Raw genomic sequence first — 87,419 nt, forward strand, 5'->3', positions numbered from 1 at the left:
CGCCGTCGAAGCGGCGACCCCCCCGCTGATCGACGCGGCAGTTCGTTTGCTGCGACTGCTCGATGCGCCGGACGACGTGCCCGCGCTCGCGCCGCTGATCGAGCGGGAAATCCTCTATCGTCTACTTCGCGGCCCGCATGCCGACATGCTGCGTCAGATCGCGTTTCACACGGGACGCATTTTTCGGATTCAGAAAGCGATCGCTTTCATCCGGCAGCACTATGCGGAAGCGTTCGCCATCGACGATCTCGCCTCGATCGCGGACATGAGCGTTTCAACTTTCCATGCGCAATTCAAGGCTGCGACTCACATGAGCCCTTTGCGCTTTCGTACGCAGATTCGCTTGCAGGAGGCGCGCCGTCTCATGCTGGTGGAAGGGCTGGGTGCGGCGGAAGCGGGCTTTCGCGTCGGCTACGAGAGCCCGTCGCAATTCAGCCGGGAGTACGGTCGGCTGTTCAATGCGCCGCCCAGACGCGACGCGGCAGAGCGAAAGGCCTCGGCGCTCGCCTGAGCGTGACGGCGGAATTGAATTTCGACGCAAATGGCGGTGCAAGCACAAACATAGACGTAGACGAGTGGCGCTTACACCGGATGGCGTCTGGACACACGCGAGACCAGCCGGCTCGGGCCGCCGTGCCTAAGCCGCCTTTTCCAAGAACCCTTGCAGCCGCTTCACCCCTTCATCGAGCCGCTGCACATCGCATGCGTAGCACCACCGCACGAACCCTTCGCCCTCGGGGCCGAACGCGCTGCCGGGCGCGAGCCCGAGCCGCGCTTCGCGCACGAGTCGCTTGCAAAACGCCAAGCTATCCTGCGCGCCGGCCAAGCGGAAGAAGACGTACATTGCACCTTCGGGCGAATGCACGTCGACGCCGGGCACCTTCGACAGCGCGCTCACGAGATGATCGCGCGCGGCCCTCAGGCGCACGTTCTCACCTTGGATAAACGGCGTTCCGTCGCGCACGGCCACGACGCCGGCTTCTTGCACGAACGACGGGGCGCACGACGTGTTGTATTCGATGAGTTTGCCCAGATCGTCGGTGAGGGCGCTGGGCAGCACCATCCAGCCGAGCCGCCAACCGGTCATCAGCCACGACTTGGAGAACGAGTTGACGCAGATGACGCGCTCGTCGCGCTCGGCGAGGTCCAAAAACGAAGGCGCCGCCGGTTGCGCACCGTAGTACAGACGTTCGTAGACTTCGTCGGCCAGAATCCAGATGCCGTGGCGGCGGCAATGGTCGAGCACCGCTTGCTGCGCCTCTCGCGGCATGACCCAGCCCGTAGGGTTGCTCGGCGAGTTGACGGTCAAAAGCTTCGTATCGGGCTTGAGCGCGGAAAGGAGCTTATCGACGTCGAGCGTCCAGCCTAGATCGCCGTAGTCGAGAGAGACGGTATCGACCTGTGCGCCGAGGATCTTCGGGATCTCGACCACGTTCGGCCACAAGGGTGTCACGGCGACGGTGCGATCGCCCGGCCCGACGACCAATTGCGCAGCCAACATCAGGGCATTGACGCCGGCGCTCGTCACGGCCACGTGGTCCATCGTCGTGCGGCCGTGCAACTCCGTCACGTAGCCGGCCAGTGCGTCGCGCAACGGGGCGATGCCGAGGTTGTGCGTGTAAAAAGTCGCCCCGCGCGACAGCGCTTGCGCGGCTGCGTCGCGGATGAAATCGGGCGTGACGCGGTCGGACTCGCCGAACCAGAACGGCAGGACATCGGGCAATCCGAACCCCGCGTTCGCCACTTCGCGGATGCGCGAGGCGCGCAAGGCACGAATCGAGTCGCGGGCAGCGACGGGAACGTCCGCCGTAGCGAGAGGGTTGGCGTTCATGGGGTGCGTTGTCCTTTTTTCGACGAACTAGGAGACTGGGGCAGTGAACTCGCTCGTGCGGCGTGTCACCGGTATGAAACCATACCAGAGGCATAAAGAACCGGCATGAAAGAGATCGCTTGCCCTCGGGTTCACGCTGTGGCGGCGTGATCTTGCGGCGAGCGGTACTCGGCCAGCAGTCGCTCCTTCTTCTTGGCCGCCGCCGCGATATTGCGCTCCTTGACGTGACCGAAACCGCGAATCTCGTCAGGCAAGTTCGCCAACTGCACCGCAACCGCCAGACGCCGGCTGTCGAGCGATGCGCAAAACTCATCGACGAGCGCGACGTAGTCGGCGATCAATTGCCGCTCGCCGCGCCGCTCGGCGGTTTTACCGAACACATCGAACGCCGTTCCTCGCAGCCCTTTCATTTTCGCCAAGACGCGAAACACCGGCAGCACCCAAGGGCCGAAGCGCGTCTTCTGCAGATGCCCATGTTCGTCACGCCTGGCCAGCAGCGGCGGGGCGAGATGGAAGCTCAGCTTATAGTCGCGGCCTGGCTCGCCCTCGAACTGCTGGCGCAGTTTGGTTAAATAGGCCGGATCCGCGTAAAGGCGGGCGACTTCGTATTCGTCCTTGTAAGCCATCAGCTTCGCGAGGTTTACCGCCACGGCCTTCGTGAGCGGCAGCTTCGTATCGCCCCCGAGTTGCGCTTCCTTTGCTCGAATGCGGTCGATCACGGTGCGATAGCTGCGCGCGTACGCTTCGTCCTGATAGGCCGTCAGCAACGCCTCGCGCTTCGAAACGACTTGATCGAGCGATTCCGGCATATGCACGACCACCGTCTGCTGCTCGGCGCTGGGCTTGAGCACAGCCGCGATGGCCGCATCCCCGTAATGCGCGAGGTGACGGCCCCAGTGGAAGGCTTGCTGATTCTTCTGCACCGCTACGCCGTTGAGCTCGATCGCGCGCAGCAGGCTCGCGAGTTCCAGCGGCAGCCAGCCCTTTTGCCAAGCGAAACCGAGCAGCAACGGGTTGCTGTAGATCGTATCGCCGAGCAGTTTCAGCGCAAGCGCGTTGGCGTCGATGAACGAACAGCCGTTGCCCAGGTTGTCGCGCAGCACGGCTTCGGTCTGCGTGCCGGGGAACCTCCATTTCGGGTTCTTGATGAAGTCCGCGGTGGGCGTCGCGCCGCTGTTGACGGCGGCGACGGTTACGCCATGCTGCGTGCGGGAGAGCACGTCGCTGGACGCGGATACGATTGCATCGCAGCCGATCACGAGCCGCGCCTCGCCGGTGGCGATGCGCGTGGCGTGCAGGGCGCTGGGCGCGGCGGCTATCTGCACATGGCTCAGCACCGCGCCGCCTTTCTGCGCGAGCCCGGCCATGTCGAGCACGGTCACCCCTTTGCGTTCGAGGTGGGCCGCCATGCCGATCAATCCGCCGATCGTGACCACGCCCGTGCCGCCGACGCCCGTGACGAGCACACCGTACGGCTTCGCGAGCGCGGGGAGCGACGGCAGCGGCAATGCATTGAAATCGGGCGTTGCCGTGCCGGCATCGCGCGTAGTGGCGGGCTTTCGAAGCTGCGCGCCCTCAGCGGTCACGAAGCTCGGGCAAAAGCCTTTCACGCAGGAAAAATCTTTGTTGCACGAAGACTGGTTGATCTTGCGCTTGGTGCCGAGCGGGGTGTCGAGCGGCTCGACGGACAGGCAATTCGATTGCACGGAGCAATCGCCGCAGCCTTCGCATACCGCGTCGTTGATGAACGCGCGGCGGGCAGGGTCCGGGTAAGTACCGCGCTTGCGGCGGCGGCGTTTTTCCGTGGCGCACGTTTGATCGTAGATCAGCACGGTGGTGCCCGCCGTATCGCGCAAGGTGCGCTGCACGGCGTCGAGGCGATCGCGGTGGTGCACGTCCACGCCTGCCGGTAGCGCAACGCCCGCGCCGTATTTCTCGGGTTCGTCGGTCACGATGACGATGCGCTTGGCGCCTTCCGCGTGCACCTGATGTGCGATCTGCGGCACCGTCAGCACGCCGTCGACGGGTTGTCCGCCCGTCATCGCCACGGCGTCGTTATAAAGAATCTTGTACGTCACGTTCGCGCTGGCCGCGATCGCCGCACGGATCGCGAGCAAGCCCGAATGGAAATAGGTGCCGTCGCCAAGATTGACGAACACGTGCTTGTCGCCGGAAAAATGCATCTGCCCGAGCCAAGCCACGCCTTCGCCGCCCATCTGGCTGAACGTCTCGGTCTTGCGGTCCATCCACATCGACATGTAGTGGCAGCCGATACCGGCCAGCGCGCGCGAGCCCTCGGGCACGTTCGTCGAAGTGTTGTGCGGGCAGCCCGAGCAAAACCACGGCTTGCGTTCGACGGCGACACGCGGCTTCGTCGCCTCGCGTTCTTTCGCCTCGATGAGCGCCACGCGCGCGAGCATGCGCGCACGCACGTCCTCGGGCAACTGCACGCGCGAAAGGCGCCGCGCGATGGCTTTCGCGATGAGCGCGGGCGACAGTTCATAGTGAGCGGGCAACAGCCAGTCGCCGCGCGGCACGGACCATTCGCCACCTTCGTTGTCTCGCTCGTCGAACTTGCCGTAGATCTTCGGGCGAACGTCTTCCCGCCAGTTGTACAGTTCTTCCTTCAGCGCGTATTCGAGTATTTGGCGCTTTTCCTCGACGACCAGAATTTCCTCGAGGCCAGTGGCGAAGGCTCGTGCGTCTTGCGCGTCGAGCGGCCATACGCACCCGACTTTCAAGAGGCGCAGGCCGATGCTCGCGCACGTCTCGTCGTCGAGGCCCAAATCGCTGAGCGCTTGACGCACGTCTAAATACGCCTTGCCCGCGGTGATGATGCCGAAACGCGGCTTGGCGGAATCGATGACGACGCGATTGAGCTTGTTGGCTCGAACATAGGCCAGCGCGGCATACCACTTCTCGTCGAGCAAGCGGGCCTCTTGCGCCAGCGGCGCGTCGGGCCATCGGATATTGAGTCCAGGCGGGGGAAGGGTGAAGTCGGTAGGCGTGACGATTTGGACGCGATCGGGATCGAGATCGATCGATGCGGTCGATTCGATCACATCCGTCACGCACTTCATCGCAACCCATAGGCCCGAATAGCGGCTCATCGCCCAGCCATGCAAGCCGTAGTCGAGGTATTCCTGCACGTTCGCGGGGTACAGCACCGGGATGCCTGCCGCGATGAGCGCATGCTCGGATTGATGCGCGACCGACGACGATTTGGCCGCATGGTCGTCGCCGGCCAGCACGAGCACGCCGCCGCGCGCATCGCTGCCCGCGGAATTGCCGTGTTTGAACACGTCGCCGGTGCGATCGACGCCGGGCCCCTTGCCGTACCACATGGCGAAGACACCGTCGCGCGTGGCGCCGGGCCATAAGTTGATCTGCTGCGTGCCCCACACGGCGGTGGCCGCCAAGTCCTCATTGACGCCGGGCTGAAAGACGATGTCGTTCGCCTTCAGGTGCGTCTTTGCCTTCCAGAGCGATTGGTCGAGCGCGCCGAGCGGGGAGCCGCGATAGCCGGAGATGAAGCCAGCGGTGTTCAGGCCGGCCTTGAGGTCTCGAGCCTTCTGCAGCATCGGCAGCCTGACGAGCGCTTGCGTCCCGCTGATGTATACGCGGCCTTTGTCGAGGGTGTATTTGTCGTCGAGCGACACGGCGTGCGCGGGGGAGGCGGACGATTCGCTCGCCGGCTCGCGGGCGACGGATTGGTCGGGCGCATTCATGAGGGGGACTGTCTCCGGAAAAGACCGAGGTGCTTTTTTCGCCGAGTATAGGAACCGCAACGGATATCGTAAAATCACAAATTGGCAATCCGGGTATTCGAAAAACAGATGGCATTCGATCTCACGCTGCGACAGCTGCGCTACTTCGTAGCGGCGGCGCAAACGGGCCAGTTTTCGATGGCGGCGGCGAACGAGCATGTCTCGCAGTCGGCGATTACGAACGCGGTTCTGGCGCTGGAAAGCGGACTCGCAACGCGCCTGTTCGAGCGGTTGCCGCACGGCGTGGCGCTGACAGCGGACGGTCAGGACTTTTACCAGCATGCGCGGCGCGTGCTGGACGCGGCGAGCGACGCTGTGCACAAGCCGCCGTTTCGTTCGCATGACATGCGCGGCGTCGTGCGGGTCGCCGCGTCATATACGGTGCTGGGCTACTTCTTGCCGGAATTGCTCGCACGCTTTCGCGCGACCTATCCGTTCATCGAGTTCGATCTTCGCGACATGGAGCGGGTGGAAATCGAACAGGCGGTGCTGGACGGCGAGACCGACATCGGCGTGGTGCTGCTTTCGAATGTCGAAAAGCCGAGCCGCTTCGGCCGGCAGGTGCTGATTCGGTCGCGCCGGCAGCTATGGGTGGCGCCGTCGCACCCGCTTGCGCAAGTGGAGGAACCTTCGCTGAAGGACATCGCCGCGCATCCGTACATCTTGATCACGGTCGACGAGGGCGAGCAATCGGCGCTGCGCTATTGGAAGAAGACGGGGCTCGAGCCGAATGTCGCGTTTCGCACGAGCTCGATGGAAGCGTTGCGCGGACTGGTGGCGCACGGCTTCGGCGTGACGGTCTTGTCGGACATGGTGTTCCGCCCATGGTCGCTGGAAGGCAAGCGTATCGAAGCGCGGCCGATTGTCGATGCCGTGCCTCAAATGGACGCGGGCATGATTTGGTTGAAAGGGGCGCCGCTTAGCGGGCCCGCCACCGCGCTACAGCAGTTTCTGATTCATGCGTGCAGCACGTGAGGCCTGCACGCGCGATAGAGCCTTCCCGCACGGCGGTGGCGTCGTCGGTCCAAGCATAGTAATGTGGCGGTCGCATGGAATTCGTTTCGCCGCTTGCTTCGTTCGAGCGAACCGTATGCCGCCCTGCGACGCGATATTCACCCCCTACCGACTGGAGGAAACGTGGTTCTCGAAATGGCTCATATCGACATACTCCCCGGCAAAAACGAGGAATTCGAAGCGCGCGTGAAAGAAGCGCTGCCGCTATTCGCCCGGGCGAAGGGGTGTGGAGGGGCCGAACTGCACCGCGTAATCGAGCATGATGCGCGATACGTGCTGATCGTGCGTTGGGAAACCGTGGAGAACCATATGGTCGACTTCCGGCAATCCGAAGATTTCCAAACTTGGCGAGGCTTGGTTGGCGCCTTTTTCGCCCAGCCTCCGGTCGTCGTGCACACCGAGGTGAAGGTGAAGTAATCGGGCTCGCCGAGCGACTCAGCGAACGCTCGGCGCCACGCCGGCGCCGGCGATCTTATGCCGCCGCAGCGCATCGGCGACGAAGCCCGATGTTTTCATTTCCTCGACGAACTCGGCTAGCGCGGCCGCGGCGGCGTGGCCGCGGCTCTTCGGCGTTCCCATCGCCTGCGCAATGACCATGAACCGCTCGCCGAGCAAGCGAAGCCCCGTTGTTTTGCCTGCATCCGCTTCGAGCTGTTGTTTGACGCCCGCGGCCACTTCCAGGTTTTGTTCCAAGAAAGTCTGCACGACGGCTTGCGAACTCGGCGCGCGGACGATGCTCGCGCGCTTCAGTTCGCGCGTGAGGAACAGGTCGTACGCGCTGCCTTTTCCGACAGCGACACGGTTTCCGGGCACATCGACCGCCTCGTTCGTTTTGATCGAGGAGTGTTCGCGCACGAGATAGAAGCCTTCGATCAACACGTACGGCGCGGTGAACGCGATTTTTTCCCCGCGCAACGGGTCGACCGCGAAAAAGCCGAAATCGGCGCGGTCCTCGCCCACCGCCTCGACCGATTTGCCGGCCGTGTCGAACACGATCAGTTCTAGCTCCACCCGCAGCTTCGAGGCGAACGCGCGAGCAAGGTCGATCGACACGCCGAAGGGCTCGCCCGATTCGGGATCCTTGTTGGCGAGAATCGGATTTCCCAAGTTGATCGACGCGCGAAGCTTGCCGGTAGGCGTGAAGGCGGCGACGACTGACGGATCGATTTGCATGGCGGCTTCCTTGTGACGATCGAGCGTGGGGCCCGCCAATCATACCGATGAAGACGCCGGCCGAAAATCGCGCCGCGCGATGACGGAAATCTGAGCGGCGGCTCGTCGGCGGGCTCGATCGGCCGTTCGGACGACTTCGACAGCGGCCGTCGGCGGCCGACAATGAAAGCCCATCCAACGTCGAAGGTTGTCGATGACACGTGAATCAGGAAAGAGCGTCGGCGCGCCCATGCGCACTCGGCTTTACGAGCGCCCCGAGCGCCGTGCGTCGCAGGCGCAGCCGCGGCGCGCCGTGCGGCACACCCGCCCCGAAACCACCTTGCACGCCCGTGGGTTGTGCGGAATGCAATCATTGATTAAAATGCAATCAATGATTAACGGAGGGCCCCCGCATGGCAAGCATGACGATTCGCAATATCGACGATCACCTCAAATCCCGCTTGCGCGTTCAGGCTGCGAAGCATGGCCGCTCGATGGAAGACGAAGCGCGGGACATCTTGCGTGCCGCGCTGTCGACGCAGGACGAGGGCAGCGGACAAAGTCTGATCGGCTCTATTCGCCGCCGAATCCTGCCGGTTGGCGGCATCGATCTGGACTTGCCGGCTCGCGAAGCGATTCGGAACCCGGCGGATTTCGGCGCATGATCGTTCTAGACACCAATGTTCTCTCGGAAACACTGAAGTCGGCGCCCGATCCCCGCGTGATCGGATGGTTCGAGGCTCAGCGGCGCGCCGCGCTTTTCACGACAACGATCACGCGCGCGGAGATTCTGTACGGGCTCGCGCTTTTGCCCGACGGTGCCCGGAAGCAGAGTTTGTCCGCGGCAATCGGCGCCATTTTCGAGGAAGACTTCGCCGGCAGGTTGCTTGGCTTCGACAGCGATGCCGCCGAGATCTATGCGCAGATCGCCGTGTCGCGCAAGTGCGCCGGGCGGCCGATCAGCCAGTTCGATGCGATGATCGCCGCCGTGGCCCGCTCCAGAGGGGCGACGCTCGCAACGCGTAACGTCAAGGACTTCGAAGAATGCGGCGTTACGCTGGTCGATCCATGGGCGCAGTGACTGGTCCGCGCCATGGCGGCGCCGGTGAAAACAACCGAGCGATCCAATCGATGAAAGCGCGCGTTTTCGAGGGCAGCAGCCGGTTGGACGGCACGACCGCGTAAATCGCCCCTTCGTCTTCCGGCAGCCATTCCTCGAGCACCGGCACGAGCGTCCCTGCCGCCAACTCCCGGCCGACGAGCCAGTCGGTGCTCAACATAATTCCCAAGCCGCGCACGGCGGCATGCACGAGCGCTTCGGCGTCGTCCGATACCATCGGGCCGTCCGCGCGGATCGTGACGCGCTCGCCGTTCGCATTGGCGAATGTCCAATGCGGATGCGAGGCCAAGCCCGCGAAGGCAAGGCACGCGAGCCGCTCGAGCGCCTCGGGCCGCGCAGGCGAGCCGTGGCGCTCGAGAAACGAAGGGGCGGCGCAGAGCAGCCGCCGGCGAGGCGCAATGCGCCGAGCGACCAATCGCGAATCGGCCAGTTCGCCCAGCCGCACGGCCAGGTCGTACCCTTGCGCCACCAGATCGACGAATCGATTCGAGTACGACGCGTCGATGCGTACCTGTGGGTGCGCCGCGATGAAATCGGGCAAATATGGCGCAATCCACATGCGTCCGAACGTGGCCGGCAGCGCCAATCGAAGCGTCCCGCGCGGCGCGCCGCTGCCATGGGCCGACGCTTCTTCTTCGGCATCGGCCAGCGCAGCGGCGATGGCTTGCGCCCGCGCAAGAAACCCAACGCCTGCTTCGGTCAGCGCCACATGACGCGTGGTGCGAGCGAAGAGGCGCACACCGAGCCGCCGCTCGAGCGACTGCACGCGTCGCGAAAGTACCGTGGCGTCGCGGCCAAGCACGGCCGCCGCCTTCGTAAACGACCTTTGTTCCGCCACAGCCGCGAACGCGGCGAGCTCGGCGACGTGATTTCCATCCGGCCATTGCTGCATGGTGTGCACGAGTATCGTGTAAATGGATCAGTTTATACCTTGTCGATGCATGAGTAATCTGTGGCTCATTCAACCCAAGGAGCTCAGTCATGCGTGCTATCGAACTATCCGCACCTTCCCTCGACGGCCTGCGCGCCGTGAACCTGCCGCAGCCCGAGCCGGGCCCTGGCGAAGTGCTTGTCCGGATGCGCGCGGCGAGCTTGAACTTCGTCGACCTCGCGGTCGCAACGGGGCGTTATCCGGTTCCGCGTTTTCCGTTGATCCCGGTGGCGGATGGGGCGGGCGAAGTGGCCGAGGTCGGCGCCGGGGTGACCGAGTTCGCCGTGGGGCAGCGCGTGATTCCGCATTCGAAGCCCCTTTGGGTCGGCGGCCCGGCGCGCCTCGAGACAAGCCGAGCTACGCGGGGCGTGGTATTGCCTGGATCCTTGGCGGAATACGTCGTCCTGCCCGCCAGCGCGCTGGTGCCGACGCCCGCGCATTTGAACGACGAAGCCGCCGCGACGCTGCCTATTGCCGCGACCACGGCCTGGCGCGGCTTGCGCGCCGCCAACGTGCGCCCTGGGTCCGTTGTCGCGCTGATAGGCACGGGCGGCGTCAGCGTGCTCGCATTGCAACTCGCGAAGGCAGCGGGGGCGACCGTCGTCATCACGTCTTCCTCCGATGAAAAGCTCGAGCGGGCGAGGGCGCTCGGCGCCGATTACACGATCAACTACCGCAGCACGCCGGCGTGGGACGAGGCGGTGCGCGAGATGACCGGAGGCAACGGGGCCGACCTGGTCATCGAAACCGGCGGTACGCAAACGTTCGGCCGATCGGTCAATGCCGCCGCGGCCGGCGGCACGGTCTTCGTCATCGGCTTCGTGACGGGGACGACGGCACAGGCCGATCTTTTCGCGATCATGACGAAGGAATTGAACGTTCAAGGCAATACGACCGGCTCCGTGGCTGATTTGCGAGATGTCGCGCGTGCCATCGCCGCCAGCAAGATCGCGCCGGTGGTCGACAAGACGTTCCCGATCGGCGAGACGCCGCAAGCCTATGCCTACCTCGCGCAAGGCGGGCAGCATTTCGGGAAGATCGCGATTGCGCACGAGGGGCGCTGAGGTCGACTCAGCTCAACTTGACTTAGCTCGAGCGCTGCGCACGGGGCGTTTGCGCGCCGCTCGACACTGCGCGACGATGACTTCTCGCAGCAAGTCGGCGAGCGCATGGGCGTCGTCGTCGGCACGGGCCGCGCGATGCAGCACCACATCCACGAAACCGAGCGGTGGCGCGCCCGTCATCATGCCGAGCCCGTCGGGGGGCGCGAGCGCAGTCCGCGCCGTGACGCCGAGGCCCGCGCGCATGCCGCACCATAGGCTGGCAAGGCTCGGCGTCGTCATGGCAATGCGCCATGCAACGCCGGCGCGCGAGAGGGAATCGATCGCCATATCGCGGAACAAGCAAGGGCCATCGAATACCGCCAGCGGTACCGTCGACTGTGCGTCGAGCCGGTGCAGCGCGGGCAGGCATGCGAGCCATACGGCCGGAATCGTCGCGATACGCTCGCCGCCGCCCGTGCCGGGCTTCGCGAACGCCACGGCGGCATCGAGCTTGCCGCTTGCGACGTCGGCCGCCAATTCGAAGTTTCGTCCCGCCTTCACTTCCACCTGGACTTGCGGCTTTACGTCGGCGTAGCGCGCGAGCAGATCCTGCAGGATCACATCGGCGAAATCCTGCGGGATGCCCACGCGCATCGCCGCTCGCGTGTTTACCGCGCCCAGCGCCGAGCCGAGCTCGTCGTTCAGCGCGAGCACGCGTCGGGCGTATTGCAGCAGGACATTGCCGGCTTCCGTCGGTACCAGGCCGCGGCCGTGGCGTTTGAAAAGGGGTTGTCCCGCTTGCGATTCGAGCTTGCGCAATTGCATGCTGACGGCGGACGGCGACCGATGAAGGCGTGCCGCCGCGTGCGAGAAACCGCCCAGTTCGACGCCGACGACCATCGTCCGCAGCGCGTCCATATCGAAATTAAGAGGATGGCTCATTTTCGATTTCCTGAAATGGCAATTCGAAACAATGCGATTTTCAGAACGATAGCAAATCCGTAGCATCGACTGGGAATGCTCGATGAGGTCGATCTCGTCCACGAGTTCGACCATCTCACCATCACTGAGAGGAAGATGCGATGACGCCGGCGCCGGTGGGGTTCATTGGTTTGGGAACGATGGGTGAGCCGATGGCGCTCAACCTGAGAAAAGCGGGCGTTCCGCTCATCGTCTGGAATCGTTCGGCGGATAAGCGGGCAGTATTGGCGCGCTCGGGCGCACAGGTCGCCGATAATGCGGCGCAGGTGTTCGAGCGGTGCGAGATCGTCCTCTTGATGCTAGTCAACGCCGAAGCGGTCGACCTTGTGCTTGCTCGTGGGGAGCCGGCCTTCAGAGCGCGCGTGGGAGGGCGCACGATCGTCCATATGGGAACGACGGCGCCTGGCTATTCGGCGGGCCTCGAGCAAGCCGTGCGTGCCGCGGGCGGGCGCTATGTGGAAGCGCCCGTATCGGGATCGCGCAAACCGGCCGAAGCGGCGCAACTCGTGGCGATGCTCGCAGGCGAGCGAGAGGCGGTCGACGCCGTCGCGCCGCTTGTCGCGGCCATGTGCAAGCAAACCGAGTACTGCGGCGACGTGCCCGGCGCGCTGACGATGAAACTCGCCGTCAACCTCTTCTTGATCACGATGGTCACGGGTCTCGCGGAGGCGGCGCACTTCGCGCGCAAGCAGGGCCTGGATCTCGCCCGGTTCGTCGCGATCGTGGATGCGGGGCCGATGGCGAGCGATGTCTCGCGCGTGAAAGCCGCGAAGCTGCTGCATCGGAACTTCGACGTGCAGGCGAGCATAGAAAACGTGCTGGACAACAACCGGCTGGTGGCCGAGGCGGCGCGCGCCGCAGGCATTGCTTCGCCGCTGCTCGACGTGTGCCACGCCTTGTATCGCGAAACGCGCGAGTTGGGATTCGGCGGCGCGGACATGGCCGCGGTGATCAAGGCGATCGAAGAAAGGACAGCAGGCGTTCCGAGAGGCGGCGGGTGCGACTAGCCAAACGCGCGATGGCGCCTTCGGCGCGCAGATCGTGGGATGGGCCGCGGTGCGATCGACAGTGGACGATTGCCGTCACCGGGTATATAAGAGACTGAAGAACCGGTCCCGCGGCGGCAGCCTGAGGGACCGACCCATACAAATCAAGTCGATAGGAATTGACCCATGACGCCCGATCCGAACCGGCCCGAGCAAGAATCCACGCCGCCCGAAATGGGCCACCTCAACGACGCGCTCAACCACGTCGATACGCTGCTGTCGTCCGGCAACATCGCCGTCAGCGCCGCCAAGGGCCTCCTTTATAGCCTAATCGAGACGCTGGGCGCCCTCGTCGGCGACCCCGATCTGCCCGAGCACAGCCGGGCAGGCTACGAGGGCCTGCTCGAAACAGCGCGAGAGCTGCGCGCGAAAATCGGGAAATAGCGCGGCAGAGCACGCCCGGACCGCCGCCCGGCCCCGCCCGGCGGGCCGGAGAGGGTCGCGCCCGTTTCCCGAGCGTTGGCTCCAGAAAACCGGACTCGACTCCCTGCTAAAATGCGCTCGCCGCAATGTAGTGGATCGCAGATGAAATTGCTTGATGCCTTGGTCGAACAGCGCATTGCCGCTGCCGCCGCACGTGGCGAGTTCGACGACTTGCCGGGTGCCGGGGCGCCGCAGGAACTCGACGACGACTTGCTCGTGCCCGAGGAAGTCCGTGTCGCCAATCGCATACTGAAGAATGCCGGTTTCGTGCCGCCCACGGTCGAGTTGTTGCGCTCGCTGCGCCACCTGGAAGAGGAGCTCAGCGTCACGGGCGACCGAGCCACGCGTTGCGGCTTGCAAGCCAAGCTGCTCGCGCTCGACATGGCGCTGGAGTCGTTGCGCGGCGCGCCCACGGCTGTGCCGCGCGAGTATTGCCGTCGCATCGCGGAACGGCTCTCCGAGCGAGCCTCGGGAGACGAAGGCGACAATGAATCCGAAGCCGCAACCGAATCCGAGACGGCAAATGCGGCGCACCGTCCGCAACAACGCGCGAGGCTCTCGTGACGACGCCGTTCGCACGGCCCGACGGGGACGGTCATCCGCGAGCCGATGGCTCCGACGATGGAGCCTCGGTGGGGGTGACGCCGGAAGCGTTAGCCGTGTCCGAGCGTGACCGTCGCTTTATGACGCTGGCGCTGGAGGCCGCGGAATCGGCGCGAGCGGCCGGGGAAGTGCCTGTCGGCGCGGTTCTCGTGCGCGGCGATGAAGTCGTTGCGACCGGCTTCAATCACCCGATCGGCGCCCACGACCCCTCCGCTCACGCCGAAATGGCCGCGTTGCGCGCCGGAGCTCGATCGCTGCAGAACTACCGGCTGCCAGGGTGCGAACTCTTCGTCACGCTCGAGCCGTGCCTGATGTGCGCGGGCGCCATCATGCATGCGCGCATCGCGCGCGTCGTCTTCGGCGCGCACGATCCGAAGACAGGGGCTTGCGGGAGCGTCGTCGACGCTTTTGCCAATACGCAACTCAATCACCACACCCAAGTGATGGGCGGTGTGCTCGGGACCGAGTGCGGCGATGCGCTCCGTTCGTTTTTTGCGCACCGGCGTCAAGCCATCCGCGCCGAGCGTGCCGCGGCCGCGGAGCGGGCGCGCTCGTGCGCGCCGGACCAGCCCGTTTGAGCGTCATACCCGTGCCCGTGCGCACTCATCGTTTCGTTCGCCGACCATGACCCGTCCCCGCACCATCGAAATCGTCGCTCCATCCGGATATCCGCCCGACGAGGCCGCGGCGAAGCGGGGCATCGATCTGCTGCGAAATCTGGGGCACAGGGTGCTCGGCGAGGAAGCAGCGCAGCGCCGCCATCTCCGATTCGGCGGCGCCGACGATGAGCGCGCCGCCGACTTGAACAGGCTGGCGGATCCGGCTCATGAGCTGCCGGATATCGTGCTCGCTTTACGCGGCGGCTATGGCGCCGTGCGTCTCTTGGGTCGTCTCGACTATGCCGGGCTCGAGCGGCGGCTGACCGGCGCGCCGGTCGCGCTGTGCGGGCACAGCGATTTCACGGCGATTCAACTCGCGTTGTTCGCGCGGGCGGGCCTCGTCACGTTCGGCGGCCCGATGCTGACGGCGAACTTCGGCGCGCAAACCCCCAGCGCTTTTACGCTCGAGCACTTTTGGCGCGCGCTCGAATCGCCCGAATTCACGGTACGCGAACCGGCTCGGCAGACGAGCGAGATCGATGTAGACGGTACGTTGTGGGGCGGCAACCTGGCGATGATCGCCTCGCTCGTCGGCACGCCTTACATGCCGAACATCGACGGCGGCATTCTATTCATCGAAGACGTGAACGAGCACCCGTACCGCGTCGAACGCATGCTTTATCAACTCCATTTGGCCGGCATCCTCTCGCGCCAGCAGGCGCTCGTGCTCGGCGATTTCACGGGCGGCAAACTCTCTCCCTACGACAACGGCTACGACTTGCCCGCGGCGCTCGCGCAAATTGCCGGCGTCGCCGGCGTCCCGATAGTGACTGGGCTGCGTTTCGGTCATGGCGCCGATCTCGTCACGCTTCCCTTTGGTGCACGCGCGCGGCTGAAGGCGGGGCACGACGGCTTTTCGCTGACCATCACCGGTCATCCCACCCTGCGCTAGCGGCGCAGCGGCCTTCGTCGGCCACGCATCGACAGATTGTTGACAATTTATCGATCGATTCGCCGCTTCACATCGGTGCGTCGGTCGGCCTAATGTGCACGCCGGTGGCGCATCGATGCACCAAGTAGCGGATTTGTCGATGGAATTCGACGCCAAGAAATTTTCGATGCCGCCCAATAAATTGTTGACAATCTTTATGTCGAATCTACTATACCCAACATGTCGCCGCCGAAATTGTCCGAGCCCGTTACGCCCGCCGCCCTTGCCGAACGCATTCGCGATGCGATTCTCGAGCACCGGCTGGACCCCGGAGCGAAGCTGACCGAGGCGCAGTTGTGCGAGGTGTTCGGCGTCAAGCGCGGCACGGTGCGCCAAGCGCTGTCGTTGCTCGCGACCGAACATCTCGTCGACTTGGAGCCGAATCGCGGCGCCTTCGTGGCCAGCCCATCGCTCCGAGAAGTGCATGAAGTGTTCGAGATGCGTCGCATCGTCGAGGGCGCGGTCATCGAGCGCGTGTGCCGCAATCAGGGCGGGCAGGGCGCGGCGCATTTGAAGGTGATCGGAAAGATGATCGAGCGCGAGCGCAAGGCGTTCGAGCAGCGCGACTTTCGTTCATGGATTCGCCTGTCAGGCGAATTCCATACCGAGCTTGCCGCATTGACTGGCAATCGGGTCCTGTGCGATTGCTTGGGCGGCTTGGTGGCGCGCTCTACGTTGATTTCGGCGCTCTATGAATCGCTCGGACGCAGTCCATGTTCATTCGACGAACATGCTCGAATCGTCGACGCGATCAAAGCGGGCGATGCGGTTCGCGCCTCGGAGCTGATGGTGCGGCATTTGGAAACGGTCGAACTGAAGATGCTCGATCGGCCCGCGCGCGGGGCGGCCGACTTGCGCGAAGTTTTCGGCGCCTAGGCGAGGCGAGCCGCCTGGCGTCGCGCGGCCCGTTCAATTCGATAACGACGCGTACGGACTGCGCTGCAGAGCTCTGACGAAGCCGATTGGCCTTTTGCTCGCTCGTTTAGGACAACTAAATAAGTAGTTGATCAAGATCAGCTCGCTTTTCTCTCGGGGCGATGGCCGCAGAACGCGCCGACTGCGACCGATTCGACGAGGCGCTTCGTCGTGCGCAGGCATGAACGGATGCCGCGCAGCAACGCTCTGACCTTTCACGGGAGATGCTCATGCCTGACTTGACCGTACCGACCGATGCCGGCGCCGTCGGCCCATCGCGCAGCCGCAATGGGGTCGATCTGCCCGCCGGCTACAGCGAACGACTATGCAATGCCGATCTCGCGCCGCTGCGCGATCAGCATTGGGGCGCTTACAACATCTTCGCGTTTTGGATGTCCGATGTGCACAGCGTGGGCGGCTACGTCTTCGCGGGCAGCTTGTTCGCGCTCGGTTTGACGAGTTGGCAAGTGCTGATTGCACTGCTCGTGGGCATCGGTATCGTGAATGTCTTTGCCAACTTGATCGCGAAATCGAGCCAGCGCAACGGCGTGCCTTACCCCGTCATCTGCCGCGCCACGTTCGGCGTGCTCGGCGCGAACATTCCGGCCGTGATCCGCGGCCTCATCGCCGTGGCGTGGTACGGGATCCAGACGTATCTCGCCTCGAGCGCATTCGTCATCGTCCTGCTCAAGTTCGCCCCGCAGCTCATGCCTTATGCCGACGTCCATCGCCACGGCTGGCTCGGCCTGTCCGCGCTCGGCTGGTCCGGCTTCATGCTGCTGTGGGTGCTGCAAGCGCTGGTCTTTTGGAATGGGATGGAGACGATCAAGAAGTTCATCGACTTCGCCGGGCCGGCGGTCTATGTCGTCATGTTCATCCTGGCCGGCTACATGGTGGCGCGAGCCGGGTTTTCGAACATCAGTCTCAACCTCGGGACGGTGAAGTATCACGGTTGGGAGGCGTTGCCGGTCACGATTACGGCCATCTCGCTCGTGGTGTCGTACTTCTCTGGACCGATGCTCAACTTCGGAGACTTCTCGCGCTATTGCAAGAGCTACGAGAGCGTGAAGCGCGGCAATTTTTGGGGGCTGCCGGTCAACTTTTTGGCGTTCTCGCTCGTCACGGTCGTCACGACCTCGGCCACGCTTCCCGTCTTCGGCGAATTGATCACCGACCCGGTCGCCACGGTCGGACGCATCGATCATCCGTTCGCCGTGGTGCTGGGTGCGCTCACGTTCATGATCGCCACCATCGGCATCAACATTGTCGCCAATTTCGTCTCGCCGGCGTTCGATTTCTCCAATGTGGCGCCTAAGCACATCAGCTGGCGCGCGGGCGGCATGGTCGCCGCCACGGCCTCGGTGTTCATCACGCCGTGGAATCTATTCAACAACCCGGCCGTCATCCACTACACGCTCGATGTGCTCGGTTCGTTCATCGGCCCGCTGTACGGCGTGCTGATCGTCGATTACTTCATCGTCAAGCGGCAACGCGTCGTGCAGGACGATCTGTATTCGATGTCGGAATCGGGAGAGTACTGGTACCGAGGCGGCGTGAATTGGCGCGCGGTCGCGGCCGTGCTGCCGGCGGCGGCCATTGCCGTCGCATGCGTCATGACGCCGGCGCTGGCGCCGCTCGCCAACTTCTCGTGGTTCATCGGCGTCGGGCTCGCCGCAGCGTTCTATTGGCTCGCGGCGCGCGCCTAAGGCGCAAGTTCGGCTTCGTGTCCGACTTCTCATGCATTGGAAGGAAAGGGCGTTGAAAATCAAGCTCATCAATCCCAACACGACCGCGCGCATGACCGACGCCATGGCGCGATGCGCACGCTGCATCGCCGCACCCACGACGGAGGTCGTGGCCGCCACGTCGATCATGGGCCCGCCGTCGATCGAAAGCTGGTACGACGAGTCGCTCGCGTTGCCCGGATTGCTTGCCCAAGTCGCCGCCGGCGAGGGGGAAGGCGTCGACGGCTATGTCATCGCCTGCTTCGGCGATCCGGGCCTGTTCGCCGCGCGCGAGTTGGCGCGCGGGCCGGTCATCGGCATCGCCGAGGCGGCGATGCATGCGGCAAGCATCGTCGCGCCGGGCTTTTCCGTCGTGACGACGCTCGCGCGCACGACGGGCATGGCATGGCATCTGGCCGAGCGTTACGGCATGAAGCGGTTCTGCCGCAACGTGCGCGCGATCGACGTGGCAGTGCTCGATCTGGACAAGCCCGGCGCCGCGGCCCGGCGTCTCATCGTCGACGAATGCCGCCGCGCGCTCGAGACCGACGGCGCCGATGCAATCGTACTGGGCTGCGCCGGCATGGCCGATCTCGCCCGTGAGATCGAGGACGCGATCGGCGCGCCCGTCGTCGAAGGCGTCACGGCGGCGCTCAAGTGGGTCGAGGCCCTCGTCGGCCTCGGGCTCAAGACGGCCAAGCGCGGGGAGTATGCCCGCCCGCTGCCCAAGCGCTACGACGGCCCACTGGCCGATTTCAGCCCGCGCGATGCCTGACGGGGCAGGGCCGGAGCGGCCCGAAGCGGGCCGGACATACGCGTGCGGTGACCCCGGTTATCGGCCTGCCCGTATGGGCGCGTATCGGCCTTTTCTATACACTGATTCGACCGATTTGAGCCTTGCTACGGGCAGAGCGTCCGCCGCAACGCCGCATCGTCGTCATCCAACGCCTTGCCACGAGTCTTTGCCATGACATTCGACGCTCGCTACCCGCGCGACCTGATCGGCTACGGCCGGCACCCGGTAGAGGCCAATTGGCCGGGGCGCGCACGTGTCGCCGTCCAGTTCGTTCTCAACTACGAGGAGGGCGGGGAGAATTGCGTCCTGCACGGCGATCCGGCCTCCGAGCAGTTTCTGTCCGAAATCGTAGGCGCCGCCGCCTATCCGGCGCGGCACATGAGCATGGAGTCGATCTACGAGTACGGCTCGCGCGCAGGCGTCTGGCGCATCTTGCGGGAATTCGAAAAGCGCAGCCTGCCGCTGACCGTTTTCGGCGTCGGCATGGCGATCGAACGCCATCCCGAGGTGGCGCGCGCCTTCGTCGAATTAGGGCACGAGATCGCTTGTCATGGTTGGCGGTGGATCCACTATCAAGACATGACGCCGGAGCGCGAGGCCGAGCATATGCGGCTCGGCATGGAGGCGATCGAGCGTGTCACGGGTGTGCGGCCGCTCGGCTGGTACACGGGCCGAGACAGCCCGAACACGCGACGGCTCGTGGCCGAATACGGCGGTTTTCTTTACGACTCGGACTACTACGGCGACGATCTGCCGTTTTGGACGGAAGTCGAAGTGACGAGCGGCGCAAAGCAGCCGCAACTGATCGTACCTTACACGCTCGACACGAACGACATGCGTTTCGCGACGCCGCAGGGCTTCAACACGGCCGATCATTTTTTCACGTACCTGCGCGACGCGTTCGACGTGCTTTACGAAGAGGGCGACGAAGCGCCGAAGATGCTCTCGATCGGCATGCACTGCCGGCTCTTGGGGCGGCCCGGACGTTTTCGCGCATTGCAGCGTTTTCTCGATCATATCGAACGGCACGAGCGCGTCTGGGTGGCGCGCCGCGTCGACATCGCGCGCCACTGGCGCGCGCATCATCCCTACCAGTCGAATACGGACAGCGCGCGCACATGAAGCCGATGCAATACACGTTGGAAGAACTGAACGCCATGCCGAAAGACGCCTTCCAGGCCGCGCTCTCGGGCATTTTCGAGCATTCGCCCTGGGTGGCGGAGCAGGCGGCGGACGCCCGGCCCTTTGCGAGCATCGACGCGCTTGACGCGGCGATGCGCGGCATCGTCGCCAATGCGGGCGATGCGCGCCAACTCGCCCTGATCAACGCCCACCCGGAACTCGCGGGCAAGGCGGCGGTGCGCGGCGAGCTGACGGCGGAATCGACGCGCGAGCAAAGCGGTGCGGGCCTTGCGCACTGCACGCAGGCGGAATTCGACAAGCTCCAACGACTGAACGCGGCGTATCGCGAGAAGTTCGGCTTTCCGTTCATTCTCGCCGTGCGTGGCTACGATCGCGCCGGCATCATCGCGAATTTCGAAGCGCGGGTGAACAATGGGCGTGACGAAGAATTGCGCACGAGCCTCGAGCAGATTTACCGCATCGCACGGTTTCGCATCGACGATCTGGTGACCGCGTAACGCGATGCGGCGATAGTACGTTTGATTGGCAGTACGAACGAATTGACAGAACAGACACGAAGGACGACAACGATGGCTCTCCCGATTCTCGACCCGAACGCTCCCGATTTCACCCGCCGCTACGTGAACCTGGCCGATCCGCGGCTCGGGGCGCAGGCGCTCGAGGCGAGCGACGAATTCTTCGCGCCGAAGGCGCGCATGCTGAACCCCGAGCCGGCCGTGTTCATTCCGGGCAAGTACGACGAGAACGGCAAGTGGATGGACGGATGGGAGACGCGCCGCAAGCGCACGACCGGCTACGACTGGTGCGTCGTCAAGCTCGCGCGTGCAGGCGTCGTGAAAGGGCTCGATATCGATACGAGCCATTTCACGGGCAATTTCCCGCCGGCCGCCTCCGTCGAGGCTGCTTTCGTGGCGGGCGGCGCGCAGCCCGACGGCGCCACCGAGTGGAGCGAAATCGTGCCGTCCACGACGCTGCAGGGCAACAGCCACCACTACCTCGAGGTGACCGATGGGCAGGCCTACACGCACATTCGGTTGAATTTGTACCCGGACGGCGGCGTGGCGCGTCTGCGCGTCTACGGGCAGCCGCAGGTCGATTGGGCCAACGCGAGCCGAGGCGAGCCTGTGGATTTGGCTGCGATGGAAAACGGCGCCTATATCGTCGCCGCGAACAATCAGCACTTCGGCGCCGCGTCGAATCTCTTGATGCCGGGGCGCGGGGTCAACATGGGCGACGGTTGGGAGACGCGCCGTCGGCGCGAGCCGGGCAACGATTGGACCATCATCGCATTGGCGCGGCCCGGCACGATCTCCAAGGTCGAAGTCGACACCGCCTTTTTTAAGGGCAACTACCCCGATCGCTGCTCGATCCAGGCAGCGTACGTCAAGGGCGGCACCGACAGCTCGCTCGTCACGCAGGCCATGTTCTGGCCGACGTTGCTTAGCGAGCAGAAGCTGCAGATGGACAAGCAGCATTACTTCGAAGCCGAACTGGCCGCGCTCGGCCCCGTCACGCACCTTCGCTTGAACATCATTCCGGATGGCGGCGTCTCGCGACTGCGCGCGTGGGGCATGGTGCAATGAACGGCGCGCGTATGAAGACGCTGCCGATCGAGCCGCTGACGCGCGCGGCGTTCGCGCCGTTCGGCGACGTCATCGAACTCGAAGGGGCGCGGCAGATTCCGATCAACCTCGGGACGACGACGCGCTATCACGATCTCGCGCGAGTCGACGTTGCCGACGAAGGCGGGCGTCCGCTCATCAACGTGTTCCGCGGTCAGCCGCGGGCGCTGCCTTTCGAAGTGACGATGCTCGAGCGTCACCCGCTTGGCTCGCAGGCATTCGTGCCGCTGACCGACAAGCCGTATATCGTCGTCGTGGCGTTGGCCGGTTCGCTCGCGCCCGAAGCGGTCCGTGCGTTCGTGACACGGGGGTGGCAGGGCGTCAATTACGCAAAAGGGGTCTGGCACCACCCCTTGATCGCACTGGACGCGGTCAGCGACTTCATCGTGGTGGACCGAGGGGGAGAGGGGCCGAATTGCGATGAGCAAACGCTGCCGGAATCGCTCTGGCTGACTGCGGAAGCCCTCGCTCGAGCGCAGCGCTAAGCCTTCAAACCTTTCAATCCTACGAACGCCCGCAGGCAGAGTGCGGGCGTTTTTACTTGTTTTGCCCCCCCGCGTAGCCCTGGCGCACTTTGGTCGTAGGAAAACGCTGACAAGCCTACCGCCAGGTATTACGTGAGGTTCAGCGGCGGCTGATTTGTTTATTCGAGGCGCTCGCCGATACTTTGGTCACAGGAAAACGTTTCGCGCAGCGCCTTAACGGCACGGACGTTTCAAACCTTGAGCTACGGAGAGATCGCCATGAGCCGCTTCGCCAAAGACCTCATCGAACTGCAACGCCTTTGCCTCGGTGGTTCCGGTGCGCTCACGCAACATCTGCTGCGCGAGATCGCCTGCAACCTGATCGCTGCCGGCGTGGCCGACGAGCGCGGCGGTTGCTGATTTCTTCGTCGTATGACGGCAAACGTTTGCCGCGCAACAACGATTTTCGAGTGACGTAAGCCGGCGCCGCACCGCTGACATTCCGGCTTTCACCGTCAAACCCTGAGTTCGAATCCCGACGCCCCTGGCGGAGATAGACATGAACGGTAACGAGACCCTCCAATCGATCCGCGAAATCAACTTGTCGTATCTCTCGCTGGCGCAGCGCCTGTTGCGGACGGATCGCGACGCCGGCAGGCAACGGCTCGGCTTATCGACGCAAGTGGCGGATATCATCGTCGACCTGTCGGGGCCGCAACTGATCAAACTGGCCGGCTGCGACCAGCTGGTCTGCTTCTTCCGCTTCAACGATCGCTCGATGTTCTCCGCGCTGTCCGTGCCCGCCGCGCGCGTGCCGCAACCGGTCGACCTCGTCCCGCAAGCCGCCTGACGCCTGCGCGCATCGAGCGCGTTGCCGGTGGAGCAGTTCGGAAGTGAAAAGCCCCTTCGGCATGACTGTGCCGAAGGGGCTTTGTTTCGTCCGTCGTTCGGCCCCGAAGCGGGGAATCGAACGATGAACGGCGCCAACTACTGCGTGCGCGTATTGAACCAGGCGGCGACTTTTTCCCGTTCCGCGCTGGTCATCTGCGTAACGTTGCCGAGCGGCATCGCTTTGAGCACGACGGCCTGTTGGTAGAGCCGCTGCGCGTTCGTCGAGATTTCCTCGGGTGTATCCAAGAGCACGCCGGCCGGGGCGCTGCCCATCAAAGTCGGGTGCGCCGAATGGCACGCGACGCAGCGCTGCTGCAGGATCGGTTGTATATCGGCGAGCTTGACGGCCGGCTCATTCGCCGCTTGCGGCTGCGGTGCGACAGGCTTGGGCAGCGTGACGGCCAGCGCGGCGGCGAGCAGCGCGATGCCGGCCGCGGGCAAGTACCAGAGGTGCTGGCCGCGGTGACGGATCACGAAGAACTGGCGGATCAGCGCGCCGGCCAACATGATGACGGCGAGCACGGCCCAGTTGTAGGGGTGCGTATACGTCATCGCGTAATGGTTCGACAGCATGGCGAACACGACGGGCAACGTGAAATACGTGTTGTGCACCGAACGCTGCTTGCCGCGTTTGCCGTAAATGGGGTTCGGCGCTTCGCCCTTGAGCATGGCGCTCACCATCTTGCGCTGCCCCGGGATGATGACGAAGAACACGTTGGCCGACATGATCGTCGCGATCATCGCGCCGACGATCAAATACGCTGCGCGGCCGGCGAAGATATGGCACGCGAGCCAGGCCGCCACGACCACATACACACCGACGATTACCCCCAGCAGCCGATCGTTGTGCCCGAGCAGGCGGCACAGCGAGTCGTACACGATCCAGCCCGCGGCCAGGAAGCCGAGCGCGGCCGCGACGGCTACGACGGGGCCCATATCGAGCACGTTCTTGTCGATGAGGTACGTTCCCGGCGAGAACAGATACAGCACGGTGAACAAGCTGAAGCCCGACAGCCAGGTCGAATACGACGGCCATTTCGACCAATGCAGGTCCTCCGGCATTTGCGCCGGCGCGACCATGTATTTCTGCATGTTGTAGAACCCGCCGCCGTGCACGTGCCACAGTTCGCCGAAGACGCCGCGCTCGACGAGCGATGCGTCCTTCGGTTTTTTCAAGCTGTTGTCGAGTGCGACGAAATAAAACGATTCGCCGATCCACGCGATGGCGGCGACGACGTGCAGCCACCGCAGCGCGAGGTTCAGCCAGTCGGTGATGAAACCTTCCATGAAACGCCTCCGAGCTCCTGATATCCGTTGGTCTGTGCGCTTAACTGCCGCGATAGGTGCTGTAAGCCCATGGCGAGACGAGCAGCGGTACGTGATAGTGGGCGTGCGCGTCGGCGATGCCGAAGCGCAATACGACGCGATCGACGAAGCGCGGCTCGGGCACGCGTACGCCGGCGGCGGCGAAGTAGTCGCCCGCATGAAACACGAGTTCGTATTCGCCGGCGCTCAAGGCGTCGCCTTCGAGCAGCGGCTTGTCGCAGCGGCCGTCGTCGTTGGTGACGACGCGCGCGAGCGGTGTCCGGGTATCGCCGTCGAGCCTGAACAGCTCGATCGCGATGCCGGCCCCGGGGCGCCCGTGCGCCGTGTCCAGAACGTGGGTAGTCAGCTTGCCCATTCGCAGTTTTCCTTGTGATGAACGCGAAACGTGTAAGGGCGGCTCGATCCGATACGCAAGCGGCGGATCGAGGCTCCACGTCGAGTGGCTACATACCCGTCGGCGAGTCGATACGAGCGCCGTGTCGCCATTCTAAGAAGTGGGCGGCCGCTCGTGAGCGCGCGATAGGAAAGATAAGGGCGGCCGCATGAGGCTGGGGCGTCGAAGCGCGCAATACCCGGGGCCGTCTGCCGAAATCGACGCAATATATCGAAACCGTGAAGGCGAGTATCGCGCAAACGTAGATTGCCAGGGCTATTTTGGCTCCCGATCGTTATGCCGTTGGCTTGCGTCGGCAGTCGAACGGCTTACTTCCATGCGGAAAACACATTAGATGACGAACGAAGCGCCCTTGCACGCACCCGGTGCACCACGCCCCAAGACGATGCTCGTCAAGCACGCCGACGTGCTGGTCACGATGGACGGCGCACGCCGTGAATTGCGCGACGCGGGGCTGTTCATCGAAGGCAACCGGATTGCGGCGGTCGGGCCGACGAGCGAATTGCCGAACACGGCCGACGAGGTGCTGGACCTGCGGGGGCACCTCGTCATGCCGGGGCTCGTCAATACGCATCACCACATGTATCAAAGCCTGACGCGCGCCGTGCCCGCCGCGCAGAACGCCGAACTCTTCGGCTGGCTCACGAACCTTTATCGCATCTGGGCGCATTTGACGCCCGAGATGATCGAGGTATCGACGCTCACCGCCATGTCCGAGCTCCTGCTCTCGGGCTGCACGACGTCGAGCGATCATCTTTACCTGTATCCGAACGGCAGCCGGCTAGACGACAGCATCGCCGCGGCCGCGCAGATCGGCATGCGTTTTCATGCAAGCCGCGGCAGCATGAGCGTGGGGCAAAAGGACGGCGGCTTGCCGCCCGATTCGCTCGTCGAGCGCGAGGCCGATATCCTCGAAGACACGCAGCGCCTGATCGAGACCTATCACGACGAAGGTCGCTACGCGATGCTGCGCGTCGTCGTCGCGCCGTGCTCGCCGTTTTCGGTCAGCCGCGATTTGATGCGCGAATCGGCGGCGCTTGCTCGGGGCTACGGCGTCTCGATGCATACGCATCTGGCCGAAAATGTGAACGACGTGGCCTACAGCCGCGAGCGTTTCGGCATGACGCCGGCCGAGTATGCCGAGGATCTCGGATGGGTGGGCGCCGACGTCTGGCATGCCCACTGCGTGCAACTCGACGCGGCCGGGATCGGCCTGTTCGCGCGGACGCGCACCGGTGTCGCGCATTGCCCGTGTTCGAACATGCGGCTCGCATCGGGGATCGCACCGATTCGCAACATGCGCGATGCCGGCGTGCCCGTCGGGCTCGGCGTGGACGGTTCGGCGTCGAACGACGGGGCGCATATGGTCGGCGAGGCTAGGCAGGCGATGCTGCTGCAGCGCGTCGGCTTCGGGCCCGATGCGATGAGTGCGCGCGAGGCGTTGGAGTTGGCGACGCTAGGCGGCGCGGCGGTCCTCGGGCGCGAGGACATCGGTGCGCTCGCGCCCGGCATGGCGGCCGATTTCGTGGCGTTCGACCTGCGTCAGCCGAGCTTCGCGGGCGCGCTGCACGATCCGGTGGCGGCACTCGTATTCTGCGCGCCTTCGCAGGTATCGCTGAGCGTGATCGACGGCAAGGTCGTCGTGCGCGATGGATGTTTGGCGACGCTCGAACTCGCGCCGCTCCTCGAGCGGCATAACGCGCTCGCGCGCTCGCTTGGGGAAGCCGCGCGCAGCGCTTAGGCGGCGCGGCGCGAGCGCGCTTTACGGGCGCTCGACGAGCGTGCGCGTGGCGTCGGCAATGAGGCTGCGCAGCCAGCGCACTTCGTCGGAGTAGTGACAGCGCTCGTGCCAGAGCTGGTAGTACTGCATCGGCGGGAAGTCGAGCGGGGCGGACAATACCGTCAACGGCAAGAACTTGGCGTAGTGGTCGGCGAATAGGCGTGTGGTCGTGAAGATGAGGTCCGACTTCACGAGCACATACGGCGCGAGATTGAAGTAGGGCAGCGTGACGACGACGTGGCGTTTGAGCCGCTCTCGCGCGAGATGCACATCGATCGCCCCGCGCTGACCGACCGAGTAGGGCGAGGGCGCGAGGTGCGGCGCGTTCAGGTACTGATCGAGCGTGAGCGTGCCGCGCTTGGCGAACGGGTGCGTGTTGCTCATGAGGCAGACGATCTCGTCGACGAACAGATTCGACAAATGCAGTTGCTCGGGCGGCTCGGGCCAGTTGCCGACGACGACGTCGAGCTTGCCGTCCTCGAGCGCGAGTTCGTAGTCGAATGAGGGGCCGAGCGAATGAAACTCGAGCTGCGCGTTGGGCGCCGCTTGCCGGAAGCGTTCGACCACGGTGGGCACGAACAGCACGTTGAGGTAGTCGGGGCAGCCGATGCGATAGCAGCGAATCGAGGTGGCCGGATCGAAGTTGTGCTGTTGGAAGCGGATGCGTTCGATCTCGCGCAGCGCGTTTTGGACCGGCTCGAGCAGGCGCAGGCCGTATTCGGTCGGCACCATGCCCGACTTGCCGCGCACGAGCAGCGGATCGCCGGTGATGTCGCGCAGGCGGCGCAGCGCGGCGCTGATGGCCGGCTGGGATTGGTTGAGCTTGACGGCCGCGCGGGTGACGCTGCGCTCCATCAAGAGGGTGTGCAAGACGCGCAAAAGATACGTGTCGATCGCCTCGCGCTGCTGACTCATGGTTGCTCCGATATATGGTTAGGCTGATCGGACGGGCGTGGGAACATCAGGTTTTTAATATGTACGTCGACGCGCGTCAAGGGCGCGGATACCCGTGTAGCGCAGCGGCCGAATGGAGCCTGGGCCCGATATTGTCGGCTCGACGCGTGCCTGCGATTTGGGTATCGTCGGGCCAGGCCGCGTGGCGGCGAAAGTTGAAAGCACCACCCGATGGCGCGCGGCGCATCGAGGTGAACGGGGAGCGCGGCGCGCCGTCGGTGCGTCGCGCATGGCATGACTAGGGTGGCAGGACAGTCGAACGACGGACTTCATGAACGATCAATCAACGCTCGGCGCACCGGTGGGCCAAAGCGATAGCGACGGCGGACGCGCGCCTCTCGTGCCGCGGCTCGCGCTAACGGGCATCAGCAAGCAATACCCGTCGGTGCGGGCCAACGACGACGTGCGCCTTACCGTTGCGCCCGGCGAGATTCACGCCGTGCTCGGCGAAAACGGCGCGGGCAAGAGCACGCTGATGAAGATCATCTACGGTTCGGTGCGCCCCGATGCGGGCGAGATCCGCTGGGAAGGCGATCTCGTCGAGATCGCGAGCCCGGCGCACGCGCGCAAGCTCGGCATTGGCATGGTCTTCCAGCACTTTTCGCTGTTCGAGACCTTGACCGTCGGCGAAAACATCGCGCTCGCGCTCGACGAGCCGTTCGATCTCGCCGCGCTCGGCAAACGCGTTCGCGAGGTGTCGGCCGAATACGGGCTCGACATCGATCCTCAGCGGCACGTGCATAGTCTGACGGTCGGCGAGCGCCAGCGCGTCGAGATCGTACGCTGCCTGCTGCAGCACCCGCGGCTCTTGATCATGGACGAGCCCACGTCGGTATTGACGCCGCAAGCCGTGCGCAAGCTGTTCGAAACGTTGAAACGATTGGCGGCGCAAGGCTGCAGCGTTCTCTACATCAGCCACAAACTCGACGAAATACAAGAGCTTTGCGATACGGCCACGGTCATGCGGGCAGGGCGCGTGACGGGGCATGTGCGGCCGCGCGAGGAAACGCATGCGTCGCTCGCGCAATTGATGGTCGGCCACGCGCTGCCCGATTACACACGGCGCGCACATGCGCCGGGCGAGGTGCGGCTCAGCGTCAAGGCGTTGTCGGCGTTGAGCGATGACCCGTTCGGAACATCGCTCGAAAACGTCACGTTCGACGTGCACGCGGGCGAGATATTCGGCATCGCGGGGGTCTCGGGCAATGGTCAGGCCGAGTTGCTTGCGGCTCTGTCGGGCGAGAAGCGCTGCACGGGCGAATCGGACGCCGTGACGATTTGCGGCAAGCCCGCGGCGCGGCTCTCGGCCGCCGCGCGTCGCCGGCTGGGTTTCGCGTTCGTCCCCGAAGAGCGGCTTGGCCGCGGCGCGGTGCCGGCCATGTCGCTGGCCGAGAATGCGCTCTTGACCGCGCATCGGCAGCCCGGCATGGTGCGGCACGGATGGATCGGCGCGCGTGCGATGCGCGCGTTCGCCTCGCGCTGCATCGAAGCGTTCGACGTGCGCTGCGGCGGGCCCGATGCGCTCGCGCAATCGCTGTCGGGCGGCAATCTGCAAAAGTTCATCGTCGGACGAGAGCTGCTGCAAGCGCCGAAAGTGCTGGTCGTCGCGCAACCCACTTGGGGCGTCGATGTCGGCGCCTCGGCTTTCATTCGCCAGCAGCTGCTCGACCTATCGGCGAGGGGCGTGGCCGTGCTCGTGATCTCCGAGGAGCTCGACGAACTGTTCGACATTTGCGATCGCATTGCCGTCCTTGCGCGCGGGCGCTTGTCGCCGGTGCGCAAAACGGACGAGACGAACGCCGAGGAAATCGGCCTGTGGATGGCCGGCCTCTTCGGCGATCGCGGCGCGGCGCCGCCCGAGCAGCAGGCGCTCCACGCTTGAGCGCGGATCGCTTGCTGCTCCCACGCTGATAAACGCACCTACGACGCCCGAGTTCACATGCACTTCCCCTACCGAATCGAAGCCCGCCCAACGCCTTCGCGCGCGATGCAGTTTGCCGTGCCGGCGATCGCGGCGCTTCTGACGCTGGCCATCGGCTTTCTCATCTTCAGCCTCGTCGGACGCGACCCCGGGCAGGCCATGCGCGCCTTCTTCATCGATCCGCTCGCCGACGCCAACGGCTGGTCCGAGCTACTGCTCAAAGCCTCGCCGCTGTGCCTGATCGGCCTCGGCCTTGCCATCGGCTATCGCGCCAACGTATGGAACATCGGCGCGGAGGGGCAGATGCTCGCGGGCGGTATCGCCGCGAGCGGCGTCGCGATTCACTTCGACCAAGCGAGCGGCGCGTGGATCTTGTTCCTCATGATGGGCGCGGGCATCGCGGGCGGCATGATCTGGGCCTCGATCCCTGCCTTCCTGAAAACGCGCTTCAATACGAACGAGATCTTGACGAGCCTCATGCTGACGTACGTGGCCACGCAGCTCTTGATCTACCTCGTCAGCGGTCCTTGGCGCGATCCGCAAGGGATGAACTTCCCCATTTCGGAAATGTTCTCGGGCGATGCGCTTTACCCGACGTTCGGTGGTGACTGGGGTTGGCATTGGCTGCGCGGAACGCGGCTGAACGCCTCGATCTTCGTGACGCTCGCGGCTATTCCAGCGGCGTGGCTCTTCATGCGCAAGAGCTTTGCCGGCTTTCGCATGAACGTGGGCGGACTCGCGCCGCTCGCGGCGCGCTATGCGGGCTTCTCCGATACACGCACGGTCTGGACGTCGCTGCTCGTCAGCGGCGCCCTCGCGGGCCTCGCGGGCATGGGCGAGATCGCCGGGCCGATCGGTCAGCTGCAGGCGACTTGGTCGCCGGGCTACGGCTTCACGGCGATCATCGTCGTGTTCGTCGGCCGCCTGCATCCGGTGGGCATCGTCCTCGCGAGTTTGCTGATGGCGCTGCTCTACCTCGGCGGCGAGGCGGTCCAAACCTCGATGCAGCTGCCTCAGGCGCTTTCGGGCGTGTTTCAAGGCCTGTTGCTGTTTTGCCTGCTCGGGGCGGACCTATTCGTCAACTACCGCGTGCGTCGGGTCGCGAGCGTCGTGCACGGGTGATCCCGCCATCGAATCATCAGCCAATCGAAATAGAACGAAACGACTCATGGATATTCAACAAGCCGGTACGCTCGCCTCGAGCGCCGTCGTCGCGGCGATTCCGCTGATGTTCGCGGGCGTGGGCGAACTCGTCACGGAAAAGTCGGGCGTTCTGAACCTCGGCGTCGAAGGCATGATGCTGATGGGCGCCGTCACGGGCTACGCGGTCACGGTCACGACAGGAAGCCCGTGGCTCGGCGTCGCGGCCTCGATCGGCGCCGGCGTCGCGATGGCGCTGCTCTTCGGATTTCTCACGTTGACGCTGCTCGCCAATCAGGTTGCCACGGGATTGTCGCTGACTATCTTCGGGATCGGCTTGTCGGCCTATGTCGGCAAACCTTACACCTCGGCGTCGGTCAGCGCGACGATCGCCGCGTGGCCGATTCCGGGCCTGGTGAAGATCCCGGTGCTCGGGCCGGCGCTGTTCGCGCTGACGCCGCTCGGCTATCTCGCCTTCGCCGCATTCGGCCTTGTTGCATGGTTTTTGTATCGGACGCGAGCGGGTCTCGTGTTGCGCTCGGTCGGCGAATCGCCCAGCGTGGCGCACTCGGTCGGCTTTCCCGTGATCGGCGTGCGCTACGGTGCGACGTTGTTCGGAGGCGGCATGGCCGGGCTCGCGGGCGGCTACTATTCGATCGTCTACCTGCACCTGTGGCAAGAGCAGCTCACGTCGGGGCGTGGCTGGATCGCGCTCGCGCTCGTGGTGTTCGGCACGTGGCGCCCGGGACGATTGCTCGTCGGCGCATTGCTGTTCGGCGCCGTCACGGGGCTGCAGTTCTACGCACAGGCCGTGGACGTGCCCGTGCCGACGCAGGTGCTCGCCATGCTGCCGTATCTGGCGACGATCGTCGTGCTGGCTGTCATTTCGCGCAATCCGAATACGATCAAGCTCAATGCGCCCGCGTCCCTCGGCAAGCCGTTTTTCGCAACGAGCTGAGCGCGCCGCGCCCGAATCGACCGTTTCACCCACACCACTGGAGAAGTTCGATGAGAAGAAAAACGTTGCCTCTGCTTGCCGCCGGCATGGCGCTCGCGCTGGGCGCCGCGCTGTCGCCGGCCGCGCAGGCGCTTGACGCGCCCGGTGTCGCTTTCGTCTACCTCGGCAATCCCGGCGACGCCGGCTGGACCTACGCGCACGATCAAGGATCGAAGGAAGCGGAGGCGAAGTTCGGCAACAAGATCAAGATCACGCGGGTGGAGAACGTGCCGGAATCGGCCGACTCCGAGCGCGTATTCCGCGATCTCGCGAGCAAGGGCAACAAGATCATCTTCGGATCGAGCTTCGGGTATCAGGATTTCGAGCTCAAGGTCGCCAAGGATTTCCCTGATACGGTCTTCCTGCATGCGACAGGCTACAAGAAAGCGAAGAATTTCGGCACGTACGACGTGCGCATGTACCAGGGCGCCTATCTCGCCGGTATCGTGGCCGGCCACGTGACGAAGACGAACACGCTCGGCTTCGTCGCATCGGTGCCGATCCCCGAAGTGGTGCGCAACATCAACGCATACACGCTCGGTGCACGTTCGGTGAACCCGAAGGTGCATACGAAGGTCATTTGGATCAACAGCTGGTTCGATCCGGGCAAGGAGAAGCAAGCCGCCGAGACGCTGATCGGCCAGGGCGCCGACGTGCTGCTGCAAAACACCGATTCGAGCGCGACGCTGGCCACGGCGGAAGAGAAAAAGGTTCACGCCTTCGGTTGGGATTCCGACATGAAGAAGTTCGGTCCCAATGCCCACCTGGGTTCCGTCGTCGCCCACTGGGGCGTCTACTACCAGGCTGCAATCCAGCAAGTACTCGACGGCAAGTGGAAGAACGATCCCGTGTGGTGGGGCCTGCCGCAGCGAGCGGTCGATCTCGAAGACTTGAACACGTCGGTGCCGGTTGACGCGCGTGCGGACGAGAAGAAGGCGCACGATGCGATCGCGAGCGGCAGCCGCGACGTCTTCACGGGCCCGATCAAGGATCAGACCGGTGCGGTGAAGGTGCCGGCGGGCAAGACGCTGGGGGATGCGGAACTGCAACGGCTGAACTGGTACGTCGAAGGCGTCGACGGTTCACTGCCGAAGTAAGCTTTCGGGCGGTGGGCGGCGCGTGTCGCCCACCGCCCGAGATCAATCTTCGAGGCGCATACCCACCTTCAGGGTGACTTGCCAATGCGCGACGGTGCCGTTTTCGATGTGCCCGCGCGTTTCGGTCACCTCGAACCAATTCAAGTTGCGCAGCGTCTTGGACGCGCGCTCGATCGCGCACCGAATAGCATCGTCGCACGACTTCGTCGACGAACCGGTCAGTTCGATGTACTTGTAGACATGTTCGGTCATGAGCTCTCTCCGTTTTTCCTCGACATCGTGCGGCCGCAAGCCGGCGCAACGCGCCGCCAGCCGTCGAAATAGACGAGGCGGTATGGCCGCCGCGTCGTCAGCGGAACGAACGAGGGGCGGCGTCGCCGGCGTTTTGCCTGCGGGCGCCGCGGGCCGCCGTGCTTGCGCCGAACTCGGGCAGAATCCTCGCGCGGGCTTGGCTGGCAAAGACCAGGAAGCCGAACCCGTTCGTCTCGTACCAGTAGCCGCCGTTCTCGAGCCCTTCTAGCGGCTGCTCGAGTGCATTGGCGATCGATTCGATGCAACGCCTGCGCAGTTCGTCCACGTCCGGATAGGGCGGCTGCGCACCGCGCACGGTGCAGAGCAGCACATCGAGCCCCGGCAGCACGTGCTCGTAGAGCACAGGCTCGTCCTGCGCGCGCGCACGGGCGATCTTGGTGTCGAGCTGGACGAAAAGTTTGAACTGGCGCAGCACAGCGAGAAACGACTCCTTGCTGTCCGCACTTGCGCGCCTGCGCTTTCTCGGGAAGGACATAAACATTCGCCTGAAAAAGAATTGCAAGAAACACAGCGTCCTCATGCGACCACTCCCGGCTCTCGCGCGCCGCACGTCCGATCTTTTATAGCATACGAAATCGGTGTCTTCACGACCGTGCAGCGTCGTTGCATGTCGACACCCGTATGCAGTCATGCCGGAGCGAGGCGTGTGTCGCGCCGCGCTCGACATCTATGGCAATAATAGGCCCGAGTTTCGCCCGCGTGCTGATCGATCTCATAAAAAAGCCGATTTTCTGTGCGCCCACGCGCCTCTATATCGTCCGTTGAAATATCTTGAAACTGAACGGATAATGATTCGGTTTCACTCTTGCACGTCGTGCGATGCAAGCGCCGTGCCGCCCGGAAGCCTTCGCGGTGCGGCGGCGCGCGACTCGTCGGATGCCGCCAAGGACGCATGAAACTATTCACGAAAGGGCTGCTGCTGATTGCCGTGCCGAGCTTGGCCGAGCTCGCGCTGGTCGGCATGCTGTCGAAAACGCAGGAACAGGCGTCCGAGGCGGGGCAGTGGGCCGCGCACAGCAAGCAAGTGCTCTATCAGGCGTCGGTCATCGTCGATCCGCTGCTGCGCGAGGCTTCGCGCGTACGCGCCGGCCTCATCGTCGGCGACCCATCGTTCATCGACCGGCACGTCGTGTGGGTCGACCTGGGCGATCGCCTGTCGCGGCTCGAAAAGCTCGTCGCCGACGATCCGCTCCAAGTGGAGCGCGTGCGGCGCATGCGCGAGGCCGTCAACGCCTACCGTACACAGACCGACCAGATCTACGCCGCGTTGCGCGACGGCCAGCGCCTGCAGCTCGCATCGTTCGACAGCGCACCGCTGCCCGCGCCGATTCAATCGTTTCGCGATGAGTTGAGCGCATTCGTCGCCGACGAATCGCGGCTGGACGCCGAGCGTAGCGCCGAGCTGGCGGCCACGCGGGGGCAGCAGCGCTACGCGCTCATCGCCGCGATCGTCGGCTCGATGCTGATCTGGGCGATCGCGGCGCTGGCCTTCGCCGGTAACATCGGGCGGCGCCTGCGCACGCTCACCGCCAATGCGCAGCGGCTCGGCCGTTCCCAGGCGCTCGGCGCGCCGCTCGCGGGCAACGACGAACTCGCGCAGCTCGATGCGGCCCTGCACCGCACGAGCGCACGGCTGACCGAGGCCGAGCACGATCAGGCCGCGCTCCAGGCGACGCTCGAGACGCGAGCGCAAGAATTGACGCAGGTGAACGACAATTTGCGGCAGCAGAAGCAAGACAACGATATGTTCATCTACAGCGTGTCGCACGATCTGCGCTCGCCGCTCGTGAATCTGCAGGGGTTTTCGCGTGAGCTGCAGGTATCGTGCGACGAACTGCGGACGATGCTGATCGATGCACAGCTGCCGGAAGCCGAGCGCGGGCGCATCACGCGCGTGCTCGACGGTAATTTGAGCGAAGCGTTGCACTATCTGCGCACAGCGGTCGCGCGCTCGGCCTCGATCATCGATGCGCTGCTGAGGATTTCCCGCGCGGGCCGGCTGGAGTACCAGTGGCAGCGCGTAAGCGTGGCGCGCGCCGTCGCGCGCGTCGTCGAATCGCTGCATCAAGCGATCGTCGAGCGCAATGTAACCGTTTCAGTCGGTGAGTTGCCGCCCGTCTGGGGCGATCCCACCGCGATCGAGCAGATTTTCGCCAATCTCATCGGCAACGCCGTCAATTATCTCGATACGTCGAGGGCCGGGCGCATCGAGATCGGCACGCTCGAGCAGCCGCCGCGCGAAAGCGGCGAACGAGCGCCTAGAATGCGGACTTACTTCGTACGCGACAACGGGCTGGGTATTCCGGATGCATGTATGCCCAAAATGTTCAGCGCGTTCCAGCGCCTGCATGGGGACCGTGCGAAGGGCGACGGCATCGGGCTCGCACTCGTGCGCCGCGTGACCGAGCGGCACGGCGGGCGCGCATGGGTGGAGTCGACGGAAGGCGTGGGTTCGACGTTTTACGTGACGCTGCCCGAGCAGCCGTTGCGAATGACTTGAAACGAGGCGACGGACAGAACGAGCAAGAGTCACAATACGAGCATGACAGAAGTATTCTCCCCGGAGCCAGCGCGCGTACTCATCGTCGACGACGACGAGGGTATTTTGCGGCTGGCGCGTAAGTCGCTCGAGCGTGCGGGCTGCCGCGTGTTTGCCTATCCTAGCGCGAGGGCCGCGCACGCGCGGCTCGCGCAAGACCTGCCCGATTTGATCGTGCTCGATTATCAGCTCGACAGCGCCGAGACGGGCCTCGATTTCTTCCGGCGCCTGCGCGGCGAAGGCGTCACGTTGCCGGCGATCCTCGTGACGGGATTCACCGACGAATCGCGCGTGATCGAGGCGTTGCGGGCCGGCGTCTCCGACGTCGTGCCGAAGTCGGGCGGGTATCTGGACTACCTGCCCGAGGCGGTCGAGAGGGTGCTGACGCAGGTCCGCCTGCAACGCGCATCGGCCGAGGCGCTGTTGCTGCGCGACCGCGAGGCGCATTACCGCAGCTTGTCGGAAGCCTTGCCGCACCTTGTCTTTACAAGCAACGCGCGAGGCGAGTGCGACTTCTTTTCGAAGCAGTGGTATGCCTATACGGGCCTGGGCGAATCAGCTTCGCGCGGACTAGGCTGGCTCGACGCGGTGCATCCCGACGATCGCGACGCGTTGCGGCAATCGTGGCTCGATTCCATGAGCGGCACGGCCGCGGCCGATTATCGGCACGAACTGCGCTTGCGCGCGGCCGACGGCACGTATCGCTGGTTCGACATGCGTATTGCCGCGGTGCGCGATGCCAGCGGCGGTGTGGGCAAGTGGTTCGGGAGTTGTACCGACATTCAATCGCAGCGCGAGACGATGGAAGAGCACGAGCGGCTGCTGGCGGCCGAGCAGTGCGCGCGTCAGACGGCCGAGGACGCGAACCGCGCGAAGGACCGATTCCTCGCGATGCTCTCGCACGAACTGCGTACGCCGCTTACGCCGGTGCTCGTCGGGACGCGCGTGCTGGAGACGATGCCCGAGCTGCCGGCGGCAGCGCAGTCGAGCGTCAAGATGATCCGGCGCAACATCGAGCTCGAGGCGCGGCTCATCGACGATCTGCTCGATCTGACGCGGGTGGCCAACGGCAAGCTGAGGCTCGCGCTCGAGACGGTCGACGTGCACGAAGTGATCGACAGCGTGCTCGAGCTCTTTCGCTCGGAAATCCAAGTCAAGGCGCTCGACGTTCACGTCGAGCGGCGCGCCGAGCATCATCACGTGCTCGCCGACCCGGCGCGGCTGCAGCAGATGCTCTGGAATCTCGTGCGCAACGCGGCGAAATTCACGCCCGACGGCGGGCATATCTACGTGCGCACGCGCGATGCGCGCATGCGCGTCGAAATCGAAATCGAGGATACGGGCATCGGCATCGCGCCCGAGCAGATCGGCAAGCTGTTCAATGCGTTCGAGCAGGGCAGCCAGCGCATGACGCAGCAATTCGGCGGGCTGGGGCTAGGGCTTGCGATCACGAAGGCGCTGACCGATGCGCATGGCGGAACGGTCAGCGCGCGCAGCCCTGGGCCGCACTGCGGGGCAACCTTCACGATCGCCTTGCCGACGGCGGCGGCGCCCGCCGAAGCGCCCGTGCCGGTTGCGTCGGCCCAAGCTCCAGCGGACGAACGCATCGCCATTCTGCTCGTCGAGGATCACATCGATACGGCCGATGTCATGGCGCACCTCATGCGCTCGCTCGGTCACGACGTATCGGTCGCCGGGACGGTGGCCGAAGCGCTGGCGGCCACGCGCGCGAAAACGTTCGACCTCATTGTCAGCGACGTGGGATTGCCCGACGGGACGGGCCTCGATTTCGTGAGTGCGGTGCGCCGGCATTCGCAAGTGCCGGCGATTGCCTTGACGGGCTACGGTTCGGACGACGACGTGCGGCGCTGCTTTGCGGCGGGCTTTACGGCGCATTTGACCAAGCCGATCAATTTCACTCAGCTCGAAGTACTGATTCAGCGCGCGGCCGAAACGAAGGCGCAGGGCGGGGCGTGAAGGCCCCGGGGCCGGAGCGGGCGCCCCAGGCGCCCTTGCGATTCAACGCTGTTTGAGCGCGTCGCGAATTTCCCGCAGCAGCACGATGTCTTCCGGCGGCGGGGGCGGCGCGGCCGGTGCTTCTTCTTTCGCCGGCTGGCGCAGCGAGTTCATGAACTTGACGAGCGCGAACACGATCATCGCGAGGATGAGGAAGTTGATCACCGCCGTGATGAACGAGCCGTAGCCGAACACCGCGACGCCGGCGGTCTGAAGATCCTTGTATGAATCGGGATTGCCCTTGAACGAGGGGGGAATGTCGCCCAGGCGAATGAACTTGTTCGCGAAGTCGAGGCCGCCTGTGGCGACGCCGACGATCGGCATGATGAGATCCTTCACCACCGAGTTGACGATCGTCGAGAAGGCGCCGCCGATGATCACGCCGACGGCGAGATCCATCACGTTGCCCTTGACTGAAAACTCCCTGAATTCCTTGACGATGCCCATATTGGTTTTTCCTCCTTGCTGGACGGGATTCATGCGGCCGCCTCGAGCGGCGCAAGGCGCATGCCATCGCGGCCATGATAGCGAACGGCCGATCGATAGGGGAGGATTTTTCGCGCCGGCTTGGTGTACCGGCGTACGTCGGGGGTTCAGGTCTTGTAGGCGAGCCTCAGTCCGCCCCAGTGGCGGCCGTTCACGAAGATCGGCGCCGAGGCGTCCTTCATCATCGCGAACGCGCCGCCTCCCATGTCGCGGCGGTACGTTTGCAGCAGGAACGGCTTCGTGTGGCTCGCGGCCGCCAAGCCGGTGCGGTCGTTGAAGATGCGCCGGTTGCGGCAATTGGCCGTATTCCATACGGCGTCGCCGGGGCGCTGCGGCTGCGAGAACTTGCGGTTGTGCGTGGGCAGGTACCCGCGCACGTCGACCGCCGCGCAAAACGCCACGCGCTCGTCGAGCGCGAGCAAGGGCTCTTGAATCTCGGGCAGCACGCGATCGGTGAAGGCCGTGAACTGCGTCATGAATTGCTGGGGGTCGCTGCCCGGAATCGGTGCGTGGTGCGCGTCGAACAGGGCCGCCTCGGTGATCTCCCCGCGGGCAAGCGCTTGTTCGAAGCGCTTGCCGATCAGCGCGGCGGTGCGTTGCGCGGCTTCGATGAAGCGGGTATCGGGCGTTTCCACGCCGGCCGCGGCCGTCAGCTCGATCAGCGTTTCCGATACCGACAGCAAGCTCGTGAGCCGATCCTTCGCTTGCAGGAAATTCTCGCTCGAATGTTCGACGCCGCTTGCCATGTCGCCCACTTGCTCTTCGAGGTGATGGCATTGCGCTTCGATGTCGTCGGTCAGCGTGGCGATTTGCTCGGCCTCTTCGTGGAGCTGGTTGATGGCCGTTCCCGTCGATTGCACGATGCCGCCGATCGTGGCCGAGCCTTCCTTCACGCGATGCGCGCGCGCCGTGTTCTCCGTGCCGTCGGAAATGAGCTGCTCGGTTTGCTGAGTCAGCCTCGCGAGCGTCGCTTCGATCTGGGCCGTCGCTTGCGCCGTTTTGCTCGATAGGTTTTTGACTTCCGCCGCCACGACGGCGAAGCTTTTGCCCGATTCGCCGGCCCGCGCGGCCTCGATTGCCGCGTTGATCGCAAGCAAGTGAGTCTGGCGCGCGATCAGCGAGATTTCCTCTGAGACCGTGCTCACGTGATCGAGCGCCTCGCGCAGCGCCTCGATTTGCGCGGCGATGCCAGTCACGCCCTCGACCAGACCGTGAATGTCGGCAAGCGACGCATCGAGCGTCTGACGCGACTGCTCCACCGCGCTCGACGCCTCGCGGCTGACGACGCGCACCTGACGCGCCGCTTCCGCGATACGGTGATTGCCTTGCATCGTGACCGCGGCCGAATCGCGCAGGGAACGGCACACATGGGCTTGTTGCTCGACGCGCTTCGCGACTTCCTCCACGTGACCCGATACGTCGCAAATTTCGATGCCGAGCTTGCCGGCGTGAGCGGCGATGTCCGCGACGAGCGAACGCGCGGCGCGAGGTCGGCGCAAGGTGAGGCGCATGGTCAGAGTCTCCTTGGCGCGAACGAGCGTGTCGTTGCGCATCGTTATCGGCTGCGGCCGCGAAGGCGGCGCTTGCGGCTCATATCTAGCTAAATTCGCTTACGTGGCGCTTACGCATGCTGCGATGCGTGGAGGCCGGATGCATGCGCGGGCGGGCTGTCCTTTGTGTTTACGGACGGTGTGGGGCCCGGCTTGAGTGGGGGATGACGATAGTATGACTAAAGTGCTTTTAGCCATTGCGCAATCGCCGCGAAACGCTTAGATTGCGCGAGAACCTTCGCACGCACGACGCGCCCGATCAGACCACCACTCGCAGCAGGCCGGGTCCATCCGACGCTCCGCAAGAGAGCCGCATGTGCGCGCTTTACCACCACCACGGAGGGGACCGTGCCACGCTTTGTCACGAGCGTGCGCACGTCGATGCCATGTTCAAACGCTTTACGATTCGCGGCGGGCTTACGCTCACGATCGCGGGCTATCCGCTCGCCCTGATGGCGGCCATGGCCGCCGGCATGCTGAGCCTGCAAAAAAGCAACGATGCGCTCAAGCAAATGTATGCGACCGATACGGCCGCGCTGACGCATTTGAAAACGAGCTCCGAACGCATGCTCCAAGTCCGGCTCGCGCTCGGCAGCTATGAGACCCTATTTTCGATGGGCAAGGCCGGCGACGATTTGCTGCCGAAGGCGCATGCCGTGCTGAAAGACAGCGATGCGCAATGGGCCGATTATCTGCAAAAGCCGCGCGACGAAAACGAATCGCACCTCGCGGACGCGGTCACGAGCGCGCGAACGGCGCTCGTCCAGCAGGCGATCACGCCCGAGTTTCAGGCCCTCGAGCAAAACGACTTCAACACGTTCCGCACGCTGCAGGGGCAGACGGCGAACGAACTCTATGCGCGTTACGAGAAAGCGATCAACGAGCTCGAGGCATTGCAGGTCTCGCACCAGGAAGCGCGCTACGCCCAGTCGCAGACGACGTTCCATGCGCTTGCGACAGGCGCCGCCGTCATTGCCGCGATCGCTTTCGTCGTGGGGCTGTTCGCGCGGGCGGCGCTGGTCTCGGCCGTCGTGCGGCCCATCGACGCCGTTATTCGCCACTGCGAGCGGATCGCATCGGGCGATCTGACGGGCTCGATCGTCGCGAACCAGAACAACGAAATGGGCCGATTGCTCGTCGGTTTGAAGGGCATGCAAGAGGCGCTCGTGGCGACGGTGTCGCGCGTGCGCATGGGATCGGAGGCGATCATGCACGGGGCGCGCGAGATCGCGACCGGCAACGCCGATCTGTCGCAGCGCACGGAGCAGCAGGCCGCGTCGCTGCAGGAAACCGCGTCGAGCATGGAGCAGCTGACGTCGACCGTGAAGCTCAACGCCGAACACGCCGTCGAGGCGAGCACGCTCGCGCATGATGCTTCTGAAACGGCGGCGCGCGGCGGCGAAGTGGTGGGCGACGTCGTGCGCACGATGGAGGACATCGCCTCGAGCTCGAATCAGATCGGCGACATCATCGGCGTGATCGAGGGCATCGCGTTCCAAACGAATATTCTTGCGTTGAACGCGGCTGTGGAAGCTGCGCGCGCCGGCGAGCAGGGCCGCGGGTTCGCGGTCGTGGCGGGCGAGGTGCGCAGCCTCGCGCAGCGCAGCGCGAGCGCGGCGAAGGAGATCAAGTCGCTGATCGCCGCGTCGGCCGACAAGGTGCAGGCCGGCAGCGCGCTCGTCGGGCGCGCCGGTCAAACGATGGATCAGGTCGTGAGCGCGGTGCATCGCGTGACGGACATCATCGGCAAGATCAGCGCCGCCTCGGGCGAGCAATCGACCGGCATCGAGCAGATCAATCTCGCCGTCGTGCAGATGGACTCGGTGACTCAGCAGAACGCGGCGCTCGTCGAGCAAGCCGCGGCGGCCGCGGCGTCGCTCGAGGAACAGGCGGCGCAGCTGGACTCGGCCGTCGCGGCCTTCCGCGTGGACGCGCATGCGGGCGAGCGCGGTTCGCGTGCCGCGGCGCCGCATGGCTCCCACATGCTGCGTGGCGTCGAGCCGGCAATGGCGAGCTAGCATCGTCGCCGCCGGTAAGCTTGCGGGGGCAGGCCCGAACGGGTCTGCCAACCGCCTCGCCGTCGTTGGCCCAGGTGTGTTCTTGCCGGCGCGCTCGACGCGACCGCGCGCTCATTCGTCGAACCGGTAGTCGCTCGTGCGCACGCGCCGCGTCAATCGTCTAAAAGCGAACGTGAAGCCCGGCCAGAGCGCGGTGTTCTTGCCGCTCTTCGAGAGATACCAGCTTCGGCAGCCGCTCATCCACACCGATCCGCGGAACGCATCCTGCAACTTGTCGTTGAAGGCACGCTGCACATCGGCGCGCACGTCCATCGTACGCGCGCCGCGTTTGCGAAGGGCGCGCAGACAATCGGCGATGTAGGCGATGTGCGACTCGATCATGTACACCATCGAGTTGTGGCCGAGCCCCGTGTTCGGGCCGACCATCATGAAGAAGTTCGGAAAACCCGCGATGCTCGCGCCAAGATACGCCTGCGGCCCTTCCGCGCGCCAGCGCTCGTCGAGGTCGGCGCCGTGCGCGCCGATGACCGAAAACGGCGCGCCTGCATCGGCGACGTCGAAACCCGTCCCGCAGATGATCGCGTCGACGCGATAGTGGCGGCCGTCGTCGGCGACGATCCCATCCTCGACGATTTCGCGGATAGGCGTCGTCACGATTTCGACGTTCGGTTGCGTGATCGCCGGGTAATAGTCGCTCGAAAGCAGTACGCGCTTGCAGCCGAGCACGTAGTCGGGCGTGAGCTTGGCGCGTAGCGCCGGATCTTTCACGCGTCGGGCGAGATAGCTCGAGGCGAATCGCATCGGGGCGCGCATCCATTTCGGATTGACGATGAAGGCGAGGGCGCGGGCTTCATGCTGCCAATAGACGCCCCAGCGCACCAGCCTTTGCGCGAACGGCAGCCAGCGAAAGAGGCGTTGCGCCCCGGCGCCGATGGCGCGATCGGGCCGCGGCATGACCCACGGCGGCGTGCGCTGAAATACCAGCAAGCGCGCCACGCGGGGTTGAATGCGCGGAATGAACTGCACGGCGCTCGCGCCGGTGCCGATGACCGCGACAGTCTTGCCTTCGAGCGGATACCCGTGATTCCAGCGCGCCGAATGAAACAACGCGCCGCCGAAGCGTTCGATGCCGGCGATTTTCGGCAACGCGGGGCGCGAAAGCGGCCCGTTCGCGGCGATCACGACGTCGACTTCGACGGTTTCGCGAACCTCGTCAATGCCGCCGTTCGGGTTGGCGCCGCTCCGTTGCGCGCAAGCATGCTTGGACACGATATCGAGCTGCCAGACGCGCGCTGCGTCGTCAAAGCGTGCCCTCTCGACGCGGGCGTTGCATCGAATCAGCGGATCGATGCCGTGATCGCGCGCGCAGCGCTTCAAATAGCCGAGGATTTCTTCCTGCGTGCCGAACGTGCGCGACCAAGAGGGGTTCGGCGCGAACGAGAACGAGTACAGATGGGAGGGAATGTCGCAGGCGGCGCCCGGATAGGCGTTGTCGCGCCAAGTGCCGCCGATGTCTGCCGCCGCTTCGTAAAGGGTCAACGAAGCGACGCCCATGCGCTTGAGGCGAATCGCCATGCCGATGCCGGCGAACCCGCTGCCGATGATCGCGATGCGCGGCGCGACCGTGAACGAACGCGTCACGCTCAGGTATCGCTCCAACCGCCCGAATCGTCGCTGCCGAAATCGACGCCGCCGTCCGAGCTGCCGCCGCTGTCGTCGTTCCAGTCGTTCGAGCCTTGGCCGAAATCGACGCCGCCGCCGTCACCGCGCTCGGCGGCGCGCCGACGCGATTCGTCATCGATGATGACGTCGCGTTCGACGACACGATCGCGGCCGTGCGAAAGCGCTTCGCCGAGCAGGACGCCCGTCAGCAAACCGCCCATGCCGCCCATTCCTCCGCCTTGCTGGACGACGACGGTCGGCTGCTGCTGCGGCGGATACGGCTGCTGGGCGCCGTAAGGCGCTTGTTGCTGCTGCAGGCGCTCGGCTTCCTGCGCGTAGACCGAGGGGCCCGCGCCCGGAGCCGGCGCGTTGGCGTTCGGATCCGGCCGCCCTTCGGTACGTGCGCGCAAGCTATCGAGCTGTCGCGACAAGTCCTCGAGTTGATAGGCGGGGACAGGGTTGCCGTTGTTCGAAAGCGATTCGACGAGCGTGCGCAATTGGTTCTCGACACCTTCGACTTCGCTGGCCAACGTTTCGTGTCCGGGGGCCGTCGACAAACGCGCATCGAGCTTCAACGAGCGTGCCGCGTTGAGCAGCTCCGTCGCGCGCTTGAGTTGCGCGCGGCGCTCCTCATCCGCGCGCGAGTCGCCGCTCGAGCGCGCGCGGCGCAGCGTCCAGCGCAAGATCAGGGCGATCGCCGCGATCAAGACCGCCAAGCCGATCCATGCGGCGATCGAAGGACCGTGGTGCTTGGGAGCAAGCGGCGCCGCCTGCGCGAACGGGTTCGCGGTGCTTTGCGTTTGCGCGGAAGGCGCCGGGGCGGGCGCGGGCGTGCCGGCGCGATTAGCCGCTGCGCGCACGCGCGCTTCGACTTGCGCGAAGCGCGACGCACTCGTGAAGCGGATTTGCGGGTCGAGCGTCTTCGCCTGTTCGATCTGCGCGAGCGCGTCGGCGTAGCGACCTTCGTTCGCCAGCACTTGCCCATACAAATAGTGGGCATGCGCGTTGTTCGGATGCGCGGCGAGCACCTGCGAGAGTTCGGCGTCGGCTTGTTGCCAATTGCCTTGCGCCATCGCGCGCTCCACTTGCTGGGCGCTCGGTACGGCGAAGGCCGAGCCCGAGGCGAAGAGCAGGGCGGCGAGCGCGGCTGCGAGGAATGTCTTCATTGAGCGACCCGGGCGCACGCGCCCGTCTCCATAACCATCGACCTGTTCAGACGGCGCTCACCCGAGGGCGCCTGGCGGCGGCGCCCCCGTGCGGCGCGTCGCACGACGTCATTGCGCCGGCGTGTTCGCGTTCATTTGCTTTTTCAGCGCTTCGAGACGATCCTCGACCGACGGGCCGTGGTCGAGCGCGGCGAGCTTGTCCTCGAGCGCCTTGCCCGACGACGTATCGGCCGAATTCAGTCGAGCGTCGGAGCGTGCATTCGATAGTGCGACCTTGTCTTCGAGCTTGCGGAAATCCTCGGACAAGTTCTTTCCGCCGATGCCGCCGAGCGCGGTGGCCGCGACGTCCTTCGCCTGCGCGATCTCTTGCTTGGCCTGCAGAATGTTCGAGCGGGCGTTCAAGTCGTTGCGGCGTTGGCGCATATCGGCGATCTGGCTCTTGAGCTGATCGACGGACGGCTCGAGCGTGGCCAGTTCCTTGGCCAGGGCGTCGCGCTCCGCTTCCGCATTCGACTGCGCGGCCAGCGCTTCGCGCGCAAGCCCTTCGTCGCCCGATTGCAGCGCGCGCTTCGCGCCGTCTTCGTACTTCTTCGCCTTTTCGGCGGCGGCGTCGCGCTTGCTTTGCTGCGTGGCAACCTGCGCCTCGATCTCGATCAGCGCGTTCTCGGCCTTGCCGATGCTGTCGTCCAGCTCGCGCACGATTTGGCGCGCGTCGCGCGACGGGTCCTGCACGGACTCGGCCGCATCGTTGAGCAAGCCTTTGACGGTGCGCGAAATTGAGTCGAATAGCGACATGAAATCCTCCGTGAATTGAAATCGGCGCCGAATGCGGGCTACGGCGGTTCGATGATACCGATGACTACATGCTACGCCGCGTTGCGGCCGCCGGCGCGATGCGCCTTCGGCGACGTGGCGCGCCAGCTCAATGTCGGGACGGGCCGCGCGATTGCAAGAGCGCCGCCCGGTCATCGCGTCCCGTTTTCGACGCCCGCGGATAGTACAACAACGTATCGTTAAAACCCGCTTAAATCTCGCGATTCGTTGGCGATGACACGGGCGACGAGCGCCTCGTCGTCCGGATCGGGGCTATCGTCGGAGCGCTCTTGGGCTTGCGCCTGGGAGGCGAGTGCGCGCGCGACGGCGGCCGCGACGGGCAGTGCGGCGCTGTGGCCGTCGCCCTCCGGGATCTGGCGCTCCATGGTCGAGGAAGATGGGGCGTTCGCCTCCCCGCCGGCGCGGACCGGGGCTGGGCCGCGGTCGGACCCAGGCGCCGACGTGAATCGGCCGTCCGGATCCGTTTCTCCTGCCCGCCCCACCTGGCCCGCCGCCAGCCGCCGCAGCACGTCGCTGTCGCTCGTTCGGCTTTGGGCGCCCAGCCGGTCGACGAGGCCCGCCGCGCGCACCTCCTCGCCTGTTTCGTCGAAGGCGAGCACCGCGCGCCGAACGAGCTCGCTCAGGCTGATGCCCATGCGGGCGGCGCGGGCTGCGAGCACGCGTTTCTGAGCGGGTGTCACGAAGACGACAACACGTTCGGAGCTAGGATTCATGGTCGGCTCGCTGTCGTTGGACCGCCGTGCGAATGGGCGCGGCGAGTCAGGGAAAACGGGCGGAGCAATGGCGTTCTTCATCATAGAGCCGCCCGTCGTGCCTTCAAACGCGGTTTGGCGCGATTTTCGTGCGCTGTCAAGCACTTACGCAGGTTTTCTGCAGCTTCTCCACAGGTCTTTCAACATTTTCTGTTGATAACCTGCGCCTATCGGGCGAATGTGCCGTCTTGCATCACTTCTTAACAAAAAAATTCCGGTGCGGCCGCGGCGATGCCATTAAAATGCGCTGTTGCCCCGCGCTCGGCGGTTCGCTGCCGAACGAGGCCGACCACACGATTACATATCAGCCACGCAGCGGGTTCGCGTGGCGACAAGGCGCTGAGAGCCGCGCCATTCATGCCGTCATGCCTATTATCAAACGACCGCCTTCCGCTGGCCGCCCGGCCGACGATCGAAATCCTTCCCGCCCCAATTCCGATGGTCCTCGCAGCGCAACTCGCTCGCTCGGTACCCGGATCGCGCTGACGTTCGCAGGCCTCGTGGCCACGGCGGCCGTCGTCGGCGCGCTGATCGTCGGCTACGCGCTGATCGTCATGGCGCCGCAACTGCCTTCGCTCGATGCGTTGACCGATTATCGGCCCAAGGTGCCGCTGCGTGTCTACACGGCCGATCACGTGCTGATCGGCGAGTTCGGCGAGGAACGGCGCAGCCTGGTGCGTTTCGCCGATATTCCCGACGTCATGAAAAAGGCGGTGCTCGCGATCGAGGATTACCGCTTCTACGAGCACGGCGGCGTCGATTTCATCGGCATCTTCCGTGCCGGCACGGCCGACTTGCTGCACGGCGGCGCCTCGCAGGGGGCGAGCACGATCACGATGCAGGTCGCGCGCAACTTCTTCCTTTCAAGCGAGAAGACCTACACGCGCAAGATCTACGAAATGATGCTCGCCTACAAGATCGAGCGCGCGCTGACGAAAGATCAGATTCTCGAGCTGTACATGAATCAGATTTATCTGGGCGAGCGCGCCTACGGCTTCGCCGCGGCCGCCAGGGTGTATTTCGGCAAGGATCTGAAGAACATCACGATAGCCGAGGCCGCGATGCTCGCCGGCCTGCCCAAGGCGCCGTCGGCTTACAACCCGGTCGTCAACCCCAAGCGCGCGAAGATTCGCCAGGAGTACATCCTGAAGCGCATGTTCGAGCTCGGCTATATCACGCAGCCGCAGTACGACGAGGCCATCAAGGAGCCGATCCGCACGAAGGTGGCGGGCAACGAATACAGTGTGCATGCCGAGTATGTCGCCGAAATGGTGCGGCAGATGATGTACGCGCAGTACAAGGATGAGACCTACACGCGCGGCCTGTCCGTCACGACGACGATCGATTCGGCGGACCAGGACGCCGCGTATCGCGCCGTGCGTAAGGGCGTGATGGATTACGAGCGCCGGCACGGCTATCGCGGGCCCGAAGGGTTCGTCGAGCTGCCGGCCGCCGGCGACGACCGCGACGAGGCCATCGACGATGCGCTCGCCGATCACCCCGACGACGGCGAGATCGTCGCCGGTGTCGTGACGGCGGCCAGCCCGAAGGAAGTGACCGTGCAATTCGTCGACGGCGGCACGGCGAAGGTCAGCGGCGAGGGCTTGCGCTTCACCGCGTACGCGCTCGGCCCGAAAGCCTCGCAGGCGCAACGCATCCGCCCCGGCTCGATCGTGCGCCTGATGCCCGATGCGAAGGGCAATTGGCAGATCACGCAGCTTCCGCAAGTCGAGGGGGCGCTCGTTTCGCTCGCCCCGCAAGACGGCGCGGTGAGGGCGCTCGTCGGCGGCTTCGACTTCAACAAAAACAAGTTCAACCACGTCACCCAGGCGTGGCGCCAGCCCGGTTCGAGCTTCAAGCCGTTCATCTACTCGGCCTCGCTCGAAAAGGGTCTTGCGCCGGCCACGATGATCAACGACGCACCCCTGTACTTCCCGCCCAGCACGCCGGGCGGCGACCCGTGGGAGCCGAAGGACGACGATCACCCCGAAGGGCCGATGTCGATGCGCGTCGCGCTCGAGAAATCGAAGAACCTCGTCTCGATCCGGATCCTGTCGTACATCGGCACGAAGTACGCACAGGACTTCGTGACGCAGAATTTCGGCTTCGACGCCGACAAGACGCCGCCGTACCTGCCGATGGCGCTCGGCGCGGGCCTCGTCACGCCGTTGCAATCGGCCGCGGCCTATTCGGTGTTCGCCAACGGCGGCTATCGCGTCAATCCGTATTTGATCGCCGAAGTGGACGATGCGCGCGGGCAGCCGATTTCCAGGGCCCAGCCGATCGTCGCGGGTCAGAACGCCCCGCGCACGATCAGCGCGGCCAATGCTTTCATCATGAACAGCCTGCTGCATTCGGTCGCCACGGCCGGGACCGGCGCGGGCACGAACGCGCTGCATCGCTCCGACCTTGCCGGCAAGACCGGGACGACGAACGACGCCAAGGACGGCTGGTTCGCGGGCTATCAGCCGACGCTCGTCGCCGTGGCCTGGATGGGCTACGATCAGCCGAAGAGCCTCGGCAGCCGTGAATTCGGCGCGCAGCTCGCGCTGCCGATCTGGGTCGACTACATGGGCCGTGCGCTGCGCGGCGTGCCGGATCAGCCGATGCCGATGCCCGAGGGCGTCGCCACGCTCGACGGCGAGATCTACCTGGCCGACAAGGTGCCCGGCAACGGCTTCATCGCCAGTATCGGGATGGACTCCGGCACGGCGCTGGCGGGCGGCGCAAGCGATGCCGTCGGCTCGATCGGGCCCGCGGGCCTCGCGACGCCGGCGCCGACGCCCGACGTGTCGAAGCAAGAGCAAAAGCAGATCCTCGATCTCTTCGACCACCACTAGGGTCACACGCATCCGGGCGCCGCTCGCCTGCGTATATCGAACAGCGTGCTTCGCGTGAAAGAACGGAGAAGCGGATGGACGAGAACGTGGCAGGCGGCGCTCACGAGCAGCCGCGGGGCGAAAACGCACGCGAGCGCGCCGGCATCCCCGGACAAGTCGTGCTCGTGCTGCAAGGCGGCGGCGCGCTGGGCGCCTATCAGGCAGGCGTGTATCAGGCGCTGCACGACGCGGGCATCGAGCCCGAGTGGGTGATCGGTACGTCGATCGGCGCCATCAACGGCGCGATTCTCGCCGGCAATCCGCCCGAGACGCGGCTTGCGCGGCTCGATGCGTTCTGGTCGCGCGTGGCGGCCACAGGCGGCGCGACCGGGGGCTGGCTACCCGCGTTGGACGATTGGTGGCGTCGCGCTTCGATCTTCATGCAGGGCATCCCCGCGTTTTTCACGCCGTCGCCGCTCGCGTGGCTCGGGTTGCACGCGCCCCTCGGGCGCGAGCACGCGGCGTTCTATAGCACGCAACCGTTGCGTGAAACGCTGCATTCGCTCGTCGATTTCGACTACCTCAATACCTGCGCCATGCGGCTGACGGTTGGCGCCGTGCACGTCGCCCAGGCCCGCATGCGGTACTTCACGAACCGAGATGCGCCGCTGGCCGTCGAGCATGTGCTGGCCTCGGCCGCGTTTCCGCCGGGCTTTCCGTCCGTTCAGCTCGAGGGCGAGTCGTACTGGGACGGCGGCATCTACTCCAATACGCCGCTCGAAGCAGTGCTCGACGATCGGCCGCGCCGCAGTTCCGTGATCTTCGCCGTGCAACTGTGGCCCGCGAGTGGGCGCGAGCCCGAGTCGATTCTGGAAACGCTGGTGCGTCAGCGCGACATTCAGTATTCGAGTCGCGCCCGCAGTCATCTCGAGCGGCAGCGGCAGATTCATCGTTTGCGCCACGTGATCCGCGAGCTCGAGCAATACATCCCCGACGACGTGCGCGAGTCCGGCGCCGTCAAGGATCTGCTCGCCTGGGGGTGCGGCACGACGATGCAGGTCATCGAACTCGATGCGCCCAGCTTCGGCGACGACGATCTGCATAAGGACATCGACTTTTCCCCGTCCGGCATCGAGCGTCGCCGCGCGGCCGGCTACGACGATACGCGGCGCATGCTGGCGCGCGCGCCGTGGCGGGAGGCGACGGACCCCATGGAGGGCATCGCCGTGTATCGCGAAGAGCAAGGCGAGCAATCGCGTGAGTGAACGCTTGGCAGCGCGGCGCGGGCGATCTGCCTCGAACTAGGCGCAGGAAGAAATTCGTTGTGCGTACAACCGCTTAGCGCAATCGCCCAGAGCTTATCAACAGGTCTGTCAACACAATCTGGGGATAACTCGGCGCTAGTGCGTTGAAGCGTTTAGGCGTGCACGCCCGCGATCAGCGAAGCGAACGTAGCCGGATCGGTGTTCGAGCCGCTAAGCAGGACGCCGACGCGTTTGCCTTGAAGGGTTTCGCGCAGCGGCCCCAGCAAGGCCGCGAACGGCGCGGCGCACGCGGGCTCGACCGCGATCTTCAACCGCGTGAAGAGCTTGAGCATGGCGGCGCGCAGCGCATCGTCGGACACCGTGACGAGGCGATCGATATGGCGGCGGCACAGCTCATAGCTGTACTGTTCCGTGTGAGGCGCCATCAGCGAATCGGCGATGGTGTGCATCGCCCCCATCTTGATCGTGTGATTCGCCGCGAAACTCTTGCTCATGACGTCGGCGCCCTCGGGTTCGACGCCGTAGACATGCACGCGCGGGTTCGCGAGGCGAAGCGCCGTGGATACGCCGGCCGCGAGCCCGCCGCCGCCGATGGGCACGATGACCGCATCGAGATCGGGCGTTTGCGTCGCCCACTCGTAGCCGAGCGTGGCCGTGCCGAGCACCGTGCGATAACCGTTGAACGGATGCACGAAAAAGCGGCCTTCCTCGGCCTCGATGCGGCGCACGAGTTCGAAAGCCTCGGCCGGCGTGTCGGCCTCTACCACTTCCGCCCGGTAGTGCTTGCACAGTTCGAGCCGTGCCGGGCTCGTCGTGCGAAACAGCACCACCTTCGCGCTCATTCCGAGCCGCAGCGCCGCGTACGCCACCGCCGCCGCGTGATTTCCGCCGGACACGCACGTGACGCCCACGCTGCGCTGCGCGGCATCGAGCGCGAGCAGGTTCGTGAAGGCGCCGCGCGCTTTGAACGTCCCAGCCGCCTGCAGCAGCTCGAACTTGAAGTTGAGCGCCGTGCCTTCGAGCGAAGGAAAATCGTGCCGCTCGAACACGGGCGTGCGCAGCACCCAAGGCGTCAGCGCGAAATGCTGCGTGGCGATCGCATCCAGCGTGGGGATCGGCTCCGCGTCGATCGTGCGGTCGGTCGGTTGCGGCGTGGCGGTGGACATGGCTCGGAGCGTATCGTGAATGAGCGGTCGCGGCGCTTAGGCGTGCGCGTCGACCGACATGCTTCGAATGAACTTGCCGAGGAAGTCCTCGCAAGCCGCCAGTTGCGCAAGCTCGACATATTCGTTCGGCTTGTGCGCCTGCTCGATGTCTCCGGGGCCGCAAACGATGCTCGGCACACCTGCGCGCGCGAAAAGGCCGGCTTCGGTGCCGTAGGCGACCTTGCGCGTTTCGCGGTTGGCCGTCAGCGCGCGCACGAGCGCCGTGATGGCGGCTTGCTCCGAGGCGTCGAGCCCCGGCGCCGCGGCGATCTTCGTGAATTCGATGGCGGCGTTGGGGTGCTCGCGGCGCATTTGCGGCAGCAGCGTGTCGTGCGCATAACGTTCTATGCGCGCGAAGATCGCCTCGGGGTCGAGCGTGGGCAAATTGCGAAATTCGAAGCCGAAGCGGCACTCGGCAGGCACGGTATTGATGGCGTTGCCGCCTTCGATGGTGCTCGTTTGCGCCGTGGTGAACGGCACGTCGTAGAACTCGTCGAACGGGCCGTCGCGGCGCATTTCATCGGCCAAGTCGCGGATGTGGCAGATCAGGCGCGCCGCGTATTCGATCGCGTTCAGGCCCTTGGGCGTCAGCGACGAATGGGCCGCGTGGCCGCGTACGCAGCATCGATAGGCGTTGATCCCCTTATGCGCCACGATGGGACGCATGCTCGTCGGCTCGCCGACGATGCACCCTTCGGGCTTCACGCCGCGTTGCTGCAGGTCCGCAATCATGTAAGGCGCGCCGTTGCAGCCGATTTCCTCGTCGAACGACAGCGCGAGGTGAATCGGCTTGGCGAGCCGGGCGGCTTGCATGTCCGGCACGAGTGCCAGGGCGGCGCCGATGAAGCCCTTCATGTCGCACGTGCCGCGGCCGTATAGCCGGCCCTCGCGCACCTCGGGCTTGAACGGATCGCTATCCCACGCTTGGCCGTCCACCGGCACGACGTCCGTGTGTCCGGACAGCACGACGCCGCCGTTCGTCTCCCCGTCGTACGCCGGGATCGTCGCAAACAAATTGGCCCATTGGCCCCGGTTGTCGTGCGTGAGCGTCGAGCGGATGCCCTGGGCGGCAAGCGCGTCGCGCACCATCTCGATGAGACCGAGGTTCGGGACGCGGCTCGTCGTATCGATGGACACGAGGCGCTCGACCCATGACAGGCTGAGAGGCGATGCGTTATGCGACATGGAAGAAGCCGAAGACGGCGAGGAAAGGGGCGAGGAAGGGGAGGACGGCGCCGTTTCGACATCCTGCGACATGGCGAAGCTCCATCTTTAGAGTGGCTCCGATCATACCGAAAAACCGCGGACGTACCCAAGCGATCGCGCTGTCCGTCGTTTGTGCAGTGCGCCATGAGCGGGGCGCCTTATGCGCTCGCCCCTCTCGTTCGACGGCATGTCCGCTGCAATCAACGCGCGGCCGAGGGCGCAGCCTGCCGCGACGGTGCGCCCAGAGCACGCAGCGATTCCTTCACCGTCGCCAGGCGCACCGACAAGTCCGGGCTGCGCGTTTCGATACGCAGCTTGTCTTGCCCCGCGAGCTTGATGTGTTTGTGCTTCTGCACCATCTCGATGATCCGCATCGCGTCGATCGGCGGATTCGGGACGAACTGCAGGCTGATCGCGGCCTCCCCCGCATCGATCTTGGAGATCCCGAGCGGTTTTGCCGCGAGCCGCAGCCGATGCGTTTCGACGAGCGCATGCGCTTGCGGCGGCAGCTTGCCGAAGCGATCGATGAGTTCTTCCTGAATGTCGTCGATCGAATCGCTCGATTCGCAGCTGGCTAGGCGCTTGTAGATCGACAGGCGCTCCTGCACGTCGCCGCAGTAGTCGGCGGGAAGGATCGCCGGTGCATGCAGATTGATTTCGGTCGTTGCCGCGAGCGGCGCCGTGAGGTCGGGCTCTTGCCCGTTCTTGAGCGCTTTTACGGCGTCGGCCAGCATATCCGAGTAGAGCTGGAAGCCGATCTCGTGGATCTCGCCCGATTGTTTGTCGCCCAGTACCTCGCCGGTGCCGCGAATCTCGAGGTCGTGCATGGCGAGGTAAAAGCCGGAGCCGAGCTCTTCCATTTGCTGGATCGCCTCGAGCCGTCTCTGGGCCTGCTTCGTGAGCCCTTGCGGGTCGTGCACGAGCAGGTAGGCATAGGCTTGGTGATGCGAGCGCCCGACGCGGCCGCGCAGCTGATGCAGCTGCGCGAGACCGAACTTGTCGGCACGGTGAATGATGATCGTGTTGGAACTCGGCACGTCGATGCCGGTTTCGATGATCGTCGTGCACAGCAGCACGTTCGCGCGCTGAGCCACGAAATCGCGCATGACGCGTTCGAGTTCGCGTTCGTGCATCTGGCCGTGCGCCACGGCGATGCGGGCCTCGGGTACGAGCGCTTCGAGCATCGCTCGGCGATTCTCGATCGTTTCGACCTCATTGTGCAAAAAGTACACTTGGCCGCCGCGCTTGAGCTCGCGCAGCATCGCCTCGCGAATGACGCCGTCCTCTTCGCGCCGCACGAACGTCTTGATGGCGAGCCGCTTTTGCGGCGCCGTCGCGATGACGGAAAAGTCGCGCAGCCCCTCGAGCGCCATGCCTAGCGTGCGCGGAATCGGCGTCGCCGTCAGCGTGAGCACGTCCACCTCGGCGCGCAAGGCCTTGAGCGCCTCTTTCTGCCGCACGCCGAAGCGGTGTTCTTCGTCGATGATGACGAGGCCGAGGCGCTTGAAGCGCACATCGGACGACAGCAGTTTGTGCGTGCCGATGACGATGTCGACCGAGCCGTCGTTGATCTGCCCGATGGCCGCGTTGACTTCCTTCGTCGATTTGAAGCGCGAGAGTTCGGCAATGCGCACGGGCCAGTCGGCGAAGCGGTCGGTGAACGTTTGCGTGTGCTGCTCGGCGAGCAGCGTCGTCGGTGCGAGCAGCGCCACTTGCTTGCCCGCCATCACGGCGATGAAGGCGGCGCGCAGGGCGACCTCGGTCTTGCCGAAGCCGACGTCGCCGCAGACCAGACGATCCATCGGCCGGCCCGCCGTCATGTCGCCGATGACCGAGGCGATGGCCGCCGCTTGGTCGGGCGTCTCCTCGAAGCCGAAGCTTTCGGCGAACTTCGCGTAGTCGCGCGGCTCCAGCTTGAACGCATGGCCTTCGCGCGCGGCGCGCCGTGCGTACAGATTCAAGAGCTCGGCGGCGGTGTCGCGAATCTGCTGGGCCGCCTTGCGCCGCGCTTTTTCCCATTGCCCGGAGCCGAGCGCGTGCAGCGGCGCGCTTTCAGGGTCGGCGCCGCTGTAGCGCGAAATGACGTGCAACTGGGAGACCGGCACGTACAGCTTGCTCTCGCCCGCGTACTCGAGGTGCAGAAACTCGGTTTCGCCTTCGCCGAGGTCCATCGACACGAGCCCCATGTAGCGGCCGATGCCGTGTTGCGCATGCACGACCGGCTCGCCCACCTTCAGCTCCGACAGGTCGCGCACCATCGAATCGACGCTGCTCGCCTGTTCTTGGCGGCGCCGGCCGGCTCGGCGCGCGAGCGTGCCGTAGAGCTCGGTCTCGGTGACGATCGCGATGCCCTCGGCGGGCAGCGAAAAGCCGCTCGTCAGCGGGGCGACGCCGAGCGTGAAGCGCTCGTCGCTCGTCAGCCAATCGGCGAAGCTGTCGACCGAAGCAGGACGCAAGCCATGCTCGGCGAACAACTGCGCGATCGTCTCGCGCCGGCCCGCCGATTCGGCGGCGACGAGCACGCGCCGTCCGGCGCCCTCGACGTAGCCGCGCAGCGCCAGGACGGGATCGTCCGCATGGCGATCGATGGCGAGCGAGGGCAGGGCCGTGGACCAGGCGCCGCCGCCGCTCGACGGCAGCACGAGGCGCGCGAAGGGCTTGGCGAGCGTATAGAAATCGTCGTCGGACAGGAACAGGCGCTGCGGTTCGAGGATCGGCCGCTCGCGGTCATGCGAGAGAAAGCCGTAGCGCTGCTTCGTATCGGTCGTAAAGCGCCGGATCGCGCCGTCGAGATCGCCGACGAATGCGAGATGCGCATCCTCGGGCAGGTAGTGGAACAGCGTGGCCGTTTCCTCGAAGAACAGCGGCAGGTAGTACTCGATGCCGGCCGAAGGCACGCCGTTGCCGATGTCCTTATAGACGGAGGACCGGCTCGGGTCGCCCTCGAACACCTCGCGCCAGCGACTGCGAAACGCCGTGCGGGCGGCTTCGTCGAACGGAAATTCCCGTCCGGGCAGCAGTCGCACGTCGCGCACGGGATACAAGCTGCGTTGCGTGTCCGGGTCGAACGCGCGGATCGAATCGACTTGATCGTCGAACAAGTCGATCCGGTAGGGCAGGGGCGAGCCCATCGGAAACAGATCGATCAGCGAACCGCGTACGCAGTACTCGCCGGGCCGCACGACCTGGCTCACGTGCTCGTAGCCGGCCAGCGTCAACTGGGCCTTGAGCTTGGCCTCGTCGAGCCGCTCCCCTTGCGCGAACGAGAAGGTGTAGGCGGCCAGGAACGCGGCGGGCGGCATGCGATAGAGCGCGGTCGTGGCGGGCACGAGCAGAATGTCGCAGCGGCCCTCGCCGAGATCGTGCAGCGTCGCCAGCCGTTCGGACACCAGATCCTGGTGCGGGGAGAACGTGTCGTACGGCAGCGTTTCCCAGTCGGGCAGCAAGCGCACGCGGGCGTTCGGCGCAAACCACGGAATCTCTTGGGCCAGCCGCTGAGCATCGACGGCGCTGGCGCACACGACGGCGGTCAGCGGCGGCTTTCCGCTCGGCGCCTGCGCACGGGCCGCCTCGCTGTAGCGCGCGATCAAAAGGGCGTCGGACGAGCCGTGGGTGCCGTCGAACGCGAAGCGTTGACCGGCCTTGACGAGCGCGAGGGGCAGTAGGGGCGGAGCGGAGGTGCTGTCGGTTTGCGGCATGACGAAAGAGCGTGCGGCCTTGCATGAGGGCGTAACGAAAGCCTTGCGGCAAGCGGGCCTACACCGCTCGGAGGCGGGCGTGGGCCGGGCTTTCGCGCCCCGGGCGCGGCGTCGCGAAGCGGCGCGATGCCCGGAGCAAAGCGCCTATTATAAAATCCGTCGTCTATTTTTGATCGGCAACCTCGTTTCGTGACCTCTCGCTTCTTCGCCTTGATCCCTTGCGCCGGTACCGGCAGCCGCTCCGGCGCCCCCATGCCGAAGCAATATCGCACCGTCGCCGGACGGGAACTGCTGCACTTCGCGCTGGCCGCCTTCGACGCCTGCGACGAACTCGCGCAAGCGCTCGTCGTCATTTCCCCCGACGACGCGCATTTCGACGAACAGCGGTTCGCGCCGCTTCGTTTCGCCGTGCGCCGCTGCGGCGGCGCCTCGCGGCAGGCCTCGGTCCGCAACGGCCTCGATGCGCTGGCCGAACTCGGCGCGGCCGACGACGATTGGGTGCTCGTGCACGACGCGGCGCGGCCCGGCATCACGCCGGCGCTGATCCGTTCGCTGATCGCGGCGCTCGCCGACGACGACGTGGGCGGCATCATGGCGCTGCCCGTCGCGGACACGCTCAAGCGCGTGGATATCGATCAGGGCGACCGTATCGCCCGCACGGAGTCGCGCAACGGCCTTTGGCAAGCCCAAACGCCGCAAATGTTTCGCATCGGCATGCTGCGCGAGGCGATCGCGCGGGCCGAGCGGGACGGTCACGACCTGACCGACGAAGCGAGCGCCATCGAATGGCTCGGCCATGCCCCGCGGCTCGTGCAAGGCAGCTTGCGCAACTTCAAGGTCACGTACCCCGAAGATTTCGCACTGGCCGAAGCGATTCTGACGCACGGCTCGAATCCCTAGAGCGACGGGCGCGGCAGAGCAATCAACACACATCGAACGAACCGCGACCGTGGTCGCGACTGCAATGGAATGGACTCTCGAATGAATTTTAGAATCGGACAAGGCTACGATGTTCACGCGCTCGTGCCGGGGCGCCCGCTCATCATTGGCGGGGTAACGGTGCCGTACGAGCGCGGGTTGCTCGGCCACTCGGATGCCGACGTCTTACTGCATGCCGTGACCGATGCGCTGTTCGGCGCGGCGGCGCTGGGCGACATCGGCCGGCACTTTCCCGATACCGATACGCGCTTCGCAGGCGCCGACAGCCGGGTTTTGCTGCGCGAATGCGCGGCACGCGTGAGGCAAGCGGGCTTTGCAATCGTGAACGTCGACAGTACCGTGATCGCCCAGGCGCCGAAACTCGCGCCGCACATCGAGGCGATGCGCGTCAATATCGCCGAGGATCTCGCGCTGCCGCTCGCATGCGTCAACGTCAAAGCGAAGACGAACGAGAAGCTCGGCTATTTGGGACGTGGGGAAGGCATCGAGGCGCAGGCCGCCGTACTGCTTAGCGGCCCGAGCGCCGCGGGCGCCTGAACGACGAAAGACGCGGCGGTTCCGCGCCAACGCGCCGCGTGGCGTGCTAAGTACGCCTGCAATTGATTCATGTTTTTAATTGGCTTTAGCTATCGCGGCGACCGTCAGCCCGCTGCGCTTTTCGGGCATGGCGGGCATCGAAGGCGTGCGACGGCTACAAGGTGCCGCCGCCGACCGCGCGGTTGCATGCGCAGAGCTCGTTGGTCTGCAAGCCGTCGAGGATACGCAGGATTTCCTGCGTGTTGCGGCCCACGTTCAGGTTGTTCACCGAGACGTGTTGGATCGTGTTGTCCGGGTCGACGATGAAGGTTGCACGCAGGGCCACGCCGGCTTCCTTGTCGCGCACGCCGAGCTGATCGATCAGTTCGCCCTTGACGTCGCCGAACGCGTAATGGTTCAGCTTGTCGAGGTCCTTGTGCTCGCGGCGCCAGGCCAGCTTGACGAACTCGTTGTCGACGCTGCCGCCGAGCAATACGGCCTCGCGCTCTTCGAAATCCTTTTGTAGCTTCGCAAATTCGACGATTTCAGTCGGGCATACGAACGTGAAATCTTTCGGGTAGAAATAAATGATCTTCCACTTGCCGGGGAACGATTGTTCGGTAATCTCTTCGAATGCCGACTCGCCGTTTTCTTCATGGTGATTGAAACCCGGCTTCGCGGCGGACACGGTGAACGCTTCGAGCTTATCGCCGACGGTTTTCATGGGACGACTCCTGTGTCTGGTGTGTCGAGTCAAGAAAAGGACGCACTGATCAAAAGTACCGGCTCGGTGTAACGACTGCGGACCCGCACGCGTGCGCATGCCCATTGAGTTCAGGGAGCCATCGGCCCCGGCTAGCGATCGACGGCCGAGCGGCCTCGACCTTACGCGCTCTTGGCGAGGGGAAACTCGATTGTGACCTCGAGGCCCGGCCCGGGCGTGCGGTTGCGCAACTTGAGCGTGCCGCGATGGCGGCTCACGAGGCGCTGCACGATGGCCATGCCGAGACCGGTGCCGTTCGCCTGACTGCGCGCCGAATCGACGCGATAGAACGGACGGGTGACGAGCCCGATCTGGTCCTCGGGGATTCCTGGGCCCTCGTCTAGCACCGACAGCTCCACCCGCGAGTGCGACACGCGCGTCTCGAGCATAATGTGCGGCACGCCGTCGGATTCGCTCAAGCCGTACTTCTTCGCGTTCTCCAGCAAATTGCCGACCACCCGCCGCACGTCGGTTTCATCGGCTTCGATGACGGCCGAATCGGCCAGGCGGGCGATGAGCCGCACGCCGTCCTCGCTGGCCATGCGAGCCGCCATTTCTCCGGCGACGAGCGAAAGGTCGACAGGGCTCGAGAAGTGCTGCGCCGGGCGCGCATAGTCGAGGAAACGCCCGATGATGGAGTCCATTTGCTCGATATCGTCGATCATGGCGTCTTTCGTGGCCTGGTCGGACGGGCTCATTTCCGTTTCGAGGCGCAGGCGCGCGAGCGGGGTGCGCAAGTCGTGCGAGATCCCCGCCAGCATCAGCGCGCGATCGGCCTCGAGCTGCTCGAGGTCGCGCACCATCTGGTTGAAGCTGCGGTTGGTTTCCGCCGCAACGCCAAGCCCTTGTTCGGGCAGCGCCTCGGGCGCTTGACCCAGCCCCACCTTGCGCGCGGCCGCGGCCAAGCGCGCGAACGGACGGTTCACGAGGCTCGTGATGAACGCGGCGCCGAACAGCGACAGCGCCAGCGCGAAGATGCCCCAGCCTGCCCACTGCAAGCCCGTCACACTGTCGAGCTGATCGCGGTCGAGCGCTACCCAATAGTCGTCGTCGTCGATCTTGAAGCTGATCCAGACGCCGGGGATGTCGTTGACCGACTGCGCGATGACAGTATCGTCGCCGAGCCGCCCGCGAATGTCATGCTCGATGAGCCGATTGAGCGATTCGTCGGGCTGCAGCTTGAACTTGTCGGTGGCCTCGCGCGGGTAGACGCGCACGCCCTCGTTGCTCTCGAGATCTTGCAGCAGCGCGCGGCGTAGGTCCGGATCGGAATAGAGCAGGGCCGTGCGCGTGAGCTTGACGATGGCCACGAGCTGGAGCGCGACGCGCTGCGCCCGTGGCTCGCGCTCGATCACGCGGAAGCTTTGAAACCATGCGGTAAGGCTGACCGCGATCAACAGCGCGATCAGCAAGAAGGTGCGCCAAAACAGGCCCCCGAACGCGTGGGCGAGAAACCGCCGGTTGATGCGCATGGGGGCTAGCGGGGCGCGCGTGAGGGCCGAGCGTAGGTCACGCCGCGCCGTCGGGGATGAAGACGTAGCCGAGGCCCCAAACGGTTTGAATGAAGCGGGGACTGCTTGGATCGACTTCGATCAGCTTGCGCAGACGCGAGATCTGCACGTCCAGGCTGCGATCGAACACTTCGTACTCTCTGCCTCGGGCGAGCTCCATCAGCTTTTCGCGCGACAGCGGCTGCCGCGGATGGCGCGCGAACACCTTGAGCACCGAGAATTCGCCCGTCGTGAGGGGAATCTCCTGGCCGGACTTCGTGAGCGTGCGCGTGGCTAGATTGAGCGCGAAGTCGCCGAATTCGAACACCTCGGCTGTTTCGGACGGCGCGCCGGGCAGTTCGGACGGCGATTGACGCCGCAAGACGGCGTGAATGCGCGCGACGAGTTCGCGAGGATTGAACGGCTTGGGCAGGTAGTCGTCGGCGCCCATTTCGAGGCCCACGATACGGTCGACGTCCTCGCCCTTGGCCGTCAGCATGATGATCGGCGTGCGGTCGTTGCTGCCGCGCAGACGGCGGCAGATCGACAGCCCGTCTTCGCCGGGCAGCATCAGGTCCAGCACGAGCAGATCGAACCGCTCACGCACCCAGAGCTTGTTCATCGCGGGCGCATTCTCCGCGACGTAGACGTTGAAGCCTTGCTCGCCGAGGTAGCGGCGCAGCAGATCACGCAAGCGAGGGTCGTCGTCGACGACGAGAATCTTCGAGGGGTTTTTAGTTTCCATGGGCGGCATCTTAGCGCGATTGGAAAGGTGGACGCGAAACGGTGAATTATTGGGTTACAGACAGTTACAAAATTTACCCGTGTTGATGCGTCGCGTAAACGGCCTCCCCTTAAACTTCTTCACGAATAGCGGCTGTTCGGTGGATACTTCATCCCATAACACCATTCTCTCGCGCTTGGCCTGGGCCGAGCGTCTGCATACGTAATTCGAGGTAGCCGGTTGCCGCATGACGAAGGGAACAAGATGACGGTGGGACGCGCGTTGCCGCGCATGCGAGCGCGGATCGCCGCGGTCGCCATCGCCGGCGCGCTCGCCAGTCTGACCGTTGCCGCCGACGCGCAAGCGCAGGCGCCGGCGCGCGAGCGCCGGGTCGAGCAGCATCATCCGTGGCATCGCCGCTATCTGCCGCCGCGGCGCGAGCCGCTTGCGCATCCCGCCTCCGCGGCAAGCGCACCCAATGTCCAGGGCGTGCCGATCATGAGGACGGCCTCGTCGCCGGCCGAGTTCGGCGATCACCAGCGTGACGGCCATATGACGGTCGATGAGCGGCGTTTGCTTCGCCAGCACATCGAGGACGCCGTGCGCGAACTCTACAGGCGTTGATCGAGCCGCAGGCCGGCTTCGTCGAGCATCGATCGGCGTGGTTCAGCGCGTCAATGCCGGCGCGCCGCGCGCCACGCGATCCAAAGCTTGCGGATCGGCGTCAACGCGATGCGTTGATGCAGCACTTGGAATTCATCGCGTTCGATTTCGTCGAGCAACGAGAGCGACAGCGCGGCTTGCGCCCGCAACGTGCGTTGCGTTGCCCGCTCCGCGGCAGGGATGCCGGCAAGCGCGGTGCGCAGCGACTCGCGCGCTCGATTCGTCTGGAACCGCATGAGTTCGGTGAACGACGGGCCGTATTTGCGGTTGATGAGGTCGGACGCCGTCACGCCGAAACGCTGCAGCTCGTCGATAGGCAAGTAGATGCGTCCATGTCGCGCATCGTTGCCGAGTTCCTGCACGAACTGCGCAAGCATCAGCGCATTGCCGAGCGTGCTTGCCCACGTCTCGGCGCGTTGCGGCTCGCGCGCCGTGGCGCGTGCTACGCCAGCCGCGAATGCGCCGCCGACGCGTTCGATGTAGCGCGTCAAGTTGGGAAAGTCGAGGTAGCGCGCCTGGTCTAGATCCATCTCGAACCCGGCAACCAAGCTGCGCAGCATCGGCCCTTCGGCCTCGATGTCGCGGCAATGAGCGACGAGCGCGTGCGACACCGGGTGCGACGGCTGTCCCGCCGCCAGCGCGGCCGTTTCCTTTTGCCACCATGCGAGCTTCGTGCGTCCGATCGTCGGATCGCTGACATCCTTGACCGTCTCCTCGAGTTCGCGGCGCAGGGCGTAGAGCGCCGTCAAAAGCGGCTGACGAGCGGCGGGTGCCTGACGCAGCGCGTAGTAGACGCTCGAGCCCGGGGGGGCTGCCTTTTGCGCGCAGTATTCATCGAAACTCTGGGGGGCGGAAGTCGGGGACGGTGACACGGCAAACGGACGATGAGACGGCGAACCGATAGGTGAAGGGATGAGCGCGCATCTCGCGCGGCGCGCCAAGCGAGGGAATCGACCGGGCGCGAGCGAAATCCCGCTTCGGTGCGGATACTACCGCACTTCGGCGCCGTCCGACGTCCAAGCGCCGCGGCAGCCGCCCTCGACCGCCCGCGCCGACTGCGAGCGCCCTAGTGCGGGCGTCTCGCCACGGCTTTGACCACCGACTCGCCACGCTCGGTCAAGCGCAGTTGCCGGCCCACGACCAGTTTGTCCAGCGCGACGAGCTGGCGCTCCACGAGCGACGCCACATCGCCCCGATCTAGCTCGCCCAAATCCCGTTTGCCGCCCACGAGCAGCAGCGCGGCGAATTCATGAGGACTGAGCATGTTTTCCTCCGTATCGAATGCAGGTTGGGCGACGGATCGCCGATCGCCTGCTACCAAGATAGGTCGCTGAAGACGTTGGCCGGCGCGCAAATTGTCGCAGGGCCGGTCGAGGGCGCACCGGCGCGCTATGCTGACGACGGTTGTATCACTGCGTGATGTATCTGCCGTGCAAGCAAGCAAGCGAGCGATGCGACGGGCGGCGGGGCGGTTAGCGCATTTGGCCCAAGGAAACGAAGGCCTACTATGAAAACCTTGAGCGGCGAAAAGTCGCTGGGGGACCAAGCATGATGATGAAAATCAACGAGCCGCTCGGGCGCGGCGCATCGCAAGCCGCGGGGTGGCCCGTTCTGCGCCTGGGATTCCGTCCGTTCTACCTTGGCGGAGCGCTATTCGGCCTCGTCGCCGTTGCGCTCTGGCTGTCGGCGTTGCGAGGCCATGGCTCCGCCGGGCACGCCGTGCGGATGTCGGGCGTCGTTTGGCACGTGCACGAAATGCTGTTCGGATTCGTCGCGGCGATCGTCGTCGGCTTCTTGCTGACGGCCGTGCGCGCATGGACTTCGCGTCCGACGCCGACCGGCGCGGCGCTCGGCGGGCTCTGGTTGTTATGGGCCGCGGGGCGGGTGCTCGTCTGGACCGGTCCTTCGCTCGCGGCGGCGGTGGTCGACGTGGCGTTCCTGCCGATCGTCGCGGTGGTTCTGCTGCGGGTGCTGATCGCCGCCAAGAATCGTCACAATATTTTCTTGCCCGTGGCGCTTGCGCTGTTCGGGCTGCTGAACGCGCTGTTTCATTGGTACGCCTGGGAGGGCCGTTTCGATCTCGCGCTGCGCGTGGCATATGCCACGACCGGGCTCGTCATGATGTTCATTTCGGTGATCACGGGACGCGTGGTGCCGATGTTCACGACGAACGCGATTCCGGGGTTTGCCGTCAGGCGCTGGAAGTTCGTCGACGCGTGGGCGGCGCCCGCACCGCTGATCGCGCTGGGGGCCGACGCCCTGGGCGCGCCGGGGATCGTCGTGGCCGCGTGCGCCGCGGCGACCGCCGCCATTCACGCGGTGCGCATCGTGGGATGGCGGTCCTGGCGGGTCGGGCCGCGCCCCATTCTTTGGGTGCTACATGCGGCGTGCGCGTGGATTCCCGTGGGGTTCGCGCTGCTGGCCGGCGCCGCGCTCGGCGTGCTGTCGCACTCGTTGGCCATCCACGCGCTGACCGTCGGTGCAATGGGCGGGGCGATCATCGCCATGATCACACGCACCGCGCTTGGTCACACCGGGCGGATGCTGATTGCGGGACGGTTCGAGATCGCGAGCTACTGGCTCATGATCGTAGCCGCGCTCGCACGCGTGTTCGGCCCGCTCGTGTTTCCGGCTATGAGCGCCGTATGGATCGACATCGCAGGCGGCGCGTGGTGCGCGGCGCTCGTGGTTTACGTGATCCGCTATGCGCCTTATTTGAGCATGCCTCGGATAGACGGCAAGCCCGGTTGACGACGCGAGCCGAGATGAGCGCGGGCGTCCATTGTTCTGAAGGTTGTCCGCGCCGCCGTGACGGCATTGCGGAAAAACGTTCGCCACCGCGCGGAGCCGGGCGTGCTTGATGGAGCATGATGGGGTTGCGGCATGACGCCATCGGGCGAGGAGTGCACCATGAAGCTAGCGCTCGGCAGCGTGCTGCTGACCGATCTTTACGAGCTGACGATGCTGCAGGCGTATTTCGACGCCGGCATGAATGAGACCGCATCGTTCGAGTTGTTCGTGCGCGGCTTGCCGAAGGAGCGCAATTTTTTGATGGCAGCTGGGCTCGAGCAGGTGCTCGAGTATCTCGAGCAGCTTCGCTTCACGCCCGACGAATTGTCGTCGCTATCGAAAACGGGGCGATTTTCGACGCCGTTCATTCGCTCGCTCGAGCATTTGCGCTTTACAGGCGATGTCGACGCGATGCGCGAGGGGACCATCTTCTTTCCCGACGAGCCGATCATCCGCGTCACCGCGCCGATGCGCGAGGCGCAGTTGATCGAAAGCCGACTGATGAACCTCGCGCACTACGAGACGGTGGTCGCGAGCAAAGCGGCGCGCTGCGTGCTCGCCGCGCCCGATAAGCTGCTCGTCGATTTCGGACTGCGGCGTGCGCACGGCGCCGAGGCCGCTTGGCTCTCGGCGCGCGCCTCGTTCTTGGCGGGCTTTAGCGGCACGGCGACACTTGCCGCCGGGCTCGCCTTCGGTATCCCCATCTATGGAACGATGGCCCATTCCTACGTGCTGGCGCACGATGACGAAGCTCATGCGTTCGAGCAATTTGCGCGCTCGCAGCCCGAGAATGCGACCCTGCTGATCGATACCTACGATACGGAAGAAGCGGCGCGCAAGATCGTTGCGCTTGCGCCGCGGCTCGCCAAGGACGGCATCTCCCTGCGCGGCGTGCGGCTCGACAGCGGCGATCTCGGCGAGCATGCGCGGCGTGTGCGCGGCATTCTCGATGCGGGCGGCTTGAGGGATGTAACGATCTTCGCGAGCGGCAATCTCGATGAGCACCGGTTGCGTCAACTATTCGACGACCAAGCACCGATCGACGGCTTCGGCGTCGGCACGCGGATGAACACTTCGGCCGATGCTCCATACCTTGACTGCGCCTACAAGCTCGTCGAATATGCGGACGAGCCGCGGCGCAAGCGCTCGGAAGGCAAGGCGAGCTGGCCCGGACGCAAGGCGGTCTATCGGCTCACCGGGCCGAACGGCGTGATGGCCGGCGATTGGGTGACGCTGGCACGAGAGAAGCGCGACGGCGAGCCGCTGCTGGAGGCCGTCATGCGCGGCGGCAAGCGCTGCGGCGAACCGGTGACGCTGCAAGCGGCGCGCGAACATGCGCGGCGGGCGCTGCGAGCGTTGCCGAGCGCGCAGCGCACCCTCGACGTCGACGAGCCGTATCCGGTGGCGATATCGGACGGCCTGCGCGAGCTGGCGCGACGGCTCGACGAAGGGCGCAAGGGTTAGCGCCTTAGGCCGCGAGTTGCCGTGCCGTGGCGTCGAATGCTCGCTTCGCCTTTTCGACGATCTCGTCGATTTGATCGCGGGCAATCACGAGGGGCGGCGAGAGCAGCATGCGATCGCCCGAAGCCCGCATGACGAGGTTGCCGTTGAAGCAGAAATCGCGGCACATCGCGCCCACCTCGCCGCCATTGACGAATCGCGTTCGCGTGCGCGGCGCCTGCGCGAGCTGCACGCCCGCGACGAGGCCGGCGCCCGATACTTCGCCGACGATCGGATGGCCCTCGAACGCCTCCCGCAAGCAGGCTTGAAAGTACGGGCCGGTTTCCTCCTTCACGCGCGTGACGATCTGCTCGTCGCGCAGCAGTTCCAGGTTCGCGACCGCCACCGCCGCCGCGACCGGATGTCCCGAATACGTGAGCCCATGATTGAACTCGCCGTTCTCGATGATCGCGCGGGCGATGCGATCGTGCAGCGCGACGGCGCCCATCGGGACATAGCCGCTCGTGAGGCCCTTGGCGAGCGTCAGCAGATCGGGTTCGAAGCCGAAATGTTGATGCGCGAACCATTCGCCCGTGCGTCCGAATCCCCCGATCACCTCGTCGGCCACAAGCAAGATGTCGTACTTGCGGCAGATGCGCTCGATCTCCGGCCAGTAGGTGGAAGGCGGGAAAATGACACCCCCGGCGCCTTGGAACGGCTCGCCGATGAACGCAGCGACATTGTCGGCGCCGAGCTCGAGGATCTTTTCTTCGAGTTGCCGGGCGCGAGCTAGGCCGAACGCTTCCGGCGTCATATCGGCGGGCGCTTCCGCGAAGAAGTAGGGTTGATCGATGTGCACGACGTGCTCGAGCTTCGAGGGCATCTGCTCATGCATGTACGCCATTCCGCCGAGCGTCGCGGCTGCGATCGTCGATCCATGATAGCCGTTCTCGCGCGCGACGATGTAGCGCTTCGAAGGCTTGCCTTGCGTCGCCCAGTATCGATAGACGATGCGCAGCACGGTGTCGTTGCCCTCCGATCCGCTGTTGCAGTAGAAGAAGTGATTGAACGGCGCCGGCGTGAGTTCGGCGAGCAGCGCCGACAGCGCGATGACCGGAGGATGAGTCGTCTTGAAGAACGTGTTGTAGTAGGGCAGCGCGCGCAGTTGGCGATAGGCGGCATCGGCCAGCTCCTTGCGGCCGTAGCCGACGTTGACGCACCACAGGCCCGCCATGCCGTCGATGATGCGGTTGCCGTCGGAGTCCCAAAGGTAGACGCCTTCGGCCTTGACGATGACGCGGCTGCCGGCGCGATTGAGCGCCCCCATGTCGGAAAACGGATGAAGGTGATGCGCCGCGTCGAGCGCGCGATAGTCGTTCGTGCTGGGCGAGGGCAGTTCCGCGTTCGTTTTCGCGGCCTGCGCGTGCGCGCGCTCGTGCGCGGGTGATTCGAGTTCGTGGCTCATAGTCGCTCCGTTCGATGCGTTGCGATGTGCATATCAGACGTGCAGCAGCAAGTGTTTTCGTTCCCACGAGCTGATCACTCGAAAGAACGCGTCGTATTCGGTTTCCTTCAGCGTAAGAAACGCCTTCACGAACGACTCGCCGAGAATCGACGCGAGCGGCTCGGACGCTGCCATCAAGGTCAGGCCCTCTTCGAGATTGCGCGGCAATTGATAGGGCATGCGATAGCCGTCGTCCGACAAGGGTTCGGTCGGGGCGAGGCGCTGGGTCAAGCCGAGATACCCCGCGGCGAGCGTGCCGGCGATCGCGAGATAAGGATTGCAGTCGACGCCGGGGATGCGGTTTTCGATCCGCCGCGAAGCGGGCGACGAGTGGGGAATGCGAAAGCCGACGGTGCGATTGTCGTAGCCCCATTGCACGTTGATCGGCGCGGCCATGAAGCGAGACAGGCGCCGATACGAATTGATGTACGGCGCGAAAATCGGCATCAGCGCCGGCGTGTACTTCTGCAGGCCGCCCAGGTAATGGTGGAACATGTCGGTGGGCTCGCCCTCGCGCCCCGTGAAAAGATTGCGGCCGGTTTCGACGTCGACGAGGCTCTGATGCACGTGCATGGCCGAGCCCGGTTCGCCCTCCATCGGCTTGGCCATGAACGTCGCGTACATATGATGGCGCAGCGCGGCCTCGCGCACCGTGCGTTTGAATAGGAACACGCGGTCTGCTAGATCGAGCGGATCGCCGTGCAGGAAATTGATCTCCATTTGCGCGGCGCCCACTTCATGGATCAACGTGTCGACTTCGAGCTTTTGTATCTCGCAGTATTCGTAGATGTCTTCGAACAGCGGATCGAATTCGTTGACGGCCTCGATCGAGTAAGCTTGCCGGCCCGTTTCGGGGCGGCCGGTGCGGCCGATGGGCGGGCGCAGCGGCAGGTCCGGGTCCTTGTTCATTTCGACGAGATAGAACTCGAGTTCGGGCGCCACGACGGGTTTCCATCCCTTCGCGGCATAGAGTTCGAGCACGCGCCGCAGAACGCGGCGCGGCGAAATCGCGACCGGGGTGCCGTCGAAATGGACGCAATCGTGGATCACCTGCGCCGTGGGGTCGACGGCCCACGGAATGATGCGGATCGTCGAAGGGTCGGGCACGCAGACCATATCGGGATCGGTGACGCCCGTCAGGCTGCCGTCGTCCGGATACTCGCCCGTGACGGTTTGGATCATCACCGCTTGCGGCAGGCGCATCGATTCGCCCGACTCGAACTTGCTGCGCGGGATGATCTTGCCGCGCGCGATGCCGGACATGTCGGGGATGATCGCCTCGATTTCGGTGATGTGGTGTTGTCGGAGAAATTCGTCGATTTCGTGCATGGCTGTTCTCGATTCGTTGTGTTGCGTGCGCGTGGCCCGAAGGAGACGGCGCGCATTTCAAATGCCGGCGTGGGACGTGGATCGCTCGCGCGAGCGCGCTCGGCACGCCATGCCGAACGCGCGAAAGATGGCGCTCGACAGCGGATCGGCGTCGTGCCGCCATTCGGGATGCCACTGGACGCCGAGCGCGAACGCGCGCGCGTCGCGCACGCGCGCCGCTTCCACCAGACCGTCAGGGGCGAGCGCTTCGACGACGAGGCTCGGTGCAAGCTCGGCTACGCCTTGCATATGAAGGGAATTCACCCAAGCTTCTCCGCGCCCGTTCATCAGCGCCCGCAGCATGCCGCCTTCGGCGAGCTGCACAGGGTGGGCGGGGCCGTACTGCACGTCGAGCGAGGCGCTCTGGTCTTCGCGATGATCGTTGCGGCCTTCGACTTCGTGCACGCGTTGATGCAGCGTGCCGCCGAAGACGACGTTCATCTCCTGAAAGCCACGGCAAATCGCGAGGACGGGAACGCCGGCGTCGATGGCCGCGCGCATGAGCGGCAGCGTCGTGGCGTCGCGTGCGCGATCGTGCAGCGTGCCGGGGCTGCTCGGGGCGCCGCCGTAATGATGGGGCTCGACGTTCGACAGGCTGCCCGTGAAAACGAGCCCGTCCAGGGCTTCGACGAGTTCGGCGCTCGATTGTCTAGGGCCGAGAGCCGGCACGACGAACGCTAACGCATCGGCGCCCTCGACGACTGCGCCAATGTACTTGTCGACAACGACGTGCGCGCGATGTGGGCCGCTTTCAGCACTGTCGGCCGTGATGCCGACGATAGGTTTGATTAGCATAACTAACTAATAGGTTTTATTTCGCCTGTCTGGCGCGAAAAATGCGCACGCGGCATGTTCGACGGGCGTGACGAATCGCGCGCCTGATCGGCACGACGAAACGCACAAGCCCCGAATGAAGTACGGCTCGAGGGAAGAGGCGCTACGGCAGCAGAGAGGACGCCTCGTCGGTGCGTACGGCGATGTAGGCGCGTGCCGCGGTGACGTTGTGGCGCCGAATGGAACGGCGGGAAAGGATCGTGAAGACGGACAGGACTCGGCGGAACGCAAGCTGGCCGGTGCTGCCGTCGGCGATGGCGCAGGCGGCGCGAAGGCGATTCGCGCGCTGACTGCGGTTCCATCTAACCAAAGGGCCTCGGACTCTCACGATGACACTCGAATGGGTGTTGAGGGTATACGACGTATTAGTGAGCATATACGAGCCAGGCTTATCGTCAATTCATTTTTCGAAATGCTTCGTAACCGGCAATCGATCGTTGCGCGTATTTGCGCGATGCAACACCGGCAAGTTCGGTGGCGTGTGCGGCGATTGGAGGGACTTCCGCGGTGCTTATTGGCCGCCGTGTGGCTAGAATGGCCGCGACTGCGTTGATTCTCGATTTTTCAGAGCACATCGATGCTCGCATGACGACGAGGCATAAATGAACGACATGACATTGACGGATTGGCAGGCCAAGGCCGCGGCGCTCTCCATCGAAGGCCGCGCGTTTGTCGATGGCGTATATCGAGATGCAAGCGGTAGCCGGACATTCGATTGCAAGAGCCCGATCGACGGCCGGGTACTTGCGCGGGTCGCCGATTGCGGTGAGGCCGAGGTGGATTTCGCCGTCGAAGCCGCGCGTCGCGCGTTCGACGAGCGCACCTGGTGCGGGCTCGATCCGCGTCGGCGCAAAGCAATTTTATTGAGATGGGCCGCATCGATCCGCGCACATCTCGACGAACTCGCATTGCTCGAAACGCTCGACGCCGGCAAGCCGATCGGCGATACGACGACGGTCGATGTGCCGGGCGCCGCGTATTGCGTCGAATGGTTCGCCGAAGCCATCGACAAGATCGGCGGCGAAGTGGCGCCGGCCGATCAACACTTGGTCGGGCTCGTCACGCGCGAGCCCATCGGCGTGGTCGCGGCCGTCGTGCCGTGGAATTTCCCGATCTTGATGGCGGCTTGGAAATTCGCACCGGCGCTCGCGGTCGGCAACAGCGTCGTGCTCAAGCCCTCGGAAAAGTCGCCGTTGACGGCGATCCGCATTGCCCAGCTGGCCCATGAGGCGGGCATTCCGGCCGGTGTCTTCAACGTGCTTCCGGGCGGCGGCGAAGCCGGCAAGCTGCTCGCGCTGCATCGCGACGTCGATTGCATCGCGTTCACGGGCTCCACCAAGGTCGGTAAGCTCATCATGCAGTACGCGGGCCAATCGAATTTAAAGCGCGTCTGGCTCGAGCTGGGCGGCAAGTCGCCGAACATCGTGCTGGCCGATTGCCCCGATCTCGATCGGGCCGCGAAGGCAGCCGCCGGCGCTATCTTCTACAACATGGGAGAGATGTGCACGGCGGGCTCGCGCTTGCTCGTCGCACGCGGCATCAAGGAGGCGTTTCTCGATAAGCTCGTTCGCGCGGCGGCCGGCTACCGGCCCGGCAATCCGCTCGACCCGCGTACGTCGATGGGCGCCATCATCGATCGAGCGCAGTTCGATCGGGTGCTGTCGTATATCGAGGATGGGCGCAAGGAGGCCTCCTTGCTGCTCGGCGGCGAAGCGGCGAGCGTCGTGAGCGGCGGCTTGTACGTCGAACCGACGATCTTCGACGAGGTGCGTCATGATGCCGGGATCGCGCGCGAAGAGATTTTCGGTCCGGTGCTGTCGGTCATTGCTTTCGACACGGTCGACGAAGCAGTCCGGATTGCCAACGATACCGAATACGGTTTGGCGGCAGCCGTCTGGACGTCCGATTTGACGACGGCGCACGAAGTTTCGCGCCGCCTGAGGGCCGGCACCGTTTGGGTGAACTGCTACGATGAGGGCGGCGACATGAATTTCCCGTTTGGCGGCTACCGCCAGTCGGGTAATGGACGCGACAAGTCGCTGCATGCCCTCGAGAAATACACCGAGCTGAAGTCCACGCTTTTACGACTACGTTAGTTTGCTATCCCTTCATGAATGAACCGCTTTACGGCGATGGGGCGGTGCGCCGCACATCGCTTTATGGATCGTCGACCGAAAACACCTATGCGGGGGCGCTCTCGTTCATGCGTCGGCGCTACTCGCGCGAGCTCGACGGGGTCGATGTGGCGGTCTCGGGCGTGCCGCTCGATCTCGCCACGACCTTTCGCTCCGGCGCACGGCTCGGGCCCGCCGCCGTCCGCGCCGCAAGCGTGCAGCTGGCCGAGCTCAAACCGTATCCCTGGGGCTTCGATCCGTTCGACGATCTGGCCGTGATCGATTACGGCGATTGCTGGTTCGATGCGCACAACCCGTTGACGATCAAGCCGGCCATCGTCGAGCACGCGCGCACGATCTTGCGCAGCGAGGCGAAGATGCTCACGCTCGGTGGGGACCATTTCATCACCTACCCGCTGTTGATGGCCCATGCGGAAAAATACGGCGCACCGCTTTCGCTGATTCATTTCGATGCGCATTGCGATACCTGGCCCGACGATCAGCCCGATAGCCTCAATCACGGCACGATGTTCTACAAGGCGGTCAAGGACGGGCTGATCGATCCGACCACGTCGGTTCAGATCGGCATTCGCACCTGGAACGACGACTTCATGGGCATGCATGTGCTCGATGCGGCGTGGATTCATGAGCACGGCGCCCGTGCAGCCGTCGAACGGATTGGCTCGATCGTCGGCGCGCGGCGCGCGTACGCGACGTTCGATATCGACTGTCTCGATCCCGCGTTCGCCCCCGGCACCGGCACGCCCGTCGCGGGCGGGCTCACGTCGGCGCAAGCGTTGGCCATCGTGCGGGGGCTCGGCCATGTCGATATCGTGGGCGCGGATGTCGTCGAGGTCGCGCCCGCCTACGATCACGCCGACATCACCGCCATCGCAGCGGCGCACGTGGCGTGCGATCTGCTGTGTCTATGGCGGCAGCGCAAAGCCGGTGCGCCGCAACGCTAGCGCGATGCGATGGCTGCGCGACGCGCTTCGTGCTTCGTCTCGCGGCTCGATCGAGCCGCAAGGATGGCCGCCCCGGCGTAGGTGACGCCCGCGAGTACGCCCACGGCGGTCAATGCGCTCGACAGGTGCGCGGCGAGCATCGTCGCGGCTCCGGCCAGCGCAACGCCGAGCAGGCTGCCTGCTTGGCGCAACGCATTCAGCAAGCCCGAGGCGACGCCCGCGGACTCCCCAGGCACTTGTTCGAGGATAGCCGCGATCATCGGCGGCACCGACAAGGCGGTGCCGCCGCCGAACACAGCCATCGCCGCGACGACGAGCCCCCAAGGCACATTGCATTGAAGCAGCGCGGTCGTTGCCGGGCCCGCGATCGTCGCCGCGGCGAGCCCGATGGTCATCATGCGCGAGGCGCTCATGCGGCCTTGCAGCTTGCCGGCCAAAACGTTGCCGAGCGATAGGCTGGCCGCCATCGGCAACATCGCGAGCCCCGTATGCCGCGCATCGAGGCCGCGCACGCCGTGCAGATAGAGGCTCAGCAGGAACAGCAAGGCGAAGTAGCCGACGTACACGAGCGTACCGCTCGCGTTCATCGCGACGAATCGCGCGTTGCCGAACCACGCGAGCGGGACCATTGGGTCTACGGCGCGGCGCTCGACGGCGATCAGCGTCAGCGCTGCGATGACGGCCACTACGATCGCAATGAGCACTTCGTTTGCGCCGATGCCCCGCGTGGGCAGCTCGATCGCCGCGAAGCACAGCGCGGCGAGTGCTATGGCGCTCGCGATCTGACCGCCCCAATCGAAGCCGCGCGCGCGGGCGGGAGCGCTTGGGCGCACGACAGCCCACGCACCGGCCAGTGCGATGAGACCCGTCGGCACGTTGACGAGGAACGCGCTGCGCCAGCCGAATCCATCGACGAGCAGGCCGCCCGCGACCGGACCGATCGCGGCCGCGATCGAAGCGATGCCAGCCCACGCCGCGATGGCCTTGGCCCGCTCGCCGGGATCGTCGAACGTCGCCCGTACGATGGCGAGCGAGGCGGGCAGGAACAATGCGGCCCCCATGCCCTGCGCGAAGCGCGCGGTTACGAGCGCGCCGACCGACGGGGCCAGTCCGCATGCGGCCGAGGCGAGCACGAAAAGCGCGAGGCCGGCGAGATAAACCGCTTTCGCGCCGAAGCGATCCGATGCGACGCCGCCGGCCAGAATGAGCGCGGCGAAGCTGAGCGTATAGGCATCGACGATCCAGGCAAGCCCCGCCACCGAGGCGCCGAGATGGGCATGCATAGCGGGCAAGGCAACGTTGACGATCGTCGTATCGAGGACCGCCATGAACATCCCGCTGGCCACGAGCGCGAGCGTGAGTCGCTTGCGTGCGGCGGCCTGGCGAGGGGCCGTGATGGATGGCTCGGGCGTGAGTGGTTCGGCTGCGCAATCGTTCATCGAAACTCCGGTTTGGGCAATATGGCGTAACACTGAATGCCCGGAAGTCTATAAACTGAAGGCGCTGCGATAAAGCAGCGATTATGCAGGGCTTCGATGCAAAAATGCATCACGACGATTGACGTGCGACATTCACGCGAACATTCGTAGGCGCTAATGACGAACTGGGACAACGCCCGTTTTTTTCTTGCCGTGGCGCGCACGGGCACGTTGCGAGGCGCCGCGGCGCGGCTCGGCGTCGATCAGGCGACCGTGGGCCGGCGCATCGCCTCGCTCGAGGAGGTGCTTGCGGCACGCCTGTTTCTGCGTACGCCGACGATGTACGTGCTGACGCCGGCCGGCGAAGCGCTGATTTCGCCGGCCGAGGCGATGGAGCAGGCCGTTCACCAAATCGAGCGGCGCATCGTCGGCATGGACGATCAGCTGTGCGGCACGATTCGCGTGGCGAGCACCGATTCGCTCGGCAAGCGCTTCGTCGTGCCCGCGATCGCGAAGCTGCGCACGGCGCATCCGGGTATCGACGTCGTCTGCGTGACGTCGCCCGGAATCGCCAATCTGACCCGGCGCGAGGCCGACATCGCCATTCGGACGTTGCGGCCGGAATCGCCCGAACTCATCGTACGTCGACTCGCGCAGCTCGAATCGGGCATCTATGCTTCGCGCGCATACCTTGCGGCCCGCGGCGAGCCGCGCGAGGGGAGTGCCTTCGAGGGGCACGATCTCGTGATGTATCAGCAGCCGGTCGTGCCGTCGATGTGGGACGCGTTGTGCGGCGAGCCGACGCATCGCGGCCACGTGTCGTTCCAAACCTCGTCGACGATGATGCTGTTCGAAGCGGCCCTCTGCGGGCTCGGCGTCACGGAACTGCCGTGTTTTCGCGCCGACGAAGAGCGCGAACTCGTGCGCGTGATGCCGAACCGGTCCGATCGCTTCGACGTATGGCTCGTCGCGCACGCCGACTTGTACAAGACTGCCCGAATCCAAGCATTCATCGACATCGTCGCGCGCGAATTCGACCCGGCGCCATGACCGGCCCGGTCACCGCGGCCGCATCGTCCCAATGCCGCACTGCCTTGCGCGGTCATGACTCGTGCCTTCCGCCATCCTTGCGTCGCGCCTTCCGCCGTTCCAACGGATCGGACGCGACAGCGTTCCCCTCGTCATTCGAACAAGTTCTCTACTATCGCCGGTGCACGTCGCGCGTTAATCTTGCGCGTCGTTACTTGGAGCGAATAGAAAAATGAAACGAAATAAGTCTCTTCTAGCCGTAACGCTTCTGTCTTGCCTGCTGGCCTCGAATGCAGCCTGGTCCGCCGATCGTCCTCCCGTTGCCCCCGTGCGTCCCGTGACCGACACTTACTACGGTACGCCCGTCGTCGACGGCTACCGCTACATGGAGAACCTCAAGGATCCGCAGGTCCAAGCCTGGATGAAAGCCCAGGACGACTACACGCGCCGTCAGCTGTCCGCGATTCCCGCGCGCGATGCACTCGCCAAACGCGTTGAAACACTGATGGGCGGAGACCTGCGTCGCACCGATTTCATGCGGCGTGGCCATCGGCTCTTCTATCAGACGGCCGCGGCCGGCGAAAATCTATTCAAGCTCGCGTATCGCGATGGCGTGGACGGACAGGAGCATGTGCTGGTCGACCCGGCAAAGCTATCGACCGACAGCACACGACATTTCGCGCTCGACTGGTATGCCCCGTCTTGGGACGGCCGTTACGTGGCCTACGGAATATCGGAGGGTGGTTCCGAAAAGAGCGTGCTGCATGTGGTCGACGTGCAGACGGGTGAACAGTTGGCCGAATCCATCGATAGAACGAGCGCGTGCGTCGTCTCCTGGCGCGACGACAATCGCTCGTTTTTCTATCTGCGCTATCCGAAGGTCGGCCCCGACACGCCGCCCGCCCAGAGCGAGTACAACGCGGTCACGCACCTGCACGTGCTCGGTCGGCACGCCGATGGCGAGGGCGACGAGGCGGTGTTCGGCCGCGGCGTTTCGGCCAAGCTCGACGTGCCCGAAGGGCAGGGGACGTACGTGCTGATGACCCCCGGCTCGCCTTATGCGATTGCGGTGGCGAACCACAACATGGACAACAATCCGAACACGTTTTATGTGGTGCGCGCGGCCGACATTCACGGTGCGGATACGCCCTGGCGCAAGGTTGCGAGCCCATCGGACGGTGTGGTGGATATTCAGCTGCATGGCGATCGCCTCTATGCGCTGACAGGCAAAGACGCCTCGCGCTTCAAGCTCGTGTCGATGCCGGCGGCGCATCCGGACCTCGCGCAAGCGGACGAAGTCGTACCGGAAGGGGCCAACGTCATCGACACGTTTGTCACGGCCAGCGACGGGATCTACTTGGCCGAGCGCGCGGGCGCAACGTTCGAGCTGCACCGCACGGGGTTCGACGGCAAGGACGATCGTTCGATCGCGCTGCCGTTCGAAGGCGCCATCCGCGACTTGCAGCCTGATGCGAAACTGCCGGGCGTGATGTTCGAATTGCGCGGCTGGATCAAGGCGCCGCGTGAAATCGCCTATGCGCCGGGGGCCGCGGCGGCCGCGGATACCGGGTTGATTCCGCCGTCCAAAACCGAATCCGACGCATTGCAAACGCAGGAGACGTTCGCGACGAGTTACGACGGAACGCGCGTCCCGGTGTCGATCATCTCGATGAAGGGGATCAAGCGCGACGGCTCGCATCCGACGATCGTCTATGGGTACGGCAGCTACGGCCTATCGCTCGACCCGGCCTATCAACCGGCTTGGCGGGCATGGTTCGAACAAGGCGGCGTCATGACGGTCGTGCATATGCGCGGCGGCGGGGAGTACGGCGACGCTTGGCACCGAGCGGGCCAAAAACAATGGAAGATCAATACGATGTTCGACTTCCTCGCCGGGGCGCATTACATGATCGATCAGGGCTACACGCAACGTCGTTTGCTCGTGGCCAATGGCCGCAGCGCGGGCGGCATCGTCATGGGCGGTGCGTTGACGATCGATCCGGGGCTATTTCGCGTCGTGCTCGACGATGTGGGGGTGTCCGACACGCTGCGCTTCGAAACTGAGCCGAACGGCCCGCCGAACGTGCCGGAGATGGGTTCGACGAGCACCGAGGCGGGCTTTCATGGGCTCTATGCGATGAGCGCCTACGCCCACATCCATGACGGCACGCCGTACCCGGCCGTCATGTTCACGACCGGTGCGAACGACCCGCGCGTGTCGCCCTGGCACATGCTGAAAATGACGGCCCGCGTGCAGGCCGCCAGCTCGAGCGGGCATCCGGTGCTGCTGCGCGTCGATTACGATGCGGGGCACGGCATCGGCTCGAGCGTGAAGCAAACGGCCGATCGCTACGCCGACGAATGGGCGTTTGCGCTGTGGCAGGTGGGGGCGCGGGGCTTTCAGCCGACGGCCAAGTAAACGTCGGTAAAGCGCGCCGCATCGCCGAGCGCGGCGCGCTTCGCGCGCGCTGGAATAACCGCGTGTGGCCGTACGTTTTTCGCTGGAGGGGCAACGCACTGCCCTCGAGGGGTTATGCGCTTGCACTTCGACTATGGCCGATTCACGACGAACTGCCGCATCCGCGGCGAGCGCGGAGCGCGCGGACGCCGCAAACGAGCGCGCACCCGATGCATGACCGCGCTTGCGGCGGCGCTCGTTGTCGCGTTCTCTACGGAAGGCCTCGCGAATGCGCAGTCGCCACAAATGGTTCAGGCAGCGCCGGCGGCGGGTGCGCCGGCCGCATACGGTCTGCGCCCGGAAACGTCCTCGGTAAGATTCACCATCGCAAGCCCGCGCGGGTGGCGTTGGCGAATGCGGTTTGTTCGCATGAATGGCCGGTTGGAGCGAGGGCGCGACACGCGCGAGTTCGGCCGCGTCTCGGTCGATATCGATGCGCGGAGCGTCGAGTCGAATACGCCTTTCGCCGCAGCATTCGTGAAAAGTTCCGCCGTGCTCGACACGGCGCGCTATCCCTCGATTCGTTTCGTGAGTACGGGTTACATACCCACGGGCGAGGGCAAGGGGAGGTTGTTAGGTCTACTGACGATTCGGGCGGTGACGCAGCCTATCGAGCTCGATGTGACATTCGACGATTCGATCGTGCGCTCGGGCGCGCAGGATCGGCTCGCCTTTAGGGCAAGCGGCAATTTCAGCCGAGGGGCGTTCGGCCTGGCGAAGTGGGCGAGCTCGATCGACGACGATATCCCACTGCAGATCGAGGGTGAATTCGCACGCGTGAGCCCGCCCTCGCTCGATTGACCGCCGGACGATCGACATCCCGCAGGCATATCAAGCGGATTTTCTCGATTGAATTGAGTCGCGCGCGTAACATAGCGGGCATCTTCCCCTGGCCGGGCCTGCGGCCCGCACATTTCATGCACATCGCCATTTTGACGTTCGACGGATTCAATGAACTCGACTCGCTTGTCGCATTGGGTATTCTCAATCGGATCAAAAAGCCCGACTGGCGGGTTTCCTTGTGTTGCCCCCAAGCCGAAGTGACGTCGATGAACGGGGTGACCGTGCGCGCGCAGTCCTTGCTCGACGAAGCCCGCGACGCCGATGCGGTCATTGTCGGCAGCGGCGTCAAGACGCGCGAGGTGGTGGCCGACGCGGCCATGTTGGGGCGACTCGCGCTGGACCCGGCGCGTCAGTTGATTGCGGCGCAGTGTTCCGGCGCGCTGATCTTGGCGAAGCTCGGCCTGCTGACGGGCATTCCGGCCTGTACGGATCTGACGACGAAACCCTGGGTGCTGGAAGCCGGCGTGGAAGTGCTCAACCAGCCGTTCTATGCGAACGGCAATATCGCGACCGCCGGCGGCTGCATGGCGTCGCCTTATCTCGCCGCTTGGATCATCGCGCGCACCGAGGGCATCGAGGCTGCCACGTCGGCGCTGCACTACGTTGCGCCCGTCGGCGAAAAAGAGTCCTACGTGCAAAACGCGCTTTCGCGCCTCTCGCCTTACTTGGCGGCATAAAGCCGCGGCGCGGCGTAGCATCGCCTGCGACCGGTTGGCGGCGGACGCAGCGCCTCCCACACAAACCGTCGAGGCCCTGACCCGGCGCGTCCCGAGCTTCCCGCATTCGGTCGACTTCGAGGCTTCGGTTCGACGTCGACCGACCTTGCCCGACGTTGACCCTCTTCGATCGACAGCCATACGTGTCGATCGATATCGATCCATCCATTCATTCTTCCGCCCTTCGCCCGCCGCGCATTGACCTGCGTCAAGGGCGCGCATTCGCGTGCGCCATGCGCGTGAGGTACATCACCGCCGGAAATATCACTCCTTGATGTACTTGATCCGCGTCAATTCGAGCCCTGCGCAGACCGGTTAGTTTGTTCATGGTCGGCAACGCGCATCTTCGCGACGTACCGCGTGCGATGCCGACGTCACCACGAACCGACAGGGGAACCGACATGACCACCCGTTCGCTGACGCAGCGAAGCGGCCATACGCTGGAAGTCTGGACGCCGGAAGACAAGGCATTTTGGGAGCGCGAGGGCGAAGCGGTCGCCAAGCTCAATCTGTGGATTTCAGTGCCCGCATTGTTCCTCGCCTTTGCGATCTGGCAAGTGTGGAGCGTGGTGGCCGTGAGCCTGCCCGCGCTCGGCTTCAAATACACGACCGACCAACTCTTTTGGCTCGCCGCGGCGCCCGCGTTGAGCGGCGCTACGTTGCGGATCTTCTACTCGTTCATGGTGCCGCTCGTGGGCGGCCGTCGCTGGACGGCGATTTCGACCGCTTCGTTGCTCCTGCCTGCCCTCGGCATCGGCTTCGCCGTTCAGGACAATACGACGCCTTACGGCACGATGCTCGCACTCGCGCTGCTGTGCGGCTTCGGCGGCGGCAACTTCAGTTCGAGCATGGCCAACATCAGCTTCTTCTTTCCGAAAGAGCGCAAGGGCTCAGCGCTGGGCGTCAACGCGGGGCTCGGCAATCTCGGCGTATCAGTCGTCCAGTTTTTGAGCCCGCTCGTCGTGACGGCCGGCGTCCTCGGCATCTTCGGCGGCGCGCCGCAAACGATGGTCAAGGCGGGGCACGCCTCGCAGGTGTGGATGCAGAACGCAGCGTTCATCTGGGTGCCATGGATCGCCGTGGCCTCGCTCGCGGCCTGGTTCGGCATGAACGACATCGCGCAGGCGAAAGCGTCTTTCGCGGCGCAGGCAGCTATCTTTCGGCGCAAGCACAACTGGCTGATGTGCCTGCTTTACCTGGGCACCTTCGGTTCGTTCATCGGCTATGCGGCCGGGTTTCCGCTGCTGATCAAGAACGAATTCCCCAGCATCAATCCGCTCGCGTATGCCTGGCTCGGGCCGCTGATCGGCGCCGTCGTGCGTCCGTTCGGCGGGTGGCTGGCCGATAAGCTCGGCGGCGCGCGCGTCACGCTCTGGAACTTCGTCGTCATGGCGTTGGCCGTGGGCGGCGTGCTGCTCTTCCTTCCCTCGGGCCCGTCGGGTGGGAGCTTCGGCGGCTTTTTCGTGAGCTTCCTCGTGCTCTTCTTCACGACCGGCATCGGTAACGGCTCCACGTTCCGCATGATCCCGGTGATCTTCCTCGCACTGAATTTAGAGGGCGTCGATGCGCTCGACCGCGAGGCCGTGGACCGCGCGACGAAGCAGGGCAATACGGAGGCCGCGGCGACCCTCGGCTTTACCGCGGCGATGGCGGCATACGGCGGCTTCTTCATTCCGAAGAGCTACGGCAGTTCGATCGCGCTCACGGGCGGCCCCGAGACCGCCTTGTATGTCTTCATCGCTTTTTATCTGATTTGTATCGCGGTGACGTGGTGGCACTACGCGCGCCGTCGAGCACCGATGCCTTGCTGATTTCGGAGCATCCATGAGTCATTTTCTCAATCGACTGATTCACTTCGCGCTGCCGTCCGAGCGCTTTTCGGAAGGGCACGGCGTCACCACGGGCGAAGACCGCAAGTGGGAGGATGCCTACCGCAACCGCTGGTCGCACGACAAGATCGTGCGCAGCACGCACGGCGTCAACTGCACGGGGTCATGCTCGTGGAAGATCTACGTGAAGGGCGGCATCGTCACGTGGGAAACGCAACAGACCGATTACCCGCGCACGCGTTGGGACATGCCGAACCACGAGCCTCGCGGCTGCGCACGCGGCGCGTCATATTCGTGGTACCTGTACAGCGCGAACCGCGTCAAATACCCGATGGTGCGCGCTCGCCTGCTCGAGCGCTGGCGGGCGGCGCTGGCGGTTCATGCCGATCCCGTCGACGCATGGGCGTCGATCGTCGAGAACGACGAGGCGCGGCGCGATTATCAGCAAGTGCGCGGCATGGGCGGTTTCGTGCGCAGCTCGTGGGAAGAGGTCAACCGGCTCGTCGCCGCGGCAAACGTCTATACGATCAAACGCCACGGGCCGGACCGGATCATCGGTTTTTCGCCGATCCCGGCCATGAGCATGGTGAGCTATGCGGCAGGCAGCCGGTACCTGAGCTTGATCGGCGGCGTTTGCATGAGCTTCTACGATTGGTATTGCGATCTGCCGCCCGCGAGCCCGCAGGTGTGGGGCGAACAGACCGACGTGCCCGAATCGGCGGATTGGTACAACTCGACGTTCATCATCGCGTGGGGCAGCAACGTTCCGCAAACGCGGACGCCCGATGCGCACTTCTTCACCGAAGTACGCTACAAGGGCGCCAAGACGGTGGCGATCACCCCAGACTACAGCGAAGTAGCCAAGTTGGCCGATCTCTGGCTGCACCCGAAGCAGGGAACGGATGCCGCGTTGGCGATGGCGATGGGCCATGTCGTCTTGACGGAGTTTTTCTTCCGCAAGCGCAGCGCGTACTTCGACGACTACGTTCGGCGTTACACCGACATGCCGATGCTCGTCATGCTCAAACGGCACACGCTGCCTGACGGGCGTACGACGCTCGTGCCCGATCGCTATCTGCGGGCCAGCGATTTCGAAGGCCAGCTCGAACAGACGAACAACCCTGAATGGAAGACAGTCGCGTTCGACCGCACCGGGCGTGTCGTGCTGCCGAACGGGTCGATCGGTTTTCGCTGGGGCGCCGAAGGACGGGACGACGTTGGCAAGTGGAATTTGGAAGAACGGGACGCGCAAAGCGGCCAACATGCCAGCCTTAAGCTCTCGGTACTCGAAGACACGCCGCAGCCGCACGAGATCGTCGATGTTGCGTTCCCCTACTTCGGGGGCGAGCATAACCCGCACTTTCCGTCCAACGAGCAAAGCGGGCGGATCAGCATGGCGCGCGTGCCCGCCGTGCGGGTGGGCTTGGCCAATCCCAACGAAGACGGCGCGCACGAAGCCTTCGTCGCCACGGTGTTCGACTTGCAAGCCGCGCAGTACGGCGTGGACCGCGGCCTCGGCAGCGGCGCCGCAAGCTACGACGACGATGCCGCTTACACGCCCGCTTGGGCCGAATCGATCACGGGCGTGTCGCGGTCGCAAATCGTCGCGCTCGCTCGGCAGTTCGCCGAAAACGCCGACAAGACGCACGGCAAGTCGATGGTCATCATCGGCGCGGCGATGAACCACTGGTATCACGCCGATATGAACTACCGCGGCGTCATCAATCTCTTGATGATGTGCGGCTGTATCGGCCGCAGCGGCGGCGGCTGGGCGCACTATGTCGGACAAGAAAAGCTTCGCCCCCAAACAGGATGGACGGCGCTTGCGTTCGCACTCGACTGGGCGCGTCCGCCGCGTCAAATGAACAGCACGAGCTTCTTCTACGCGCACACCGACCAATGGCGCTATGAAAAGCTGACCCCGGACGAGATCGTCTCTCCTCTTGCCGATGCATCCCGCTTCGGTGCGAGCATGATCGACTACAACGTGCGCGCCGAACGGATGGGATGGCTGCCGAGCGCACCGCAACTCAAGACGAATCCGCTTCACCTCGCCGACATGGCGGCCGCGGCGGGCAAGGACGTGCGGGCGTTCGTCGCTCAAGGCCTCACCGACGGCAGCTTGCAAATGAGCTGCGAGGACCCCGACGCGCCCGAGAACTGGCCGCGCAACATGTTCGTTTGGCGTTCGAACCTGTTGGGTTCGTCGGGAAAGGGGCACGAGTACTTCTGCAAGCACTTGCTGGGAACGAGCAACGGCGTGCAGGGCAAGGATCTCGGGCCGAGCGATGCCAAGCCGCAAGAAGTCGACTGGCACGATCAAGCACCCGAAGGCAAGCTCGATTTGCTCGTCACGCTCGATTTCCGGATGAGCACCACGTGCCTATACTCCGACATCGTTCTGCCGACGGCTAGCTGGTACGAGAAGAACGACCTCAACACGAGCGATATGCATCCGTTCATCCATCCGCTTTCCGCGGCTGTGGACCCGGTATGGCAGTCTCGCTCCGACTGGGAGATCTACAAGGGGTTCGCCAAGGCGTTCAGCGAAGTGTGCGGCACTCACTTGGGCGAGGAGAAAGACGTCGTCATGACGCCGCTCATGCACGACACCCCGGCCGAACTTGCGCAGCCGTTCGACGTTCGGGAATGGCATAAGGGCGAGTGCTCGCTGGTGCCGGGCAAGACGGCGCCGCAAGTGTCCGTTGTCGAGCGCGACTATCCGAATCTCTATAAGCGCTTTACCGCGCTAGGCCCTTTGATGACCCAGGTGGGCAACGGCGGCAAGGGGATCGCCTGGCAGACTCAAGCCGAGGTCAAACAGTTGGGCGAACTAAACGGTGTGACGCAGGATGCGGGCGTCACGCAGGGCATGCCGCGTATCGTCAGCGATATCGACGCCTGCGAAGTTATCCTGCAGCTTGCGCCCGAAACGAACGGTCATGTGGCCGTCAAGGCATGGGAGGCGCTGTCCAAGGCAACGGGCCGGGACCACGCGCACCTGGCCCTGCCGCGCGAGGACGAAAAGATTCGCTACCGCGATGTTCAGGCGCAGCCGCGCAAGATCATCAGCTCGCCCACGTGGAGCGGGATCGAAAGCGAGACGGTCAGCTACAACGCGGGTTATACCAACGTGTATGAGCTGATTCCATGGCGCACGCTGACGGGGCGTCAGCAGTTCTATCAGGACCATCCGTGGATGATCGCGTTCGGCGAAGGCTTTTCCAGCTATCGGCCGCCGGTCGATCTCAAGGCGACGGATCTGATGAACGGCGTGAAGCCGAACGGAAACCCCGAGATCGTGCTGAACTTCATCACGCCGCACCAGAAGTGGGGCATCCACAGCACCTACAGCGACAACTTGTTGATGCTGACGCTCAATCGCGGCGGTCCCGTGGTGTGGCTCAGCGAAGACGACGCACGCAGCGCCGGCATCGAGGACAACGACTGGATCGAGCTGTTCAACGTCAACGGCGCCATCGCGGCGAGGGCGGTCGTCAGCCAACGCGTCAAGAACGGCATGGTGCTGATGTATCACGCGCAGGAGAAGATCATCAACACCCCGGGCTCCGAGATAACGGGCGTGCGCGGCGGAATTCACAACTCGGTCACGCGCATCGTGCTGAAGCCGACGCATATGATCGGCGGCTACGCGCAACTGAGCTACGGCTTCAACTATTACGGAACGATAGGCACGAACCGCGATGAATTCGTGGTCGTGCGCAAGATGCGGCGCGTCGATTGGCTCGACGAGCCCGCTGCTGCGCAGAGCGCGGCGCAAACGCAAGGAGTCGAACAATGAAAGTGCGCGCCCAAATCGGCATGGTGCTGAACCTCGATAAGTGCATCGGGTGCCACACCTGCAGCGTGACATGCAAGAACGTCTGGACCAACCGGCCTGGCGTCGAGTATGCCTGGTTCAATAACGTCGAGACGAAGCCCGGCGTCGGCTATCCGAAGCAGTGGGAAAACCAGGAAAAGTGGAACGGCGGCTGGGTGCGCAAGAAGGACGGTTCGATCGAACCGCGCCAGGGCGGCAAACTCAAGGTGCTCTCGCGCATTTTCGCTAACCCGAACCTGCCGCAGATCGACGACTACTACGAGCCTTATACGTTCGACTACGAGCATCTGCAAAGCGCGCCCGAGATGAAGGCCGCGCCGACGGCCAAGCCGCGCAGCCTGATCACCGGCCAGCCGATGGAGAAAATCAAGGGCGGGCCGAATTGGGAAGAAATCCTCGGCGGAGAGTTCTCCAAGCGCAGTCAGGACGCGAACTTCGAGGCCATTCAAAAGGACATCTACGGACAGTTCGAAAACACGTTCATGATGTATCTGCCACGCTTGTGCGAGCACTGCCTGAATCCGGCTTGCGTCGCATCGTGCCCCTCGGGTTCGATCTACAAGCGCGAGGAAGACGGCATCGTCCTGATCGATCAGGACAAGTGCCGCGGCTGGCGCATGTGCGTGAGCGGTTGCCCGTACAAGAAGATCTATTACAACTGGAAGACGGGGAAGGCCGAGAAGTGCATCTTCTGCTATCCGCGCATCGAAGCCGGGCAGCCAACCGTGTGCTCCGAGACGTGCGTTGGGCGCATTCGCTATCTCGGCGTATTGCTCTATGACGCCGATCGCATCGAAGCGGCCGCGAGCGTCGAAAACGAAAAGGACTTGTACAAGGCGCAGCTCGATGTCTTCCTCGATCCGCACGATCCAACGGTAATCGAGGCGGCGCGCCGCGACGGCGTGCCCGAAAACTGGCTCGAAGCGGCGCGCAATAGTCCCGTCTATCGCATGGCTGTCGAGTGGCAAGTGGCTTTGCCGCTGCACCCCGAGTACCGCACGATGCCGATGGTTTGGTACGTGCCGCCGCTTTCGCCTATCACGGGCGCCGCGCAAGCGGGCCACATCGGCGCGAATGGCGCGATCCCAGATGTGAGTCAATTGCGGATACCGGTGAAGTATCTCGCCAACTTGCTGACAGCGGGCGACGAGGGGCCTGTAGTGCGTGCGCTCGAACGGATGTTGGCGATGCGCGCCTATCAGCGCGCAAAGCACGTGGACGGCGTGACCGACGATGCCGTGTTGCGTCAGGTCGGATTGAGCGTTGAGACGATGGAACATATGTACCGCGTCATGGCGATCGCGAATTACGAAGACCGATTCGTCATTCCCACGTCGCACCGCGAATACGCGGAGAACGCGTTCGACATGCGCGGCGGCTGCGGCTTTAGCTTCGGAAACGGCTGCAATCACGGCGACGACGAGCCGAGCCTGTTTGGCGGCGAAGGCAAGCGCACGATCCCGATCAAGGTGGAGAACCGATGATGGCTCGATACGACGAAAACGAACGCGACGTCGCGTTCTCGTTGACGCTACGCGCGCTGGCGTACTTGTTGCATTATCCGGAGGCCGAATGGCGGACGCATCTCGACGACGTGTGGGCGGCGCTGCGCGGGGCGCGAGCGATCGGGCCGGCGCGTCTGCTGCAAATCGAGGCCCTGGTTGAAACGATCGCATGCGCGCACGGTCTCGATGCCGAAGCTGCCTACGTGGAACTCTTCGATCGTGGCCGCGGCACGGCGCTGCACTTGTTCGAGCATGTGCACGGCGATTCCCGCGAGCGCGGCCCGGCGATGCTCGATTTGATCGGCACATACGAACAAGCGGGACTTGCGCTTCGCGACGGCGAACTGCCCGATCACCTGACGGTCCTGCTCGAATATGCGTCGACGCAGCCGCGCGAAGCGGCAGTTTCATTGCTCTGCGAAGTCGCGCATATCTTGCAGCGTATCCATGGCGCGCTCGACAAGCGCGGCAGCGCGTATGCGGCGGTTATCGCGGCCTTGCTCGATCTCGCCGGCGCGAGCGTCGCCGCCGATGCGCAGCCGGTCGAGCCGGAACTGGACCTCGATGAAGCGTGGCAAGAGCCGGCGGCGTTCGACGGTTGCGGCAACCTCGGGCAGCAAGGGGCGGGGCAGCCGCAGCCGGTCCGCGTCGTGCGCCGCGCGCAAGCTACCGATTCACACGCAGCGCAGGGCGCCGCGCAAGGAGTACGGGCATGAGCACCTCCCTCGATACCTTCTTCTTTTCCGTCTATCCGTACATCTGCCTCACGGTCTTCCTGCTGGGCAGCCTGGCAAGATTCGAACGCGCGCAATACACGTGGAAAAGCGATTCGTCTCAGCTGCTGCGCCGGGCGCAATTGCGCTGGGGCAGCAACTTGTTCCACATCGGCGTGCTGTTCTTGCTGTTCGGGCACACGGTGGGGCTGCTGACGCCGCATGCCCTCTATTCGATGTTCATCACGCCGTCTCAGAAGCAGATGCTCGCGATTGTCTCGGGCGGGACGGCCGGGACGCTCTGTTTCATCGGATTGACGATGCTGCTTCATCGCCGCATTTTCGATCCCCGCATCCGCAAGACGAGCCGTCCGACGGATCTCGCGATCTTGATCGTGCTATGGATTCAGCTGTGTCTAGGGTTGCTGACGCTGCCGTTTTCGTATGCCCAGCGCGCGGATGCACACGAGATGCTGGTGCTGGCCGATTGGGCGCAGCGGATCGTGACGCTGCGGCCCGATGCGGGCGCGATGACATCGGTGCTCTGGCCCTTCAAGTTGCACTTGATCCTTGGCATGACCGTCTTTTTGCTGTTCCCGTTCACGCGCCTCGTGCATATTTGGAGCGGCTTCGGTACGCTGGCTTATGCGCTGCGTCCGTATCAGCTCGTGCGCTCACGCCGTTTAGGGTCTGTGGCGCGGCGAAACGGGGCGGGCAGGGGCTTGTGACGCGCCCGGCGCACGCAGGCAGCTGTGGCGCGGCGC

General features: G+C 64.8%; 75 protein-coding genes. 46 read left to right on the forward strand and 29 right to left on the reverse strand.

All coding sequences use genetic code 11. The features are described 5' to 3' along the window. Positions 1-511: helix-turn-helix domain-containing protein (locus ACTHNR_RS02430; protein WP_440545847.1), on the forward strand; the 511-nt coding region annotated here is incomplete at its 5' end. A gap of 126 nt (positions 512-637) precedes the next feature. On the opposite strand, the gene ACTHNR_RS02435 is transcribed toward ACTHNR_RS02430, so the two are convergent. Then, entirely contained in the window at positions 638-1,831 is a 1,194-nt protein-coding gene (locus ACTHNR_RS02435) for a pyridoxal phosphate-dependent aminotransferase (protein ID WP_440545848.1), read from the reverse strand. 131 nt (positions 1,832-1,962) lie between these two features. After that, the gene (locus ACTHNR_RS02440) at positions 1,963-5,559 is read right to left on the reverse strand and encodes an indolepyruvate ferredoxin oxidoreductase family protein (protein WP_440545849.1); all 3,597 of its coding nucleotides are present in this window, start codon (positions 5,557-5,559) and stop codon (positions 1,963-1,965) included. A 108-nt stretch (positions 5,560-5,667) separates the two neighbouring features. Between ACTHNR_RS02440 and ACTHNR_RS02445 the strand changes: the two genes are divergently transcribed. Continuing rightward, positions 5,668-6,573 (forward strand): LysR family transcriptional regulator, encoded by a 906-nt coding sequence (locus ACTHNR_RS02445; RefSeq protein WP_440545850.1) that lies wholly within the window; start codon positions 5,668-5,670, stop codon positions 6,571-6,573. A 162-nt stretch (positions 6,574-6,735) separates the two neighbouring features. Then, positions 6,736-7,029, forward strand: a complete 294-nt coding sequence (locus tag ACTHNR_RS02450; protein ID WP_440545851.1) for an antibiotic biosynthesis monooxygenase family protein — start codon at positions 6,736-6,738, stop codon at positions 7,027-7,029. 18 nt (positions 7,030-7,047) lie between these two features. On the opposite strand, the gene ACTHNR_RS02455 is transcribed toward ACTHNR_RS02450, so the two are convergent. Beyond that, positions 7,048-7,785 carry an ABC transporter substrate-binding protein gene (locus ACTHNR_RS02455; RefSeq protein ID WP_440545852.1) on the reverse strand — a complete coding sequence of 246 codons (738 nt, stop codon included), beginning with the start codon at positions 7,783-7,785 and terminating at the stop codon, positions 7,048-7,050. A gap of 392 nt (positions 7,786-8,177) precedes the next feature. On the opposite strand from ACTHNR_RS02455, the gene ACTHNR_RS02460 reads away from it, so the two are divergent. Both ACTHNR_RS02460 and ACTHNR_RS02465 read left to right on the forward strand, forming a co-directional pair. Continuing rightward, complete coding sequence (locus ACTHNR_RS02460) at positions 8,178-8,429, forward strand: FitA-like ribbon-helix-helix domain-containing protein (RefSeq protein ID WP_440545853.1); 252 nt, start codon at positions 8,178-8,180, stop codon at positions 8,427-8,429. Next, positions 8,426-8,845 (forward strand): type II toxin-antitoxin system VapC family toxin, encoded by a 420-nt coding sequence (locus tag ACTHNR_RS02465; RefSeq protein WP_440545854.1) that lies wholly within the window; start codon positions 8,426-8,428, stop codon positions 8,843-8,845. Before ACTHNR_RS02460 ends, ACTHNR_RS02465 begins: the two co-directional genes overlap by 4 nt. Here the strand turns inward: ACTHNR_RS02465 and ACTHNR_RS02470 are convergent. After that, complete coding sequence (locus ACTHNR_RS02470; protein ID WP_440545855.1) at positions 8,817-9,776, reverse strand: LysR family transcriptional regulator; 960 nt, start codon at positions 9,774-9,776, stop codon at positions 8,817-8,819. The two genes, ACTHNR_RS02465 and ACTHNR_RS02470, sit on opposite strands and share 29 nt — an antisense overlap. 89 nt (positions 9,777-9,865) lie before the next feature. Between ACTHNR_RS02470 and ACTHNR_RS02475 the strand changes: the two genes are divergently transcribed. Further along, positions 9,866-10,879 (forward strand): zinc-dependent alcohol dehydrogenase family protein, encoded by a 1,014-nt coding sequence (locus tag ACTHNR_RS02475; protein ID WP_440545856.1) that lies wholly within the window; start codon positions 9,866-9,868, stop codon positions 10,877-10,879. 12 nt (positions 10,880-10,891) lie between these two features. Here the strand turns inward: ACTHNR_RS02475 and ACTHNR_RS02480 are convergent, their stop codons facing one another. Further along, positions 10,892-11,800: a LysR family transcriptional regulator gene (locus tag ACTHNR_RS02480; protein ID WP_440545858.1), complete on the reverse strand. Its 909-nt coding sequence runs from the start codon at positions 11,798-11,800 to the stop codon at positions 10,892-10,894. 140 nt (positions 11,801-11,940) lie between these two features. Here ACTHNR_RS02480 and ACTHNR_RS02485 point away from each other — a divergent pair, with 140 nt between their 5' ends. From ACTHNR_RS02485 to flhD, 14 genes are all read left to right on the forward strand, one after another. Next, on the forward strand, positions 11,941-12,846 hold the full coding sequence (locus ACTHNR_RS02485) for an NAD(P)-dependent oxidoreductase (protein ID WP_440545859.1): 906 nt from the start codon (positions 11,941-11,943) through the stop codon (positions 12,844-12,846). 165 nt (positions 12,847-13,011) lie between these two features. Continuing rightward, on the forward strand, positions 13,012-13,269 hold the full coding sequence (locus tag ACTHNR_RS02490) for a hypothetical protein (protein WP_440545860.1): 258 nt from the start codon (positions 13,012-13,014) through the stop codon (positions 13,267-13,269). A gap of 141 nt (positions 13,270-13,410) precedes the next feature. Continuing rightward, on the forward strand, positions 13,411-13,872 hold the full coding sequence (locus ACTHNR_RS02495; RefSeq protein WP_440545861.1) for a DUF1992 domain-containing protein: 462 nt from the start codon (positions 13,411-13,413) through the stop codon (positions 13,870-13,872). A gap of 68 nt (positions 13,873-13,940) precedes the next feature. Next, positions 13,941-14,489 carry a tRNA adenosine(34) deaminase TadA gene (gene tadA, locus ACTHNR_RS02500; RefSeq protein WP_440545927.1) on the forward strand — a complete coding sequence of 183 codons (549 nt, stop codon included), beginning with the start codon at positions 13,941-13,943 and terminating at the stop codon, positions 14,487-14,489. A 46-nt stretch (positions 14,490-14,535) separates the two neighbouring features. Next, positions 14,536-15,462 (forward strand): muramoyltetrapeptide carboxypeptidase, encoded by a 927-nt coding sequence (gene ldcA, locus ACTHNR_RS02505; RefSeq protein WP_440545863.1) that lies wholly within the window; start codon positions 14,536-14,538, stop codon positions 15,460-15,462. 219 nt (positions 15,463-15,681) lie between these two features. Continuing rightward, positions 15,682-16,377 (forward strand): GntR family transcriptional regulator, encoded by a 696-nt coding sequence (locus ACTHNR_RS02510; protein WP_440545865.1) that lies wholly within the window; start codon positions 15,682-15,684, stop codon positions 16,375-16,377. Positions 16,378-16,646: 269 nt separating this feature from the next. Further along, positions 16,647-18,122, forward strand: coding sequence for an NCS1 family nucleobase:cation symporter-1 (locus tag ACTHNR_RS02515; RefSeq protein ID WP_440545866.1), 1,476 nt, complete (start codon positions 16,647-16,649; stop codon positions 18,120-18,122). Positions 18,123-18,174: 52 nt separating this feature from the next. Further along, positions 18,175-18,915: an aspartate/glutamate racemase family protein gene (locus ACTHNR_RS02520; RefSeq protein WP_440545867.1), complete on the forward strand. Its 741-nt coding sequence runs from the start codon at positions 18,175-18,177 to the stop codon at positions 18,913-18,915. Positions 18,916-19,107: 192 nt separating this feature from the next. Beyond that, entirely contained in the window at positions 19,108-20,058 is a 951-nt protein-coding gene (puuE, locus tag ACTHNR_RS02525; RefSeq protein WP_440545868.1) for an allantoinase PuuE, read from the forward strand. Further along, positions 20,055-20,576, forward strand: coding sequence for a 2-oxo-4-hydroxy-4-carboxy-5-ureidoimidazoline decarboxylase (gene uraD / locus ACTHNR_RS02530; RefSeq protein ID WP_440545869.1), 522 nt, complete (start codon positions 20,055-20,057; stop codon positions 20,574-20,576). Before puuE ends, uraD begins: the two co-directional genes overlap by 4 nt. 72 nt (positions 20,577-20,648) lie before the next feature. Then, positions 20,649-21,662 carry an allantoicase gene (gene alc / locus ACTHNR_RS02535; RefSeq protein WP_440545871.1) on the forward strand — a complete coding sequence of 338 codons (1,014 nt, stop codon included), beginning with the start codon at positions 20,649-20,651 and terminating at the stop codon, positions 21,660-21,662. An 11-nt stretch (positions 21,663-21,673) separates the two neighbouring features. Continuing rightward, on the forward strand, positions 21,674-22,186 hold the full coding sequence (locus ACTHNR_RS02540) for an ureidoglycolate lyase (protein WP_440545872.1): 513 nt from the start codon (positions 21,674-21,676) through the stop codon (positions 22,184-22,186). A gap of 258 nt (positions 22,187-22,444) precedes the next feature. Continuing rightward, the gene (locus ACTHNR_RS02545) at positions 22,445-22,585 is read left to right on the forward strand and encodes a hypothetical protein (RefSeq protein WP_440545873.1); all 141 of its coding nucleotides are present in this window, start codon (positions 22,445-22,447) and stop codon (positions 22,583-22,585) included. A gap of 139 nt (positions 22,586-22,724) precedes the next feature. Beyond that, complete coding sequence (flhD, locus tag ACTHNR_RS02550) at positions 22,725-23,015, forward strand: flagellar transcriptional regulator FlhD (protein WP_440545874.1); 291 nt, start codon at positions 22,725-22,727, stop codon at positions 23,013-23,015. A gap of 137 nt (positions 23,016-23,152) precedes the next feature. Here the strand turns inward: flhD and ACTHNR_RS02555 are convergent, their stop codons facing one another. Together ACTHNR_RS02555 and uraH are read right to left on the reverse strand one after the other, a co-directional pair. Continuing rightward, positions 23,153-24,343 (reverse strand): urate hydroxylase PuuD, encoded by a 1,191-nt coding sequence (locus tag ACTHNR_RS02555; protein ID WP_440545875.1) that lies wholly within the window; start codon positions 24,341-24,343, stop codon positions 23,153-23,155. A 40-nt stretch (positions 24,344-24,383) separates the two neighbouring features. Next, the gene (uraH, locus tag ACTHNR_RS02560; protein ID WP_440545877.1) at positions 24,384-24,737 is read right to left on the reverse strand and encodes a hydroxyisourate hydrolase; all 354 of its coding nucleotides are present in this window, start codon (positions 24,735-24,737) and stop codon (positions 24,384-24,386) included. Positions 24,738-25,110: 373 nt separating this feature from the next. Between uraH and ACTHNR_RS02565 the strand changes: the two genes are divergently transcribed. Further along, the gene (locus ACTHNR_RS02565) at positions 25,111-26,517 is read left to right on the forward strand and encodes an 8-oxoguanine deaminase (protein WP_440545879.1); all 1,407 of its coding nucleotides are present in this window, start codon (positions 25,111-25,113) and stop codon (positions 26,515-26,517) included. Positions 26,518-26,538: 21 nt separating this feature from the next. Here the strand turns inward: ACTHNR_RS02565 and ACTHNR_RS02570 are convergent, their stop codons facing one another. Continuing rightward, positions 26,539-27,471, reverse strand: a complete 933-nt coding sequence (locus ACTHNR_RS02570; protein WP_440545880.1) for a LysR substrate-binding domain-containing protein — start codon at positions 27,469-27,471, stop codon at positions 26,539-26,541. A gap of 310 nt (positions 27,472-27,781) precedes the next feature. On the opposite strand from ACTHNR_RS02570, the gene ACTHNR_RS02575 reads away from it, so the two are divergent. Genes ACTHNR_RS02575 through ACTHNR_RS02590 form a run of 4 tightly spaced genes read left to right on the forward strand, consistent with a single transcriptional unit; the run spans position 27,782 to position 32,665 of the window. Further along, positions 27,782-29,392: an ABC transporter ATP-binding protein gene (locus ACTHNR_RS02575; protein WP_440545882.1), complete on the forward strand. Its 1,611-nt coding sequence runs from the start codon at positions 27,782-27,784 to the stop codon at positions 29,390-29,392. Positions 29,393-29,449: 57 nt separating this feature from the next. Continuing rightward, positions 29,450-30,553, forward strand: a complete 1,104-nt coding sequence (locus tag ACTHNR_RS02580; RefSeq protein ID WP_440545883.1) for an ABC transporter permease — start codon at positions 29,450-29,452, stop codon at positions 30,551-30,553. 46 nt (positions 30,554-30,599) lie between these two features. Continuing rightward, complete coding sequence (locus ACTHNR_RS02585; RefSeq protein WP_440545885.1) at positions 30,600-31,529, forward strand: ABC transporter permease; 930 nt, start codon at positions 30,600-30,602, stop codon at positions 31,527-31,529. Positions 31,530-31,579: 50 nt separating this feature from the next. After that, complete coding sequence (locus ACTHNR_RS02590) at positions 31,580-32,665, forward strand: BMP family ABC transporter substrate-binding protein (RefSeq protein WP_440545887.1); 1,086 nt, start codon at positions 31,580-31,582, stop codon at positions 32,663-32,665. Between the two features lie 42 nt (positions 32,666-32,707). Here ACTHNR_RS02590 and ACTHNR_RS02595 read toward each other — a convergent pair whose 3' ends face one another. Further along, entirely contained in the window at positions 32,708-32,917 is a 210-nt protein-coding gene (locus tag ACTHNR_RS02595) for a dodecin (protein ID WP_440545888.1), read from the reverse strand. A gap of 97 nt (positions 32,918-33,014) precedes the next feature. Next, positions 33,015-33,497, reverse strand: a complete 483-nt coding sequence (locus tag ACTHNR_RS02600) for a hypothetical protein (protein WP_440545889.1) — start codon at positions 33,495-33,497, stop codon at positions 33,015-33,017. A 372-nt stretch (positions 33,498-33,869) separates the two neighbouring features. Here ACTHNR_RS02600 and ACTHNR_RS02605 point away from each other — a divergent pair, with 372 nt between their 5' ends. Together ACTHNR_RS02605 and ACTHNR_RS02610 are read left to right on the forward strand one after the other, a co-directional pair. Continuing rightward, positions 33,870-35,477, forward strand: a complete 1,608-nt coding sequence (locus ACTHNR_RS02605) for a sensor histidine kinase (RefSeq protein ID WP_440545890.1) — start codon at positions 33,870-33,872, stop codon at positions 35,475-35,477. A gap of 42 nt (positions 35,478-35,519) precedes the next feature. After that, on the forward strand, positions 35,520-37,493 hold the full coding sequence (locus tag ACTHNR_RS02610) for a response regulator (RefSeq protein WP_440545891.1): 1,974 nt from the start codon (positions 35,520-35,522) through the stop codon (positions 37,491-37,493). A gap of 42 nt (positions 37,494-37,535) precedes the next feature. Here the strand turns inward: ACTHNR_RS02610 and mscL are convergent, their stop codons facing one another. Beyond that, positions 37,536-37,979: a large conductance mechanosensitive channel protein MscL gene (mscL, locus tag ACTHNR_RS02615; RefSeq protein ID WP_440545928.1), complete on the reverse strand. Its 444-nt coding sequence runs from the start codon at positions 37,977-37,979 to the stop codon at positions 37,536-37,538. 146 nt (positions 37,980-38,125) lie between these two features. Then, positions 38,126-39,529, reverse strand: coding sequence for a methyl-accepting chemotaxis protein (locus tag ACTHNR_RS02620; protein ID WP_440545892.1), 1,404 nt, complete (start codon positions 39,527-39,529; stop codon positions 38,126-38,128). A 425-nt stretch (positions 39,530-39,954) separates the two neighbouring features. Between ACTHNR_RS02620 and ACTHNR_RS02625 the strand changes: the two genes are divergently transcribed. After that, positions 39,955-41,586: a methyl-accepting chemotaxis protein gene (locus ACTHNR_RS02625; RefSeq protein WP_440545893.1), complete on the forward strand. Its 1,632-nt coding sequence runs from the start codon at positions 39,955-39,957 to the stop codon at positions 41,584-41,586. A gap of 111 nt (positions 41,587-41,697) precedes the next feature. On the opposite strand, the gene ACTHNR_RS02630 is transcribed toward ACTHNR_RS02625, so the two are convergent. The 4 genes from ACTHNR_RS02630 to ACTHNR_RS02645 form a co-directional block, all read right to left on the reverse strand. Continuing rightward, on the reverse strand, positions 41,698-43,227 hold the full coding sequence (locus tag ACTHNR_RS02630; protein ID WP_440545894.1) for a flavin-containing monooxygenase: 1,530 nt from the start codon (positions 43,225-43,227) through the stop codon (positions 41,698-41,700). Positions 43,228-43,229: 2 nt separating this feature from the next. Next, on the reverse strand, positions 43,230-44,414 hold the full coding sequence (locus ACTHNR_RS02635; protein ID WP_440545895.1) for a tetratricopeptide repeat protein: 1,185 nt from the start codon (positions 44,412-44,414) through the stop codon (positions 43,230-43,232). Positions 44,415-44,522: 108 nt separating this feature from the next. Then, positions 44,523-45,209: a PspA/IM30 family protein gene (locus ACTHNR_RS02640; protein ID WP_440545896.1), complete on the reverse strand. Its 687-nt coding sequence runs from the start codon at positions 45,207-45,209 to the stop codon at positions 44,523-44,525. A gap of 218 nt (positions 45,210-45,427) precedes the next feature. Beyond that, entirely contained in the window at positions 45,428-45,961 is a 534-nt protein-coding gene (locus ACTHNR_RS02645) for a hypothetical protein (protein ID WP_440545897.1), read from the reverse strand. 404 nt (positions 45,962-46,365) lie between these two features. Between ACTHNR_RS02645 and ACTHNR_RS02650 the strand changes: the two genes are divergently transcribed. Further along, complete coding sequence (locus tag ACTHNR_RS02650) at positions 46,366-48,840, forward strand: penicillin-binding protein 1A (protein ID WP_440545898.1); 2,475 nt, start codon at positions 46,366-46,368, stop codon at positions 48,838-48,840. A gap of 74 nt (positions 48,841-48,914) precedes the next feature. Beyond that, a complete protein-coding gene (locus ACTHNR_RS02655) occupies positions 48,915-50,084 on the forward strand; it encodes a patatin-like phospholipase family protein (protein WP_440545899.1) in 1,170 nt (389 codons plus the stop codon). A 152-nt stretch (positions 50,085-50,236) separates the two neighbouring features. Here the strand turns inward: ACTHNR_RS02655 and ACTHNR_RS02660 are convergent, their stop codons facing one another. From ACTHNR_RS02660 to mfd, 3 genes are all read right to left on the reverse strand, one after another. Continuing rightward, the gene (locus ACTHNR_RS02660; RefSeq protein WP_440545900.1) at positions 50,237-51,250 is read right to left on the reverse strand and encodes a threonine/serine dehydratase; all 1,014 of its coding nucleotides are present in this window, start codon (positions 51,248-51,250) and stop codon (positions 50,237-50,239) included. 36 nt (positions 51,251-51,286) lie between these two features. Further along, positions 51,287-52,474 carry an acetylornithine deacetylase gene (gene argE / locus ACTHNR_RS02665; protein WP_440545929.1) on the reverse strand — a complete coding sequence of 396 codons (1,188 nt, stop codon included), beginning with the start codon at positions 52,472-52,474 and terminating at the stop codon, positions 51,287-51,289. Positions 52,475-52,695: 221 nt separating this feature from the next. After that, positions 52,696-56,193 carry a transcription-repair coupling factor gene (gene mfd, locus ACTHNR_RS02670; RefSeq protein ID WP_440545901.1) on the reverse strand — a complete coding sequence of 1,166 codons (3,498 nt, stop codon included), beginning with the start codon at positions 56,191-56,193 and terminating at the stop codon, positions 52,696-52,698. A gap of 189 nt (positions 56,194-56,382) precedes the next feature. On the opposite strand from mfd, the gene ispD reads away from it, so the two are divergent. Both ispD and ispF read left to right on the forward strand, forming a co-directional pair. Next, positions 56,383-57,093: a 2-C-methyl-D-erythritol 4-phosphate cytidylyltransferase gene (gene ispD, locus ACTHNR_RS02675; RefSeq protein WP_440545903.1), complete on the forward strand. Its 711-nt coding sequence runs from the start codon at positions 56,383-56,385 to the stop codon at positions 57,091-57,093. Positions 57,094-57,174: 81 nt separating this feature from the next. Continuing rightward, the gene (ispF, locus tag ACTHNR_RS02680; RefSeq protein ID WP_440545904.1) at positions 57,175-57,669 is read left to right on the forward strand and encodes a 2-C-methyl-D-erythritol 2,4-cyclodiphosphate synthase; all 495 of its coding nucleotides are present in this window, start codon (positions 57,175-57,177) and stop codon (positions 57,667-57,669) included. A gap of 154 nt (positions 57,670-57,823) precedes the next feature. Here ispF and ACTHNR_RS02685 read toward each other — a convergent pair whose 3' ends face one another. From ACTHNR_RS02685 to ompR, 3 genes are all read right to left on the reverse strand, one after another. Then, complete coding sequence (locus ACTHNR_RS02685; RefSeq protein WP_440545905.1) at positions 57,824-58,372, reverse strand: peroxiredoxin; 549 nt, start codon at positions 58,370-58,372, stop codon at positions 57,824-57,826. A 161-nt stretch (positions 58,373-58,533) separates the two neighbouring features. Continuing rightward, the gene (locus ACTHNR_RS02690; RefSeq protein ID WP_440545907.1) at positions 58,534-59,883 is read right to left on the reverse strand and encodes an ATP-binding protein; all 1,350 of its coding nucleotides are present in this window, start codon (positions 59,881-59,883) and stop codon (positions 58,534-58,536) included. 37 nt (positions 59,884-59,920) lie between these two features. Further along, positions 59,921-60,655: an osmolarity response regulator transcription factor OmpR gene (ompR, locus tag ACTHNR_RS02695; RefSeq protein WP_414719320.1), complete on the reverse strand. Its 735-nt coding sequence runs from the start codon at positions 60,653-60,655 to the stop codon at positions 59,921-59,923. Positions 60,656-60,889: 234 nt separating this feature from the next. On the opposite strand from ompR, the gene ACTHNR_RS02700 reads away from it, so the two are divergent. Further along, complete coding sequence (locus ACTHNR_RS02700) at positions 60,890-61,249, forward strand: hypothetical protein (RefSeq protein ID WP_440545908.1); 360 nt, start codon at positions 60,890-60,892, stop codon at positions 61,247-61,249. 50 nt (positions 61,250-61,299) lie between these two features. On the opposite strand, the gene hpnD is transcribed toward ACTHNR_RS02700, so the two are convergent. Then, positions 61,300-62,160, reverse strand: a complete 861-nt coding sequence (gene hpnD / locus ACTHNR_RS02705; RefSeq protein ID WP_440545909.1) for a presqualene diphosphate synthase HpnD — start codon at positions 62,158-62,160, stop codon at positions 61,300-61,302. A gap of 194 nt (positions 62,161-62,354) precedes the next feature. Then, a complete protein-coding gene (locus tag ACTHNR_RS02710) occupies positions 62,355-62,552 on the reverse strand; it encodes a hypothetical protein (RefSeq protein WP_440545910.1) in 198 nt (65 codons plus the stop codon). A 290-nt stretch (positions 62,553-62,842) separates the two neighbouring features. Here ACTHNR_RS02710 and ACTHNR_RS02715 point away from each other — a divergent pair, with 290 nt between their 5' ends. Both ACTHNR_RS02715 and ACTHNR_RS02720 read left to right on the forward strand, forming a co-directional pair. Next, the gene (locus tag ACTHNR_RS02715; protein WP_440545930.1) at positions 62,843-64,039 is read left to right on the forward strand and encodes an NnrS family protein; all 1,197 of its coding nucleotides are present in this window, start codon (positions 62,843-62,845) and stop codon (positions 64,037-64,039) included. 159 nt (positions 64,040-64,198) lie between these two features. Further along, positions 64,199-65,542 carry a nicotinate phosphoribosyltransferase gene (locus ACTHNR_RS02720; protein WP_440545911.1) on the forward strand — a complete coding sequence of 448 codons (1,344 nt, stop codon included), beginning with the start codon at positions 64,199-64,201 and terminating at the stop codon, positions 65,540-65,542. A gap of 4 nt (positions 65,543-65,546) precedes the next feature. Here the strand turns inward: ACTHNR_RS02720 and ACTHNR_RS02725 are convergent, their stop codons facing one another. The 4 genes from ACTHNR_RS02725 to ACTHNR_RS02740 form a co-directional block, all read right to left on the reverse strand. Beyond that, positions 65,547-66,983, reverse strand: a complete 1,437-nt coding sequence (locus tag ACTHNR_RS02725; RefSeq protein WP_440545912.1) for an aspartate aminotransferase family protein — start codon at positions 66,981-66,983, stop codon at positions 65,547-65,549. Between the two features lie 33 nt (positions 66,984-67,016). Then, positions 67,017-68,351, reverse strand: coding sequence for a glutamine synthetase family protein (locus ACTHNR_RS02730; RefSeq protein ID WP_440545913.1), 1,335 nt, complete (start codon positions 68,349-68,351; stop codon positions 67,017-67,019). A 57-nt stretch (positions 68,352-68,408) separates the two neighbouring features. Continuing rightward, the gene (locus ACTHNR_RS02735) at positions 68,409-69,185 is read right to left on the reverse strand and encodes a gamma-glutamyl-gamma-aminobutyrate hydrolase family protein (RefSeq protein ID WP_440545914.1); all 777 of its coding nucleotides are present in this window, start codon (positions 69,183-69,185) and stop codon (positions 68,409-68,411) included. 142 nt (positions 69,186-69,327) lie between these two features. Then, positions 69,328-69,534 carry a hypothetical protein gene (locus tag ACTHNR_RS02740; protein WP_440545915.1) on the reverse strand — a complete coding sequence of 69 codons (207 nt, stop codon included), beginning with the start codon at positions 69,532-69,534 and terminating at the stop codon, positions 69,328-69,330. 292 nt (positions 69,535-69,826) lie between these two features. Between ACTHNR_RS02740 and ACTHNR_RS02745 the strand changes: the two genes are divergently transcribed. After that, on the forward strand, positions 69,827-71,320 hold the full coding sequence (locus tag ACTHNR_RS02745; protein ID WP_440545916.1) for an aldehyde dehydrogenase: 1,494 nt from the start codon (positions 69,827-69,829) through the stop codon (positions 71,318-71,320). Positions 71,321-71,334: 14 nt separating this feature from the next. Continuing rightward, positions 71,335-72,303, forward strand: coding sequence for an agmatinase (speB, locus tag ACTHNR_RS02750; RefSeq protein ID WP_440545917.1), 969 nt, complete (start codon positions 71,335-71,337; stop codon positions 72,301-72,303). On the opposite strand, the gene ACTHNR_RS02755 is transcribed toward speB, so the two are convergent. Beyond that, positions 72,300-73,742 (reverse strand): MFS transporter, encoded by a 1,443-nt coding sequence (locus ACTHNR_RS02755; RefSeq protein ID WP_440545918.1) that lies wholly within the window; start codon positions 73,740-73,742, stop codon positions 72,300-72,302. The two genes, speB and ACTHNR_RS02755, sit on opposite strands and share 4 nt — an antisense overlap. A 156-nt stretch (positions 73,743-73,898) precedes the next feature. Between ACTHNR_RS02755 and ACTHNR_RS02760 the strand changes: the two genes are divergently transcribed. From ACTHNR_RS02760 to narI, 9 genes are all read left to right on the forward strand, one after another. Further along, positions 73,899-74,771, forward strand: a complete 873-nt coding sequence (locus ACTHNR_RS02760) for a LysR family transcriptional regulator (RefSeq protein ID WP_440545919.1) — start codon at positions 73,899-73,901, stop codon at positions 74,769-74,771. Between the two features lie 211 nt (positions 74,772-74,982). Next, positions 74,983-77,169 carry a prolyl oligopeptidase family serine peptidase gene (locus ACTHNR_RS02765; RefSeq protein WP_440545920.1) on the forward strand — a complete coding sequence of 729 codons (2,187 nt, stop codon included), beginning with the start codon at positions 74,983-74,985 and terminating at the stop codon, positions 77,167-77,169. A gap of 285 nt (positions 77,170-77,454) precedes the next feature. Then, positions 77,455-78,009 carry a YceI family protein gene (locus ACTHNR_RS02770; RefSeq protein ID WP_440545931.1) on the forward strand — a complete coding sequence of 185 codons (555 nt, stop codon included), beginning with the start codon at positions 77,455-77,457 and terminating at the stop codon, positions 78,007-78,009. 116 nt (positions 78,010-78,125) lie between these two features. Continuing rightward, positions 78,126-78,728, forward strand: a complete 603-nt coding sequence (locus ACTHNR_RS02775; protein WP_440545921.1) for a DJ-1/PfpI family protein — start codon at positions 78,126-78,128, stop codon at positions 78,726-78,728. Between the two features lie 440 nt (positions 78,729-79,168). After that, positions 79,169-80,578: a NarK family nitrate/nitrite MFS transporter gene (locus ACTHNR_RS02780; RefSeq protein WP_440545922.1), complete on the forward strand. Its 1,410-nt coding sequence runs from the start codon at positions 79,169-79,171 to the stop codon at positions 80,576-80,578. Between the two features lie 13 nt (positions 80,579-80,591). Continuing rightward, positions 80,592-84,398, forward strand: a complete 3,807-nt coding sequence (locus tag ACTHNR_RS02785; protein ID WP_440545924.1) for a nitrate reductase subunit alpha — start codon at positions 80,592-80,594, stop codon at positions 84,396-84,398. Further along, the gene (gene narH, locus ACTHNR_RS02790; protein WP_440545925.1) at positions 84,395-85,921 is read left to right on the forward strand and encodes a nitrate reductase subunit beta; all 1,527 of its coding nucleotides are present in this window, start codon (positions 84,395-84,397) and stop codon (positions 85,919-85,921) included. Before ACTHNR_RS02785 ends, narH begins: the two co-directional genes overlap by 4 nt. Then, entirely contained in the window at positions 85,921-86,658 is a 738-nt protein-coding gene (gene narJ / locus ACTHNR_RS02795) for a nitrate reductase molybdenum cofactor assembly chaperone (RefSeq protein WP_440545932.1), read from the forward strand. Before narH ends, narJ begins: the two co-directional genes overlap by 1 nt. Continuing rightward, positions 86,655-87,383 carry a respiratory nitrate reductase subunit gamma gene (gene narI / locus ACTHNR_RS02800; RefSeq protein ID WP_440545926.1) on the forward strand — a complete coding sequence of 243 codons (729 nt, stop codon included), beginning with the start codon at positions 86,655-86,657 and terminating at the stop codon, positions 87,381-87,383. Before narJ ends, narI begins: the two co-directional genes overlap by 4 nt. Positions 87,384-87,419: the final 36 nt, after the last annotated feature.

The sequence above is a fragment of the Trinickia sp. genome, assembly GCF_051954495.1.
GTDB lineage: Bacteria > Pseudomonadota > Gammaproteobacteria > Burkholderiales > Burkholderiaceae > Trinickia.

Coding starts and splice junctions, on each gene's coding strand:
- ACTHNR_RS02435 (WP_440545848.1), bottom strand. CDS start 1,831: ATGAACGCCAACCCTCTCGCTACGGCGGACGTTCCCGTCGCTGCCCGC.
- ACTHNR_RS02440 (WP_440545849.1), bottom strand. CDS start 5,559: ATGAATGCGCCCGACCAATCCGTCGCCCGCGAGCCGGCGAGCGAATCG.
- ACTHNR_RS02445 (WP_440545850.1), top strand. CDS start 5,668: ATGGCATTCGATCTCACGCTGCGACAGCTGCGCTACTTCGTAGCGGCG.
- ACTHNR_RS02455 (WP_440545852.1), bottom strand. CDS start 7,785: ATGCAAATCGATCCGTCAGTCGTCGCCGCCTTCACGCCTACCGGCAAG.
- ACTHNR_RS02460 (WP_440545853.1), top strand. CDS start 8,178: ATGGCAAGCATGACGATTCGCAATATCGACGATCACCTCAAATCCCGC.
- ACTHNR_RS02465 (WP_440545854.1), top strand. CDS start 8,426: ATGATCGTTCTAGACACCAATGTTCTCTCGGAAACACTGAAGTCGGCG.
- ACTHNR_RS02470 (WP_440545855.1), bottom strand. CDS start 9,776: ATGCAGCAATGGCCGGATGGAAATCACGTCGCCGAGCTCGCCGCGTTC.
- ACTHNR_RS02475 (WP_440545856.1), top strand. CDS start 9,866: ATGCGTGCTATCGAACTATCCGCACCTTCCCTCGACGGCCTGCGCGCC.
- ACTHNR_RS02480 (WP_440545858.1), bottom strand. CDS start 11,800: ATGAGCCATCCTCTTAATTTCGATATGGACGCGCTGCGGACGATGGTC.
- ACTHNR_RS02485 (WP_440545859.1), top strand. CDS start 11,941: ATGACGCCGGCGCCGGTGGGGTTCATTGGTTTGGGAACGATGGGTGAG.
- ACTHNR_RS02490 (WP_440545860.1), top strand. CDS start 13,012: ATGACGCCCGATCCGAACCGGCCCGAGCAAGAATCCACGCCGCCCGAA.
- ACTHNR_RS02495 (WP_440545861.1), top strand. CDS start 13,411: ATGAAATTGCTTGATGCCTTGGTCGAACAGCGCATTGCCGCTGCCGCC.
- ldcA (WP_440545863.1), top strand. CDS start 14,536: ATGACCCGTCCCCGCACCATCGAAATCGTCGCTCCATCCGGATATCCG.
- ACTHNR_RS02510 (WP_440545865.1), top strand. CDS start 15,682: ATGTCGCCGCCGAAATTGTCCGAGCCCGTTACGCCCGCCGCCCTTGCC.
- ACTHNR_RS02515 (WP_440545866.1), top strand. CDS start 16,647: ATGCCTGACTTGACCGTACCGACCGATGCCGGCGCCGTCGGCCCATCG.
- puuE (WP_440545868.1), top strand. CDS start 19,108: ATGACATTCGACGCTCGCTACCCGCGCGACCTGATCGGCTACGGCCGG.
- uraD (WP_440545869.1), top strand. CDS start 20,055: ATGAAGCCGATGCAATACACGTTGGAAGAACTGAACGCCATGCCGAAA.
- alc (WP_440545871.1), top strand. CDS start 20,649: ATGGCTCTCCCGATTCTCGACCCGAACGCTCCCGATTTCACCCGCCGC.
- ACTHNR_RS02540 (WP_440545872.1), top strand. CDS start 21,674: ATGAAGACGCTGCCGATCGAGCCGCTGACGCGCGCGGCGTTCGCGCCG.
- ACTHNR_RS02545 (WP_440545873.1), top strand. CDS start 22,445: ATGAGCCGCTTCGCCAAAGACCTCATCGAACTGCAACGCCTTTGCCTC.
- flhD (WP_440545874.1), top strand. CDS start 22,725: ATGAACGGTAACGAGACCCTCCAATCGATCCGCGAAATCAACTTGTCG.
- ACTHNR_RS02555 (WP_440545875.1), bottom strand. CDS start 24,343: ATGGAAGGTTTCATCACCGACTGGCTGAACCTCGCGCTGCGGTGGCTG.
- uraH (WP_440545877.1), bottom strand. CDS start 24,737: ATGGGCAAGCTGACTACCCACGTTCTGGACACGGCGCACGGGCGCCCC.
- ACTHNR_RS02565 (WP_440545879.1), top strand. CDS start 25,111: ATGACGAACGAAGCGCCCTTGCACGCACCCGGTGCACCACGCCCCAAG.
- ACTHNR_RS02570 (WP_440545880.1), bottom strand. CDS start 27,471: ATGAGTCAGCAGCGCGAGGCGATCGACACGTATCTTTTGCGCGTCTTG.
- ACTHNR_RS02575 (WP_440545882.1), top strand. CDS start 27,782: ATGAACGATCAATCAACGCTCGGCGCACCGGTGGGCCAAAGCGATAGC.
- ACTHNR_RS02580 (WP_440545883.1), top strand. CDS start 29,450: ATGCACTTCCCCTACCGAATCGAAGCCCGCCCAACGCCTTCGCGCGCG.
- ACTHNR_RS02585 (WP_440545885.1), top strand. CDS start 30,600: ATGGATATTCAACAAGCCGGTACGCTCGCCTCGAGCGCCGTCGTCGCG.
- ACTHNR_RS02590 (WP_440545887.1), top strand. CDS start 31,580: ATGAGAAGAAAAACGTTGCCTCTGCTTGCCGCCGGCATGGCGCTCGCG.
- ACTHNR_RS02595 (WP_440545888.1), bottom strand. CDS start 32,917: ATGACCGAACATGTCTACAAGTACATCGAACTGACCGGTTCGTCGACG.
- ACTHNR_RS02600 (WP_440545889.1), bottom strand. CDS start 33,497: ATGAGGACGCTGTGTTTCTTGCAATTCTTTTTCAGGCGAATGTTTATG.
- ACTHNR_RS02605 (WP_440545890.1), top strand. CDS start 33,870: ATGAAACTATTCACGAAAGGGCTGCTGCTGATTGCCGTGCCGAGCTTG.
- ACTHNR_RS02610 (WP_440545891.1), top strand. CDS start 35,520: ATGACAGAAGTATTCTCCCCGGAGCCAGCGCGCGTACTCATCGTCGAC.
- mscL (WP_440545928.1), bottom strand. CDS start 37,979: ATGGGCATCGTCAAGGAATTCAGGGAGTTTTCAGTCAAGGGCAACGTG.
- ACTHNR_RS02620 (WP_440545892.1), bottom strand. CDS start 39,529: ATGCGCCTCACCTTGCGCCGACCTCGCGCCGCGCGTTCGCTCGTCGCG.
- ACTHNR_RS02625 (WP_440545893.1), top strand. CDS start 39,955: ATGTTCAAACGCTTTACGATTCGCGGCGGGCTTACGCTCACGATCGCG.
- ACTHNR_RS02635 (WP_440545895.1), bottom strand. CDS start 44,414: ATGAAGACATTCCTCGCAGCCGCGCTCGCCGCCCTGCTCTTCGCCTCG.
- ACTHNR_RS02640 (WP_440545896.1), bottom strand. CDS start 45,209: ATGTCGCTATTCGACTCAATTTCGCGCACCGTCAAAGGCTTGCTCAAC.
- ACTHNR_RS02645 (WP_440545897.1), bottom strand. CDS start 45,961: ATGAATCCTAGCTCCGAACGTGTTGTCGTCTTCGTGACACCCGCTCAG.
- ACTHNR_RS02650 (WP_440545898.1), top strand. CDS start 46,366: ATGCCTATTATCAAACGACCGCCTTCCGCTGGCCGCCCGGCCGACGAT.
- ACTHNR_RS02655 (WP_440545899.1), top strand. CDS start 48,915: ATGGACGAGAACGTGGCAGGCGGCGCTCACGAGCAGCCGCGGGGCGAA.
- ACTHNR_RS02660 (WP_440545900.1), bottom strand. CDS start 51,250: ATGTCCACCGCCACGCCGCAACCGACCGACCGCACGATCGACGCGGAG.
- argE (WP_440545929.1), bottom strand. CDS start 52,474: ATGTCGCATAACGCATCGCCTCTCAGCCTGTCATGGGTCGAGCGCCTC.
- mfd (WP_440545901.1), bottom strand. CDS start 56,193: ATGCCGCAAACCGACAGCACCTCCGCTCCGCCCCTACTGCCCCTCGCG.
- ispF (WP_440545904.1), top strand. CDS start 57,175: ATGAATTTTAGAATCGGACAAGGCTACGATGTTCACGCGCTCGTGCCG.
- ACTHNR_RS02685 (WP_440545905.1), bottom strand. CDS start 58,372: ATGAAAACCGTCGGCGATAAGCTCGAAGCGTTCACCGTGTCCGCCGCG.
- ACTHNR_RS02690 (WP_440545907.1), bottom strand. CDS start 59,883: ATGCGCATCAACCGGCGGTTTCTCGCCCACGCGTTCGGGGGCCTGTTT.
- ompR (WP_414719320.1), bottom strand. CDS start 60,655: ATGCCGCCCATGGAAACTAAAAACCCCTCGAAGATTCTCGTCGTCGAC.
- ACTHNR_RS02700 (WP_440545908.1), top strand. CDS start 60,890: ATGACGGTGGGACGCGCGTTGCCGCGCATGCGAGCGCGGATCGCCGCG.
- ACTHNR_RS02710 (WP_440545910.1), bottom strand. CDS start 62,552: ATGCTCAGTCCTCATGAATTCGCCGCGCTGCTGCTCGTGGGCGGCAAA.
- ACTHNR_RS02715 (WP_440545930.1), top strand. CDS start 62,843: ATGAAAATCAACGAGCCGCTCGGGCGCGGCGCATCGCAAGCCGCGGGG.
- ACTHNR_RS02720 (WP_440545911.1), top strand. CDS start 64,199: ATGAAGCTAGCGCTCGGCAGCGTGCTGCTGACCGATCTTTACGAGCTG.
- ACTHNR_RS02725 (WP_440545912.1), bottom strand. CDS start 66,983: ATGAGCCACGAACTCGAATCACCCGCGCACGAGCGCGCGCACGCGCAG.
- ACTHNR_RS02730 (WP_440545913.1), bottom strand. CDS start 68,351: ATGCACGAAATCGACGAATTTCTCCGACAACACCACATCACCGAAATC.
- ACTHNR_RS02735 (WP_440545914.1), bottom strand. CDS start 69,185: ATGCTAATCAAACCTATCGTCGGCATCACGGCCGACAGTGCTGAAAGC.
- ACTHNR_RS02745 (WP_440545916.1), top strand. CDS start 69,827: ATGAACGACATGACATTGACGGATTGGCAGGCCAAGGCCGCGGCGCTC.
- speB (WP_440545917.1), top strand. CDS start 71,335: ATGAATGAACCGCTTTACGGCGATGGGGCGGTGCGCCGCACATCGCTT.
- ACTHNR_RS02755 (WP_440545918.1), bottom strand. CDS start 73,742: ATGAACGATTGCGCAGCCGAACCACTCACGCCCGAGCCATCCATCACG.
- ACTHNR_RS02760 (WP_440545919.1), top strand. CDS start 73,899: ATGACGAACTGGGACAACGCCCGTTTTTTTCTTGCCGTGGCGCGCACG.
- ACTHNR_RS02765 (WP_440545920.1), top strand. CDS start 74,983: ATGAAACGAAATAAGTCTCTTCTAGCCGTAACGCTTCTGTCTTGCCTG.
- ACTHNR_RS02770 (WP_440545931.1), top strand. CDS start 77,455: ATGGTTCAGGCAGCGCCGGCGGCGGGTGCGCCGGCCGCATACGGTCTG.
- ACTHNR_RS02775 (WP_440545921.1), top strand. CDS start 78,126: ATGCACATCGCCATTTTGACGTTCGACGGATTCAATGAACTCGACTCG.
- ACTHNR_RS02780 (WP_440545922.1), top strand. CDS start 79,169: ATGACCACCCGTTCGCTGACGCAGCGAAGCGGCCATACGCTGGAAGTC.
- ACTHNR_RS02785 (WP_440545924.1), top strand. CDS start 80,592: ATGAGTCATTTTCTCAATCGACTGATTCACTTCGCGCTGCCGTCCGAG.
- narH (WP_440545925.1), top strand. CDS start 84,395: ATGAAAGTGCGCGCCCAAATCGGCATGGTGCTGAACCTCGATAAGTGC.
- narJ (WP_440545932.1), top strand. CDS start 85,921: ATGGCTCGATACGACGAAAACGAACGCGACGTCGCGTTCTCGTTGACG.
- narI (WP_440545926.1), top strand. CDS start 86,655: ATGAGCACCTCCCTCGATACCTTCTTCTTTTCCGTCTATCCGTACATC.